The following is a 115,343-nucleotide window of genomic DNA, read 5'->3' on the forward strand; positions in this document are numbered from 1 at the left end:
ACGAATTATCTGATCTATCTGTTAAAGAGCGTTGCTTGAAAATGCAGACTGAATTCTTCAGCCACTTTGCGAAAGCTGTTCGCTTTCGCCGTCTCAAGCGAGGTGCGTATTCTACTCAACACCCTGATGAAGTCAACCATTTTGTTTAAGAATTTTTAACAAATCCTCAAACGAAGTCGGCGACTTCCTGTTCAACTTTCCGCTGTTAAAAGCTTGCGTTAAACGCCGTGCTTTCAATGGGTTAATCGAACAGCTCAACCTGTTTCAGTGACCGTTTCCGGTGGCTGTCTCAAGCGAGGAGGCGCATTCTACACCGCACAGCCAATGAGTCAACAGGACCAGCACGAAAAAGTTAAGATTTTGTGAAAAAGGTCGGATTTTTAGCGGCAGCCTCCTGTTTATATAGATAGACCCTGCTAGAGAGCTAGATCATGCAATTCAACGAGACAACAGTCTAAAGCTATCGCCTTTGGAAGAGGCTTCCACAAGAATATACAAACCCCTTGGCCCATATTGTTAAATTTCAGCCTTTTTAACTCATCGCCCCTAGAAGAAGTTCCTACATGAACGCAAAAACCGCCTGACGGCGGTTTTTGTGGTTTGTACTTAGTAACGACTAATCTATATTTTCTATTCAAGTGCTATATGGCTGGCCTTATTTCTTTCTGCCTTTCTTTTTCTGCTTGTCGTTATGCAACTTCTGGCGTAGCTTTTTCATCACTTGCCGCTTACTTAGTTCGTTTTTCTTATCCTTAAAGGGATTGTCGCTACTCTTAAACTCAAACCGTAGCGGTGTGCCTTTAATACCAAGCACTTTGGTAAATTTATTTTCCAGATAGCGCTTATAAGAGCCCGGCAATGAGCTTGTTTGATTACCATGAATAACGATAATCGGTGGATTAGACCCACCTTGGTGCGCATAACGCAACTTAATCCGATTACCATTCACCATCGGCGGCTGGTGATCAGCAACAATATCTTCCAATAATCGTGTTAGTTTATTGGTCGCCCACTTTGTCATAGCAAAGCCATAGGCTTCATCGACTGACACAAATAGGTTACCCACGCCACTGCCGTGTAATGCCGAGATAAAATGCATCCGCGCAAAAGAAACAAACTCAAGACGACGACGCAGCTGTTCACGCACTTCCTCTTTTTCTTCCCCGGTCATGCCATCCCATTTATTAATAGCAATCACCAAAGAACGCCCGGCATCAAGCACATACCCAAGCAGATGCAGATCTTGATCAGATACACCTTCTCGCGCATCAATCACCAAAACAACGACATTGGCATCATTGATCGCACGCAGCGTCTTAATAATAGAAAACTTTTCCACTGCTTCAGTCACATTCTTACGTCGACGAATACCAGCAGTATCAATCAAGGTATAGGGCTCGCCGTCTCGCTCAAAAGGAATATACACGCTATCCCGTGTGGTTCCCGCCTGATCGAAAACAACCACCCGGTCTTCACCTAAGATACGGTTGACCAGCGTTGACTTGCCCACGTTAGGCCGACCAATAATCGCTATTTTCTTCTGTCGCTGACGCTCTTCTTCCTCTGCGGACTCATCACGCAACGGAATTTCAGACAGCACATACTCAACCAATTGAGTCACACCACGACCATGCGATGCGGCAATAGGTAAAGGTTCTGACAAACCTAAACCATAAAAGTCAGACATCGCCACATCAGGATCAAGACCATCGGTCTTATTAACAATGAGGTAGCTTTCTTTTTCCGATCGACGCAAATGATCTGCAATCATTTCATCAGCAGGATTAAGGCCGGCACGACCGTCCACCAAAAACAAAACAATGTCAGCTTCTTCAATCGCTAGCAATGACTGTTCAGCCATCTTATAGTCGATACCGTCTTCGTCCCCGGAAATACCGCCGGTATCAACCACAATATAATCCCGATCACCCAGACGGCCTTCACCATACTTCCGGTCACGAGTCAGACCGGAATAGTCAGCGACAAGAGCGTCGCGACTTTTTGTCAGTCTGTTAAACAGTGTCGACTTACCTACATTTGGTCGGCCGACGAGTGCAATTACCGGAAGCATATTTTTATTACCAATGTTTAAAAAACGTATTCATCTAAAACAAAATAGCGGCTATCTGACTTAACAGATAACCGCCGAATCAAAAACGCTATGACTAGTTTAACTGCAACGCCACCAAGCGCCCACCGTTACCCAATACATACAGCACATCATCTACAACAACCATATCGCCACGCAAACCATCAGAGTCAGCCCGATAGCGAGCAACGAAGTGTCCATCAACCTGAGACATAAAGTGCACATAGCCCTCATAATCACCGACTACAACCGTAGTACCTAGTACCGCTGGTGAGGTCGTCTGACGATTTTCAAGTGCCGCCTGGCGCCATACACTCGCACTGCTACGCTGATCAAAAGCTTCGATAAAACCATTCGCCTGACTCACATAGATATTACCAAAGCCCGCTGCCAGACTCTGATAGCTGGATGCCGTTTGTGACCAGAGAATTTGCGCATCGGATGCACTGACCGCAACTAGCTTACCCTGATAACTAACAATATAGATCACCCCGTCAATATAGAGAGGCCGTGAATCAATATCGATAAGCCGCTCAAGTTCCGTTTTGCCCTCAGGCACCGTGACTCGGCGTTCCCATAATTCCACACCGGAATCATTGCGAACAGCAACCATTTTACCATTAGCAAAACCCGCGATAGTAACGTTGGCCGCTACGATAGGCGCACTCGTACCGCGCAAGGTCAGACGAGGAATCTGGCTATCATAGGTCCAGAGCCGTTCCCCGGTACTGATGTTCATCGCAACCAGCTTGCCATTTTGTAGCTGTGCGACCGCCATATCCGTATTCATCTGCACAGGACTGAGGGTTTCACTACTCATCTGCTGACGCCACATTTCTGTACCATCATCAGCGCTCAGCATCACCACTTCACCGCTTTCTGTCGCAACAGCAACATGATTAGGCCCAACACCAACGCCACCAACAATCGGCGCTTCTAGCTCTGTACTCCAAAGCGAATGGCCATCCTTGCGATCAAATGCAAATACACTGCCTTCGATATCGGTGGCATAAACAACATCGCCATTAATCGCCAAGCTCAGTTTGTTAAATTTCTCACCCAAGCCGGCCCCTACAGATTTACTCCACAGGACATCAACCTTTTTCTCAGCCTCAAAATCAACCAGTTCAGCAGGCTCAATCTCTACCTCACCACCCCACCAACCGCACGCTGAGATTGTCAAAGTACAGGTGGCCAGCAATAACACACGACACAATTGTTGTTTCATCAGTTAGCTTCCTTTTACGGCCAGACTGTCTAACTTCAGATTAAGAAGTGGGCGCGTACCCTGAGGGGCATCAGCGACAGCGGCTTGATATGCGTTACGCGCTTTATCAAGGTTACCTAGTTGGCGATAGAGATCACCTTTCAATTCAGCAATGCTGACACTAAAACTTGGTGTTTTAAGGCCTTCCAATAGCGCAACTGCCTGCTCTACATCGCCCATAGCCGCCATCACACGCGCTTTACGCATCGAGGCGACAGTTTTCATAACATCATCAGGAGCCTGAGCCAGCACCCAATCAAGCTCACTCAATGCGGCGGAATAATCACCGCTGCCAACATAAAGACGGGCACTAAACAAAGCCCCAAATCGAGCGTAAGCCGTATCACCAAATTCCTCTTTGAGAGATTTAGCCAGATGCGTCGCCGTTGTACGCTGATCTTCAGTTGCTTGCGGCGCGCTAGCTAACGCCACCGCTTGCACCAGATTCTGATAGACCACTGCTGCGTTTTCAGCCGTCACCTGCTGGTTGTTCTGCCAACCTTTCCAGCCAAATACGACAGCTAGGGTCAAAGCGATACCGAGTAACAGTGATTTACCGTTCTCTTTCCACCAATTCTTTAATGCTTCAACCTGTTCTTCTTCGGTGCGCATATCTGACACAGCTTGCTCCTAATCGCCTTTCTCAATTTAATTATTATGCCTGTTGCTGTTGTTGCAGCAAGCCGCTCAGGTTGTTGACCTGAACATCATAGGTTGGTTCAGAGTTATACCACAGGTTTGCCATCAAGGACGCGTTTTCTTCACGCACCAGCACCACCCAAGGAGCCCCCGTCTGACGCGCTTTGCTGCTGATATTTTTCAAGCCTGCACAGTGCACTCTAATTCGCATACCAGGGACATCATTTCTTAATTGCTCAGCTAACACCATCAATGAGGTCTGCAAGCCTTTATGCTCAGCCGCCAAATAAAGATCAAATGGTTGCTTAACATCATCAGGAATAACATTTAGCGTTTCTAGCAACAGAATCAGGCGTTCAACGCCCATAGCAAAACCAACAGCCGGTGTCGGACGACCGCCCAACTGTTTAACCAGGCCGTCATAACGCCCACCAGCACAGACTGTTCCTTGAGCACCCAACTTATCGGTAACCCATTCAAAAACCGTTTTGCAGTAGTAATCAAGGCCACGAACTAGGCGGGGGTTCAGCTCATAAGCAATACCCGCTTGGTCGAGCATGTTACATAGTTCAGAAAAATGTTCTCGGGACTCATCATCGATATAGTCAACGAGCGAAGGCGCATCATTCAACAACGCCTGCGTGTTAGCATCTTTACTATCCAGAATCCGTAATGGATTACTGCTTAGGCGGCGCTGACTATCTTCATCCAGTTGATCTTTCCGTGCTGACAAATAGGCAACTAGGGCTTCTTTATATTCAGCCCGGGCGACATTGCTTCCCAGTGAATTAAGCTGCAACGTGACAGCATCAGCAATGCCCAGCGCTTTCCAGAGACGCGCACTCAGCATAATCACTTCAGCGTCAATATCTGCATTGGCCATACCAAAGGTTTCAATACCGATTTGATGAAACTGGCGATAACGGCCTTTTTGAGGTTTTTCATAGCGGAACATCGGCCCCTGATACCAGAGCCGCTGAGCTTGATTGAATAACAGGCCATGCTCTTCGCCCGCGCGTACACAGCTCGCCGTACCCTCAGGCCGCAACGTGAGGCTTTCGCCATTACGGTCTTCAAAGGTATACATCTCTTTCTCAACAATATCGGTTACTTCACCGATAGAGCGCTTAAAGAGGTCCGTCTGTTCAACAATCGGCATACGGATCTCTGTATATCCATAAGTACCGAGCACTGATTTGACTGTCGATTCAAGAAACTGCCACACCGGTGTCTGGTCTGGCAGGATGTCATTCATTCCACGTATGGCGTTAATCTTGGCCAATGTTCATTACCTAATCTGTTAAAACTTTATTCACTTTGTGGCAGCGTCAACCGCACCACACCTGAACGACTATCACGATTAAACTCTATTGGCGAGCCATTAAGAAACACATTATCGACCGCTTCAACACGCCCCAACAGCAGTTTGAGCGGTGCTTCCCCAGAAACACTTAACTCGCTACCCGCTGGCTTAACCCGCATTTCAAGTACTTTACCGGTGTGGTCTTCAACACTCACCCAGCATTCATCGTTAAACGTAATACGCAGCGATACATCACCCGTATCAACCGGCTGTGATGCAGTTTCTGCCTGCACTTCGGCCTCATCAGACGCTACCGCAGGAGTATCAGCCGCCTCAGCCTCGGTGGCTTCACTCTCAGAGGTAAGTTCTGTTATCGCACCGTCTTCAGAGTCTTGGCTGACTAAATTAATTTCTGGCTGCACAAGAGTCTGCAGTTCATCCCGGTGAGAAATACCTGACGGAACAATCAGAGTGCTGCCATCGACCGATTCAACCTCCACCGACTCCGTTGCTGGAGAGAACGATACCGCTAAATCGGTACCCTGCTGTATTTTCCACCACCAAACGGTGGCCGCAACAATCGCTAGCACAAATACCCAAGCCGACCATTTAATCACTGGATCACCCAGTTTGGCGGTCGACTGTACTCCGGGACTTATACGAAACTGCGGCGCATTACCGGCACTCGCGCGGCCGTATAAGTTATCAAACAGCGCCAAGTAGCGATTAACATCCAACTTCAGCAGTTTGGTATAGGATTGTACATAGCCCCGCGCAAACACCATGCTAGGCAGCTCATCGAACGCCCCGCGTTCAAGTGAATCAATATATTTTTCTGACAGTCTTAGTTCCCGGGCAACATCATTTTTCGTTAGCCCTTGCTGCTCTCTTGCGGCAGCAAACTCAGCTGCCGGAAAGGCCTTACCATGCTCTTCAGTTTCGTGACTCAGTAACTGCTCATTACTCACGGAGTAGACTCCTTATACTGCCGATACTCTTCTGAATCCGGATACATGTTTTTCAGGATCAGACCATAGGTCGCAGCATCAATGCCACTATTCTTCAGCCGGGATATTTGTACCCCTAGCCATAGACTCTGAGCACTATGCTGAACCCGTTTATCGTTCACCATCGTGCTAAACTGATCGAACAAACTAACAGCCTCGTCGACACTACCCTTCTTAATCATCACATCTGCTAATTGCAGTATGGCTAGCGGACGGTTGGGTGTCAGTGTGAGACTACGTTTAAAGGCATGTTCAGCGGCATCTAAGCGATCAATCAATAGATAACATCGACCAAGGTTCTCAAATGCCTGACTACGCTGATTATAAAAAGGATCTTCCGTCGCACGAGCAAGCTCTTTACAGGCTTGCGGATAGCGCTTAAGACTAAACAAAAAAGCACCATAATTATTGTGCATCATGGCGCTGTCAGGCTCGACATCAATCGCTTTCTTAAAGTAACTTTCAGCCAACTGCGTGTCTTCTTCTAACTGAAACACCATGGCCAAGCCGTTATATGCTTGAGCGGAATCCGGATCGATTACCACGGAGCGCTGAAATGCCAACTTGGCATTAGGCGTGTCACCTCTACGCAGATATTGCATCCCCAAAGAGTTATAAGCTTGAACCGCTTGAGGAATACCCTGCTCTGTCGTCGTGACATCCTGTCCCGCGCAACCAGTAATCAATAGACTAATCAGTAATATCAGATAACCTTTCAATCTTATTCACTCCTGGCGAGATTTATATCACCTTTAGTTGATTAACGAGGTGGTTCCTGCTGCACCCCACTGGCATCTTTTAGCGGTATATATTTTTCACTACGTCGGGTACGGTCCATAACCTGTCCAACCAACTGTCCACATGCCGCATCGACATCATCACCTCGGGTTCTTCGCACCGTGGTAATAACACCCGCTTTGACCAACACCATCTTAAACGCTTGGATCGCATCTTCAGACGGACGACGATAGTCTGAATTAGGGAACGGATTAAATGGTATTAGGTTTAGCTTGCAGGGTAAACGTTTTAACAACTTAACTAGCTGCTTCGCTTGACTTGGATGGTCATTAATACCTGCAATCAAGGTATATTCAACTGTTATAACACGCTTATCTTTCAAACTCGCCATATAACGGTTACAGGCATCAACCAATTCGGCAATCGGGTAACGCTTATTGATCGGTACAAGTTGATCACGCAACTCATCGGTAGGCGCATGCAACGAGATCGCCAAGGATACATCAGTCACCTGACTGAGCTTATCAATTTGCGGTACAACACCGGCGGTGCTTAACGTAACACGCCGCTTCGACAACCCATAAGCATTATCGTCCATCATCAGATGAATACCATCGACCACATTGTCGAAGTTCATCAATGGCTCGCCCATTCCCATGAACACTACATTGGTCACCCGGCGGTCACCGGAGGGATCAAAAGGCCCAAATGAGCGGATCGCAACCCTGACCTGACCAATAATTTCGGCGGCACTGAGGTTGCGGTTAAACCCCTGCTTACCCGTCGAACAGAAGCTGCAGTCTAACGAGCAGCCAATCTGTGATGAGATACACAGAGTCGCACGGCCATTATCGGGGATCAGCACCATCTCAACAGCGGAACCGCCATCTAGCTGAATGACCCATTTACGGGTGCCATCTTTAGAAATATTCTGCACCAGTATATCAGGCTCACGAATTTCGGAGACTTCGCTCAGTTTCTGCCTCAATGACTTACTGATGTTAGTCATTTCATCAAAGCTGCTGGCACCAAATTGATGAATCCATTTCAGCACCTGGGTCGACCGAAAAGGCTTTTCGCCGATACTCACAAAAAACTCTTCCAATTTTTTAGGAGAGTATCCGAGCAGGTTAATTTTACGGGTGGATTCAGTCATATTGACCTCAACGTTCATGAAATGACGGGCCGCCGAATAGCGGCCCGCAGGGACAACTTACTTAGCAAAGAAGTAAGCGATCTCGCGTTCTGCAGAAGCAGGTGAATCAGAACCGTGTACTGCATTCGCATCAATAGACTCAGCGAAGTCACGACGGATAGTTCCTTCAGCCGCTTCTTGTGGGTTAGTCGCACCCATCAGCTCACGGTTTAACGCAATTGCGTTTTCGCCTTCAAGTACCTGAACAACAACAGGACCAGAAGTCATGAATTCAACCAGATCAGCAAAGAAAGGACGTTCTTTGTGCTCTGCATAGAAACCTTCAGCTTCTTCACGAGTCAGTTGCTTAAGCTGCATTTCAACGATTTTCAGACCGTTAGACTCGAAACGAGAAACGATTTTACCAATAACGTTTTTTGCAACGGCATCAGGCTTAATGATAGAAAAAGTACGTTCGATAGCCATGTGCTATTAATCCTTTGTATAAAAGTTCAGGGCAGTTGGCGGCCAGCAGACCAAAGTCGCAGGGATGCCAGAAAAATGAAACGCGCAATTATACGCTAACCGATGCTAACTGAACAGCATCAGTGCCCACGAAAAAGCCCGCTAATGCGGGCTATTTAAATATCATCTACTGACGCTCTTCAATCCAGGCCATCTGAATCCCTTCCAGTACTTTCTCACCGCACCGATCAGGGTCATCGTCAAAACCCTCCAACGCCATCACCCACTCATACAGATCAGGAAAACTCACCGTCAGCGGGTCTGTATCGGGATACGTCTCATCAAGGTCAATTGCGATATCGTAAACATCTACCCACTTCATAACTATCTCCGATCACGCCTATAACTTAATAATCAGTGCCGTTCAGACACTTGGTTAATGGTATACCTAGGAATTTCAACCACCAGATCATCATCGCCAACCAAAGCCTGACAACTCAAACGAGATTCCGGCTCAAGCCCCCATGCTTTATCCAGCATATCGTCTTCGAGCTCGTCTGACTCTTCTAGGGTATTAAACCCTTCACGTACAATGACGTGACAAGTGGTACAAGCACAGGATTTTTCACAAGCGTGCTCAATCTCGATACCTTCGCGCAACGCAGCATCACAAATTGACTCGCCTACTTCGGCCTCAATCACCTTACCCTCAGGGCAAAGTTCATCGTGGGGCAGAAAAATAATTTGCGGCATCAGGAATTCCCCTCAATCTCGTCAATACTATGCCCTTTAAGAGCGTTTTTAATGCTTTGATCCATCCGTCGCGCAGCAAAAAAATCACTGGCCTGAGATAGCACCTTGACGCCCTGCTCAATCAAGCCCGCATCAGAGCCGTCACGTAACGTCTGTAAAAGTCCCATCTGCTCACGCAAATGCGCCACTTCTTCAGCCGTCAATAACGCATTGCCGTCAGTTTGCATCGCCTGCTCAAGCGACGACAGTAGTCGATCCGCTTCAACCTGCTGTTCACGCAGGTTGCGCAACACCATATCCTCTTCAGCGAAGCTATAAGAGGCCTTCAGCATATCAGCAATCTCGTTATCATCCAGCCCATAGGAGGGCTTCACCTGAATTTCACTTTCAACCCCGGTGGATAACTCTTTAGCCGACACCCCCAGAAGACCATCAGCATCAACTTGAAATGTTACCCGAATCTTCGCCGCGCCGGCCGCCATTGGCGGAATACCACGGAGCACAAATTGAGCCAGCGAGCGACAATCAGATACCAGTTCTCGCTCACCTTGCACCACATGAATCATCATCGCCGTTTGGCCGTCTTGATAGGTGGTAAACTCCTGCGCCCGGGCCACCGGAATCGAAGTGTTGCGGTGGATAACTTTTTCCGCCAAGCCCCCCATGGTTTCCAGACCCAGCGACAATGGCAACACATCCAGCAGCAACATTTCGCTATCAGGCTTATTACCCGCTAAGACATCCGCTTGAATGGCGGCACCAACCGCCACGACACGATCGGGATCGATATCAATGCGGGGAGCACGCTGGAAAAACTGCTCGACCCGAGTACGCACTACCGGAACCCGCGTACTACCACCGACCATGACCACATCTTGAACTTCATCAAGCTCGACACCTGCATCCCTTAAGGATCGGCGACAAGCCCGGATAGTCTTATTGATCAGCGGTTCAACGAGACTATCAAATAACGCCCGAGAGACCTCTAGGCTGACTTTCTGACCCGCATGATCCAAATCAACATTAACCGTTGCATGTTCGGTCAACTGTTCTTTAACCCAACGGGCTTTCTCGGTGAGGTAACGTGACTCACCGGCAACCACTTCTTTGCCGCCCAACTGTTCGAGAAACCACTGCGCTAAGGAGAGATCAAAATCATCACCACCCAAAGCGCTATCGCCACCGGTCGCCAGCACCTCAAACACACCTTTATTAAGGCGCAAAATAGAGATATCGAAGGTACCGCCACCGAGATCATAAACAGCAATAACCCCCTCAGCCGCTTGATCTAAACCATAGGCAACCGCAGCCGCCGTTGGCTCATTGAGCAAGCGTAGCACTTTAATGCCCGCCAACTGTGCCGCATCTTTGGTTGCCTGACGCTGTGCATCATCAAAATAGGCCGGCACGGTAATAACCGCTCCCTCAAGCTCGCCTTCTAAGGTTGCGCGTGCCCGGGCCTTCAAAGTCTTTAAAATTTCCGCAGAGATCTCAACAGGGCTTTTATCCCCGGCGACCGTCTGCAAATACGGCATCCCCCCCTCGCGCTCGCTGAAACGGTAAACCGCTTCGCCCTGCAAGCCTTTCAGATCCGTAATACCACGACCCATTAGTCGTTTTACTGACACAATCGTATTGAAAGGATCGACCGAGGCTTTTGCCAATGCCGCTTGGCCAACCACCACGCCCTGTTCCGTATAACGGACAACAGAGGGCAATAAGTGACTGCCGCCCTCATCAGATAATGTTGTTGATTCGCCACTGCGAACAGCCGCAACCAGTGAATTAGTCGTACCTAAATCAATGCCCACCGCCAGCTTACGCTTGTGAGGCTCAGGACTTTGTCCCGGTTCTGCAATCTGCAATAACGCCATATTTATTTATTCGTCGAAAAGTTGATCTTCCAAAACTTCAATCTCACGGCCCAGCTTATCAATAAACTGCATCTTTCTGACACAGACGGCTGCGGCTTCATGGGCTGAAGGCGTCGATTGTTGATAGTAACTATCAAACTGTTCACGCAGTGACTTCATCTCCTGCTCTACCGTCTGCCGGAGCCGCTCAATATCAGCGTCCGGATCCGATGCACTGGCGATATCCTCTAGCGACTCGCGCAACTCCATCTGCTGCATAAGAAACATGGGATCAAGCTGTACCTGAGATTCAGAGAAGGTATCAATCCCTTCTAATTTCAACAGATACTGAGCGCGCGACAAAGGATTTTTAAGCGTCGCGACCGCTTCATTGAGGTATGCCGTATATTGAACAGAAAGCCTACGCTCTCTGTCGGACAGGTGAGAGAAACGATCCGGGTGCAGCGTCTTTTGCAACTCCCGGCTTCGTTCAGATAAAGCTTGCAGATCCAGCTGATACGTCACCGGCAGAGCTAAAAATTCGAAATAGTTCTGGGTAATATCCATCATATAACCAGCAGGTGAAAAAGAGTGGTTGTCAGCGACTTAAACCAATGATGCATCAAATATTAAAGCTTTCGCCACAACCACACTCATTTTTGACGTTAGGGTTATTAAACTTAAACCCTTCGTTAAGACCCTCTTTAACAAAGTCTAACTCGGTTCCGTCAAGATAGAGAAGACTCTTAGGATCAATTACAACTTTAACACCGTCCGATTCAAACACCTGATCTTCTTCCTGAATATCATCAACAAACTCCAGCACATAAGCCATGCCAGAGCAGCCCGACGTGCGCACCCCAAGACGAATACCAAACCCGTGGCCACGCCCTTTCAGATATTTGCCAATATGATCAGACGCAGCCGGTGTCATTGAAATTGCCATGAATCCGTTTACTCCATTGAGCCTAAGGCTCCGTTATTACTTCTTCGCCTGCTTCTCTTTATAGTCAGCAACAGCCGCTTTAATCGCATCCTCTGCCAAAACAGAGCAGTGAATTTTAACCGGCGGCAACGCCAACTCTTCTGCGATTGTCGTATTTTTAAGTTCCTGGGCTTGATCCAAAGTCATGCCTTTCACCCACTCGGTAACGAGTGAGCTAGAAGCGATCGCTGAACCACAACCGTAGGTCTTAAATTTTGCATCTTCGATAACGCCGTCGTCACTGACTTTAATCTGCAGGCGCATCACGTCACCACAAGCAGGTGCACCCACCATACCAGTACCGATGTTATCGTCTTGATCATTCATTTTGCCGACATTACGAGGATTCTCGTAATGATCGATAACCTGTTCACTATAAGCCATAACGACCTCCTAAAGCAGTATCCACCTAGTTAAGACTAGTGATGGACCCATTCAACTTTGCTTAAATCCACACCGTCTTTATACATATCCCACAAAGGCGATAATTCACGGAGCTTACCTACGGCTGTACGAATTTCAACGACAGCCCGATCAATATCTTCTTCTGTCGTAAAACGACCAATTGAGAAACGAATAGAACTATGCGCCATCTCATCATTTAACCCTAACGCTCGCAGCACATATGAGGGCTCCAAGCTAGCAGAAGTACAGGCAGATCCAGACGAAACCGCAAGATCTTTAAGCGACATCAATAATGACTCACCCTCAACAAAGTTGAAGCTAACGTTCATATTACCAATGTAACGCTGATCACGAGAACCATTCAGGTAGATCTCTTCCATATCAGAAAGACCATCCCAGAAACGCCTCTTCAGAGCACCAATACGTTCGATCTCTTCATGCATCTCAGCCTTTGCAATCGCAGCAGCTTCACCCATACCAACAATCTGATGAGTCGCCAGCGTACCGGAACGCATACCACGCTCATGACCACCACCATGCATCTGCGCTTCCAGACGTACACGAGGCTTACGACGAACATAAAGTGCGCCCATGCCTTTTGGACCGTACATTTTATGGGCAGAAAGAGAGATCAGGTCGACTTTCATCGCCACAACATCGATATCAACTTTGCCGGCACTCTGGGCCGCATCAACATGTAACAATACACCGTTAGCTCGGGTAATTTCACCGATAGCCGCGATGTCGTTGATCACGCCGATTTCATTATTAACATGCATAACAGATACTAAAATTGTATCGTCACGCAGCGCTGCAGCAATAGCTTCAGGCTGAATAATGCCTTCTTTATCTGGATCCAGATAAGTTACTTCAAAACCTTCACGCTCTAATTGGCGACAAGTATCAAGTACCGCCTTATGCTCAATCTTAGAGGTGATAATGTGCTTACCCTTCTTCTGATAGAAATGCGCAACACCTTTAATTGCTAGATTATCAGACTCGGTAGCACCGGAGGTCCAGACAATCTCGCGTGGATCGGCATTTAATAAATCAGCAACCTGACGACGCGCCGTTTCAACTGCTTCTTCAGCTTTCCAGCCGTAAGCATGCGAACGAGATGCCGGATTACCAAAATTACCGTCCATCGTTAGACACTCAATCATCTTCTCTGCAACCCGGGGATCTACAGGTGTAGTAGCGGAATAATCAAAGTAGATTGGTAATTTCATTGTCTATGCTTCTCCAAAAACCTGAACCGTCTCTCAGGCCGTTACTTTTGCGGAAATAAGTGAATCTTCAAATGAAGATAAGTGCTCTCGATCCTGCCGCTTAGCGACGGTGCGAACATCTTTTCTTTCCATCAGGTCAGCCAGCGTTATCTGGCTTAAAAAATCATGAATCTGGCTACTTAAGTCGCACCACAAATGGTGTGTCAGACAGATACTGCCGTCCTGACAACTACCCGTATGCCCACAACCTGTTGCATCGACTGACTCATTCACCGCGTCAATTACCTGAGCAACATTAATACCCTGCTGCTCACGATTGAGCTGATAGCCACCACCGGGGCCGCGCACACTGCGGACCAGTTCATTACGGCGTAACTTAGCAAATAATTGTTCAAGGTATGACAGGGAAATGCCCTGCCGCTCTGATATATCGGCCAGACTTACAGGCCCATTGCCGGCATGAATTGCCAGGTCGAGCATTGCTGTCACCGCATAGCGGCCTTTTGTCGTTAATCGCATTTGCAATCTCTCCGTCATTCTTGATGCTTCAACGAAGCTGATTACATTATGCAATAACCAACCATTTTGGTCAACTATTAAACCCAGTAAAACAGTCAACTATTAGGCAGAGCGATAACCGACAAAAAAGCCAGCTTACAAACCAAGAGCTTAGCGCCGACACCCCTTCTGAATAGCCGTTAACATACCACGTAAAATATTGACTTCTATTTTATCAGGCACTGCCCGCAATAGCAGCCGCTGCAATCGAGGCATCAGATTACGTGGTTTTTCTGGATCGAGAAAATCAATATCCGTTAACGCTTGTTCAAAATGATCGAACAGCATTTCAAGCTCACGCCCTTCAGCAAGATCAACATCCCACTCCGTACCCCAGCGCGGCTTGGCATCGCTTACATCAACTTCTTTAGCCATGCGCATCTCATAGGTAATCACCTGCACGGCAGCGGCAAGATTTAACGAGCTAAACTGTTCATTAACGGGAATATGCACATGCTGATGACAACGCTGCAACTCCTCATTAGTCAAGCCACGATCTTCCCGGCCAAACACAATAGCAACACGGGTTGTCACCGGTAGCGGCGAAACAATTGCCGCTAGTTCTCGCGGATTCACCAGCGGCCAAGGAATAGTACGACTACGCGCACTGGTACCCACAACTAAATGACAATCAGCCAGCGCATCATCAAGACTCTCCACTACAGAAGCATTCTTGAGAATATCATCAGCACCCGCGGCCCGAGCATCAGCATCCCGATGAGGAAACAACCTCGGCTCAATCAGGCAAAGATCGGACAACCCCATATTTTTCATCGCCCGGGCCACACCACCGATATTGCCAGGATGGGTCGTGTTAACCAGCACGATTCGGATATTTTCCAGCATCTTTAACCCGCCATTACAAAAAAGGCCCATATTTTAGCAGATATTTTGCAACTATTAATCATGGACTGTTCTTTATGTGGCAACTGTTTTGTATAATGCGCGTTTTGGTTCCCTTACTGGTATTTACAGATGCAACCGATGGTTAATATCGCCCTGCGCGGAGCGCGCGTCGCAGGTGAACAAATCTCCCGTTCAATTGAACGACTCGATTTGATCAAATCAGAACAATCAAGTGTTATCGAATATATCGAAGACACCTGCAAGCAAGCTGAACGCACTATCGTTAATACGATCCATAAGGCGTACCCCGATCATCAGATCAACTGTGAATATACCGGCACACATAAACCTGAAGATCGGGTTTGTGATGTTATATGGTCAGTTAATCCGATTGACAGCATTTCCAACTTTTCCAACGCGCTGCCAGTCTTTGCCCTAAGCATTGCCTGCCATCAGCGAGGAAAACTAGAACACGCGATCATCCTCAATCCTATAACGAGTGAAGAGTTTACCGCTAGCCGTGGCCGAGGCGTTCAACTAAACGGCAAACGCCTGCGCGTCAGCAACCGCAAGCTGCTAGATAACGCGCTCATTGGCAGTGGTTTCTTTGGCCGCAGCAGCGACAAAGCCCAGCTCGATAGCTTCCAGCAGATTTTCAAGAATATATCACTGGAAAACGGCCGTATTCACAGCGGTGGCTCACCTGCACTGAATCTTGCCTATACAGCCGCGGGCCGACTGGATGGTTTCTTCCAAATTGGCTTAAAACAGTCAGAAATGGAAGCCGGCACACTCATGATCCAAGAAGCGGGTGGTTTACTATCCGACTTCACAGGCAACAATAACTACATGAGCTCTGGCAATCTAGTGGCAGGCAACCCTAAGATGCTGAAAGCATTATTACAGGTTATCCACCCCGCATTAAACGACGAACTTAAATGATCATTTAAGCTCTACCTAATGCTAAAAAGCCGAGCTTTGCTCGGTTTTTTTTATACCCAAAAATAGCAAACACTAGATACAAAAAATCCCAGCCGACGCTGGGATTTTTCTGCCTACTATCGGCCAACTATAAATAGCAATTAAGCATCGAACGGGTGACGCAGGACAATCGTTTCTAACCGATCAGGACCAGTTGAAATAATATCGATCGGCGCACCAGTCAACTCTTCAAGGCGCTTAATATAAGCAACCGCAGCCGCAGGCAACTCCTCGAGCGTCTTAGCCCCTAGAGTAGATTCCGTCCAGCCAGGCATTGTTTCATAAACCGGCTCAACCGCTTCATAATCTTCACTGCCACTGAGGGAATTAACCAGATTCCCCTGTGCATCTTTATAACCAACACAGATATCAATGGTTTCTAGACCATCAAGAACATCCAGTTTAGTCAAACAGATACCCGAAACAGAGTTGATACGAATCGCATGTTTCAGTGCAACCGCATCAAACCAACCACAACGACGCGCACGACCTGTAGTCGCACCAAACTCGTGACCGCGGGTAGCCAGACGCTCACCAATCTCGCAATCCAACTGAGTCGGGAACGGACCGGAACCAACACGCGTGGTATAAGCTTTAGTAATACCCAGCACATAATCCAGATACAACGGACCAAAACCACTACCCGTTGAGGTACCGCCTGCTGTTGTATTAGATGAGGTTACATAAGGGTAGGTACCATGATCGATATCCAGCAGCGACCCCTGCGCGCCCTCAAACATGATATTCTCACCACGTTCACGGTAATCATGCAGAATAGAGGTAACATCAGCTACCATTGGACGCATAATTTCAGCCATTTCCAGCGCTTCTTTCAGCACTTCATCATAGCTGACCGCATCTACTTTGTAGTAGTTCTGCAGTACAAAGTTATGGTATTCCAACACTTCTTTCAGCTTCACAGCAAAGCGTTTTGGATTCATCAAATCATCCAAACGCAAACCACGACGCGCAACTTTATCTTCATACGCCGGCCCGATACCACGACCCGTTGTACCAATTTTAGCTTCACCACGCGCTAGTTCACGCGCCTGATCAAGTGCAATATGGTACGGCAGAATCAGCGTACAGGCAGGGCTTAAACGCAGACGCTCACGTACCGGAACACCACGCCCTTCCAGTTCATTTATCTCGTTCAGCAGCGCTTCTGGAGAAAGCACAACACCGTTACCGATCATACACAGTACATTTTCACGCAGAATACCGGATGGAATCAGGTGAAGAACTGTTTTCTCACCATCAATTACCAGCGTATGACCCGCATTGTGACCACCCTGAAAGCGTGCCACGGCGGTTGCCTGATCTGTTAACAGGTCGACGATTTTACCTTTACCTTCGTCGCCCCACTGCGTTCCTAAAACAACTACGTTTTTGCCCATTGGTTGTCTCTAGCGATTAGTCAATCTTAATAATTTACAGGCTCTCGAGAACCCAAGTTCCATCCTGCAGCACCAACTGATGAGTGAACTGCTGCGCATCTTCCACAACAGTCTCATCCAGCAACTGAACAACACGCTCTCCCTGAGCTCTCAGTTGAGCCACAACATCCTGCACTGCAGAGTCTTCAACAGCCGGTACCCGTACCACTTTGCGTATAGGTTTATCCTGCGCCGCCGATAACCCCACAAGCGTTTTCAAATCAGCACTAAATCCGGTTGCCGGACGGGCACGACCAAAATCACGCCCGACCTCATCATAACGACCACCCTTCGCGACCGCTTGCCCAAATGCCGGAACATAAGCCGCAAACACCACACCGGTATGATAGTTATAACCTCGCAGCTCACTCAGATCGAAATAGAGATCCAGCTGCGGGTAACGTTGAGAAATCAGGTCTGCCAAAGCACCCAGATAATCCAACGCATCAATAATGGTTTGTTCGACACCCGCAAAACACGCGCGCGCCTTTTGCAGTACTTCACGCCCACCATGCAAAGTAGGCAACACTGCTAAATAGGTTTTAATTCGCTCATCTAACGCTGAATGCGCTAGGAATCGTGCGATTTCGGGTAGATCTTTACGCTGTAACAACTCGAAATATTCAGCTTCTTGATCAGCGCTCAAGGCAGCCTCACCCATCAAACCACGATAGATACCCACGTGGCCTAGATCGATGCTCAGCTCTTGATTCACCTGCATCGCATTCAAGGTTTCAACCATCAGCGAGATAATCTCGGCATCACTGGCTACACCGGAATGACCAAACAGTTCAGCACCCACCTGAAGAGGGTTACGAGACGCCAGCGGATTAGCGGGCAAGGTATGCAGTATGGTACTGCAATAGCAAAAACGAACCGGCCCCTGAAAACTCAGATGGTTCGCATCAATACGGGCTACCTGCTGGGTGATATCGGCACGAATACCCAACATCCGACCTGTCAGCTGATCCGTTACTTTAAACGTATTCAGTTCAAGATCTCTCCCAACCCCCACTAACAGTGAGTTCAGGTGTTCTATCAGCGGCGTCATGACCAACTCATAACCCCAGCTATCATAAAGATCCAACAAGCGACGACGTGCAGTCTCAACCTGCTGTGCCTGAGGCGGCAGCACCTCTTTGACGCCGTCTGGTAATAACCAGCGTTCTGCCAACGTCATGTAACTCTCCGAAATACAGTGGATCAGTTGAATATATAAAGCAAAATGACACCGGTCATCATGCTTATAAAACCTGTTATGCGCAGCCCCCGGTTACTCACCAGAGCCAATTGATGTACCAAATTGCGCCAACGTTGTGGATAGAGAAAAGGCATAATCCCTTCCATCACCAGCATCAGACAGAAACCTATCAGCAACGGGTGCCAGAGCTCAGAATGCATGGCCTACCTCAACACAACGGCACAGCCGTCACATAAAAAAACCGGGTCTCAACCCGGTTAATGAATTCTACCACGGAACAGGCGCTTTAGTGCAGCCTATTCCGCGGATTTTTTATACGACAAATGGCCTATTCCGCTCACTTACCGCTGGGGTTGCCTAGGTAGCGGAAAAATTCGCTATCCGGTTTTAACACCATAATATCGCCCTGCTGATTAAACGCTGCTTTATAAGCATTCAGACTACGATAGAAGGAGTAAAACTCAGCATCCTTGTTATAGGCATCAGCATAGATCTTAGCGGCCAAAGCATCACCTTCACCACGAACCTGCTGAGCATCACGATAGGCATTGGCTTCGATAACCGCTTTTTGACGGTCAGCATCAGCTTGAATACCTTCGGCCAGCTCTTTACCACGAGAACGCAGTTCACGAGCTTCCCGCTCACGCTCAGTACGCATCCGCTCATATACAGAGGCAGATACTTCTTGAGGCAGATCGATCTTCTTAACTCGAATATCGATCATTTCGATACCCAGTTCGTCTTTGGTTTGGACACTCAAAGAGTTAACCAACTCGACCATCAGCTCATCACGTTCACCAGACACAACCTCTGTCAGCGTACGTTCACCGAATTGGTTACGCAGCCCCGCATCAACGTTCGGGAACAGCAGTTCTGCTGCCTTATACTCATCACCCGATGTAGCGGTGTAGTATTTCTGCGGATCAACGATGCGCCACTTGATAAAAGAGTCAACGATCAGACGCTTTTTCTCAACCGTCAGGTAAGACTGAGCCTGTGCATCCAATGTCTGCACTCGGCCATCAAACTTACGTATCTTGTTGATCACCGGGATCATGATATGCAAACCAGGTTTAATATCCGGATTAACAATCTCACCAAACTTCAGCAATACCGCCCGATCAGTTTCTTTAATGATATACAGTGTGTTAAAGCCAACCACCACCAGCAAGAGTGCGATCACCAACCCTGTCATTGATTTACCCGACATTAGCGTGCCTCCCGTGTAGTCGTTTGCTGACGCTGACGCAATTGATCGATAACCTGATCAGTTACATCCTGTAATTCAGAACTGCTCAACCGACCACCTGATGTACCCGTGGAGGTCCGAGGACGATTCTCGACCAATTTATCCAGCGGCAGATACATCATATTATTGCCACCTTCAACATCGATCAGCACTTTAGAGTTCTTCGACAACACCTCCTCCATCGCATCAAGATAGAGACGTTCACGAGTAACTTCTGGTGCTTTTTGATACTCGGTCAACAAAGAAGAGAAACGCTGCGCATCACCTTTTGCCTGCGCCACAACGCGCTCACGATAACCGTTAGCCTCTTCCTTCATACGCTGAGCAATACCACGCGCTTCAGGAACGATACCGTTACGGTAAGATTCAGATTGGTTAATCGAACGCTGCTCATCCTCACGTGCCTTGATTACGTCATCAAACGCATCCTGCACCTGAGAAGGGGCTTTAGCTTCTTTAATATTGATCTGTGTAATCCGCAAACCGGTCTGATAAGCGTCCATGAAGTTCTGCAAACGCTGCTTCACTTCACTACCGAGCACTTCTCGACCCGCCGTCAGAATAGAGTTCATCTCAGATGAACCTACGGTATGACGAAGCGCCGACTCAGAAGCATTCTGCAAGCTGGCATTAGGATCACGAACCTTCAAGGCATAATTAACCGGATCCGAAATAACGTACTGAACCGTCATGCTAACATCAACGATGTTTTCATCTTCGGTCAGCATCAGCGAACGATGCTCGTAAGCACTGACACGAGTTACGTTAGTCGTGATCACCTGATCAATCATCGGCGGATTCCACTGCAGACCCGGCATTACAGTTTCCTGATATTTACCCAAGCGAAGTACCACACCTCGCTCCTGCTGATCGACGGTGTAGAAACCCATCGCAGCCCAGCCTACCAGCACCACCACAACCACAACGGCAAAAAAGCCCGCCGAGGAAGAAGATGAAGGGCCGGAACCCCCGGTACCTTTATTGCCGCCGCTCTTACCGAAAATGCCATTCAGCTTTTCTTGTAATTTTTGCAGCGCCTCATCAAGATCAGGCGGTCCCTGATCTTTTTTACCGCCACCACGACGATCACCGCCGTTGTTCCAGGGGTCCTGATTATTGCCGTTACCACCAGGCTCATTCCAAGCCATACTGTTCTCCGTTATAGAACTGTTTAAATCATTAAAAAAATTGTAAGCAGCATACGTTAACTATGCAACCACTCGGGTTTGTTGACATTAGCACCGAGGTATCGTTCCGGTGCAATGTTCATACGACTCAATAACTGCAGCAGATCTTTTTTCTGAATCCGAACTTCCAGATCGATCACGCCATGCTCGTCAACTACTTCACTTAGCACGGCACCCTGAGCATAAAGCTGGGCACGCAAGCCACCTTCCTCTGGCTGCAAACTCAACTGCTGATGGAAAATATCTTCAACCAGCAACTCGGTGATCGCCTGAAACAGCAACTCTATACCTTCGCCCGATACAGCAGACAACCATACACGTACCGGTTTACCTTCATCATTACGATCGATACGAGCTTCAGCCCTCTCGAGCATATCGATTTTGTTATAAACCTCAAGCGTTAGCACTTCATCAGCGCCGATCTCTTTCAACACTGAGTGCACTTCATGCATATGCGACTGTCGATCTTCATCGTAAGCATCAATCACATGCAGCAATAATTCTGCTTCGGTTGTTTCTTGCAGCGTAGCACGGAACGCTTCAACAAGCTTATGCGGAAGATGCCGAATAAAGCCTACCGTATCAGCTAAAATTGCCGGGCCGATATCGGCTAACTCAATCCGACGCAGTGTCGGATCAAGCGTGGCAAAGAGCTGATCCGCGGCATACACCTCGGCATCGGTAATACGGTTAAACAGGGTTGATTTACCCGCATTGGTATAACCGACCAAAGAGATCGTTGGCACTTCTGAGCGACTACGGGCACGACGCCCCTGCTCTCGTTGCTTACGCACCTTCTCTAACCGCTTGAGAATACTTTTAATTCTCGCTCGCAGTAATCGCCGATCGGTTTCCAGCTGCGTTTCACCCGGACCACGCAGACCGATACCACCTTTCTGTCGTTCAAGGTGGGTCCAGCCGCGCACCAGACGCGTTGACATATGCTCTAGCTGCGCCAACTCCACCTGAAGTTTACCTTCATGGGTACGGGCCCTCTGGGCAAAAATATCTAGAATCAACCCGGTACGGTCGAGCACTCGGCACTCAATCGCGCGTTCGATCTCACGTTCCTGACCGGGGCTGAGGCCGTGATTGAAAATCACTAATTCAGCTTCGTGCAGACGCACAAGATCTCTCAGCTCTTCTACCTTACCAGAGCCGATAAATGTTTTAGGGTTGGGGAGACTGCGAGATCCGGTTAAAAAAGCAACCGGATCTGCACCGGCAGATAAAGCGAGCTCTTCGAGCTCTTTAGGACTTTCGCGGTCCACCTCATCAGCCATATCGATATGAACAAGAATGGCGCATTCGCCAGACTCAGGGCGCTCAAAGAACAATGAAAACCTCAGTCAGTTGATTCATCACCCTGCGGTAGTTTTACCGGACGGGCTGGAACCACAGTAGAAATAGCGTGCTTGTAAACCATCTGGCTGACAGTATTCTTCAGCAGAATCACAAACTGATCAAAGGACTCAATCTGTCCTTGAAGTTTGATGCCATTTACAAGAAAAATTGAAACGGGTACCCGTTCTTTACGTAGTACGTTCAGATAAGGGTCTTGTAACGATTGCCCTTTTGACATTGGAAGCTCCTTCCTAAGAGTAAGTGGTGCACCGCTGCTGAAGCATAATTCATGCCCCGCGATACAATATGCTGTCACTAAAAAGCCGGACAGCCCAAAATTTATTTTCTGTACTGCATTATATAATGATCCCATCCAACAATTTCAAGGCATTATTCGTTAAATTAGGGTCTGCTGATTCAAAATAGTGCAGATTATCCCAACTACGCAGCCAGGTTATCTGTCGTTTGGCTAATTGTCGCGTAGCGATGACACCTTTTTCGATCATCGTGGGGTAATCCAACTGCCCCTCAAAGTACTCCCACATCTGTCGATAACCCACACATCGCACCGATGGTAACTGCGCATTCAGATCGCCTCGATCCCACAGCGCTCTGACTTCCGCTTCGAAGCCTTGCTCGAGCATCATATGAAAACGCTTTTCAATTCGTTCATGCAGCGTTTTACGCGCTTCGGGCATCACACAGATCTGCGTAACGTCATACGGCAACTGTTGCAATGTCTGTTCTTGCCATAACTCAGTCATCGTGCGCCCGGTCAGCTCAAACACCTCCAACGCTCGCTGCATACGTTGTGGATCGTTTGGATGAATGCGCTCAGCCGCCACCGGATCAATCTGTTGCAAACGCTGATGCAGATAACCCCAACCATGCACCTCCGCTTCAGCAATCAAACGATCACGGATAGATTGGTCAGCCTGAGGTAAGACCGCAAGCCCCTTCAGCAACGCCTGATAGTAGAGCATAGTTCCGCCCACCAGCAGTGGAATTCGACCGGCGGCACGAATCTCTGCCATTTCACGCAGTGCATCGGTTCTAAAATTGGCCGCTGAATAACTCTCTGCAGGATCTAGAATATCGACTAATCGGTGGGGATAACGGGATAAAAACTCAGCATCCGGCGTGGCCGTGCCAATATTCATTTCGCGATAGATCATCGCCGAATCCACACTGATAATATCGCAGGGCAATCGATCACATAAGGCCATCGCCAGATCGGTTTTACCGGAGGCTGTTGGCCCCATCAGAAAAATAGCCGGTGGTAACGGGGCACCGCTTGCATCAATGGGTTGACTCAACTTATTGCCCTCGCATAAACAGGCTGTCGAGATCGGTCATCGACATCTGCGTCCAAGTGGGCCGCCCATGGTTACACTGACCACTCCGTTCGGTACGCTCCATATCTCTTAACAGTGCATTCATCTCAGGGATGGTCAATTGCCGATTAGCCCTGACCGAACCATGACATGCCATCGTCGCCAGCAACTCATTAGTATGCTGCTGGATTTTTTGACTGGTACCAAACATCACCATATCACCGAGCACATCAAGAATTAACTTGCTGATATCGGCACTGGCCAACGCTACCGGCACCTGCCGGATGACGAGAGTCTCCTCGCCCATTCGTGCAATCTCAATACCCAGCTTAGAAAACACCTCCGAGTGCTCTTCAGCGCAGTCAGCCTCCATCGAACTCACCGCCATACTTACTGGTACTAGCAAAGGCTGACTTCGCACGCCCTCGGCTTCATAGGCTAACTTCATACGTTCGTACACAACCCGTTCATGGGCGGCATGCATATCCACGACTACCAAGCCCGCATAATTCTGCGCCAAGACAAAAATACCGTGCAGCTGTGCGATGGCGTATCCCAACGGAGGACATTCGCTATCATCCGCTTCCACCGCCTGACCGGGCACTAACCCTACCGTTGCGTCCCCCTGAGGGTGCAGAGCGCCATATCCGGAGATCTGGTCTCTCACCTGCCCGACGCTAGGACGGTCAGCAGCATAGCGAGTGGACGGAGCAAACCCAGAGCCGGTGATGCTATTAGCATGTCCTTGCAACTGATGCAGCGGCATCCGGCTTTGCTCAAAATTCTGAGGCGCCAGCGCCTGCCCCGGCACTTGGCTCAGCAATTCACTGGCGGCCGCGCCGGAAATGGCCGGTTCGCTGCCCTGCTCTGGGCGAATATCAGCGATAACCCGATGGGTGGTGCGAAAAATAAAGTCATGGACCAGTCGCGTTTCACGAAAGCGCACTTCATGCTTAGTCGGATGCACATTCACATCCACCAGCTTAGGATCCAGCTCCATATACAGCACATAGGCGGGATGACGACCATGATAGAGCACGTCTTGATAAGCCTGGCGCAGCGCATGGGCAACCACTTTATCGCGAATAATGCGGCCATTAACAAAGAAATACTGCAAATCTGCCTGACTACGCGAGAAGGTTGGCAACGCCACCCAACCCCATAATCGAAGCCCTGAGGCTGCTGCGCTGACATCCACCTTCATGGCGTTTTCAATGAAGGCGGGGGAGAGTAGCGTCGAGATACGCCGCTCTTGTTCAGATTCACTAACCGCCGGACGCAATTGATGAATCACCTTCTGGTTATGCTTTAAGGTAAACCCCACATCAAAGCGACTCAGCGCCAGCCGTTTAACCACCTCTTCCAGATGCTTAAACTCGGTTTTTTCAGTTTTAAGAAATTTGCGTCTAGCCGGGGTATTAAAAAACAGATCCCGCACTTCAACGGTTGAACCCTGCGGATGGGCCGCCGGCGAGACCTCAGCGGTCATATCTCGCCCCTCGGTCTGTACCTGCCAGCCTGCCTCTTGGTCCGCTGTGCGTGAGGTCAGCGTAAGACGCGAGACAGAACTGATTGACGCCAGTGCTTCGCCACGAAAACCAAGACTTTCCACCGCTTCGAGATCATCTAAATTGAGAATTTTACTGGTGGCATGACGACTAAGCGCCAGCGCTAGATCCTCTTTTTCGATGCCCTGACCATCGTCACGCAATCGAATCAATTTGACGCCGCCCTGCTCGATATCCAATTCGATCCGGCTAGCACCCGCATCAAGACTATTTTCGAGAATCTCTTTAACAACAGAAGCGGGACGTTCAACCACTTCGCCGGCGGCAATTTGGTTCGCCAGTCGAGGAGTCAGTAGGTGTATTCGGGACATATCAGAGGTTACACGTAATTGATTAACTGGCGGGTATTTTCAGTACCTGACCAATCATAATATGATCGGCACTGCGCAACCCATTTGCCTTGCGTAAAGCAGCCAACGATACACCGTTCCTGCTGGCAATAACAGAGAGAGTGTCGCCCCGCATCACCTTATAGTGAGCTGACGCTGACTTGCTGTTACCCTCTTTCTGCCACGCTAACCATGTAAGGGCCGGAGGCTTCGCGGTAAAGTGTGCTTTGATGCCGGCAAAAACAGCCTGAGCCATTTTCCGTTGATAGGCTTTTGATTTTAGCTTAGCGGCTTCATCATGGTTGGTAATAAAGCCGGTCTCAACCAAAATGGAGGGAATATCCGGCGATTTCAACACCACAAAACCCGCCTGCTCTACCTGTTTTTTATGCATTTTAGCGAACTTGCTCATATTCCGGTGAATACTATGGGCAATATCTCGACTATCACTGCGGCTAGCGGTCATCGACATATCTAACAACACCTTGGCCAGCACATCATCTTTATCTTCCAAGCTGACACTACCAACGCCGCCAATCAGATCGGCACTATTTTCTTTTTGTGCCAGCCAGCGCCCCATCTCACTACTGGCCCCTCGAGGCGATAGCACCCAGACCGATGCACCTCTGGCTCGATGATCGCGAAAGCCATCCGCATGGATCGACACGAACATATCCGCATTCATCTTCCGGGCCCGTTCGGTTCGACTGCGCAAGCTAATATAATAATCGCCATCCCGGGTCAGCTTAGGCTGAAAGCCTCGTTCTTTGTCCAACAATGCTTTCAGTTCTCGGGCGATTCCCAACACCACGGTTTTTTCTTTCACTCGTCCAGGCCCAATCGCACCCGGATCTTCGCCACCATGCCCCGCATCGATAGCGATAATAATATCCCGCCGCGAAGAGGGATCATCCACCGAAGCCACTGCTGTTTTTGGCGGCTCTTCGTCAGCAACATCCCGATAAAGGTCGACAACTAAGCGATCCCCGTATTGATCATTCGGTTTTAAAGCAAAACTCTTGGGTTTTACATGCTCATTGAGTTCCAGCACGATGCGCAGATCTTTACCGCTATTACGAGAACCCGAACGCATTAAAGAGATAGGACTATTCGTCAGATCAACCGATGCGAGATTTGATTCTAGTGTCGCCCCCGACATATCCAGCACAATACGGTCAGGTTTTTTTAGGGTAAACAGCTTATGCTGCACTGCTGACGAAAGGTCGAATACCAGCCGTGCATGATCCGGCGCGATCCACACCCGCACATTATGCACTTCAGCCGCATAGGCGCTGACAGCCCCAAACCCGCCGGTCAGTAATAGCACTAATAGCCAGAAGCGTTGCATCATGCTGTTTACTCTTCCCCTCATATACCCTGCATATCCTAGACACTCATGGTTTATCAATTAACACGCGAACACTTAAGCTTATCGGCCAACAACTGACCTTTTTCAGTCTGCGCCTGCCAATGAATCCGCCGACCTCTATTTTCAACACCAATATTGATCAGTAGATCAGCCAGCGGCAAAGCACCCTCGCCCTTTTCCGGCCACTCTATCAGACAGAGGCTATGATCGGTGAAATAGTCGCGAATCCCAAGATATTCAAGTTCTTCTGGATCACCTAAGCGATACAGATCGAAATGAAATACGGTCAATGCCTCTAATTCATAGGGTTCAACCAGTGTATAGGTAGGACTCTTAACCGAACCTTGATGACCGAATCCCTGCAGTACACCCCGACTCAGAGTTGTCTTACCCATACCTAAATCGCCATTGAGGAAAATAACCTCTCCCCCGCTGGCCGCCTGAGCGATCTGCCGACCAAACATCACCATCGCTGCTTCATCGGCAACGAACACACTGTAATCTGCTTCTTGCGGCACGCTATTATTCCTCACAAGCCATTAACCAACAAACGCAATTGTGCCAATAGATCCGTCGCTTGCATACCTCGAGCACCATATTCTGCCGCACTTCGATCCGCCGCCGCCCCGTGTAACCAAGCCCCCAACCGAGCAGCATCCGCAGCGGATAACCCTTGAGCGATTAAGCCACCAATCACGCCACTGAGCACATCGCCCATACCTCCACTGGCCATGCCAGGATTACCGGTGGGATTAAGGTGTAGAGCATCACCATCAAAACTCAGACTACCTGGCCCCTTGAGCAGGGCTACGCCGCCAAACGCCGATTGTAGCGCGACCACAGCGGCAAAGCGGTCTGCTTGCAGTTCGGCGACCGTGCAATCGAGCAATCTAGCCGCCTCACCCGGATGAGGTGTGATGACCCAATGCTCGCCTTCACGCCGACCGAACTCACCTCGACGCTGCAATAAGTTTAAGGCATCGGCATCCAGCACCAGTGGTTTGCCACTTTTAAGTGCGACCATTAACAGTTGTTCGCCCCAAGCGTGCTGCCCCAATCCCGGCCCTAATACCAGCACGGTGGCGCGCGCTATCAAAGGCTCAAGCTCTGCTCCCGAACGCACCCCCACAGCCATAGCTTCGGGGTAACGGCTTAACAACGCAGCCAGATGCTCCTTACGGGTTGCTACGGTCACCAACCCTGCGCCACAACGACCCGCCGCCTGCGCCGCCATAATCGCAGCGCCCCCCATACCACTGTCTCCACCAACCACTAATACATGACCACAACTACCTTTATGAGCGGTTTTAGCGCGAGCGGGCAGTAGGTGAGCGACATCATCCGCCCCCGTAATAAAACCGGACACATCGACCGCCTCATACACATCATCACTCACCCGCAGATCGTCAAATAACAGTTCACCTGTATATTCAGGCCCTTGATGGGTCAATAAGCCGCGCTTCACGCCAATAAAGGTCACGGTCATATCGGCCCGCACAGCAAGCCCCTGAACCACCCCGGTATCGCTACATAGACCCGAAGGGATATCCAATGCCACCACCGGCAATCCGGCACGATTAATCTGTTTAATCGCTGCCTGATAGGGATCACGCACCGCACCACTGATACCGGTGCCCAGCAATCCATCCACAATCAACTCCCCGGTAAAGGATTGCTGACGATATAACTCACTAGGCACCGACTCTTGCTGCAGCCACTCCCAAACCTCACGCGCCTCGCCAGATAATCGTGCAGCAAAGTTATCATCACCGACACACAGCAACTGTACCGTCATTCCCTGACGGTGCGCCAAGCCTGCCACTATCAAACCGTCGCCACCGTTATTACCGGCGCCACAGAGCAGGGTTAATTTACGAACCTCAGGCCAACGCTGACGCAATCGGTCAAAAGCCGCATGACCGGCCCGCTGCATCAGTTTAAAACCGGGCACCCCGGAGGCGATCGCCATACGATCAAGAGCGCGGGTCTGTTCCGCTGTGTATAATGACGCCGGCAAGTCAGCATGTGACATAACGTATTCTCTGAAAAGTGTTTCTAACTTTATTCCTTATAACCTTATTATATAGCGCCAATGACTCAATACGACCCCGAAACACTGCAAAACCTAGCGATGCAGATCAAAACAGAGGCAGCGGCCCTCGGTTTTCAGCAATGCGGTATCACCGGCACCGATCTCAGTGCCGAAGCCGCGCCCTTGCAAGCGTGGCTAGATAAAGGCTATCAGGGGGAAATGAGTTACCTAGAAAATAACGTAGAGAAGCGGCTTAACCCGGCGTTGCTGACCGAAGGTACCCAGCGAATTATCTGTGTCCGTATGAACTGTCTCCCCCCTGATATCGACACCATCAAGATTCTCAAGAACCCAGATCAAGCTTATATCTCCCGTTACACTATGGGCCGTGATTACCATAAAGTTATGCGTAAAAAGCTGACACTACTGGGTAAATCTATTGAAAAACTGATCGGTGAATTCGGTTACCGCGCCTTTGTTGATAGCGCCCCCGTGCTAGAAAGGCCTCTAGCGCGCAATAGTGGACTGGGCTGGCAGGGAAAACATACGCTGATCTTAAACCGGGAAGCCGGCTCTTGGTTTTTACTCGGGGAGCTGTTTGTCGATCTACCGCTACCGGTCGATGCCCCCTATACCGAGGAACACTGCGGCCAGTGTCAGGCGTGTATCGACATCTGCCCGACACAGGCTATTGTAGCCCCCTATGAACTAGACGCCCGCCGCTGTATATCCTATCTAACGATCGAACTAAAAGGTGCTATTCCCATCGAATTTCGCCCATTGATCGGCAATCGGATCTTTGGTTGTGACGACTGTCAGCTCATCTGTCCTTGGAACCGCTTTGCGAAACACAGCGAAGAAGCGGACTTCACCCCGCGTCATCAGCTCGATCATATCTCATTATTGGAATTACAAAGCTGGGATGAGGCGACCTTTCTCAAACGTACCGAAGGTTCAGCCATCCGCCGTACCGGCTATAGCGGCTGGCAGCGCAATATCGCCATCGCATTGGGCAACAGCCGTGGTGGCGAGGCGGTGCTCAGCGCTCTGCAAGGCATGGTCGATGGTGATGACCCGCTCATCAGAGAGCATGCGCTTTGGGCCTTAGCCGCACAAAACGATGGCACAAACGTCAATAGCAGGCCCATTCTGCAGCACCCCCGAGCCAATAAGCTACCGGACTAATCCATCCTCAGCTTAACTAAACAGCCCGTCAACATCACAGCTCTCCCGTTTACCCAACGTTGCCTGATGATTATGGAGCCACTGATCACAGGCCTCTTGACCCAAAGCCATCAGCCCGGTCAAAAACTGCTTGCTGTTATCATATTTACTCAATCGCCCCAGCCCATCGAGGGATCTATCACTCTGCAGCACATGGCAGCGCATACCATTCACTTTTCGCTCAGCCCACCCCTGACGCCAGCGAGAATTAGAGCTGTATTGACGAATATTGCTCACCGCCCGCATCTCCCGCATAAAAGTGCTCTGAAACCCTAGTTCAGTAACCCGTTCAGTAATCGATTCGGCTGAGATCGGCAGTGTTTCTCGCTGCAGTGATTGTAATAAAATAATCAGCACATCATCGGCAACACACTCATAGATCAACGGGAAAACCGCCGGATTACCGGAAAAACCGCCATCCCAGTAGTAAGCACCATCGATCTCGATCGCTTTATGAATATTGGGTAAACAAGCCGAGGCCAGCAGATGGGGCAACGCTAATTCACGCTCATGAAACAGCTTTAGCTTCCCCGTTGCCACTTCGGTGGCAGCGATAAATAGTTTAAACGGGCAATCACGGCGTAACTGGTCAAAACAAACCTGCTTTAACAACAGATCTTCAAGAGGATTAATATCCAATAAATTAACATCGTAAGGCGACAGGTAGCGCATCGCATGCAACCAAAATCGTGCCACGGCCCCCTCGACCTGTTCCGGCAAACGGATAGAAAAATCACTGGAAGCCACCGCTAACCAAAATGAAGCAAGCGCTTGCTTTGCGCCTTGCCGCCCACCTAGACGCCAGCCTTCCGCCAGCATCACCGCATTCATAGCGCCAGCACTGGTGCCACTGACACCCTCGAAATTAATCCAAGGTTCGTCCAATAGACGATCCAATACCCCCCAAGTAAATGCGCCGTGAGCACCACCGCCCTGCAATGCAAGATTGATAGACACTGACTTCATAAGCACCTCTGAGTAACATTAACGACAAATTTGTGCACTGCACAAAAAATAACACATTAATGATGACTTAAAGATGAATACTATTCGTGTAGATAAGCTTCTAGAGTACTTTTGACGCCAATAGAGCAGAAAAACAAGCGGGCAATATCATCAAGGGAAGCCGATTGTCGCCGCATAATTGCGGCAATGCCGTAGGCAAACGAGTTCGCTTGAGCACTGAAAGCCAAGCGCTATTCGTGGACCAAGAGGGTCGCGGCAGGCTCGCTGAACAGATAACCTTGGGAATAATCAATGCCGAGGGATTCAACAACCTTCTGCACCGCTTCGTTATGGACAAACTCAGCCACGGTCTTAATACCCGCGTTACGCGCAAAGAAGACGATCGCGCGAGTTATCTCATAACTCTTAGTGTCGGTATCGATATGTTTAATATATTTGGCATCGATCTTCACCACATCAACATGTAGCTCAAGAATCCGCTCAAAATTAGAATACTCGGTGCCGAAATCATCAATCGCTAACACAAAGCCCAAGGCTTTAAGGCGACGTAACTGGGCAATATGATTCTTTTTACCGGTTGCACTGATGCCTTCCAAAATTTCAAGCACCAACTGCTTCGGCGGCACAGCATATTGACGGGTCTTTTCACTTAAGTAATCTTCCAGATACTCCATTAACAGGTCATCTTCAGTGATGTTAATCGATAGCATCAAATTGGTGCCGGCGATCTTAGCCAGACCTTTATCAATCATTAAACGAGTAATGGTCGGAAATAACCCAGATAACTTCACCGCATTCAAAAAGTGATACGGCGTATAGATAGTGCCGTTATCCTCAAGACGCACTAGCGCCTCATAACTGACAATTTTCCCGCTGACATTATCGCGAATGCCTTGGAAATAGGGCATTACACGATTGCTATTCAATGCCCGATGTAACAAACCATTCCAGTGAATATAGTTGCGACGTAACGCTTGATCCGGCTCATCCTGTTCGGCGTTATAGAGATGAAAACGATTTTTCCCCAACCCTTTCGCCTGACTCATAGCCTGAATAGCCTGTTCGAACACACCATTTTGTCCGGTTGCGCCACCCGCCGTGAACGTAATACTGAACATCTGATTATCGATCCCCAACGAGTGTGAAAACAGATAGTCTCTGAACCGCTCAATCCGCTGTTGCAAATACACCGGTGATGAATAATAGAGCGCAAACTCATCGGCATTAATACGGTAGAGCTCGGCATCAGGAAACTGTTGCGCCAAAAGCTCTGTCACTTCACACAAGAAACGATCACCGAATTCAGGCCCGTAGGCGGTATTAATAAAACGAAAGTTATCCAGATTGAGCAACAGTAGTGACTGCCTGCCAATATAACTATTCAGCTTCATCTTTAACTTTGACTGATTTGGTAGTCCGGTTAGGCTGTCATATTCAAGAGCGATCAGTAGTTGCTGTCGCTGCGCTTCAAGTGCCTGCTCTTGCGCCTGTTTAGTCAGCACAATACTAACCATTGACGCGGCAACATCCAGTAGACGAGTATGAAATCCCGCCGGAGAGCGGTGTTCAAAGGAAGATAAAGCAAAGGAGCCAATCACGCCGCCATCTTGCTCACGCACGGGCATCGACCAGCAGGCACACAAATTAAAATCACGGGCCAGTGGTTGAAGATCGGCCCAACGAGGGTCACTAAAGGTATCTTTAACAAATACTGGCTCATTGCGCATCACTGCATTACCGCAGGAACCACCACCCGGCCCCGGCGACAAACCACAGAGTGCATTAACACCGTTGGCCGGTACACTCGGTGCAACTAAAACATTGAGAAAACCCGTCTGTTTATCCAGCAACATAACCGTCGCAACTGAATTAGGCAGTAGTTGTTCGGCCATACGACATAAGGCATTAAGAATATCGAGTGAGGGTGCATTATCAGCAACCTGAGTAAAAATCGCCTGCTGCAGACGGAGGATTTTATCCAGATCCTCGGCCGACATGGGCAATTGTTCTTCAGAGAGTTGCTCAGAGCCAAACCGATTGAAGGTATCGATTTTATTGATCATACAAGGGCGCCTAAACACTCAAATCGGTGATATTCAGATAAACACTTATGCATACATATCCTGTGCAATAAACAACCTCTTTTATACATCAGTCCCTACATCTATACTCCGTTAGCGACGAATTAACAAAAAATGGACAGAAAACGGGTATCAAAGCTCAACATTAACGGCTACTCAGACATCATTTAAAAAAGGTTTTACGATAATGGGCCAGCTCATTAATCGAGTCGACAATATCATCCAGCGCTAGGTGTGAACCCTTTTTAACGACCCCATCAAGCACTTCAGGTGCCCAGCGGCGGGCCAACTCTTTAATTGTGCTGACATCCAGATTTCGATAATGAAACCAACCCTCTAATTCAGGCATGTATTTAACCAAAAAGCGCCGATCCTGACCAATAGAATTACCACAGATAGGCGATGCACCTTGATCAACATACTTAGCCATAAAAGCGATGGTATCGAGTTCTGCCTGTCGCTCGCTGATCTGCGAATCCCGAACCCTCTGCGTTAATCCTGATTGACCATGCTGATTGGTACACCATTCATCCATGCCATCCAACAGCGCATCCGACTGATGGATCACCAGATTTGGCCCTTCGGCCAGAATATTCAACTGTGAATCTGTTACGATGGTAGCAATCTCAATGATCCTGTCATGCTCCGGATCTAAGCCGGTCATCTCAAGATCGATCCAGATCAGGTTATTCTGCCGTGACATAGTGGTATTCCTTAGTATCAGTACTATATATTTATGACTGAATAGAATACCTTAGCAGGCTGTAAAAATTCACCCCTACACCAGAATTAGCTGATAAATGTCGAAACGAAAACTCAACCGCCGCCAAACATGGCGTGTACAAAAGATTCAAGACGAACGCGCCCAACGCGCGGCCCGCAAAGATTCCGATATCGACCAGCAGTTAGAGGGTGGCGATCTAGGGCCGGAACAACACGGCCAGATTATCTCTCACTTTGGCCGCCAAGTAGATGTTGAAGCCCAAGAAGGCGAAGCCGCTGGGCAAATCTTCCGCTGTCATATGCGTACCAACCTCGATGCATTGGTAACCGGTGATCGCGTTATTTGGCGGGCTGGGGTTGAATATGGTGTCGTGGTCGCCACCCAACCACGTACCACTATTCTGCAACGACCTAACAATCATGGTGAGTTAAAACCCGTTGCCGCCAATATCGACCAGATCATCATTACCATCGCCGTCGAACCGCTGGCCCATTACAACCTGATTGACCGTTACCTAGTTGCCTCAGAACTAAGCGGTATTGAACCGATTATCCTGCTCAACAAAACCGACCTGATTAATGATGACAACCGTGAGCGCATCAATACCATGATCGAGCTTTACCGCTCAATCGGTTATCAGGTTATGACGGTATCATCAGTGGATAAAGAGGGCCTTGCCCCACTGCAAGCGCAACTAAACGACCGTATCAGCGTATTTGTCGGTCAATCGGGGGTGGGTAAATCATCCCTCATTAATGCGCTACTACCGGGCATAGACCTCAAAGTGGGAGCATTATCCGAAGCCACCCGCAAGGGTACTCACACCACAACAACCGCCCGGCTGTTTCACTTCCCCGATGGCGGCGATCTAATCGACTCCCCCGGAATCCGGGAGTTTGCGCTATGGCACATCAATGAACACAACCTACTCGACGGCTTTCGCGAGTTCTCCCCCTTTATCGGCTATTGTAAGTTCCGCGACTGTAATCACGAGCAAGAACCCGGTTGCGCTATCAAACATGCCATTGAAGAGGGTAAAATCAGTGCTCAACGGGTAAACAGTTACAAACATATTCTGAATACCCTGAATCAGAATTAACGGGGACAGTACGGGCGGATGACCGAACAACAGAATCCACAAAATGCTGAGCAGTGGTACCGTTTTCTGATCGACCAGCAACCGCCGGTCAGAGCCAGCATCGTGAAACGATTTCAACGCATGCTGAGGGATAAAAACTGCTCAGTCATTCTGCTGAGTCGTTTTATTAAAACAGACCCTCTGCTGTGCTTTTATGTGGCTCTCACGGCTGGCAAACTCCATGGCGAAAAAAAATCGGAAATCACCAGTATTGATCACGCCATCGGTTCGCTGGGAATACAAAAGCTCGAAAAGTTGATCAATAGCCTGCCAACTACTCGCCTCAACCCGTCCAGTACAGCCCAAAAAATGTACTTCCGCTCAGTGGCTAACAGCCACCATGCCGCTATACAGGCGCAACAGTGGTTGATCCAGTGTCGTGGCGGCATGTTTGCCGAAGAGAGCTATCAGGCGGCGCTGTTTTACAACATCGGTCATTGGCTGCTGTGGTATTTCGCACCGGTACATATGTCTAAGATTCAGATTCTAGTGCGGGAAAAACAGGTAAGTCCGGAGCTCGCCGAAGCCCGTATCCTCGGCAGCACCATTGATGCGATATCCAAACGACTCCTAACCCATTGGCCGGTCTCTCCATTAGCTCGGATCACCCTAGAAACCAGCTCACCGCTCAATAAACAGATGGTTCTACAGTTACATCAGCGGGCCTTAGGGGACCCTCGTTTACAGGGCGATCAACTGCGACAGCTTAACCATTTAACGCAACAAAAATTTTTTCCGGTGAAACTCAGTAATTGGCTAACATTCTCATCCAACTTTAGCTGGGCAAGTGAAGCGACCCTGCAGCTGATGGATATCATTAATGACTATCTACGTGCCGAGTTAGATCATACCTCAGCCTTTCTACACAAAAACTGCGCCATGGCAGCACGGCTGTACCATGTCCCCGGCACACTATCTCCTGCCGCTGAAATGCTGATGTTAGAAAGTGACCTAGCACCGGCTTATCGACTGACGCCTACCGATGTCAAACTCTTCGATCTACCGCCGCTAAAACCGGGCCTACTGCCCAAGCAAGAAAAAACAGCCGCAAAATACTCAGCAGAGAGTCTGACCATCAGTTCAGTACGATCGCCAGAGGAACAACAAACGCCGCCTGCCAGTATCAAAAAGGCCGAGCTCGGCCAAAACACAGATTCAAAGCCGATCTTCAAGGCCAATGAGGCACTGCAAAACCAAGACCTTTATCAAACTTATCTCAAAAAATTCAACGACCTCGGGAGCGCTTACAGCCATGGTCCACAGATTTTAACTGACCTTATCAAAGGTCTGGTCAGTGGTGTCGGCATGCAGCGGGTTGCCCTAAATATTCTACCGCCCAACAGCGATACCCTAAAAGTTATTAAAGCGACGGGCTTCGAAGACGGCCATCCAATGCCTCATTCAAGCCACCAGCTAACGCCCAACAGTCTGTTCTACCGACTCAGCCAGAAGCCCGCCTGCTTAATGATTACTCAAGAAAATCGGCAACGGGTCGCCGCGGCACTGCCTGATACCTTCAAGCGTTCAGTGAGCGAACAAAACTACCTGTTTATGTCATTGGTCGCCGCCAATAAATCGGTAATCATTATCTATGCCGACAGAGAAGGCCAACCCAACGGGGTTGAGCCTGTTCACCATCAAAAATTTAAAGAACTGTGTCTCGCAGCTGGGCGCTGTTTGGATCAACTTTATATATCACGCGCCGGAGTCAAAAAATGAATCTGCCACTGGTTATCACCCCATCACAACTACATGACGTATTAGCAGATGAAACACTGCTGATTATTGATCTATCCGCAACAGACAACTACCTCAGAGGCCATATCCCCGGCGCGATTCATGTCGACGCTACCCGGCTATTATGCGGTCAAGGAGATGTGCCCAACAAAATCCCTCATGCGGATCAACTGAGCGCCCTATTCAGCGAAATCGGCCTCACCGCCGAGCGCCATGTGATCGTCTATGATGACCAAATGGGACCTTGGGCCGGTCGTATGATCTGGACACTGCACAGCATCGGCCATCAACACTGTTCATTCCTTAATGGCCACCTCAATGCATGGGCCAACGCCGGCTTTGCCCTACAAACCACCGCCAATGTAGCCACCGACAGCGACTATAGCGCGACACTCAATAACGACTATTTAGCGGATGTTGACTACATTACCCATCATCTAGAAGACAGCGACCATATTGTCCTCGATGTTCGCTCCGCGGCGGAATATAGTGGCGAGAAAGTCATTAACGCCAAGCGCGGAGGGCATATCCCCGGTGCGGTGAATTATGAATGGACCCGTGCACTGGTATCTGACCAAGGTCAACTGCGCCCCGCGGATGAGATTCAAGCCGATTTAGCCGCGCTAGGTGTCACCCAAGATAAAACCATCATCACCCATTGCCAAACCCATCGCCGCTCTGGCCTTAGCTATGTGTTCACAAAACACCTTGGGTTCGATAAGGTACGCTGCTACGATGGTTCTTGGTTTGAATGGGGCAATCGAGAAGATCTCCCCATCGAATCCTAATATACGCTAACCTGAATTTGCCTAAACAATGTCGACTATGTGCGCTTGAGTACCTCAGCCCGCAAGATCGAACAGACGATCAATACCGGCACTTTTATAACGACTTTATAACAACGTTTTTTTCGGAAGCCTAACAGTGAAAGACTCCCTCTTTATTCTGCTGCAACACCTGCTGCCGCAACACCTGCTGTCCCGCGCGGTAGGTTACCTAGCCGAAAGCCGCTGCAACTGGATCAAGCGCACCTTTATCAAGACCTTCGCCAAGCGTTACCAAGTGAATATGTCTGAAGCACTGATTGAAGATCTCGATCAATTTGAAAACTTCAACGCCTTCTTCACCCGCGCACTAAAACCGGATGTTCGCCCACTGGATGACGCCAGTGTCGTGTCTCCCGCGGACGGTGAAATCAGCCAAATAGGCACCATCGACTATGGCCGCATTCTCCAAGCCAAAGGCCGAGGCTATGGCCTCAGCACCCTGCTAGGTGGTCATGCCGACCTAGCCGAGCAGTTTATCCATGGCCGCTTTACCACGATTTATCTATCACCCAGCGACTACCATCGGGTGCATATGCCAGTCACCGGCACCCTACGGGAAAGTATCTATGTCCCAGGCGATCTGTACTCGGTTAATCAAACCACCGCCAAAGGCGTCGACAACCTCTTTGCCCGCAATGAACGATTGATCGCCATTTTTGACACCGAGCAGGGGCCAATGGCTATGATCCTCGTTGGCGCCATGATAGTGGCCGGCATAGAAACGGTCTGGGGTGGTCAAGTGGCTCCCGTACTGAAAAACAGCTGGCGCATTGATCATCAAAAACCTATCGAGCCGGTTGTATTGCAGCAAGGCGAAGAGATGGGCCGCTTTAAACTCGGCTCAACCGTGATACTGTTATTTGGTAAAGATGCCATCGAATGGTCAACATCACTGCAGGCTGATGATCCAGTACGGCTCGGCCAACAACTCAGTGATTAAAAGCCAAGAAGCTTAGCATTATGAATTTAAAGAGATTCCGCGTTAGCGGGTACTTACATACACAATTGTTTCAGGTTTTATTATGAGCTGGTTAGATACGCTTAATACGCTGGGTGTTCAGGTTGATGAGCAGGGAAACTGTCAGGTTTCCGAGGCCAATAATACCGCCACCGACGTAACGATTACGCCATTGACACATTTAGGTCTGTTTGATGTCCTAGGCCCTGATGCGGAAAAATTCCTTCAAGGACAACTATCTTGTGATATCAGTAGCGTCAGCGCGGGCAAAAGCCTGCTCGGAGCTCACTGTAATATCAAAGGCAGCATGGTAAGTCTCAGCCGCCTAATGCCGGTAGACAACGGCTTCTGGCTGCGTACCGAAAGGGCGATTCTCGATACTGCCATGACTAACCTGAAGAAATATATGATCTTCTCTAAGGCTGAGAGTCAAAACCGTACAGACGAGATTGTCGGACTCGGTTTTAGCGGTGCACAGGCCACTGCACTGCTCAGCGCCAAAGGCTTCCATGTACCGGCAGAAGACGGTGATATCAGCAGCGGCTTTAGTGGCCTACTGACCCGCATCCCCGGAGACCGATTTGAACTCTGGTTACCCCTTGGCCAAGCTACAGCGCTGCTAACCTCCTGCGCAGAAGAAGCCACATTAACGGACACCAATGCTTGGATGTTAGCCGATATCCGTGCTGGCATTCCCGCTCTACAGCAGGAAACCGTTGAAACCTTTATTCCACAGATGACCAACCTACAGGTATTCGACGGTGTCAGCTTTACTAAAGGCTGCTATACCGGTCAGGAAGTGGTGACTCGCTTACAGCACCGGGGCAAACTGAACCGACCAATGTTCCGCCTAGCCTTCAGTGCCGACCAACCACCCTTCGCCGGTAGTAGCATTAACACCCCAGACCGGGCTGGTGTTGGCACGGTAGTGAGCGCCGCAATGGCTTCAGAAAACGGCGGTGAGCTGCTGGCCGTGATACTCAAGACCAGCGTTGATGATAATCAAACTCCGTTATTAGCCGAAGGAGTTGAGCAACCGCTAACACGACTTGAACTGCCTTACAGCCTCGACCCTGAACTGTTTGAACGAAAAACACACTAATAATCAGGCGCGGCAGGAATAATTTTCGCCGCCCCATTTTTTCCAACGATGGACCTGATTATACTACCCATACATTTTCATTCTGGAACCCGTTACCATGCCAAAAGCTAGTGAAATAAAAAGAAATGCAGCAATCGACATTAATGGTGAAGCTTACATTGTTCGCGATATCGAGCGCTCAGTCCCTCAAGGACGTGCTGGCGGCAGTCTCTATCGCATGCGTATGTACAATGTTGCGACCAACGCAAAGATCGATGAAACCTTTAAAGATTCAGATATGCTGACACTGGCCGACCTAACCCGTCGTGCAGTGACATTCTCCTACTCTGATGGCGATGAGTATGTCTTCATGGACAGTGAAGATTACTCCTCATACAGTATGAACAAAGAAAACATCGAAGACGAACTGATGTTTATCACCGATGACCTGCAAGGTCTGCACGTTATGATCGTTAATGATGCACCGGTAGCGCTCGACCTACCGGGCATCGTCGAACTGGAAATCACCGAAACCGATCCATCCATCAAAGGGGGTTCTGCAACCGCCCGGACTAAACCGGCAACACTGTCCACCGGACTGGTAATTCAGGTGCCTGAACATATCTCTACCGGTGACCGTATTAAGGTAAATGTCGAAGAGCGCAAATTCACCGGCCGTGCTTAATGCCTAACAAGGCTGCAAAAAACCGCTCATTGTAGCGGTTTTTTTCTGCCTGCAATCTCTGCTCATTACTACTGATGACGTCCGTAACAGTGTCTCAACCGAGGTATCCAGTGACGCCATAAAAGTCTCAACCGATCCGGTATAGCGGTTCGGCAGGCCCAGCTCAACATTAATAGCCCGGTGAGATAAATCAATCTTCAACACCTCAGCACGGGCACCCAACGATTTAGCTTTTTGAACAAACAGTTGGGCTTGCTGGCAGGGTGCATCTTTACGCTTTTCTGAGCATACCGCTAAAAAAGGCGCGATTTTTTGCCGCAGCTGAAACATCGGTGAGGCTTGTTGCCAATAAGCCGGCTTTTCGCCAAACGCCTTATGATAAAAACGTCGTGCAGCGCCACCCTGCATAATCGCCTCGACATCATAGACGGCGGAATCCAACCCGATGGTGCCGAGCCAACGCGCGCTCGAGTTATCCTTGTTCGCTAATGCTTGCATCGCAAATGCCGGTTTTGTCGCCAGTAAAGAGACTAAATGCGCCCCTGAGGAATGTCCCATTAAGATAAATTTAGCGGGATCAGCACCCCAGCGAGACGCATGATGCTGCGCATACAATAAAGCCCGCATCACATCCTTCGCTTGGCTAACGGGGTCGGCCTGAGGCAATAAACGATAATTCACCGAGATCAACACAAAACCCTGAGTCACCAAACGCTCAGCTTTATTGTAATAAACCGCTTTTGATGCTTTATCGCCTATTTTCCACGCACCGCCATGGATCATAAAGATAACCGGTGCCTGTTGTGCATTTACCGGGTAATAAACATCAAAGGTTTGCTGAGCATCCTTGCCATAAACAATATCTTCAGCCAGTTGAATGTTCCCCGCGAAGGCTTGCATGGAGAACAACAAACACCCAAGCTGCAACACTCTGGCGAAAAACCTTAGACATCTCTCCCTGTCAGCAACCAACATACCTTTCGCTCCCTTACGATCATTAAGTCCGTGTTAAATCTTTCGTAAAGCCCGAAAAAGCCTAAAGCATTTCGCTTAATGAGGCTCCAGTGTGCGGCGTAAATGCAGACTAGGGCCAATCTGAGTATCGGCCTGATCGGTTTGCAATATAACCAACTCACCATCAACAAAATCCTGCTCCATCCCCAGCATAATGGCCGAACCATTATCGAGATGCAGCACTAACAACGCATCGTAATTAAGTGATTCTGAGGGCACATTTAAATCCGGCGCGATAATATCGATTAACTCTCGCTGCTCATAAATATCAATCGATACCAACCGTGCGGCCAGCGGCAAGCTAATCCAACTACATTGATCCGGCTTTGGTACCAGGGCCTCCACCTCGGCCACTGCCAAGCAACCGACACTAAAACCATCACTAAAAGGATGTCGAGCGACACTCACCTCGATCCAATGCTCATCATCTAAGCGAAAGCGCAGCCAGCAGGCGCGATTCATATCCTGTCCTAAACAGGTATGTAAACCACCGGCCCAGATCTCATCTAAGCGTAGCTCGAACAGCTCCGAGAGACAGGCCTGTGCCTCAGCGTCGAGATGAAAAACTTTCAAACGAACAGTCTCGGTCATTCAATCTCTCCTTGTCACCGATACGAATTAGAAAAAACACACCGGTACGGTTATTCAATCACCGTAGGTAACTGCCACTCAATCAAACCTTTACCCTGCTCGGCAAGATAATCATTAGTTTGACTAAAATGCTGGCAGCCAAAGAAACCTCGATAAGCAGCCAAAGGCGAAGGGTGAGCCGAGGTCAATACGCAATGTCGCTGAGTATCAATCATAGCCCCTTTTTTCTGTGCATAACTACCCCAGAGTAGAAACACCACATGCTCACACTGCTCATTCACCGTGGCAATCACTCGGTCCGTGAAACGCTCCCAGCCTTTACCCTGATGGGATGCCGCTAGGGAATCCTCTACCGTAAGCACCGCATTTAACATCAACACCCCTTGCTGCGCCCAGCTTTCCAAATAGCCGTGATTAACCGGCGTAACACCCAGATCACTCTGCAATTCTTTATAAATATTGACCAATGAAGGAGGTGTTTTGATACCCGGACGTACGGAAAAACAGAGGCCGTGGGCTTGATTAGGCTGATGGTAGGGGTCCTGCCCGATAATCACGACTTTCACCTGATTCAATGGCGTTGCTTCTAGCGCATGAAACCAATCACTCTCCGGTGGATAGATAACCTTCCCTGCCGCCTTTTGCTGCTGTAAAAAGGTTTTAAGTTGCTGCATATAGGGCTTTTCAAACTCAGCCTCTAGCCACGGCTGCCAACTAGGGGCACTGTTTAACGTCATCACCACATTACCACTCATTCAGTTATCCCTAATTATCACCGCTATCACGAATTTTCGCATGCGTATCACCCTGCCATATATCTCGCGTAAGTGTTTTGCCGTAGATCAGCGAGTAATAGCGTACTTTACCCGGCGCATGTGAAATGACCCCTGATATCAGAATCACCAGAATATAGAGCCAGGCTTCCGGGCGTTCAAACCAGTAAAAACCACCGATTAGTATCAATACTTTAAACACCACCAGTTGCCCACGCAGCTGATATAACCAGATCGAATCAATATACAGCTCTTTAGCCGCCATCAGTACACCGCTGCCGATCCCCAATAGCATAAAGGGCCACCAAGCTGACTGCGGCTGATGAAACAGGTATGCCCCGGCTAAACCGGCTATACCCACCAAGTGCAAGGAACGCAGCACAATACTGAGCCAACGCTTACCGGGCAGGTGTCGTTTATGTTGCGGTATTAACCAACTCATACTGGCTCCTCATTACGCGGTTTGAGAGTAGATATTTGCGGTATACAGCGATTCAAACGAGCCCTAGCACTGCGCTCGCGGAACTGCTCAAGAATCCTGTCCATCGCCGCTCCTGCGCATCCCTGCGCCCGCGGCAACTGCTCAAGAGTCCTATCCATCGCCGCTCCTGCGCATCCCTGCGCCCGCGGAACTGCCCAAGAGTCCTATCCATCGCCGCTCCTGCGCATCCCTGCGCCCGCGGCAACTGCTCAAGAGTCCTATCCATCGCCGCTCCTGCGCATCCCTGCGCCCGCGGCATACCGTACGTCCTGTACATAAAAAAGGCTGCCCTTGGGCAGCCTTGGTATGCGGGGTGTTTAGCCCCGAGGACGCATCGCAGGGAAGAGGATAACATCCCGAATGGAGGCTGAATCGGTGAATAGCATCACCAAACGGTCGATACCAATACCTTCACCAGCGGTGGGTGGCAAGCCGTATTCCAGTGCGTTGATATAGTCAGCATCGTAATGCATTGCTTCATCATCACCGGCATCTTTCTCGGCTACCTGAGCACTGAAACGCTCCGCTTGGTCTTCAGAATCATTCAACTCGGAGAAACCATTCGCCAGTTCACGACCACCGACAAAGAACTCAAAACGATCGGTCACAAACGGGTTACTATCACTGCGACGGGCCAACGGTGACACTTCGGTTGGATACTCTGTGATAAAGGTCGGTTGCTGCAGACGGTGTTCAACGGTTTTCTCGAAGATCTCAATCTGCACCTTACCTAGACCCCAGATATCTTTCACATCGATATCCAGACGCTCAGCGATTTGACGCGCAGCGTGATCATCAGCCAGCGCTTCAGCGGTAATATCATCGTTATAGTGCAGGATAGAATCAAACACGCTTAGACGGGTGAATGGTTTCTCTAGATCGTACTCAAAGGTTTCCAGTACTTCACCATCATCGTTACGGATGGTGTTAACGATAGTGGTCGTACCCAATACGTTCTGCGCCACGGTGCGCAACATATCTTCGGTCAGATCCATGAGGTCTTTGTAGTCCGCATAGGCCTGATAGAACTCAATCATGGTGAATTCTGGGTTATGGCGGGTCGACAGACCTTCGTTACGGAAGTTACGGTTGATTTCAAAGACTCGCTCAAAACCACCGACAACCAAACGCTTCAGATACAGCTCTGGTGCGATACGCAAATACATATCTCGATCCAAGGCATTGTGATGGGTAACAAAAGGACGTGCAGTTGCGCCACCCGGAATAACCTGCAACATCGGTGTTTCAGCTTCGATGAAGCGTTTTTCAGTCAGGTAGTTACGAATACCGGCCACAATTTTAGAGCGCGCCTCAAAAACCTTCCGCGATTGCTCATTCATAATCAGATCAACATAACGCTGACGATAGCGGGTCTCGGTATCCTGCAGGCCCTTATGCTTGTCTGGCAGCGGATGCAGGTTTTTGGTCAGCAGCTGATACTCACCGAGGTCAACATACAGATCACCTTTACCGGATTTATGCAGCACACCGGTCACACCAATGATGTCGCCTAAATCCAGTGATTTAGCAAAAGGACGCGCTTCTTTATTAACATAAAACTGAATCCGGCCCGTCATGTCCTGAATAACACCGAAAGCACCACGGTTCAGCATCACCCGACCAGCAATACTGACCGTGATCCCTTCTTCAGCAATCTCTTCCTTCGTTTTATCACCATGCTGATCTTGCAGATCTTGGGCATAACTATCACGACGGAAAGCATTAGGGAAAGCGTTACCCGCTTCACGCAGCGTGTTCAGTTTTTCACGACGCTCTGCTATCAGGCGGTTTTCATCTTGCTGCTGAGTGTTATCAGACATTTTATGTTGAACCTTCAATGGTTAAATCTTTAATTCAAGGGACCGCTCAGTCGCGATCTCTGCATATATGCACAGTGCTCTAAAAAATTAAGCGTGGTGAAAGCGAATCAGCAACCATAGACCAGTGTGAACACCATAACGGCCACTCAGTCGCTTTACCGGCGCTTACAGACCGGCCTTAAGACTCGCTTCGATAAATTGATCCAGATCGCCGTCCAGCACTTTATCGCAGTTACTGCTTTGAATGCCGGTACGCAGATCTTTAATGCGCTGGTCATCCAACACATAAGAACGGATCTGACTGCCCCAGCCAATATCCGCCTTATTATCTTCTTGCTCTTGCGCCGCTTCCGAGCGTTTAAGCATCTCCATCTCGTAGAGTTTTGCTCGCAGCTGCTTCATACAGGTGTCTTTGTTCTGGTGCTGTGAACGCTGACTCTGGCTCTGCACGACAATGCCGGAAGGACCGTGGGTAATACGTACCGCGGACTCGGTCCGGTTAACGTGCTGACCACCCGCGCCGGAAGCTCGGTAGACATCCACCCGCAAATCAGCAGGGTTGATATCGATATCAATATTGTCGTCAATTTCGGGGGACACAAACACCGACGAAAAGGAGGTGTGGCGACGGCCGCCGGAGTCAAAAGGCGATTTACGCACTAACCGGTGAACACCGGTCTCGGTCCGCAGCCAACCAAAGGCATAAGGCCCCTGAAAACTGATGGTCGCCGACTTAATACCCGCAACATCACCGGCTGAACATTCCACCAGCTCGGTTTTAAAACCTTTATCTTCACCCCAACGCAGGTACATCCGCAGCATCATTTCGGCCCAATCCTGCGCTTCTGTACCACCGGAACCGGCTTGAATATCGAGATAAGCGTTATTGCCATCGGCTTCACCGGAGAACATCCGACGAAACTCTAACTGATTCAGCATTGCTTCAAGGTTGGCGACTTCCGTGCGGACTTCCTCAACGGTATCCTCATCATCCTCTTCAACCGCCATATCCAGCAGATCACGGGCATCGGTAACGCCACTAGTCAGATCATCAATAGTTTTGACCACCCCTTCCAGCATCGCACGCTCTTTACCCAATGCCTGTGCACGTTCAGGCTCACTCCAGACAGCAGAATCTTCCAGCTCCCGATTTACCTCTTCTAGGCGTTCCTGCTTTTCTGGGTATTCCAAATAAGCGCGCAAAACCTCGGTACGTTCGGTAATATCTTTCAAGCTATTGGTGATCGGATTGATTTCCATCGTATTCGCTTAACTCTCTCTATCTGCACGGGGAGCTTATATCTGCCCCCGGGTTGTACGCCGGAGTGAAATGGCCGTTTAAAAAAGCAGCATATTTTACCCGATTAGCCGGCAGCTGTGTATCCAATGGACTTAAAAAACTCGACTTTACCTCCCTTAATCAGCAAGAATTGGGGTTGCTATGGTTAACCAAGGGATAACGAGAAACAAAATGTATCGCTTACTCATACTGCTCGGCACCGTTTTAGCCCTCGCTCCCGCCCCTTTAATCGCCGCCGAGATCAGTGCGGCGATACCGAGCGGTACGCAGCACACCGATAGTTTTATCGGCATCACCTGCGTCGCCATTTTTCTGATCAGTTATCTATTCGTTCTCGGTGAAGAGTTTTTCCACCTACGTAAATCCAAACCAGTCATCGTCGCCGCCGGTCTGATCTGGCTACTCGTCGGCCTGGCCTATACCCTTGAAGGGGATAACGAAACCGCCGCCATTGCCTTCCGCCACAACCTACTGGAATATGCCGAACTGTTTTTCTTTTTGTTGGCGGCCATGTCCTTTATCACCACCCTAGAAGAGCGCCAAGTGTTTGCCGCATTACGCGCTTGGTTGATCGCCTGCGAACTGAGCCTGTTACAGATTTACTGGGTGACCGGCGCCCTCGCCTTTTTCTTATCACCGATTGCCGATAACCTTTCGACCGCTCTGTTAATGGGTGCCGTCGTGATGGCCATCGGCCAACAGAGTGTAAAATTTGTCGCGGTAGGCTGTATTAATGTGGTGGTGGCAGCCAACGCTGGCGGAGCCTTCAGCCCCTTTGGCGATATCACAACGCTAATGGTCTGGCAGAAAGGCATCATCCCTTTTGCGGATTTCTTCCACCTCTTTATTCCGGCGCTGGTCAGCTGGCTAACCCCCGCCATCATCATGATGTTCGCCATCGAAAAGGCCCACCCAACGCCAGAAAAGCGGCAACAGAAACGGCAAATTAAAGCCGGGGCTTGGCCAATTTTAGTACTCTTTCTACTCACGATTCTGCTAGCTGTCACCAGTAACAGCCTGCTTAACCTGCCGTCGGTGCTGGGTATGATGACCGGTTTAGGCATTTTAAAGCTCTATGGTTATTATCTCAGTCGGCATGAAACCAATATTCGCGATACCGGCCATATTCATAACCACCATATCGACAACCTCTCCGATATCAGCCAGATGAAGGGGGATCACACCGACGTTATCCGCCGTTTTGATATTTTTCAGGTGGTCGAACGGTCGTCCTGGGATACCCTGATGTTTTTCTATGGCGTGGTGTTGTCGGTCGGCGGGCTTGCCGCGCTCGGTTATCTCGGGCTGCTGTCAGATCTGGTGTATGACCACCTAGGGCCAACCCTTGCCAATAGTTTAATCGGCGTAGTGTCATCATTGATCGATAATATCCCGGTGATGTTTGCAGTCTTGACCATGCAACCGGATATGTCCATCAACCAATGGCTACTCATCACCCTCACCACCGGTATCGGCGGTTCATTACTCTCCATCGGTTCAGCCGCAGGCATCGCCTTAATGGGCCAAGCACAGGGAGTGTACACCTTCTATAGCCACCTAAAATGGAGCTGGGCTATCGCCCTCGGCTATCTACTCAGTATTGCCGCCCACCTCTGGATCAACGGTTATTGAGCGAAGCCGTAAACAAGTGACAACTAATTATCGAAGGCGGCCAATACCGTTGGTACCCAACGGGCGATGCGATCAGCGGTCAGCTCATTTTGACAATCTTCATCCAAAGCTAAGCCAACAAAACAGTCCTGCCCTTCGGTCAGGGCTTTAGAAGCCTCGAATTGATAACCATCGATAGGGAAATAACCGCACATTACCGCACCACGACTGACTAACTTATCGTGCAAGGCGCCCATCGCATCAAGGAACCATTCACCGTAGCCAACTTGATCGCCCAAGCCAAACAACGCACATTTAACGCCATTGAGATCGAGTTCATCCAACTCCGCCCAAACATCCGACCAATCTTCCTGTAGCTCACCATAATCCCAGGTAGGGATACCTAAGATCAGATAACGATAATCAGCGATACCCTCGAGTCCATCAGCCGCTAATTCGTGTAGATCGACACGATCAAAACCAATACTCGCAGCGATCAGTTCGGCACAACTTTCGGTATTGCCCGTTGTTGATCCGTAAAAAAGACCAATTTCCTTACTCATTACTTCTCACTTAATTCATCAGAACTAAAAACTATTATTTTGGCGCAAATGCATCAAAGGCGTCGTTCGCCAGCTGTTCAACTGATTCGCGAGCATTTTTCAGCGCAGTAATATTACGGTCATTCGCTTGCTTTAAGGTTTCCTCAAGCTGCATTGCATACTCCTGTTGCGATTTAATCAAATCGTCAGTAGAGGCACAGTTTTGCATCTGCCGAGTTTGCGCAATCGTGGCATCAATACACGCCTTGGTGCATATCATCTGCTGGCGGGTCAATTCTTCCAGCATTTTAGTTTGAATATTGACCAACTCTTTAAAAGGGCCGATGGATTGGTTCACAGCTTTTGACATATCTTGAAACATAACAGTATCCTTGCTCGCCATTCTGCCAACTGATGAAAGATTGCCCATGGATTAGGCGCCATAAAAAGCCACCTATGGATTAATTTGCTCTGGCAGAGGGATAGTTTACGATGAATTACTGTCAGGCCACAAACAGGAGAACGTAAAATGCGCTTATTACACACTATGCTCAGAGTGACTGATCTACAGAAATCGATCGCTTTCTATACTGAGATGCTCGATATGAAACTGTTACGCAGCACAGATTTTCCTGACGGCAAGTTTACTCTCGCCTTCCTAGGCTATGGTGACGAGTCGGATTCCACCGTACTAGAGCTAACTCATAACTGGGACACCGACAGCTATGACATGGGTAATGCCTATGGCCATATCGCGGTCGAAGTGGATGATGTCTATGCCGCATGCGATAAAATCAAAGCGAAAGGCGGCGAAGTCGTTAGAGAAGCCGGTCCCATGAAGCATGGTTCAACGATTCTGGCTTTTGTACGCGATCCAGACGGCTATATGATCGAACTGCTCGGGGGCTAAACCTTCCGCTTAATCAGCACCGGCACGCTAGAACGGCACCTCGTTATCAGGTGCCGGCTTGCAACAGCTGCATCAACGCGCGTTTTAATGCTCGTGGCACGGTTTTTACCCCTATTTCAACCTCCAGTACCACCTCCCATGATCAAAATCATGATTTTTCGCCGCTGATAATGTAGAATGCCGCCAACATTAGACCCTGCTAATGAATAATTTCACTGATCTGCGCCAACAGGGCCTGCCAAAAAGATCCGTTTTGTCCCTATCAACAACGGCAGACAGGCCTATAATAGGCGCCAAATTTTTACTTTTAACTATACGGGCGCAACTCGATGAGTAAGAAACTACTACTGGCCATGACCGGCCTGCTACTGACTCTCAACACAGCCTCTGCCTATGCCGCCAGCCTCGCGAAAGGCATGAAAGCCTTTGAAGCCAAAGACTACAGCACGGCGATGAGTGAGCTGAAGCCACTAATCAGCGACAACAACTTAGATGCGATGAATCTGGTCGGTCAGATGTATGAATTCGGTCTAGGCATTGATGTTAATGAAGCGGAAGCCGTAAAACTGTACGACCGCTGTAGCGCTCAAGGCCATCTAGACTGCGTAAACAGTCTGCGGGCGTATAAAGATAAAGGTTATAAAGTTGAACTAAAAACAGTTCAGCCTGCTGCTGACGGTGGTGATGCGACTGCCCAAAACCGTCTGGGCGAGATGTATGAATTTGGTTACGGTGTTAAGCGTGATGCTGCACAAGCGATTCAATGGTACCAACTGGCCGCCGATCAGGGGCTAGTCGCCGCACAATATAACCTCGGCCGGGCGTATAACTTTGGCACCGGTGTTCAGCAGGATTTCGCGCTAGCTGAAAAATGGTACCGCAATGCCGCCGAACAGGGCTATATGGACGCGATGTTCTTCCTCGGCGCACTCTACTCCAACGACCACGGTGGCGATGAAAATCAGCAAACCAACATTACCGCTTACGCCTGGCTACAAAACGCGCTGGAACTTGGCAACCAAACCGCTACCGCTATTCAGTCTCGCATCGTGATGAAACTATCTCCAAGCGAACTAGAACAAGCGAAATCGCTGGCCACAGAGTACAAAGAAAAGTTTGTAACACCGTTTAAATAATCCAATAGGATTAATCGATAAGCCGGGCCTTAGGTCCGGTTTTTTTATGTCGGCGACGGTAACATCAAGCGATATTTTGATGCTATAGTCAGCTCCATTAGCCTGACCCAGTAAGCGATTTCAATCACATGACCCGCGTATGTCAGGCCCAGACATAAACCTTAGCAAGAGACAGTAACAATCAACATGAGTATACCTTTCCCCGAAGTTGATGGTGAACTACGCCAGCCAAGTTTGATGCGCCGTTTTGCTGCGATGATCTATGATGGTTTTTTGATTGTCGCTATCTGGATGTGTGCCGGTTTTGCGGCGGTAGGATTGAATAACGGTGAAGCGGTGGGCGGCCCTCTATTCCAAACCGCGCTATTTCTGCTCACCTTCGCCTTTTACGCTTATTTTTGGGTACGCTTAGGGCAAACACTGGGGATGCAAGCATGGAAACTCAGAGTACAGACTCTCGATGGCTGTCATATCAGCCTACGCCAAGCCCTTATCCGCTTTATGACCGCGATTGTCTCGCTCGCCTGCTTCGGCCTAGGCTTCTTCTGGATGCTATTCTCCGCCAACAAAGCCACTTGGCACGATAGTTTTTCCGATAGCCAGATCGTTCTGTTACCGAAATAAACACGGCTTGGGGCAGGATTATCATCCCCAATCTACGCCAGACTTACAGCGTCGCTGGCTTTTTCTTTTTTGAATAAGTGACGCTATGGGTGATCGTCGAACTTTTTGTGACCGTCAAGTTACCAGCAACGGTGCTCTTCGCTCACCCCGCCCGCTTAATCAACCAACCACCCAGTGATATGCAAACCACTATCGGCACCAAGGCCGCCCATACTGGATCAATGCTGTACAGACTGCTCACCGGGGCAAGAATATCCTGACTGATCTTAAATACCATGCCGACGACCACACCGGTGATAATGCGTTGTCCGGTGGACACACTGCGCAGTGAACCAAAAATAAACGACACCGCCACCAGCACCAGACCGATAATTGCCAGCGGCTGAAACACCTTGCGCCAGAAGCTCTGCATATAACGGTCATTATCCAGTTCCTGCTCCGCCAGATATTGGCTATAGCGATACAGCTCACTGGTAGACATCTCTTTGGGTTTAACCATCAGAACCTTCAAACGCTGCGGCGTCAGCTCGATAGACCACGGCAGGGTGTCATAAAAACTCGTCTTGGTCTGATCATCCAAGAAGCGGGTTTCCACCACGCTATTCAATAACCAAACACCATTCTCATAATGACCTGACTGAGCATAACTACTGAAAGTAAGATGACTATCCTCCGCCAGCGAGAAGCGAGTGACTCCCTGAATATCGCCATCTGGAGTGACCACATTGATATGGATATATTCGCCACCTTCCCGGTGCCAGACACCGGTACGGGCGGAAATCGTGCCACGATTAAGATGCTGAGCACGAATACTCTCAGACAATGCGCCAGTATAGGGGGCGATGTACTCGCCCATCACCAATGCCAACAACGAGAGTAAAATAATCGGCTTTAATACCATCCTCACCAACCGCCAGATGGAGATCCCGGCAGCCCGCATAATGGTTAATTCACTGCCACTGGCCAACCCACCCAGCCCCAGTAAACAACCCACCAAACAACCTAAGGGCAGATACTCATAGAAAGCAGCAGGCATGTTTAAGGCGGAATAACCCAACATAATCAGCAGAGTATAACCCTCGTTGAGTTCGGACATCTCGTCAATCACCTTGAATAAGAAATCCAGACCGACGACGATCAACATCACCACCAGTATGCTAATTAGCACCTGCTGGCCGATATAGCGATCTAGCTTAAGCAGCATGATCAGCCTCCCGTCGTTGCCAGAGTTTTTTCCACGAGCCATCGAGGTATAACAACAACATCGCCAAACCAAAATACAACAAATGTACCAACCAAAGCAGCATCACCGCGCCGCCATCCTTTTCAATATATTTACGCACGTTGGTTAACAACATCAGATAGGTCATATACAACAAAATCGACGGAATCAGTTTGGCATAGCGCCCCTGACGCGGGTTCGTCTTACTTAGAGGCACTGCTAGCAAAGCGACAATCAAGGTCAGCATCGGCAGCGATAAACGCCAATGTAGTTGCGCCCGTTCAGCCGCCGAGCCATTAATTAAATCACCGGAGGGCAGCGAATAAAGCTTATTAACCTCCTGTATCGGCTGTTGATCCGGCAAACGAATCCCGTACTCTTCAAAGGCGATCTGCCGATAATCGGCTTCACCGGGGTTACCCTCATAGCGATAGCCATTATCCAACACCAGATAACGAATACCGGTTTCCGGATTGGTATAGCTGCGGCCTTTCTCTGCCACCACCATCACCGCTTGCTCGCGATCGCCAATGATCACTTTTTCCGAGATAAACACGCCATTCATCGAGCCACTGGTTTTATCAATCTTCTCGATATAGGTAACTCGGTTGCCACGGGACATCGCCTGAAAGCGACCTTCACTAATGACATCAAACTCAGCGATATTACGCTGTTTTTGCAACATTAGTTCGGTCTGATTCGCCCCCAAAGGCGATAGGTACAGGCTCATAAATGCCACCAGCAACCCGGTCAGTACAGCAGGCCCCAAGGTATACATGGTCAGGCGGCGCTGACTCATACCGGTTGCCTGCAGCACCACCATCTCACTTTCGAGATATAAGCGGCCATAAGACAGCAAAATGCCCAGAAACAAGCCCAGCGGCAAAATCAGCTCAAGAAACCCTGGCAGACGAAACAAAAGGTAGTAAAATACCGCTTCCATCGGAATTTCTCCGGCTGCAGCGATACTTAAGTAACTGATAAAACGACCACTCATTATGATCAGCAGCAGTACTAATGTAACTGCGGCCATACTGATCAATACCTCTTTGGCCAGGTAGCGAAAGATAATCAAACTGCCATATCCTGTATTATTGCCGGTAAAGAATTCTCACTGATACCGAAAACGGGGTTTTGTTTCTGCGGCATTAGGATAAAATCCGGGTATCAATTTAAAGCCGGTTCAACATCAACACCTGAACCGGTACGTCATTATCTTATAAACCAGGCACGATGTCTTGTGTGGAGAAAGCATGGAATTTGAAATAGTTACCGGGTCAGTAGAGTCCCTTGAAACTGACTGTTTAATCGTCGGCGTTGCCCCTGATGGCGAACTGGCACCCTCTGCAGATCTAATCAATAAAGCATCTGCCGGTTATCTGAAAGATGTGCTTGCTGATCACCAGGGTAAATGCGGTGAAGCCTTACTGCTGCATAAAGTACCAGGCATCAGTGCTAAGCGTGTATTGTTAGTCGGTCTGGGCAAGGCCGATGAGCGTAGCGACCGCAACCAGCTTAAAATTATTCAAAGTATCATGGGACAGGTGAAAGCAATTCGCTGCAAAGCCATTGTGATTGCACTGGACGGCCTCGAAAGCGCGGATCAAGATCTTTATCGTCAACTGCGCCACAACACCGAATGGGCCAGCGCTGAGCTGTATCAATATGATGCCACCAAGAGCAAGAAAGCCGATGCCCTCAGCCTCGAAAGCATCGCTTTCCTGCTGAGCCACGACAATGCCGAGCTCGGTGAATTTTCCATTAGCGATGGTTCTGCGATTGCTAACGGTATCGACACGGCTCGCGAACTAGGCAACCTGCCCGGCAATATCTGCACCCCAACCTATTTGGCAGAAAAAGCCCTGACGTTGGCGCAAGAGTGCGACGATCTCACCACCACCATTCTCGATGAAGCCGAAATGGAACAACTGGGAATGCATTCCCTGCTATCCGTGGGTAAAGGCAGCTCAGAAGCCTCTAAACTCATCGTGATGGAGTACAAAGGCGGCGAACCAGATCAACATCCCCACGTGCTTGTAGGTAAAGGGATCACCTTCGACACCGGCGGCATCAGCCTGAAACCGGGTGCCAAGATGGATGAGATGAAGTTTGATATGTGTGGTGCTGCTAGTGTGATGGGCGCGATGGAAGCACTGACTCAACTCGGACTCGACCTAAACGTGGTTGGTATTATCGCCTCAGCGGAAAACATGCCGGCTGGCAACGCCTCTAAACCGGGCGATATCGTCACGACTATGTCTGGCCAAACAGTTGAAATCCTTAATACCGACGCCGAAGGCCGTTTGGTACTCTGTGATGCCCTGACTTACGCCGAACGTTTCGAACCTGAAACCGTCGTTGATGTCGCTACCCTGACCGGTGCTTGCATCGTCGCACTGGGTAACCATGCAACCGGCCTGCTCTCCAATGATGACCTGCTAGCGGATGACCTATTGGCCGCCGGCGAATTCGCCGCGGATAAAGCATGGCGTCTACCGTTGTGGGATGAGTATCAGGAACAACTGGACAGCAACTTTGCCGATATGGCCAATATCGGTGGCCCAGCTGCGGGTACCGTGACTGCCGCTTGCTTCCTGTCCCGTTACACTAAGAAGTATCGTTGGGCGCATTTGGATATCGCCGGCGTGGCGTGGAACAGCAATGGTAAAGCGAAAGGCGCTACCGGCCGCTGCGTCCCCCTGTTGTGTCAACATTTGATCGCCCAAGTTGACGATCTGACGGAAGAGTAAGTCAGTCAACCGGTTAGTCTGGTCATGATCTACAAGGTGCTGCACCCTACAGGTGCTGCACCTTCAGCATTCACCATTGCGCCAGCCGGTTAAACTTTTTGCTGTAAAGAGTGAGCACCTATGAGTCAGGCTGATTTCTATGTTCTGCCGAATGCTGAACCGGAAAGCCGCACCGCATTTCTCTGTCGGTTAGCGGACAAGGTTTTGGGCCGAGGACTCAACGTATTTATTCATGTCTCCGATGAACACGAGGCCCAACGTCTCGACCAACTGCTCTGGGACTACCGCGCCGATGCGTTTATTCCCCACGGCATTCTCAATCAAAAGCCCGCCGCCCCGGTACAGATCGGTTGGGGAGATCAACTGCCGACCCATCGCGATGTGTACATCAACCTAGGCTTAGAAGCCGCGGAAGAAACCCTCAAATTTGAACGTATTCTCGAAATTGTGATTCAGCAACCCGATATCCTCAGCGCCACTCGTAAAAATTTCGCGTTATACAAACAAAACGGTATCAGCCCCAAGATGCATGATATGCGACCTAAGGGCTAACTAAACCAGAGCGCTAATTAAACAAAGCGCTAGCTTAACCACAAAACCAATCATCTGAGAGCTGTGTCCCGCAACGATAGCGTTACCCAGAGAAAGAAACAGCCGCTCACCCTTCTGTACCCATTCAAACCTTTCCGCCAATATATAAGGCTTTACGAACAACCAACAAGTCATGGGAAGCATTATCTTTGGGCCGCGAGCAACGGTTTTTACCCCTCGCTTAACCGCCTTGCGAGCGCTATAATATCCGACTATTTTTTTGCACTAATTCTAGCTTTGAGAGCACGGTCTATTAATGGATACCACCTACCAGCCGCACGAGATCGAGAAATCCTGGTACAAAACCTGGGAAGAAAAAGGTTACTTCACCCCTTCCGGTGAAGGCGAGGCCTACAGCATTATGATCCCGCCGCCGAATGTCACCGGCAGCCTGCATATGGGTCATGCTTTCCAGCACACCATCATGGATGCGCTGGTTCGCTATCAGCGCATGAAGGGTAAAAACACCCTTTGGCAGGTTGGTACCGACCATGCCGGTATCGCCACCCAGATGGTGGTCGAACGTAAACTGGCGGCTGAAGAGCAGAAAACCCGTCACGATCTTGGCCGTGATGCCTTTATCGAGAAGATCTGGGAATGGAAAGCCGAATCCGGCGGCATGATCACCAACCAGATGCGCCGTTTAGGTGATTCAGTTGACTGGCCAAGCGAACGCTTCACCATGGATTCTGGTTTTTATACCGCCGTGCAAGAAGTGTTTATCCGTCTCTATGACGAAGGCCTGATCTACCGTGGTAAACGTCTGGTTAACTGGGATCCAAAACTACACACCGCGATTTCCGATCTCGAAGTGGAAAACCGCGATGTAAAAGGCAAGATGTGGTATCTGCGCTACCCACTGGCTGACGGTGTTAAAACCGCCGCTGGCGAAGACTATCTGGTAGTGGGTACAACCCGTCCAGAAACCCTGCTCGGCGATACCGGTGTTGCGGTTAACCCCGATGATGAACGCTATCAAGACCTGATCGGCAAAGAGATTATTCTGCCATTGGTTGGCCGTCGTATCCCCATCGTCGGCGATGAACACGCCGATATGGAAAAAGGCACCGGTTGTGTAAAAATCACCCCTGCCCACGACTTTAACGACAATGAAGTCGGCAAGCGTTGCCAGCTCCCCATGATCAATATTCTCACCCTCAACGGTGATATCCGTGAGGCAGCAGAAACCTTTAATACCGATGGCAGTGAAAACCACGACATAGACACCACTCTGCCGGAAAAATACCGTGGCATGGAACGCTTTGCTGCCCGCAAAGCGATCGTTGCCGATATGGAAGCCGCTGGGCTGCTGGTTAAAATCGAAGAAAACGATATGACCATCCCTTACGGTGACCGCGGTGGCGTAGTCATCGAGCCTATGCTAACCGATCAGTGGTTTGCCGATGCGAAAACCCTTTCTGGCCCAGCCATCAAAGCCGTTGAAGATGGCGATATCAAGTTCGTTCCTAAACAGTACGAAAACATGTTCTTCGCCTGGATGCGGGATATCCAAGATTGGTGTATCTCCCGTCAACTGTGGTGGGGCCACCGTATCCCGGCATTCTACGATAACGAAGGCAATGTCTACGTGGCGAAGGATGCTGCGGCGGCCCGTGAAAAATATGGTCTAGACTTGGAAACCGAACTGCGTCAAGACGATGATGTGCTCGATACTTGGTTCAGCTCCGGTCTATGGACCTTTGGCACCTTAGGTTGGCCTGAAAACACCGAACGTCTGCAAACTTTCCATCCGACCGATGTACTGGTTACCGGCTTCGATATCATCTTCTTCTGGGTTGCCCGGATGATGATGATGACCATGCACCTCATCAAAGATGAGAACGACAAACCGCAAGTCCCCTTTAAAACCGTTTATGTCACCGGTCTAATCCGCGATGAAAACGGCGACAAGATGTCTAAATCCAAGGGCAACGTGCTTGACCCACTGGATATGATCGACGGCATCAGCCTACCAGACCTGCTGGAAAAACGTACCGGCAACATGATGCAGCCGCAACTGGCTGAGAAAATTGGTAAACGTACCGAAAAGCAGTTCCCCGAAGGGATCTCCGCCCACGGTACCGATGCGATGCGCTTCACCCTCGCCGCCTTGGCCTCTACCGGCCGGGATATCAACTGGGATGTGAAACGACTGGAAGGTTACCGTAACTTCTGTAACAAAATCTGGAACGCCGCCCGTTATGTGCAGATGAACACCGACGGTGAAGACTGTGGTCAGAACGGTGGCGACGTTGAGTTGTCATTGGCCGACCGCTGGATCGCCAGCGAACTGCAGAAAGTCGAAGCCGAAGTCACCAAACATCTGGATGAATACCGTTTTGATCTGGCCTCTCAGACGCTGTACGACTTCATCTGGAACGAATACTGTGGTTGGTATCTAGAACTTTCCAAACCGGTACTGTGGGATGACAACGCCTCGGCTGAAGCCAAGCGCGGCACTCGCCGCACACTGGTACGCGCACTGGAAGTGATCCTCCGATTAACTCACCCGATCATGCCGTACATCACCGAAGAGATCTGGCAATCAATTAAAGAGATTGCCGGTGTTGAAGGTGAAACCATCATGCTGCAACCTTTCCCGATTGCCAATGAAGCGCAGCATGATGCCGCCGCTGAAGCCGATATCAACTGGCTGAAAGGGGTTATCACAGGGGTGCGTAATATCCGTGGTGAAATGGGTATCTCCCCCGCGAAAGGGCTGGATATCCTGATCCAAAAAGGCACCGCCGACGATAAAACCCGTCTCGATGCCAACCGTTCTTTCCTTGCGAAACTTGCCTCTCTCAGCTCGATAACTTGGCTGGAAGCCGGTGAAGAAGCGCCGATGTCTGCCGTTCAATTGGTCGGCGATATGCAGGTGCTTGTACCGATGGCTGGCCTGATCGACAAAGGTGCCGAACTGGCCCGTCTGAAGAAAGAGATGGATAAGCTACAGAAAGAAGCCGGTCGTCTGGAAGGCAAACTAAACAACGACAAATTCGTTGCGAATGCACCGGAAGCCGTTGTGGCTAAAGAGCGGGAGAAGCTGGCGGAATACAAAGCCTCTCTTGGTCAATTGAGCGAGCAATACGGCAAGATCGAGGCGCTGTAAGCGCCAAAGGGCCGTCGTTCGAACGTCGCTTCGCGACTTGCTCGTCGTTCGTAGTCCAAAAAAGAAAAAAGCCCAGCAGAGATGCTGGGCTTTTTTTGGTTATGGGCAACTGCCTTTTCTCATAATAAATTCAGATTGTTTTAGCTATCAAATCGGCCTTAAGAAGCCCTCCCTTTGTAAGGAGTTTTGCTGAAAAGTTAGGATTTCTTCTCGCTTTATAGGCAGATACAATGGTCTTTCTATCTAAACAGCTCACAAATTTTGATCGTTCTACTTGATTAATTTGAGATAATACTTGACTTAATTTCATGCCGATCTCCATATGTGACACGTCAATTTAATAATTGGATGAAATATTACCCCTTAGTGACTAATAACTTTTGAATTCCCATCTATTTCCTTCGCCAACATCATCTTCAGCACGTCCGTTTTATAGGCGTATTGCGCGGGGATTCGCAGGAGCGGAAGCTTTGATTGTTTGCAGATTTTCATCAGCAGTTCGTCGCGTTTCTGCCGATGTTTCTGGTTGTGGCTTTTATCGTCGAGTTCGATGGCAGCGACAGGAGTTAGATCGTCAGTTTTGCAAATAACAAAGTCGAAATGTTTAGCACTGATAGCATTAAAGGCTTTCTGCCACTGACTACGGTTACGGCTCGGCTGCGGCTCCAACACGTCTGCAACGCGAACTTTGCCGAACACCTGATGTTGATCACTATCAATGGCTTTTAATAACACACCATAGAAGGAACGCTCCGCGGGGGTGAACAACGGACCGCATTGACGATAGCCTAGCGCTTCGGGTATACCCAACGTCGCGGAGGGTACTAAATCCGTAGCCTCGGGCAACGCTTCAGCCGTGTCTTTACGCCCTGTTCGCTGCTGTTTTTTGCTCATCGCGATAAACAAAAACACGCCGAGAATAAGAAATAATAAGATAAAAAACTTCATCGTTAACAATCCTTACAGCTATACATGGAGACGGGGGTATTATTATCTTCAAACATCATGACCCGGCCACCTTTATACTGACATTAACCATTTCGCTACCCTGATCTGACTTGAATACACTCTTATTTAAGGCGCTTGCGCGCAACGCAACACCTGGAACAAAATATCTATGCTATGGGCCTCCACAGACTTTATCTCGTTCATAGACATCAATATTTTTATGGGTACGGGCGGCTTTAATAGTGAGCATGGCACAGCGTTGCCGCTGTTTAGCCTCTTCATCGATCTCGGTTGCACGATTAACTTTTGCGACAACCGGCTGATAGCTAGCAGCAGCATCGCAGTAAAGGCGCTTATAATTTGAGTAATCGGGTGTCCGGTTGGGGTGCTGTGCTAATGTTTGGCAGGTTTCTCTAAAGAACTGACTCGCCGCCTCAGTACACGCAGAATAATCTAATAGATCACCTTTCAGTGGCAGGCAGACGCTATTAGGCCGCAGCTGCCATAGTTGATATTGGAAACTCACCGGTTGATTACGGTATTCGACAACGATCGATTTAAGTTCTGTCCCAACGCCATCCGAGAGAGGCTGAGAGATAAGTTTGCCTAGTGACAGGATGAAGCGCTCATAGGAATCGCTCAACACATCCGCACCAGCGATACCCGGCAGCAACAAACTACCGACAAGTAACAACAAAACACAATGACGTTTGCGATAAACAGCGATGGGGATTTTCAGATAACGAACGATGAGCCACGTACACCGGCTCTTAAAAAAAGCATCCATGTTATATCCATTTGCATAGGCGCGATGCGCTGCTTGGCCGTCCTGACCAACTACATGATTGCACAGGCAATCTGGTGACGAGTTATGTTGTACAAACCCTGAATGTACTCTGCTAGTACTCTTCTCTCAACCCTGAGGCAAAATTAAGGCCGATAACTGGCACCTATGTATGCCGCTTACTGGCGTTTGCGAGCGACTCACAAGCGCCGAAGCCTCTAGCGAATCGCAACGCGTCCCTAGGTTTTAAACTGGCCAACCTTGGTGTTTAACTCTGCCGCCAGTTTTGACAGCTCATCGCTGGCGATCGACAATTGCTGGGCGCCTTCCGATGAGCCTTGGGCAGAATCGTTAATCGCTACCAGTGAACGGTTGATGGCTTCGGCTACACTGGTTTGTTCTTCACTGGCCGAGGCGATATGGGTATTCATATCGGTAATCATACATACCGCAGCAGATATACCCTGCAACGCATTGCCCGCCTCTGCCGCTTTCCCACCGGTCTGCTCTGCTTCTGCCTGGCTCTGTTCCATCGCATTGACTGCCGAGCGGGTATCCACCTGTAAACGTTCAATCGCGGTCTGAATCTCTGTTGTTGATTGTTGAGTACGCAGGGCTAAGGTACGAACTTCATCAGCAACCACCGAAAAACCCCGACCTTGATCACCAGCTCGGGCTGCTTCAATGGCGGCATTAAGCGCTAGCAGGTTGGTCTGATCAGCTATCTCTTTAATCACATTGATGATTGAATCGATATTTTCGCTATTCTTTTCCACCGCGCAAATACGTTGGGACACCTGTGCGACATTGCCAATCAAACTGTTGGTAGAGGCAACTGCCGCCGAGACAATCCCATTGCCCTGATAAGCCTGTTCCTGCATTAGTTTCGTCTGACTATCCGCCTGTTCTGCACTTTTTGCCACCTCTTGGGAAGTTGATACCATTTGGTTCATGGCACTCGCAACCTGCTCAATTTCCATCCGCTGGCTACCGATGCTTTTATTAGTCTGATCACTGATTGATGACATCTCTTCAGCGGCGGAGGCCAGTTGCAGCGTGGCACTACTGATACCACCAATTAACAGACGCTGATGAGCCAGCATTTGATTGAAGTTTTCAGACATTTTGCCCAGCTCATCTGAACTGTTCACCTCAACTGTGGCGGTAAGATCGGACTTTTGAGCCACCTCATTCATAGCAAAACGGAGTGCATCCAGCGGCTGCCGGATTGAACGATACACCAACAATCCGAGCAACGCTAAGAGCACCATTAAGCAGGCGCCCAACACCAACATAATAGTTAATGAGGTTTTATACACCGCTTGCACGTTACTTCGCTCTTCGGCCGCAATCTGTAATTGCAGATTAATAAGCGTCGAAATTTTATCACTGATCGGATCGATATCTTTATACAACGGGCCATCATAAGCATCTAACTGGCCCTTAATATTGCCTAAACCAACCTGTTTGATGCCCATTTCAAGCTTATCTAATGAGCGATCAGCCACCACAAAGAGTTGCTCCGCATCATTTGCCATCTGTAGCTCGTCATCGGTTAGAGTGTGCGCCCGATAATCCTGCCATTTCCCAGTAATGGTTTTTCGCGCAGCCTGAATCCCCTGCAAGGCTTCAGCACCGGTTAAAATACCGGCATTTGCCTTATTAACCGCATCAATCACCAACACCGCATACTCATCGGCAATCACTTTTAAATCTTTCAGCGGTAGTACACGCTCTTCATAGATACGATCAACGCCATCGTTGGCGCTTTGGAGTTGACTGAGTGAGGTGGCGATGACAATAACAATACCAAGCACCGGAAGAATGGTGGTAAGCATGAGCTTATGGCGAATAGATAGACCCTTTAAAAGCATAGACAGCTCCGCAGACCCAACCTATACCAGAAGGCCTGACTTAAGACGGGCTCGGATTCCAACAAACCCTAAATTCAAAAGCTAAGATATTCCCTATTGGTGTCGAACTCCCTGATAGGTATCATATAATATTTACCCACCACTACAATCAATGAATTACCCAGTTTGATGTTATAGGGCGGGCGATATCCCCCATGGCTAACAAACTCCTGCTCTAGGGCGTAGCTAAAAAATTATTAGAATCAATAAGCTAATAAAGACCTTACAGCAAAAACCCGGCACAAAGGCCGGGTTTGGATAGATCGCAAAAGATACCATCGATTAACGACGTTAAGACCCAATAATTAGGGGCGAACGGTACAAACAGCGCTCTTGAAATTTAGGCTCAGGCCGAGGTATCCAGCAGGATACCGGTGGTAGAACTCTCTTGGCTCTGAAACAGTGAAATCAGCTCATCAAAATTAACTGAACCATCTTCATCAAAAATCGAAGCAACCGCTTCTTCACCAAACTCTTCGGTCAACTTTAACTGCAACTCTTCACTGGATATCATCCCCTGAGGAGGTGGCGGCGGTGGCGGAGCCATACCCTGGGCTTCACCTCCGTTGCCTGGGGCATTGTTGGCTAACAATGACGTTAATTCATCAACATCAATAGAGCCGTCCTCAGCCAGTACCGAAGAGGCATCGTCGCCAAAACGCGAGGTCAAATTAGCGACCAGTGTTTCCCCATCGACACTACCTTCTTCGACTGCGTTTACCATTTGTTGGGCGAGATCTTCAGGTGAAGGAGGTTTTCTCATCTCCATCATTGAAGTACCGCCCGCCTGAATACCGGTAATACTCATAGCGTTCTCCTTGCCGATTAATATGATTTAAAGTTATCGGAATTTGCAAAGGATATACCGGAAAAAACACTTGGCGCTGATTTATCCTTACTTCTATGGCGACTTTGCACTTCTTAACAACGGCTTAACCTAACTTAACAAAACTTAACATTCATGCCTTATCGGCACACCTCAAACAGCGAACAAACCCTTTAAAATCGGGCGATAGCCCCATATTGGCACAAACTCAGCGGCCATTATTTGCCGCTTGATATTGATCAATATCGCAACAGATGTGGCACATAATTTCCTTTAGGCGGCCTATAAAGCGATTCAATAAACCTAACGATCGACAAACTTTCCGTTTCAGGATTCCCCCGCTGTTAATTTTAGCCTACACTGGAATTCATGAAGCACATTGACAGCATCACCTCACCTCAACCCACCCGCACGAGCCAATATGGCTTCGCGCTGATGCTGTTGTTGGTGTTGATAGCGATGCAAAGCCGTGGACTGGCACTCGAACCCCTTGCCTCTCAGCTATTATCCGTCAATGAAAGTATTTCCGAGCAGATGTTATTACCCGCCACCAACGGCGATAACGATCAACCCTGCCTGCTAGTTTCAACCACTAATCATACGTTACGGTTCAACCCTCCCACAGAACAGCAAGAAACCCCGTTCCACCCCTCCAACCCACGTTGGATAGCCCCCAGCACAAGAGCCCCACCCGTTTTTAGCTAATTTTCACATCACTATTTTATCTAATTGATGACCGCCATTAAGGCAGGATGATGCTATGAATAATTACAATGAATTAAAAACGATTCTACTCAATGCTTCCGACCATATCGCTAGTCCAAAGGAACTGCACGAATACACACTCGACACCCCAGCCATCGAAGTGGTAACCGATTTTGAGAAAGTACAACCACTGATGATGGAGCAGGATGTCTCAATCGATGAAGCCCGACAGATGATGCGTAAAGTGCATGTTCGCTCGGTATTGGTCATCGATAAAGATGAAAACTTTCGCGGACTGCTCACCATTGCCGATCTGGAAAGCCGTTCGGCCATGAGTATCGCCACCTCCGCAGGACTGAAGCGGCACGATATCTCTATTAAAGAGGTAATGACTCCCCGTGATCGCTTACATGCCATACCGCTATCGGAAGTAAACCACGCCTCTATCGGCGACCTGATGCGTACCTTACAACACACCGGTACCCCACATATGCTGGTAGTGGATAGCGCGAAGCATCAGATACGCGGTGTCATTTCATCCAGTGATATCGCTCGTCGCCTGAAGATACCGGTCGAAATTTCCAAGCGGGCAGCGCATTTCCGTGAGGTTGTCGATGTATTGTTTGCGGGCCGAGATACTTGAGAAAAGCCGAGACAATCAATAAAGCCAAAAAACACCAGTTGAAGGGGCTACTGTTCGGGGTGATGTCCGAATAGTAGTAAAGCAAGCCACGACCAACTGAAGTGAATGGCTTGCCTATCAAAGCCCGGTTCTGATACCGGGCTTTTTATTATCGATTTAGCACAACCTCAGTTAATCTTAGTCACCAGTCGTTCGCTAATATCTAGTTTAGCTCACGCCCTTGGCGAGCTATCTCTTGCGGCCAACTACAAACAACCTTGTTACGGCCACTACGTTTCGCTTCATACAACATCCGATCAGCGGTCTCAAATAAACAACTGCGATCACCATTAAGACGGGGCTGTACACAGGCAACCCCGGCGCTGATCGAGAGAAAGTGCCCCGCTTCAGCCCCCGGATGGGTAATTGAAAGGTCGAGTACTGCACGCAAACAACATTGGGCAATATCATAGGCTGATTCTCGCCCGGTATCGGGCAGCAATAAGACGAACTCTTCGCCCCCATAGCGAGCAATAAAGTCGGTTGAACGGGTAGCAACACCCTGCAAGGCTTTAGCCACTGACTTGAGACCTTCATCACCTAAGAGGTGACCGAAGCGGTCGTTATAGTCTTTGAATTGATCAATATCGACAACAATCAGCGATAAAGGCGCATCATTACGTACCGCATGTGCCCATTCCCGCGCTAACGTCTGATCATACAAACGCCAATTGGCAACACCGGTCAAACCATCTTGAAACGACAGCACCTCCAGCTTTTTATTCGCTCGCTGAAGGTCATCCTCTAACGCTTTTCGATCTGAAATATCAAATACAAACCCGATAAGTGCTTTGATCGCACCATCGTCTTCGCGCACAACATGCACAACATCCCGCACCCAGACACTCTCACCCGTTGCGGTTAGAGCCCGATAATCCAGTTCATAGTCATCAAAACGGCTCGATGCGATACAGTCGTTGATGCACTTTTCTCGGTCATCTTCATGGATACGATTAAGCCAATCATTCTCGGTGACCCAACTATCTTGAGGCCAACCTAACAGGGCCTCGATCTGCGGCCCAATGTATTCAAAGGTTTTTGTTTCCCAGCATACCCGCCAAGGAATCGCCTTAGTCGACTCCAGTAACGTTTTGTAGATATCATCTTGTTGGTCATTCACGCTATCTAACTCCTTGAAGCGTATGAATCTAAAGGGCTATTATCCACCCCTAGCATAAGCAACAAACTTATTTTACGACCATGCTAGCCGTTAAATATAACGTACTGATATCAAGATTCCACTATTCATTAACCAATCTGATAAATGTATCCATATAAACTAAATGCCGAAAACAATAATGATGCTAATTAGCGACGATTCGCCCGTAAGCGATACTGCAGTCTGACAATAACAGCAGCTCGCACACTCAAACTGATGCTCCTCTCATCAGCATCACGCCGATCGCTGCGCTATTCAGGCCGCCTGTGCTATTCTCCCAACCCGGTTAAACTATGCGATTAAGGTTAACCTTCACTATCTACGGAGCACGATTGTGGACTACGATTTCACCCACGATATTTATGGCGCATACTGTGCTGAGTTTTCGATGGGCCATGAAGCCCTAGGTTACTGGCTGACCTATGAACTCAGAAGCCGCCAGCCCGTTATTGCCGAATTATTACGTATCACCACCGAGCTGCAACAGCAGCAACGGCGCGAATATCTAATGGAAGGGTCGGAATATAATCTGGTACTCAATCAAGATGAAGCCATCGTCCGTGCCCATGCGCTGGATGCATACGATGACACCGAAGAACCGGAAGACAATCTGGTGTACTACGATCAAGAATCGACTGCCTGCTGCGGACTCGATGACTTTATCGAGATCTTACAAGGCTGGCAGCAGTTTACCGCGCCGGCCTAACCGGATGCTGACAAAGCCAGGCCAATAAAACCCGTTATAGCAACCCGGCGCGAATCAGATCAAAGCATTCCATAATTCGCGCCAGATACTGATCTTTAGGGCGGAAGCTATTGCTACTTTGCTGGAGCATATCCTGCTCCATATGCCGAAGCATCTTATTCAGACGATAACGGTGCAGCCCCAATGCGGCCTGCACTGGGTCGGAGATCACCCCACTCAAAGCAGCCCCCGCCGACAACACCGCCAAAACGCCTGCGATCGTTGCCAAAGTAAGAGTCAGCGACGGCGAAGGGGGAAAAACACTGTAATAGAGGTTGCCTAGGGTTTCACCCAAAAGAAAGTCTCGACTGGCTAGCTGGGTACTGATCATACTCGCCAGCATCAAACCGATACCTATACCACCGGGGGTAAACTTCTGAAACGCGAACGCCCCCAATACCGTGCATGACAATGTGTTAGTAATATCCGCCGAAGCGGTGCGGGTCACCCGATACTGTGCCAAGGCATCCTCAATAATGGGCTCCGCCTGACGATGAAAGTGAGCAATATCGACACAGACATCACTCTGCTGCTGATATAACTCACGTAACGCCTCCGCAATATACCAACTCAACGAGGCATCCGGCTGGTTATGCTGCAGTAAATCACGCAGCACTAATTCACTGATATGGGTTTGCACCTGAGTGGTAAAGCCAGCGGGAAAACGCCCGAACAAACGGTGTAGCCAGCCCAACCGCGCAGAACGCCCGACCAAGAAACGCAGCAGGCTAACCAAGGCAAACAATGGGGCCCAAAAAAGATTAATCGGGGCGCGCAGAATATCCAAGCCAAACGCCACCCGATTGGTTTCCAGCGCCGCTGGATATCGAAAGTGTGTAGCAACAAAGCTCGGCACGCGGCTACGACAATCGCTGAAGTAGGCGCGAATCCCTTTCAGTACCGCTTGCTGAATAGCTTGCTGTTGTTGAGCCTGGCTTTCAGCCTCAATCTTTGGAAGTTGCATATCGCCCTAACATCTAGAAACCTGACACATCTTATTCACGCACACGGCCCAAACGGAGCAGTTAAGACCGAGAAAAAACACAAAGGTTTCCCCGCTTTATATCAATTTGAGTAGTTTAACGACTTAAGATGACAAAAACACAGCCACTTTCAGGTTCATTTCAAGTTAGTCATCAATACTGGCCCTGCATTCGATAAGGATTTTCTTATTCCAGCACCTTAGCGGTGCGTTTAATAAAGACCTTACGAGCACACTCATTAGCAATTTAATTACCCACTCTCATTAACTTTGAGCCAAAAGAGTGGCTACTCAACCAGAGGAAAAACAATAATGAACTCCAATCTGAAAAGTGGTTTATCCGGTGCGGCTATCGCCGTTGCAGCCGCAGGCCTAGCAGGCTGCATGGGCGCAACTGCCGCCACCAGCACCGCCCCAATGACCAGCGGTGACACCGTTGAACTTGGACATTGCTATGGTGTTAACTCCTGCCAGGGTCACAATGACTGCAAAACGGCGAACAATGCCTGTAAAGGACAATCCGCCTGTAAAGGTCAGGGCTTTGTTTCTATGCCATTAAAAGCCTGTACTGATGCCGGCGGAACCGTGCGTGATGACTGGCGAGATCAAATTGCTAAAGCAGAACTCACTCAGTGTTTTGGTATTAATGTCTGTAAAGGCCATAATGACTGTAAAACAGCGGAAAATGCCTGTAAAGGACAGGGTTCTTGTAAAGGCACCGGCTTTGTTATGACCACCGAAAAATCGTGTGACGATATCGGCGGTACAACCAAGTAAGCTAAGCCGATCACTCACACAGTGACTCACCGCTAAACCAGTACTATCAGTATGAACGCCCTCCGGGGCGTTCGACTTTCTCTGCAGGAGATCTCATGACCAACCATTATTTAGGTTTCGGACTGGGCTTAAGAACCCCACATTTTCAGGATGTGCTGGATACTCACCCCGAGGTCGATTGGTTTGAAATCATCTCAGAAAATTTTATGGTCGCCGGCGGTAAGCCCAAGTATTACTTACAAGCCATCCGTGAACGCTATCCGATGGTTATGCATGGGGTATCCCTGTCGATTGGCTCTACCGAGCCCTTGGATAAAGATTACCTACAACGGCTGAAACAATTAGCCAATGAAGTACAGCCGGAATGGATATCAGATCACCTCTGCTGGACCGGACTCGATGGCATCAATAGCCATGATCTCCTGCCCATGCCCTATACCGAAGAGGCCATCAATCATATTGCCGAACGCATTATGCAAGTGCAGGACAGCCTTGGTCGGCAGTTATTACTGGAAAATGTCTCCAGCTATCTAAGCTACACCGATTCGGCCATGAGTGAATGGGCGTTCTATAACGAAATTGTCGAGCGAGCCGACTGCCTTATGTTGCTGGATATAAACAATGTCTATGTCAGCAGCCGTAACCACCATTTTGATGCTGAGGCCTACCTTGATTCGATCAACCCCGCACGGGTTAGACAGTTTCATTTAGCCGGACACAGCGATTACGGCACCCATGTTATCGACACCCACGATCACGATATTTGTGACCCCGTTTGGCAGCTTTACCGCCAAGCACTGCAACGTTTTGGCCCCGTTAGCACCATGATCGAACGGGATGATAATATTCCCCCACTCAATGAGCTGCTTGACGAGCTGAATATTGCCCGTCAAATCGCCGCTGAAACCCTCGATTTTCAACCACCAATACGCGAGGTTGCCGGCTGATGACATCATCCCTACATCAACGCCAGCAGCAGATGATGCAGGCACTACTTAACGGCAGCGATGAGATTACTCAGTACATCCATAGCGATGATCAACTCAATGCCGAGCAACGCTTGTCGATCTATCAAAGCGGTTATCGTATCCGCCTACGGGAAGTGATCGATAATGATCACCCCGTGTTAGGTCGTTATCTCGGGGATGAACTGTTTGATCAACTAAGCCAAGGTTACATCGATGCAGCGCCTAGCGCCTATCGGTCATTGCGCTACTATTGTGATCCCCTACCAGATTATCTACGCCATGATGCGTTTTTTAGTCAGCATCCCCAGATTGCCGAATTAGCACGATTTGAACGCTGCTTACTAACCGCCTTTGATGCCGCCGACCGCGATACAGTGACGGCAACCACGCTGCAGCAGACGCCACCGGAACACTGGCCCACGCTGCAACTGCGATTTCATCCAAGCCTGCAACTGTTTAACACCCCGTTCAATGTCGTCGAGATTTGGCAAGCCCTGAAAATGGAACGACAACCCCCGGATCCATTGCCACAGCCTGAATGCTGGGTCGTTTGGCGCAACCACGAAAGACTCACAGAGTTTCGTTCCGCTGAACCGTTAGAGCAGGCATTGTTGAATTGCTTTCTGCATGGTGGTGATTTTTCACAAGCGGCAGAACTGGTTGCCGCCCAGGTGAATGAAAACGCCGCAGCCGCGAAACTATTAACGATATTGTTTCGCTGGCTCGAACTAGGCTGGATACATCAACTGAATCACGGCCAAACACCACATTTAGATATTGTTTGAAGGGAGATCAGCGTACCCCCAATAAAGGGTTACGCTGTATATGAGAGAATCTGCTGTTAACTTGAACCTTTAAGTGAAGCCATTAAGCGTTAGCACTGCCTAACGGACGGATCTTAATGACCATCCCTTCACTGGCGTAAACCTCAACCTGAGTTCCAGCAACGAGTGTGGCCTCAGCTTCCGCTTTCCATAGCGTATCGCCGACCTGCACTCGTCCTTGACCGTTATCTAGGTTTTGCGCCAAGACAAACTTACGCCCTATCAACTGCGCCGCCCGATCATTCAACAACGGCTCATCAGTGTGCCGGTTAAAGGAGCGAAACACACGCCAATAGAGTACCGTAAAGCCGATGCCCAGTAGGGCAAACAATAGCAACTGATATGACCAGCTATCGATCATACCCAGCGCAACCGTCCCCGCCACCACTAAGCTCGCCACGGCCAAACCGATCAAAAAACCGGAGGCCCCGAGCATTTCCAGAATCAATAATACCGTGCCAAGAATCAGCCAGTGCCATTGGGTCAAGGTATTAAACCAATCAGCCATCGTTAATCTTTCGCTTTGGTGGGTTTGAGCAATTCAGAAATTCCGCCAATAGAGCCGATCAAACTGCTAGCTTCCAACGGCATCATGACCACTTTGCTATTCTCGCCTTCGCCAATCGCTTGTAACGCTTGGGTATATTTTTGCGCCACAAAGTAATTGATCGCTTGCTGATTACCTTCACTGATCGCTTCAGAGACCACCTTAGTAGCCAAGGCTTCTGCTTGCGCTTCACGCTCCCGTGCCTCAGCATTCAAGATTGCCGCCTGAAGGTCACCTTCTGCCCGTAAAATCTCCGCCTGCTTCTGGCCTTCGGCCACTTTAATTGCCGCTTCCCGCTGACCTTCGGCCACCAGAATCGTCGCCCGTTTATCCCGCTCGGCTTTCATCTGGTTACCCATGGAATCAACCAAGTCCTGAGGCGGTGAAATATCGCGAATTTCGATACGCGTCACCTTAATACCCCAAGGGTCGGTCGCTTCATCGACCTTACCTAGCAACTTAATATTGATGGCATCCCGATTAGATAACATCTCATCAAGTTCCATTGAGCCTAACACTGCACGGATATTCGTCATCACCAGGTTACGCATCGCCCGAGGCAGATCATTCACCTCATAAGCGGCCTTACCGGCATCAAGTACCTGAAAAAAGCACACCGCATCAGTCGTAACCATTGCGTTATCAGAACTGATCACTTCCTGTGGTGGAACATCCAACACCTGCTCCATCATGTTTTGTTTTGAGCCTACCGCATCAACAATCGGAATCAACAGGTGCAAACCCGGATGTAATGACCGGGTAAAGCGACCAAACCGCTCAACCGTCCAACAATGACCTTGGGGAACCATTTTCACGCCGGCAAAAATCAACGCCAACGCAAAAATTACAATCACAACAATTGAAATTTCAAATCCATACATCAGTATTCTTCCTTACATTCACACAGAAGTAGGCCTTTAAACAAACAGCAGCCAAAACACCCTTAATATACGCGATTCATATGCTGACAGCGATGTTTGTCTTGGCTAAGATTTTAGCCATCGGCAGGAACACCAGACGCACGTTTGCCTGTATTTTCCGCTTTAAGATATTGCATCATCAATATACGATCTTCGGCAATACGCGCCATCGCTTCCTGTTCCAGCGCCCAATCTTCATCTAATAAGCTATGTTTGAGCAACAGCGACAATTTTTGCAGCTCAAAAAACAGATCAAATAATCCATTGAGCTGATGTCGGTAGATGTAAGCCTTTTGATTGAACAGTGTTTTACCGTAGCTCTCTTTGCTCTCGATATAAGCAGGCGTCCAATGACGGTTACGAAAGAGAACAAAACCATTAGAATCTTGCGCCGCTTTAAACTGCTGATACTGAGTCACAAGCTCATCGCTAATCGTCAGATACTCACCGACGATATGACGTACAAATACTTGAGGGTCTGCCGCATCAATCAGCAATACTGGCTTCTTTTGCTCGGGCTCAGCGTCATTACAACCGGATAACAGTAACACCGAACTGCTGAGTAACAGCGCCATAAGGGCTGCGATCCATCGCCTATTGATACGTTTCATCTGTGCCTTTCAACCTTGAGCTAACTTAATGTGCCCACTATCGTTTAATAAACCGAACCCTGAATCATTAACGTTTCAAATGAGAAAAAATGGTCGTGATCTGTTCGCTAAGACTCTCGGGGTTACGGCTGGTTTTCATATAGATCCGCAAACCGATCATCTGTACTTGCAGATGCCTGGCCAAAATACGTGGATTCGCATGTTCAGCTATCTCGTTTTGATCTTTCGCTTGCTGCAGAATATCAGCAAAACGATCCTCGGTACGTTTAAGCAGTTCCCGTGATAAGGCCATCAGCTCCGGGTGATCATCACCCACCTCCGTCAGCGTCTTAACCAACATACAGACTTCACTGGGGTTTGTATTGCACTGGTCGATCACCACATTGCGGAAAAACATCTCAAGGCCCGCCAAAGGGGAACCCGTACTAGCGATCCGCTGTGCTAATACATCGGCCATCTCTTTGGAATAACAGACTAACGCTTCGCGATAGAGTTGCTCCTTACTACCAAACGCAGCATAGATACTGCCCGGTCGCATATCGATCGCCTGCTGCAGATCTCGAGTAGAGGTGCCATTATAGCCTCGCTCCCAAAACAGCAACATTGCCTTATGAATCACGTCTTCTCGATTGTATTTTGCTACATTTGCCATCGCGGCACCTTTAAACTGAACCTGTGATCAGATATTAATCTGAACAGTTGTTCAAAATCAATCTTTATCCCTAACCCGTGCCCCTTTAAATCAGCCGATAGGGATCAGCTCCTACCTTAACAACAGGTCGAGACAATACAATCGTTGCCATAACCATTGAGTGGATAGTTGTGAAGTACAAGCATTAAATGCACGACAAGTAGAGCTCTTTATGGGGAATAAAGAAAGAGGCAACCATTGCCCGTTGATGATTACCAGCCTGAGGCTACCAACAATGCGCTTATTTCAGGCACTAAAAAGGCCGCGCTATGCGGCCCCTTTGTGATTCAATCATGCTGTTCAGACCAGCAATTACTTCTTGCCGTCTTCGTTCATGAGTTTGCGAATTTTGATAAACGCCCAGATCATGGTGCCAGCCATTGCGGCAACTCCTAGCAAACTAGGCCACAGCGTTTCGAACGTATACGGATCCATAACAGTTACCTTTTTTGTGTTTCAACCTTAAGACTGATATTACTCCTGATATCCGAAGAGAATATTGATATAACTCAATAAGTACTCTCATAACTGATTTTACCGATCATCTATACCTTTAACGCCGTCCCACACTGCGCCGACATAATTATCTGATGCCGAGCCTATACAGCATTTCTTTAGAACCATCACCTCACAGCTATATAACCACTAGGCCAGCAGTACTTACACCAAGACTGATATCAATACTTAATAGCACCACACCAGGCTGAGTTCTACCCCGGTAAAACAGCCAATCCCTTGGTGCAGGTGCTAGGCCCATCTTTCTTCCTCGTGAGAAACCAATCCTCCATATAACAATACAGAGTATAGAAGACGCTTAAATAGATAATGAATAATCATAATTCTCTTACGATAGTTAAAACCATCCATTTACGCTGTAGGTATTGATAAATACAATCACGAAAAAACATAAAAATATCTTTTAAAATCAGTAACTTAAAAAACAAAAACACCATCCTGGAAAGCTATCACAAAATCACAAAAAAATCCTTAATAAACAATGAATTAAAAACTAACGAATATCCTTATAAACTTTTGATAAATCAAAAATTATTATATAATTAACTTAATCTATTTTTAAGATCACTAAAGAAGGAATTGATGATGCAAGAGAGAGAAATTAAGCTCCTATTTAAAGCGGGCGTGTTTGATTCCTGCCAGGCGGCACCGGTCTCTATTGCTCGGGGTTGGCGTCTAAAATTCATTACAAAACAGAACGAAGTGCTAACGCTGGATCTGCAACGTTCACGTAAAGAACGGGAATTTAAGAGCCTCGATGGCGCGGCGGCGGTGGCTCGACGTATCGGCTTTGAATGGCTGAATGTTCAAATTGGCGATATGGAATGGCAAGAAAAGGTATAAGTAAGACAGATAACAGCCCAGATCACCGAGACAGAAGCATCGGCGTAGTAATGATCTCAGCATATAATGCCAAAAGGATGATGACAGGCGGGATGGTGCGCGGCACTTCAGTCGATGATCGAAAGAAGCACCGGTGCATTAATGCATCGAGATAACGATGGCGAGGTTATTTGCCACCTAAGGCAGCGTCTATTTTCTGATCTGTTTTATATTGGCTCAGAGCATAAACAGACCAAATAGCGGCGGGCAGCCAACCAACAATCGTTATTTGTAGCAGCAGGCAGATAATGCCAGCAAAGGGTCTGCCAATGGTAAAAAATTGTAACCAAGGTAACAGCAGCGCTAACAGTAGTCGCATAGTCTATGTTCCTCTTATCTATTAACTAGGGGAAAGCGTATCAGCTGGCTTGCAGCTCGGCCTCTGTCGCATCACGTACAGAGATAACCTCGACTTCAAAGTCCAGTGTCTGGCCAGCAAAAGGGTGATTGGCATCAATCGTCACTTCGCCTTCTTCAGCGTCGATCTGCATAATGGTCACCAGTTGCGGCTCGCCATCTTCGCCCTCAACCTGACACAGCATGCCTTCATGGATGTCATCAAATCCGGCAAAAGATTCGGCATCGATAATGCTCACTCGCTCTTCATCCCGCTCGCCGTAACCCTGTTCAGGGGCGATGGTGACACTAAACTTATCCCCAACAGCGCGGCCTTCCAACGCCGTTTCTAAGCCAGGGATAATTTTCCCCCTGCCCTGAATATACGGCAAAGGTTCGCCATCACGGGAGCTATCAACCACCTCTTTGGCAGCGTTATACAGGGCATAGTGAATCTCGACATAGCAGTTGTTACTGATATTCATTTAAATAGTTTCCATCGTTAATAGTCCAGTCAGCCACGCACCGATCGATTCAATCTCGGCCACACACAGACCGTGATCAACCGGCCAGCTATGCCACTGGGGCTTATAGTCTAACTGTTGCAATAATTCATTGGCTTGTTGGCCAAGCACCATCGGCACAACATCGTCAGCCGTACCGTGATGAATCGCAATGGCGATCCCTTGGTTAGCCGTACTGCGATGCTGTGCTATTAATTCCGCCGTTGCGACATAGGTTGAGAGAGTGAGCAAGCCCGCCAACCGCTGTGGAAAGCAGAGCGCGGTATGATAGGCCACGGCTCCGCCCTGAGAAAAACCAGCGAGGACGATCTTATTCGCCGGAATACCCCGGGCAATTTCCCGCTCAATTAGACGGTTTATCTGACTGACAGACTGCAACAAGCCATCAACATCGATCTTGCGCTCCAGCTTCATTTCCAGAATATCGTACCAAGCAGGCATCTCCCAGCCTCCATTGACGGTAACCGGCTGCACCGGGGCATTGGGGAAGACAAAGCGCACCGGCAGGTTTGCCGGCAGCTTGAGTGCCGGAATTACCGGCTCAAAATCATGGCCATCGGCGCCCAGCCCATGTAACCAGATAACACTGGCAACCGGCGGCTGGGGCGGTTCAACTTCAACGCAGGATAAGAATTGTTCAGTCATGTTATTAATATTCCGTTAGCACTTAAGGGGCGAGTCGATCGATCTGCCACTGACCATCCATCAGCGTGTAGCTGAAGCGATCATGTAAGCGGCTTTCCCGCCCCTGCCAGAATTCAAAACGACTGGGTATTAAACGATAACCTCCCCAACATTCAGGGTAAGGAATATCACCATCGGGATGTTGCTGCTGCAGTTCAACGACCGCTTGTTCAAGGCTTTCTCGACTGTCGATCACCGAGCTTTGATGGGAGATAGCGGCACTCAGGCGACTGCCAACGGGGCGCTCATTGAAATATTTACGACCCTGTTCCGGTGACAGTTTCTCTACCCGCCCCTGGATACGGATCTGCCGCTCAAGACCATACCAGTAGAACATCAGCTCCGCTTGAGGGTTTTCTGCGAGATGCTGGCCTTTATGGCTACGATAATCGGTATACCAAGCAAAGCCGTCCGCACCAAAATGTTTCAGCAACACAATACGCGCCGAAGGCATCCCTGACGCACCGGCGGTCGCCAGCGTCATGGAAGTCGCATCATCGGGACGATATTCGGTGGCCGTCTGCATCCAGTCTGCAAATTGCTGTACCGGATCGGCCGCCAAATCTGACCGGTTAAGAGGGTGCGCCACATATTCACGGCGCAGGGCTTTAAAATCACCCTGATCGGATTGACTCATAGATAACCTGACAATTAATTCATACGAATGGATCATCTGCGCTAGCGGGCGGATATCACAACACAACCGCAGACCCTTTAGCCGTTATAATACTGCACAATGGCGCCAACATCACGGAGATCCGCCCCGTAAGACATCACCGTAAAAACTCAAGGCGACTCGCTCTTAGCCACAGCATAGCGAACCCTAACGCCGCGATTTGAGACAGTTAATTTAACGATTCAACGCTGCCACCATTTGACTATGGGTTGCAGCCACAAATCTGGCATACTCTGAGTTCTGTTTTTCGGCAACGGTTTATATCGCAATGCATGGCACACCTGAACAACTGATCGCTTGTCACGAATGTGATCTGCTGATGGAACGGGTCGCAAACCAACCCAACGAGGATATTATCTGTCCCCGCTGCCATGCCCGTATCTATTACACCACCATCAACAGCATTGAGCGCCTACTCGCACTATCAATCGCCGGCCTGATTTTATTTATTCCTGCCAATATTTTTCCTATTTTGAGCTTACAGGTGTTTGGTCAGAGCCAGAGTGAAATTATCTTTCAAAGCGCCTTATCCCTCTTCGATGGCGGACTGGTATTGGTGGCGCTGCTGATTTTACTGTTCGCTATTGTGGTGCCGCTATTTCAGCTAGTGATTTTGTTTTATATCAGCTTTTCCCTGCACTATCACCGGAGTGGCGGGCTGCTACGTCAAGCGATGCATGGTTATCAACATCTACGCGGCTGGGGCATGCTGGAGATCTTTCTGCTCGGCGTATTGATATCGATTATCAAATTGAAAGATATTGCCGATCTTGAAATTGGCCTAGGACTTTACAGCTTGGCTGCGTTGATTGTTATCACCACCCTCAGCAGTGTGTTTTTTAACCCTCACCAGATCTGGCACGAGATCGACCTATACCGGCAAAAGGCAGCGTCTAATGAGTGATCAACGACCGCAATTTAGGAGCGCCCGAGAGAGCGGTTATCTACTCTGTATTGATTGTGAAAAACTCCACCCACTCAGCTTAGAGGGCGAGCATTGCGATCGCTGCGGTGCCCGACTGCACAGTAGAGTACCTAATTCGATGAACCTGAGCTGGGCGAGCCTCATTGCTGCAGTTTTACTATTCCTGCCGGCCAACCTGTTGCCCATTATGACCTTTAAATCCTTTGGTCAGGGCGAGCCGAGCACCATTCTGAGCGGCATTCTCCATCTACTAGATCAAGATATGCTGTTGATTGGCCTGATTGTATTGATCGCCAGTATTGTGGTGCCGGTATTAAAAATCATCGCCATGACTATTTTGCTGTGCACGGTGCAGTTTCGCTTGCAAACCAACTTACGACAGAAAACCCTGATGTTTCGCATCGTTGAGTGGATCGGACGCTGGTCAATGCTGGATATTTTTGTCATCGGCATCTTGGTGGCGCTGGTACAACTGGGTAATATTGCCCACATCGAAGGCAACGATGGGGCCACCGCTTTTGCGGTGGTCGTGTTGCTAACGATGTTTTCTGCTATCGTCTTTGACACACGATTGATTTGGGATAACGGCGTTACGGATCTACCCGCTAACGACGATCAAAAGGACACACCATGAGCACCTCTCAAACTGATAACACCCCCGCGACGCCGTTGGTCAAACGCCATCGCGCGCCTTCTGTGGTCTGGCTGTTACCCTTTCTCGCCGCCGTTATTGCCGGCTGGCTAGTGGTCAAAAGCTACCAAGATGCCGGGATCATGATCGAGGTTCAGTTTGAAACCGCAGAAGGGTTAGAAGCCGGCGTCACCCGGGTCATGTATCGCGGCCTCCCAGCGGGCATGATCAAAACGCTGAAGCTCAATGAAGATCTGAAGAGCGTCACCGCCATGATCGAAATGGAGAAAGAAGCGGCAGAAATTCTAGTGGAAGGCAGCCGCTTTTGGTTGGTCAAACCACAGATATCCCTCAGCGGCGTAAAAGGGCTGGATACCCTACTATCGGGTTATTACATTGAACTACAGCCCGGCAAAGGCAATGAGCGCTACAGTTTTATTGCTGACAATGAGCCACCGCCACCGCTGAAGAACCGACAGGGGCTTTACCTATCTCTGTTGGCCGATTCGGCGCAATCGATTCAGCGCGGCGCAAAAGTCTATTACCGTCAGGTTGAGGTCGGTGAAGTGATTAACTTCGGTCTAGCTAACAACTCCGAAGGAATTCGCATTGAGCTGTTTATAGAGCCAGCCTACCGCCACTTGATCACCGATAGTACGCGCTTTTGGAATGCCAGTGGTATTAGCCTCAAGGCTAACCTATCCCGTATCGACCTACGCTTTGGCTCATTAGCCGCCATTATCGCCGGGGGCATCAGTTTCTATACCCCACCGGGGGATGAGAGCAAACTCACGCCAGAGCATCAGTTCCACCTATTTCCTGACTTTGAAGCGGCGGAAGATGGCATCGTGGTCAATGTGAAGTTTCCAGCCCGCACCGATATACGCAAAGGCACTCGAGTCATCAGTGAAGGCATTCGTATCGGTCGCGTACAACATCTGCAGCTGAGCGAAGACTTGCAAACCCTCAACGCCCGCCTGCTTATCGATCCACGAGCCCGGCCACTGTTACGCGCCGGTAGCCAGTTCTGGTTGCCCACACCGAAGCTGTCGCTGAATCGTTTACAAAACATTGGCGATCTCATTCAAGGCGCGGCGATTGTTCTGCAACCGGGTAGTGGTGAAACGCAGTTTGATTTCACCGCCCTCAACAGCCCACCCGCCTATCGGCCAGGGATTGACGGATTGAATATTCGCCTAGAAAGCGACCGCTTAGGCTCGTTGGATTACGGCTCTCCAGTGATGTATCGCCAAATTCCGGTGGGTGAAGTGAGCGGCTATGAGCTGAGCGACGATGGTCATCACGTTATGATCTATGCCACCATCAAAGAACAGTACGCCTCACTGATCAAACACAACAGCCGCTTCTGGGAAGAGAGTGGTATTAAAGTCTCTGCCGGGGTCGATGGCGTGGAACTCGATAGCGGCTCGCTCAGCAGCGTCATTAACGGCGGCATTGCATTTTTCACCCCCGATACCGAAGACCAGAAAGCCGTCAAGCAGGAACACCCTTTCCACCTGTTCCGTAACTTCGATAATGCCAGCCAACAGGGCCGTCTGTTATATCGGGAAAACGCCGATAAACTCCCCCTGAGGGTCAAGGCCGATAGTCTCGGCTCAATTAGCAGCGGCGCACCGGTGCTGTATAAGCAGCTACCTGTGGGTACCGTCAGCCATTACGCTCTCGCTAAGGATGACAGTGTCATCATCCACCTACTGATCGATAAACCCTATCGCCACCTAGTCACCGATCAGAGTCGTTTCTGGAATGCCAGTGGCATTGACGCTAGCCTCAGCCGCAATGGCGTTAAAATTCACAGTGAATCGGTACAGACATTACTACGCGGCGGTATCGCCTTCGCTAATCTCAGCGACGGTGGCCATACAGCCAAGCCTCGCCAACTCTTTAAACTTTATAATCAACAACATAAGGCTCTACAAGGGGGGCCAGATATCACCGTCACCTTCCCACCCGGCCCCAATATCACCGTCGACGCCAAGGTCTATTTTAAAGGAGTGATCCTCGGGACTGTCGAGCAGGTACGACTGCTTGATAGCCAAGGCCGCGCTGAAACCCGTATCGCCCTTACCGAGGAAGGCCGTTTACTGGCCCGGCAAGGCACGCGTTTCTGGGTTGCCGCGCCACGCATAAACCTCTCGGGTATCGATTATCCCGAAACATTGATCGCCGGTAACCATATCGAAGCCCTGCCCGGTGATGGCGATCAACAACTCAGCTTTACCGGACTAGCCGAAGCCCCCGCGACCCGAAACTTACCCGGACTCAATATTGTCTTGCAAACACAGCAGCTCGGTTCTATTGATATTAATAGTAATATTTACTTCCGTGGGATGCCGGTCGGTTATGTTTCGGGATATGAACTCAGCGACGATAACCAGAGCGTAAAACTGTTTGTTAATATCAAACCGCGCTATCAATCGCTGGTCAGCAAAAACAGTAAATTCTGGAACATCGGCGGTATTGATGCAGAATTTGGCATTTTTAAAGGATTAAAAGTGGAAACAACCAATTTGGAAAGCTTGGTACAGGGAGGCATCGCCTTTAGCACCCCAGCCAAAAACAATCAGCCCGTCAGTTCTGGCTTTCAATTTGAGCTTTATGAGCAGGACCCTGACCAGTGAAGCCCGTTAAATTACTACAGCTCAGCCTAGTAACGGTATGCCTATTACAAGCCGGCTGCGCCACTAACTCGGCGAATAACTTCAAACTGAGCCATCTGGCTAAAAGTGATATCGACAGTGTCACCGATATGCATATCCAAGAGGTTAGCAAACTCTGTCGCCAACTAACCATAAAACTGTATAAACGTAACCCTCGGGAGCTGACCAAAGCCCCACCAGGCACCACGGTAAAAAAACGTTTAGATCAAATTTTCAGTGATCAGCGCATTAAAGGCTTTGGCGAACTCAACGGTGCTAAAAGCACCGCCGCCATCTCACTGAGTTTTAATGAGGCATTTGAGGGTGACCGAGTGTTTGCTTTAATGGCGGGTATCAGCAGTATGCTGTATGCCGCCTATAACTATCAGGACGAGTTTTATCTACTCGATGAGATCGATCAGCAGAAACTGTATAACAGTGCCCGCAATTTAGAGACCGTCTCTTGGCAGCTGAATAACCGTAAAGATGATCGCGGCGAACGTTATATTCTCAGTAATGGTTTAGGCACAAACGGCATCCGCAACCTCAGTTATGAACGACTATTTGGTAAGATGATCAGCCTGCAGGATATGATGGCCCTGCTGATTGCCGATACAACCAACCGTAATATCACCCGGGTGGTGCAAAGCGCTGCCTCGATGACCTTCTTGCCCATCTGACGCTAATCGCTGGGGCGGGCTCATTTGAGCCCGCACAACGGCATGAGTTACCCTACTGGCGCATCTCTTTAATAAACTGATCCGATGCCTGTATGGAGCGCTGCATCTCCACCAGCAAGCGATCGATATCCCGTTTGATGCCCCCAAACTCACCTTTCAATGAGCCTATCGCCCGCGCATTCAGGTTATGTTTGAGGAACAGCGTATTGTCCTTTAATGCTGCGAGCACCGGCTGCATCTTCGATTCAGAGCGTTTAAGGCGGGTATGTAGGCTGTTATAGCGGGCTTTAGTCTCTTTTAAGGATTGCGCACTTTGATTACGTAGCTTGCGACTAGTGTATTGATCCAACTCCTCCTGCCACTCCTCAAACAGTGCCGCGGCCACCTCTTCAACCTGACGAATATTATGACTCACCGATTCAGCCGCCGCCTCACTATCATCATAGGCCGACTGCATATCGTTATACACCGACTCCAGTTCACCGCCATCGAAGTTAACTACTTGGCGAAACTGTTCCAACGCCGAAACAAACTCCTGCTGGGCGTCATCCTGTGCACTGCGGGTGTCTTCAACTCGATCCACCAAAATATCTCTTTTATGAATCCCTACTTGCTCCATCGCGGAGTAGTAAGCACTCTGGCAACCACTCAACACCAATGGCAGCGACAACACACCAACAAGCATTAAACGTTTCATCTATTTCCCTTACATCGATTTACAGCGGTTTATTAATACGGATATGACTGATTTTATGATTTTCATTCAGCTCGAGACAGACATCCGCCCGGCCCGGCATCTCTTCGAGCATATTACGGGTTAGCCGTTCATAATGCTGAATAAATCGCCTAATTTCCCGTTCATTCATAATCCGCAGGTGCTGGGTGGGTTGCTGAGTATCATAAAAATAACGCACGCGCTCAGCCAGTTTTTTCTCCTGCTGAGAACGCCACTCAAACACCGACTCCATGCTTGGCACTTTGAGCATAATCAACACATCAATCATATCGAATAACTCTTTATAGCGACCATCAAGTTGCTGGTTAACATAGCTTCGCCAGAAGCCCAACGGATCTTCGCTACGCTCCAGATCATTAACCGATTCGGCCAACATCGCCTCCGGTTGAGCCGATGCGCCAACACACCAACCCTCCAACACAATCACATCCGCTTCACCGTGCCATTCCTGCCATAACACCGGAGGGCAGCGATCATCGATCGACTTATCAAACACCGGGATTTTGACATTACGTCCCTCTTCGCCGAATTCGCCTTTCAAGCCGCGGATCAGTTCAATGCCCAGTTCAACATCATGGGTGCCTGGCACTCCGCGAGTACTGAGTAACGGGTGAATAGAGTGCGCTAACCCTTCACGAGCTTCACGGGTTTTATAGAGATCATCAATCGACAACCCCACCACCTTAAGATTAAAACCCTCTTCGAGAATCACTTCCAACAGATTAAACAGGGTTGATTTACCGGCGCCCTGAGCACCATTGATACCCACCACCAACGGCCCTTGCTGCTGATCTTTTCGTGCCACCAACCAAGCACCTAAAGGCACATAGATCGATTCCAGCAACTCCACTAGCCCAATATCGACTTTCAAAGATTCTAGGGTTGAGGCAAAAGCACGTTCAACCCGGCGGATCGCTTCCTCACGTGCATCCTTCGTCAGACAAAGCTGATCCGATGGCCATTGACACAGTGCACTCATGATACGGTCTCCTAATTATTGACCCGATTATCTCGCAGCCACTGCTGTATTGCATTGATCTGTTCAGCTTCCATCAACGAGGGAGCATGAGTCATACCCGGAATACGGTAGAGATCCATATCCGGACGTATCTGCTGCATCCGCGTCACCGTAGCCTCACGGAGCACATCCGACTGATCTGCCCAAATCAACATCTGTGGACAACTCACCTGTCGCCAAAATGGCTCTAGATCGATATCCTCATCCTGTACTGCTGCGCTCTGCTCCGCAATCCGCGGGTCGTAATGCAATCCATATTGATCTTCCGCGATACGCCGGTGGCCATATTTCGCCAGATGTTGCCATTGCTCGTCATCCAACCCTTGATAGGCGCTATAAGTACGGCGCATATATTGTTCGACCTCAGCCACCGAGCTAAACCGGTGATCGCCTAAATACTGGGCGATGCGCTGTAAGGCTGCTTTATCGATAAAGCAGCCGATATCATTTAGCACCAAGGAACGGATCGGTGAATTGGGTAGGGCCGCCAAACACATACCGATAATGCCGCCCATTGAGGTGCCGACCCAATCGACCTGTTCGACATCTAGCCGCGCCAGTAATGTGACCATATCACTCATATAACGAGGAATATCATAAGCCACACCATCCGGCAGCCAATCACTTTCCCCACGGCCGGGCATATCTGGACAAACGACCCGGTAATCTCGCGATAGAGCCCGGGCCAAGGCATCAAAATCACGGCTATTGCGCGCCAAGCCATGCACACAGACCAACACACGTTCGTTATCCGCACTGCCCCACTCGTGATAAACCACCCGGTGAAGCCCTAAAGGGTTAAGCGCCATTACCGATCGGGTTCGCATCACTCTCTCCTGTTATCTGAAACGCAGCTAAGCTGTAAAGCTAACATCTACTAAAGAATTGTAAAGAGGAGAACAATTCTGCTTACTGTCTAAACCAGATGTATTATGATCAATCTCTCACCAAAGATTACCGATGGACACGTCATGGCGGAACAGCAACCTTTATCTTGGTATCAGCATAACAAGCGCTGGTTACTACCGCTGGTCATTTTAGCAGCGGCCGTGGCAATCTTTGTGATACTGAAAATGACTAAACCGACAGCGCCCGCCCGACCCGCTAAAGAGAAAGTCTGGACAGTCAGGGTTCTCCCCGCCGAACCGGCTCGTTATGCCCCCCAGTTATCCCTCTATGGCCGGATCGAATCGCCCTCCAGCAGTACACTATCCTCGTCGATTAATGCCTTTGTCGAAAAACGCCTAGTCGCCGAGGGCGAAAACGTCACCGCTGGGCAGCTGTTAGTACAATTGGATAACCGCGACGCATCACTGCTGCTCGCTCAGAAACAAGCCGATGTAGATCGTATTACCGCCCTGATTGCCGCCGAAAAAGTCAGCTATCAAGCCAATATTAAAGCGTTAAAAATTGAACAGGAACTCGTCAACCTTACCCAGCGTACTCTCGATCGCTATCAGGACCTGAGCCAGCGTAATCTCGCCAGCCAGACCCAGTTAGATGATGCTCGTCGCACCAAACAGCAACAAGCGCTATCCCTCAACAGCCGGCAACAGGCGATCGATGATCACCCCAATCAACAAGCCCAGCTCCACGCCCAGTTAAATCAGGCTATTGCCCTGCGTGATAGTGCCGCCCTCGATTTAGAGCGCAGTCAAATCCGCGCCCCCTTTACCGGACGTATTGCCGATATCAGTGTTGCGGCGGGTGAACGAGTTCGCAGCGGCGATACACTGTTAACCCTCTACAACACCCGCTCGCTAGAAGTACGAGCACAGATCCCTAGCCGCTATCTGCCACAACTACACCAACAACTCAATAACGGCCAACTCATTAGCGCCACCGCATGGCTCGATGGCCAAACCCTCGACTTGACCCTTGAACGTTTTGCCGCTGCGGTCACTAGTGGCAGCGCCGGTGTCGATGCGCTATTTCGGATCAATGCCGACAGTTATCGCGGCGAGCCGGGCCGTTCAATCTCCCTCGATCTGACCATGCCGATTCAGGACAATTTACTAGCACTGCCACCACAGGCGATTTTCGGCACCGATCGAATCTATACCGTGGAGGACAACCGATTACAGGCGAACAAGATTACCCGCGTGGGCGATATGCGTGACAATGAAGGTAAAGCCAAGGTATTAGTCCGGAGCGACCAACTACAAGCCGGCGACCTGATCTTAGCGACCCAGTTACCCAATGCGATCACCGGCCTCCTAGTCGAAGTCGCCAGCAATAAGCCCCAAGCGGCAGCGACGGAGTAAGCGATGTCGACCAATCAAGGGAATCAAGGGCCTTTCAAAAATCTAATCACCCTGTTTACCGAACACCGGGTCGCCGCCAACCTATTGATGATGCTAATGATTTTGGCCGGTATCTGGGGATTAAAAAAACTGAACACCCAGTTTTTCCCCACCTTTGAGCTAGACATTATCACCATCGCCGTCCCCTGGAGTGGCGCAGCGGCCGAAGATGTCGAAAGTTCTATCATTTTGCCCATCGAGCGGGAATTAAAATCGGTTAACGGTATCGATGCCCTCTACTCAACCGCCACGCAAAGTTCAGCCTCGATTCGTATCGAACTGGAAGAGGATAGCGATGTCGCTTACATCCTCGATGAGGTAAAACAAAAGGTCGACGGCATCACCAACTTGCCCGCCGATGCAGAAAAACCGATCGTGCAGCAGGTGATCCGTTATGACAATATTGCCCGCATACTCATCACCAGCCCCACCGCCAGCCAACAAGAACTACGAACATTGGCCCGCGAATATGAGCGAGAACTACTGCAGCGTGGCATTCGCAAAATCGACTTTGTCGGTCTGCCAGAAGAAGAGATTGCCATTCAAATCGGCTCCAGCAGCCTCCATGAGCTAAATCTCAGTCTGAGTGACGTGGCCCAGATTATCAATCAACGCAGCGTTGACCTACCCGCCGGCACTGCGGCGCAAGGAGATGGTTCTCGGCAGATCCGTAGCCTTAGCCAGCAACGGGATGTGACCGGCTTCAAGCAGTTACCTTTGATCACCGATAGCAACGGCCAGTTGCTCCGGCTAGGAGATATTGCCAGCATCGATTGGCGTAATCAGGACAACCAGACCTATCTGAGCTACCAAGGCCAGCCTGCGATTCAACTGCTGCTGCGCCGTACTGAAAACGATGACACCCTAGAAGCCGCCGCCATTATGCGCGAGTGGCTAACAGAACGGACGCCAACCTTGCCACCGGACATTCAGCTGATCGCCTTCGATGAGGGTTATGAAGCGATTCAGGATCGTATTAATCTGCTCGTCAAAAACGGGGTAAGTGGCCTGATTCTGGTGATCGCCATTCTCTTTCTCTTCCTCAATGCCCGTGTGGCCTTCTGGGTTACCATCGGCATTCCCGTCTCCTTTATGGCCACTCTGGCGGTACTTTACGGGATCGGTGGCAGTATCAATATGATCAGTCTATTCGGCATGATCATGGCGTTGGGTATTATTGTTGATGATGCGATCGTCGTCGGGGAAGATACCCTGACCCACTTACAGATGGGCGAACCCGGACTACAAGCGGCTATCGGTGGCGCGCACCGGATGTTAGCCCCGGTCATGGCCTCCTCGTTGACCACCATTGCCGCGTTTCTGCCGCTGCTGTTAATTGGTGGAACGATCGGCAATATTCTGATCGATATTCCCACCGTGGTTATCTGCGTTATTCTCGCCTCGGTGGTGGAATGTTTCCTCATTTTGCCGGGCCATCTGCATCACAGCCTTCATCGAGCCGCCGACCTACACCCCTCGGCCACCCGTATCAAACTTGATGCCGCATTCAATCATTTCAAGAATGGCCGCTTTCGTGGCTGGGTTGAAAATGCCATCGAATTTCGCTGGGTGACCATCACCATCGCCTTTGCCGCTTTTATTATTGCCATTGGGCTTGTCAGCAGCGGGCGGATTAAATTCAACTTCTTCCCCGCCGTTGAGATGGAAACCCTAAATGCCAATATTCAGTTCACCTCGGGCAGCAGCCCCGAACAGGTCGACAAATTCCTTCAACATCTGGATAAAACCTTACGCCAGACCGAACAGGAACTCGGCGGCGATCTGGTAAAAATGGCATTGCAGATCCACCGTAAAACGAATAGCAGCCGCACCAGCGAGGGCGCTAATCAGGGCGATGAATTTGGCGCGCTATATGTGCAGTTCACTCCGGTCGATAGCCGAGAGATATCCAATGGCCAGATCATTAAAAAGTGGCGTAGCAAGATCACATTGCCCGCTGGGATTGAGAAGTTCACCATTGACCTAAACCGCTCCGGTCCGCCAGGAAAATCACTCGAAGTGAAATTGGTGGGGGCCGATGTTGAACAACTTAAAGCCGCCTCGTTAGCGGTGCAGGATAGCCTGAGACAATATAACGGGGTCAGCAATGTCGATGATGATCTGCCGTTTGGTAAATCTCAGTTAATCTATGAACTCACCCCCCAGGGCAAAACCGCCGGTCTGACCCTCAGTTCCGTCGGCCGTCAGCTCAGATCATCCTTTGATGGTCAGTTAGTGCAGATATTTAATCGAGGGGAAGATGAAATAGAGGTCCGCGTGGTGCTGCCCGATAACGAACGGGATCGCTTCAGCGCCCTCGAAAACCTGCCTATTATTCTCCCCAATGGCAGCAGTGCCCCGCTGGCCAATGTGGTGTCATTTACCGATAAACAGGGCCTCGACCGATTGCAACGAATCGATGGCCAACTGGCGATTAAGATCACCACCGACCTTGATGAAGCGGTCGCCAATGCCAATGAGATTATCGCCGACCTGCAAGCGGGTAAACTGCAGCAGATCACCTCCGCTTTTGGGGTCGAAGCCAGTTTCGAGGGGCGTAATAAAAACCAGCGGGAAACCCTCGCCGATATGCAGATGGGGCTATTAATTGCCTTACTGCTGATCTTTATTATTCTCAGTTGGGTATTTTCATCCTATAGCTGGCCATTCGCGGTGATGTTGGCGATACCTTTGGGTCTGACCGGCGCCATCGCCGGACACCTGTTAACCGGCCAAAGCCTCACGATTCTCTCGTTGTTTGGCTGCTTTGGCCTATCCGGTATCGTGATTAACGACTCAATCGTACTGATTACCTTCTACCAAAAGCTGCGCAACGGCGGCATGGAGGTGCATAAAGCGATTGTTGAAGCCGCTTGCCAGCGTCTACGGGCAGTATTGCTCACCTCATTGACCACCATTGCCGGCCTCACGCCGATTCTCTTTGAAACCTCACTACAGGCGCAGTTCTTGATTCCGATGGCGACCTCGCTGGTATTCGGTTTGGCCTTCGGTACCGTACTGATCCTACTCGTTGTGCCAGCCCTGTTAGTCAGCCTCGAAAACGGCAAGGCCGCTTTCAAGCGTTTTACCGCTCGCCCACCGACAACGTTAAAACCATAAGCCGAGCCGCTGGATGCCTTAGCCCTTAGCCTCGTCAGCGGTGAGCGCAGATAAACGTGATTTGCGACCGGGTTTCATTGGCCTGTCGACTTCCATCCGGTATAATTTGCGATCTTTTGACAGCGGCTAATTACAAGGCATTTCAATGAATCCAGATCTGCAGAAGCTTCAGCCATATCCATTTGAAAAATTGGCTAAGCTGAAAGCCGGGGTAAACCCACCAACCGAGCTAGACCATATCGCCCTTTCTATCGGTGAACCCAAGCATCCATCACCCGCATTTGTGATCGATGAACTGAGCCGCAATCTGGACAAACTGGCGAACTATCCCACCACGGCCGGTACCATTGAGTTACGTCAAACCATCGCCGACTGGGCGACACGTCGTTTTTCACTCAAATCCGGCAGCCTAACCGGCGAACAAAATGTGCTGCCCGTGCTGGGCACCCGTGAAGCGATTTTCGCCTTCACCCAGTGCGCCATCGATCGAGCACCGGCCAGCCAAGCTACGCCGCTGTTAGTCTCGCCGAACCCGTTTTATCAGATCTATGAAGGCGCAGCCTACCTATCCGGTGCTGAACCTTACTACCTCAGTTGCGTTGCTGAGAATAATTTCGTGCCCGATTTTGATGCCGTGCCAGATACTGTCTGGCAGCGTTGCCAGCTGCTGTTCCTCTGTTCGCCAAGCAACCCTACCGGCGCGGTCACCGATGCAGCCACACTGACTAAGCTGATTGCCCTATCAGATCAGTATGATTTCGTGATCGCCTCCGATGAATGTTATTCCGAAATCTACTTCGATGAAGCTCAACCACCAGTTGGTTTGTTGGAAGTCTGCGCGCAATTGGGCCGGGATGACTATAAAAACTGCATGGTATTTCACAGCCTGTCTAAACGTTCAAACCTGCCAGGACTGCGTTCAGGGTTTGTGGCCGGCGATGCTAGCCTGATTAAACCCTTCACCAGCTACCGCACCTATCACGGCTGCGCCATGTCGATTCCAACTCAGCTCGCCAGCATTGCTGCCTGGAATGATGAGGCGCATGTGTTAGAAAACCGTGATAAGTACCGGGAAAAATTTACTGCGGTGGTTGAGATTCTAAAGCCAGTCATGGATGTCGACTTTCCAGATGCCGGGTTCTACCTATGGGCCGCCACGCCGATTGCCGATGACCTGTTCACCCAAGGGCTATTTGCACAACAGAACGTCACTGTACTGCCCGGCAGCTATGTTTCCAGAGCCGACCAGCAGGGCAACCTACCCGGTGCAGGCCGGGTACGAATGGCATTGGTTGCGACCTTGGAAGAGTGTGTCGAAGCGGCTTGGCGAATCCGCCGTTACGTTGAATCACTACAAGACTAAAGAGGCCGATAATGACCACTCTATATGGCATTTCCAACTGCGACACCGTGAAAAAAGCCCAGCGCTGGTTAACCACTAACCATGTCGACTTTAGCTTTCACGATTTTCGCAAAAATGGCCTCACCGAAACCCAGCTACGTGAGTGGGTTGCCGCATTGGGCTGGGAGACCTTGCTCAACAAACGTAGCACCAGTTGGCGCGCTCTCAGTGATGAGGTCAAAAGCAACATCGATGAGGCCTCCGCCATACGCGAGATGCTCGCCACGCCGACGTTGATTAAACGCCCGGTGCTGAGCCACGCTGGCGGCCTATTGGTCGGCTTTAAAGAGAGCGATTACAACACGCTCTTACCCTAAACAAATTAACCTTTTGCCTGACCGACCTGACATAACAGATCGGCTAACAACCACTATTTTAATGATCTTACGCTAAGGTCTTACGACAAGTTCTATGGAGTTACACACATGAGTACATTTGCATTTGGCCTAGGTATTGGCACTAAATCCTCTGACGGTGAGTTGCTGGAAGTTTATTATAACGGCCCGTTGTTAAACCCATCCGACGCGCTGATCCAAGCGGCAACCGATGCGGCGGGCTATGCCGGCGGCAACCAAGCAATTGAGCTATCTGCAGAGCAGCTAAGTGCACTGGAATCGGCCTTCTTAGCCATCGATGCTGAAGACCAAGCCGAGATCATTGAGATCTGCAAAGGCACTCATCAGCCAATGATTCTAACCGTGCTAGCCACCGATGCCGACCCTGAGTCTACCGCTGAGGTTTACCTCAAACTGACACTACTGTCACACCGTCTGGTTAAGCCTCACGGACTCAACCTCAACGGTATGTTTGGCAAACTGCCAAACGTGGCTTGGACAAACGAAGGCGCCATCGCGCTGAATGATCTACCAAAACGCCAACTGGCGGCACGCGCTCAGGGCCGTATTATCGATGTTCACTCTGTGGATAAGTTCCCTAAAATGGCGAACTATGTTGTCCCAGCCGGTACTCGTTTGGCAGCCACTTCACGTATTCGCCTTGGCGCACACGTCGGTGAAGGCACCACCGTTATGCATGAAGGCTTTATCAATTTCAATGCCGGTACACTGGGCGTTAGCATGGTTGAAGGCCGTATCTCCGCTGGGGTTGTGGTCGGTAACGGTTCTGACCTAGGCGGTGGCTGTTCGACTATGGGCACCCTGTCCGGCGGTAACAATGTGGTCATCTCCGTTGGCGAAAACTGCCTATTGGGTGCCAACGCAGGCTTAGGTTTACCACTGGGTGATCGCTGTACCATTGAAGCGGGTCTGTATGTAACCTCTAGCTCTAAAGTGACCCTGTTAGACGATCAAAATAACGAAGTGGCTACCGTTAAGGCGGCTGAACTGGCTGGTAAGCCAGACTTACTGTTCCGTCGGAACTCACAGAATGGTCGCATCGAAGTTAAGACCAATAAATCGGCTATCGAGCTGAACGAAGAACTGCACGCTCACAACTAAGTGTATCGTCTCCCGGGTGTTGCCATAGGCGGCACCCGATCTATTCTCCTCACCCATTGCCCGACGTTAAGGTAGCCCTATGCCCCAACTAACCCCCACTATCGAATTAGCCAAACAACTGATTTCACGTCGCTCCGTCACACCGGAAGATGACGGTTGTCAGGAACTGATGATAGAACGTCTCGAAGCAATGGGTTTTCATATCGAACGCCTGCAATTTGAAGAAGTAACCAATTTCTGGGCCCGTCGGGGCACACAGGGGCCGCTGTTCTGTTTTGCTGGCCATACCGATGTCGTGCCAACCGGGCCTGAAATCAATTGGAGCCACCCACCTTTCGACCCCATTATTGAAGATGGTTTTCTCTGTGGCCGAGGGGCTGCCGATATGAAAGGCAGTCTGGCAGCCTTTATCACTGCACTAGAACGCTTTATAGAGCACCACCCGGATCATGACGGCTCGATCGCCCTCCTGATTACCAGCGATGAGGAAGGCCCTTTTGTTAATGGCACCACTCGGGTGATCGGTCACCTAGAAGCGCGCAACGAGAAAATCACCTGGTGTATTGTTGGCGAACCCTCTAGTACCGAGAAAGTCGGTGATGTCATCAAAAATGGCCGACGGGGTTCCATTAGTGGCGACCTAACAATCCGAGGCGTACAGGGCCATGTCGCCTACCCTCATCTGGTGGAAAACCCGATCCATCTGGCGGCTCCGGCTCTGAATGATCTGGCCTGTGAGGTCTGGGATGAAGGCAATGACTTTTTCCCGCCCACGAGTTTCCAGATTTCCAATATTCATGCCGGCACAGGCGCGACCAACGTTGTCCCCGGCGAGATTAACGTACAATTTAATCTACGTTTTTCCACCGAAATTACCGCCGAACAGATCAAAGAGCGAACCTACGCTATTCTGAATCGCTATGGCCTGAATTTTGATGTTAACTGGACCCTCAGTGGCCATCCGTTTATCACCGACCGGGGCGATCTCGTGGATGCCTGCGTTGATGCAATCCAGTCCATTACCGGTTTAGATACCGAGCTATCCACCTCGGGCGGCACCTCCGACGGGCGTTTTATCGCTCCCACCGGCGCACAAGTGGTTGAGCTCGGCCCGATTAACGCCACTATTCATAAAGTGAATGAACGGGTCAAAGCAACCGATCTCGACACCCTGTCTTCGCTGTATGAAAACATTCTCGCTAAGTTGTTGGCACGGTAATCCTGATGAGTTTTGATCTAAACTGCCCCGTCTGCCTGCAACCCTTACAGGGTGACCTGAAGCATCTGGAATGCCCTGAACGGCATAGCTATGATGCGGCCAAGCAGGGCTACTGGAACCTCCTGCTCGCCAATCAGAAGCGCTCGAAAGATCCCGGCGATAATGCCGCGATGGTGCTAGCCAGACGTCAGTTTCTGGCGTTAGGCTATTATCAACAGCTGGCGGATACCATCGCCACCCGGCTCGCCAAACGTGCCACAGATTTAGTTACCCCCCGTATCCTCGATATGGGCTGCGGTGAGGGCTATTACACCCAACGGATGGAACAACAACTTGAACTGCACGCCAGTGGCTATCAGTTAGCGGGGCTGGACATCTCGAAACACGCGATAAAAGCAGCCTGCCGCCAGAGCAAAGCCGTTACTTGGATGGTGGCTTCCGGGGCACGGATGCCGGTGGCGGATGCCTCTCTAGACTTGATGACCGTGCTGTTCAGCCGCTTGATGCCAGAGGAGTTCAGCCGCACGCTAAAACCCGGGGCAGAGCTATTAATCGCCTATCCTGGTGATGACCATCTGATCGAATTGCGAACCCAGATCTACGATGAGGTACGTCACTCTGGCTTTACCCCCGAATCGGTATTAGCTGACACCTTTGAGCATCTGGCAACCGAAACGATTAGCTATCAATTCACACTACCGACCCCGGCCCAAATCGATCAACTGTTAGCGATGACACCCCATGGTTGGCGCATCACCCAAGCCGCGCGGGAGCGTCTAGCCGAGTTACAACAACTAGAACTCACCTTGGATGTTCGTCTGGCAAGCTTCCGACGGATCTAAAGCATGCGCCATCGCAGCCTAACACAGCGCCTACGTTTACGCCTGATACGCCGTGCCGATAATATCAAACAAAATTTGGCGATTCTGATGGTCGGCCTCGGCCTCTTTATGCTCGGTTTTATCACCTTAGTGCTGGCTCAATTTCTCTTAGCAGACAGCCTGCAGCGAGATATTATTGCCCTAATCGGCCTGATTTTTTTAATTGGCGGCGCAATCATCGCCGCCTTCGGCTATATTAGCCTGAGCATCCTGAGAATTTTTCGCTTTCTGTTAACCGACATTCAACCCAACAAGAACACAGACTCTCACCATGACTGATACCCAACGCCACCCCGATATTGAGATCTATATTAAAGACCGCTCATTGGATCGGATCAGCCAATGGCTGGAGAACATCTGCAGCCCCTTAAAGCGAGACTTTGAGCAGGGTCAGGTACACCATTTCATCGGCGTTATTGATGGCCATGAGATGCCAATCATGATTCACGAAAAAGTATCCGGCAAAGCCTGGACCAGTGTCTGGTTCAATTCAGATAAAACCCCGTGGATAAAAGATCTCGATTGCGCCGAACAAGCGGCCCGCGAGCTAGACACACAAATCCGCTGTATCGCCAGCGGCTGGACGTCGGGAGATGATCCGGATGAATGGTGGAAAGTCGACAACGGCACCGTCGAAAAAATTAACTGGCAGAGCTGATTAACGCACTGATAACCGTTTAAGCGAGTGCTCTGTCTAATTAAGCCTGAGCGCTAAACTGCTGCCCCGAACGATCAATCTGATCAATCATCAAACGCCCCGCCGATGCCAAGCCCATGCGGGCAAAATCATCACCCGCCGCTGCAGTGCTATAAGGGGTAGTCGTCTGAACCGACAAGTGACTCAGCAGATAAGCAAGATCCCCCGAATGATTTTCACTGACGGCACTATTCAAACGACTCACCACCTCATCGGTATAAAGTGAATCCGGATCAGGATATTCCGTAGGCTGCGCCGCCGGTAAACTAAATTCACTGGAAGACGTTTTTGTTTTTTGTGCCTGATATTCGGCGGCATTGATCAGACTCAACAGCATAGAGAATTGCGCACCCCGTCCCTCATTGACCGCTTGGGTCAACGACGAGGTGTAAGTCTCGATCCGCTGTTCTAACTGTTCAAGCCGTTCGATCTGCATCAACAACCACATATCAGGATTAAAATAGAGTCCGTTATAGATCGGCATAAACGGGAAAATCTTTAATATTATCGTAGACTTAATCCACGTCATTAACGCTCAGCAGTCAATTAGCCTCGATCAGATGAATCGCCCTCAGAGAGCGGCATCACCGGCACAGCCAAAAATTCAATAAACGCCCTCACCAATGGATTGATATGGGATTCAGGCGGCACCACCAGCGACATCTGTCGGGTCAACGCCAGCGGCGTCTGTAACACCACCAACTCGCCCCTGAGAAGCTCATCAGCAACCGCTAACTGAGATAGACAACCAATGCCGAGCCCTGCCTTAACCGAGCGCTTAATCGCCTCCTGACGATTCAGCGCCATCACCGAACCCAGCTGACCACCCACCTCCTGCAATGCGCGCTCGAATACTGCCCGCGTCCCCGACCCTTGCTCCCGTAGGATCCAGCGCTGCTGTCCCATTTGCGCCACCGTTAACACCCCCTCCTGAGCCAACGGGTGTGTCCGACTACAAAACACCTGCAGATGATCTTTTCGCCAAGCCACCGTCTGCAGCTGATGATGGGAAGCCGGCCCCTCAATCAAACCAATATGCGCCTGACCTTTTTCTAGCCGTTCCAGTACCCGCTGGGTATTAGCAATCTGTAAATCAGGTTCTACATCGGGGTGAAGGGTGAGAAAATCTGACATGATCTGGGGAAAAAGATAACTGGCAATCGTAACACTGGCCGCCACTCTAAATGGCCCACTAACCCCCTGACCATAAGGCGTTTTAAGGCTTTCGATATTGGCCAAAATATCCCGCACCCGAGGTAAAACCTCCTGACCGACATCGGTGATCTCCAATTCACGGCCGGTACGATTAAACAATCGATAAGCCAACATCGACTCTAACTCTTTTAACGCCTGGCTGGCCGCCGACTGACTCAACGCCTGCTCATCAGCCGCCGCCGTGAGTCGCCCTAGCCGAGCAGTGGCCTCAAATATTTTTAATTGCCTTAACGAAATCGCCATTGTTCGGTTTTTCTTATATCTAATGTTAGAAACATCCATTTTACTAAACATTCATAACATTAGAAGATGGCTGCGTCACTCACAAAGATGAGCAAAACGATGCCACGAATTATTCTGCTACCCCTTATTGCCGCATTAGCACTCGGACTTGCCAGTCTAGGCCCCATCGCACAACTGGGTCTAAGCGCTCTACCGCTGGCGATTTTAATCGGCATGATCTGGGGACACTTTGATCACCACCCACCAAGTAAAAATGATCAACGGGTCAGCCAGTTCTGCCAGCAACGCTTACTACGCGCAGGCATTGTGCTGTTTGGCTTCAGCCTGAGTCTAGAGCAGATCTTTGCCGTCGGCTGGCAAGCGCTGTTATTAGATGCGCTGATGATCTGCACTATTTTCAGCCTTGGTACCTGGATCGGTATAAAGTTTTTCAAACTTCACCGAGATGTTGCGATCCTAACCTCTGTCGGTAGCGCTATCTGTGGCGCCGCCGCAGTACTCGCCACCGAATCCGTACTAAAACCCAAACAGCAACATGTCACCATCGCCGTGGCCACGGTGGTGCTGTTTGGCACCTTGGCGATGTTTAGTTATCCTCTGATCTATCAGTTTGCGGGCATGACCGAGCAATCGTTTGGCATCTATATAGGCAGCACCGTGCATGAAGTCGCACAGGCCGTGGCGGCCGGTGAATCGATCAGTCCTGAGACCCTACAAACAGCGGTCGTCGTTAAGCTGATTCGAGTGATGATGTTAGCCCCGTTCATCCTGCTACTCAGCTCATTCCTGAGCAACGCCAGCAGCGGCCAAGCGGGTAAAGGCAAGGTGATCATTCCATGGTTTGTATTTGGCTTTATCGCCGCCACCGGCGTTAACAGCTTCGTCGTGCTCCCCGAGCAACTACTGGGCCTATTAAAAACCGCCAGCCAGTTCAGCCTAGCACTGGCAATGGCCGCACTCGGCCTACAAACCCGCTGGGTGACTATCAAGCAGGCGGGGCCTAAACCTATGTTGCTAGCATCGATTCTGTTTGTGCTGTTGATCGTGGGGGGGTATGGATTAAATCGGTTGCTGATTAGCCTGTAATCCGTGTTCGCAACCCTAACAGCAACCACTAAAAATCAGGTTTGCACATACTCAATCTGATTAATGTACCAATAGGCCTCACCGGCCGGAGTCCTGATGGCAACCTCATCGCCAACCTCTTTTTTCAACAGGCCTCTGGCCATCGGTGAGTCGATGGAGATGTAATCCTTACGCTCAAATATCTCATCATAACCGACGATGCGAAAACGCTTTACCTCGCCGTCTTCGTTCTCAATCTCAACCCAGGCACCAAAAAACACCTTACCCTCTTGTTCCGGCGCATAATGGACAATACCCAATTCATCAATACATTTGCGTAAATAACGCACCCGACGATCGATCTCCCGTAACCGCTTTTTATTGTACTGATAATCGGCATTCTCACTACGATCCCCCAGACTCGCCGCCCAAGTGACCTTCTGGGTAACTTCTGGCCGCTCTGTACGCCAGAGGTAATCAAGTTCCGCTTTAAGCTTATCGTAGCCTTCCTGTGTGATTAATCGTGCTTTCATCAGCCAACCATACCTTCAACATAAAGGTCTGCTAACGAGACATACCACTCGATATTAACAGACCGGAATAGACCACTTTTTTACCACAGAAGCCGGTTAGGAACACAGAAAAACAACCCTGCGACTCATCATGCGCTTTATTGGCAGACAAACAACCGGTGATGACTCTGGAGGTAGTACAAAGATTAGACATAAAAACCACCCAACGGTGGTCATTTATCATAAGCAGGTCTAACGGAGGACTTAGCTTGGTAGACCGCCGTCACAGGCGCTAGCGTTGTTTCGCTACACTCGGCCAGAGCCTAGCGGGACTTATTCTGTGCGTAGGGTAAATTTCGCGCATAAAAAAACCACCCAACGGTGGCCATTTATAAAAAGTGGTGGGTCGTATAGGATTCGAACCTATGACCAATTGGTTAAAAGCCAACTGCTCTACCAACTGAGCTAACGACCCACTATGGCTCCTCGAGCTGGACTCGAACCAGCGACCAATAGATTAACAGTCTACTGCTCTACCAACTGAGCTATCGAGGAACAACATTCATCGCTATGGCGGAGGGGCAGGGATTCGAACCCTGGGAGGGCTATTAACCCTCGCTGGTTTTCAAGACCAGTGCTTTCGACCACTCAGCCACCCCTCCAGCGATACGCTCTACAATAAAGCGCCTAAATCTCAAACATAAAAAAACCACCTAGCGGTGGCTATTTATGAAGAAGTGGTGGGTCGTATAGGATTCGAACCTATGACCAATTGGTTAAAAGCCAACTGCTCTACCAACTGAGCTAACGACCCACACCGAACTTCTTTTTTACCCCATACCACAACTCTGCTAAGAGAAGTGGTGGGTCGTATAGGATTCGAACCTATGACCAATTGGTTAAAAGCCAACTGCTCTACCAACTGAGCTAACGACCCACTATGGCTCCTCGAGCTGGACTCGAACCAGCGACCAATAGATTAACAGTCTACTGCTCTACCAACTGAGCTATCGAGGAACAACATTCATCGCTATGGCGGAGGGGCAGGGATTCGAACCCTGGGAGGGCTATTAACCCTCGCTGGTTTTCAAGACCAGTGCTTTCGACCACTCAGCCACCCCTCCAGCGAGGTGCCGTATATTAAAGGATTCCGCGTTTGTGTCAACACTTTGGAAGTGAAAAAGTTAATATTTGGCTAAAAATAGTCATATCCCTTTCACAACTCAGATTCTCGACCCTTAATTCATCCCCAGACGGTACTTTTCGCCATAGGTTTCACTGCGGCGGTACTCACCCGGTGTCATGCCGGTCCACTTTTTAAATGAACGGAAAAATGCCGAAGGCTCATCAAAGCCCATTAGCGCCGCCACATCATTGATCGATAGCTGCGGTGAATCCATATAGTTGATCGCCGCTTTCTTACGGCAATCATCCTTTATTTTCTGATAAGAGCTGTTCTCTTCGGCGAGCCGGCGACGCAGGGTCGACACGGACATATTCAGTTTAAAGGCCACCTCCTCTGCCCCCGGCAGCTCTCGGCTAAAGTCTTTCCCCAACATCACCTTAACCTGTGAACGAAGGCTTTGGTCGTTATCCACCATCACAATCAGCTGATAAGGTGCCGTTTGCAGAAAACCTCTTAGGCTCTCATCGTTCTGAATAATGGGATAGTCCAAATAACGAGCGGGAAACACGATGGCATTATCGTGCTGATCAAATTTAACCTCCGACTGAAACAGTGTCTCATAATGATAACTGTCCTCCTGCCGTGGGAAGGTAAAATACGCCGCTTTCAAGTCCAGCCTCGAACCGATCAACCAGCTAATAAAGTGATGCCACATCGATAGCCCTGTCCGCACGACACCGGCGGGTTCATTCTCCAACATCTCACGCACTTCTTCCGCAGGCACAGAGCTAACCGGGGCAAAGGAAAGCTTGGCATAGCGCCCTTTGCGCACTAATAGTGGTTTCACTTTCGTACCCCGGCAGATCTCGTAAAAAGCACTGCTGCGATAGATCGCCTTCTCTAAGGTCGAACAATGAATAATCGCATGACACATCATCCGAAACGTACCGTTTGGCACTCGCCCACCGGAGACCATACCGAATGATTCATCCTGTGCGGTCCACATAATGCGTTGATAGAGTTGACCGAATTTGACAGCGGAAAACTCTGTTCTTTGCTCAATTTCGGTAGGATCTATGCCCACCTCTGCGAGTAATTCATCGAGGTTGTAGCCCTGTTTCTCCACTTGAGAGAGCAAATATCGGACATAACCCGTTGGAACGGTGATGGTTTTTTCCATCTTTATTTCTCTTTTTTGCTTACTTTTTCTAATGTTACGTAATTCACCAGCTATTCTTTTAACTTATATCATGAAAAAATCTAAAATAAAGCCAAGACATTTTTTGTCAGTGATAATGACAGCTATTGTTATTGAGAAGGCAGGGCTTAATGAAGGATCATCTAAGCTGCCTTATTCAGATCACGCGAGCCGCAGGTATATACCTGATCAGTAGGCTGGCTATTATCCCGGTCAACCGGGTTTGGCTGAACAAACAAAAATAACAAGTTACCGAATAGGTGAAGCGAATGGCAAAGAGATCGATACGGACGTCAGCCCCCTGGCATACCACTCCTGTGCGCAATAAGCTCGCACAGAGTGTTACCCTAGCAATGCTGACAACCACACTGGCGGCTCCTGCGGCAGCCGTAGAATTTAACCTTGGAGAAATTGAGGGGCGATTTGATTCTCAGTTGTCAATTGGCTCCAGCTGGCGCTTGAACGATGCTGATAGCGACTTAATCTCAACAGCCAACGGCGGCACGAGTGCCGGTTCTGGCTCTTATGATGACGCAAATCTCAACTTCGATAAGGGACACTCTTTTTCGACGGTATTTAAAGGCGTCCATGATCTAGAATTACGCAAAGATAATATCGGTGCGTTTGTCCGTGGCAAGTACTGGTTCGACACCGAACTGAGTGATGGCGATCGCTCACATGGCAATACCGTCAATGGTTATTCATCCAATGATTCACTCAGCGATGATGGCTTCAATGATTATGCTAAATTCTCGGGTGCTGAAATCCTTGATGCCTATGTGTTTGGCTCATTTTCAGTAAACGAACAACCGCTTGATGTAAGACTGGGACGTCAAGTAATCAACTGGGGCGAAAGTACCTTTATTCAAGGCGGGCTCAACGCAATCAACCCCATTGATGTCAGCGCAATACGCCGAGCAGGGGTAGAGGTTAAAGAAGCCCTATTGCCAACGAATATGGCATTTGCATCTCTTGGACTGACCGATAATTTAAGTGTTGAAGCCTTCTATCAGCTGCAATGGGAAGCAACCGCTATTGATGGTTGCGGTACCTATTTCTCAAACAATGATTTCGGTGCTGAAGGTTGTGATGGTATCCGTATCAATTCCGCCTTAATACCACCGACTCAACAAGATGATTCCGCTTATTTTGGCACCGCTGGCGGTCTATTTGTTATCAACCGTAACGATGATGGTCGCCGTGAAGCCGATGATGGTGGTCAATTTGGTTTAGCATTTAGATATTACGCCGAAGAACTCAACAGTACTGAGTTCGGCCTATACTTTGCCAACTATCATAGCCGACTACCGATTTCGAGTGGTGTAAAATACACCGCAGGCGGTGTTCCTGGCGTATTTACCTCTGAATATTTTATTGAGTATCCTGAAGATACCCAAATGTTAGGTCTAAGTTTTAACACCACGGTTGGTACAGTCGCTTGGTCTGGGGAAATAACGCATAAAGTCGATGTTCCCGTTCAGATCAATGGACCATTACTCGTCTCTGCCATCCTAACTGAAGGGCTAGGTATGAGTAGTGGTAATGCCGCTGCTGACAACCTGATTGCTGGCTCAGCACCCGGTGGGGATGTTAATGGCTATACCATGTTCGACGTCACTCAGGTGCAAACCAGCCTGTTACAGTTTTTTGATAACACTATGGGGGCTAGCCGCTTAACGTTGATCGGCGAACTTGGCTGGACCCACATTAACGACTTCGATGAAGGCGCTAATGCACTCAAATATGGTCGCCACGGTACCTTTGGATATGCGGCAGGCGAAACTGATGGTTTTGTCACGCAAGACTCCTACGGTTATGTCGTTCGAGCCAGTCTTAATTACCCTAACGCCTTTGCCGGTATTAACTTAACGCCTCAGATCAGCCTCAAACATGGCCTTGGAGGTAATGGTCCAGAACCGGGAGCAGCCTTCCGCGAAGGCGAAAAGACAGCAACACTGAGTCTAACGGCTGATTATCTGAATCAATACCGGGTACAAATGGGCTATACCAACTTCTTTGGCGGTGACTACAACGCCATTAGTGATCGCGATTTTCTTTCACTCAGTGCATCGGTCTCTTTCTAAGAGTTAAGGAAAATAGGAGAATTTATTATGACGTTTAAATCAACGGCACTGATCCTTAGCTCAGTAATGGGGCTAGGCTTTAGTCTGCAAGCAATGGCTGCGGTTTCCGAGGCTGAAGCCGCTAAACTCGGCACGACATTAACCCCAATGGGGGCTGAGATGGCCGGCAATGCCGACGGCTCTATTCCTGCGTGGAAAGGTGGTTTACCGGCTGGAGGGGAACGTTTTAAAGACCCCTATGCAGGCGAACAACCACTCATGACGATTACCGCTGCCAATGCCGCCGAGTACCAGCAGCACCTCACGCCAGGCCAACAGGCGATGTTCGCCAAATATCCGGACACCTTCCGGATGAACATCTACCCGACCCACCGCAGTGCCTCACTGCCGGCGGTTCAGTATGATAATGCGCGTAAAAATGCCGTCAATTCAGCGCTGACCGACAATGGCAACGGCTTGAGCGGTAATACCCTAGAAGGTATCCCCTTCCCAATTCCGGGTAACGGTTTAGAAGCAATTTGGAACCATATGTCTCGCTACCGCGGCGGCGCACTTGAGCGAACCTTTGTGCAGGTGCCTGTACACGAAAATGGGAACTTCGTACCGGTCAAAATCACCGAAAAGATGTCATGGCCTAACTACCTCAAAGAGGGTCGTACTGAACAGGATGACAATATCCTATTTTACTTCGTACAGCAGATTAAGGCACCCGCCCGTTTAACCGGTAACGTGCTACTGGTACATGAGGCGCAAAACCAGATCGCCAAGCCCCGTCAAGCGTGGATCTATAATGCGGGTCAACGTCGGGTACGTCGTGCACCACAGATTGCCTATGATGCACCGGGTACCGCATCCGATGGACAACGAACCTCAGATAATCTCGACCTATTCAACGGCGCACCGGATCTATATGACTGGAAACTGGCCGGCAAAGAAGAGATCTACATCCCATACAACAGCTACAAACTGGCTGACCGAGGGCTGAAATATACGGACATCCTGCAAAAAGGCCATATGAATCCGGATTACGGGCGCTATGAACTGCACCGCGTCTGGAAAGTGGAAGCTACCTTGAAAGAAGGTGCTCGACATATCTACGCTAAACGGGTGTTCTATATTGATGAAGACACTTGGCAAGCAGCGGTTGTTGATCACTACGATGGCCGTGGCCAGCTGTGGCGTGTAGGTGAAGCTCATCAGATGCAGTACCAGGACGCACAGGTGCCTTGGTTAACCGCTGAAGCCCTGTATGACCTGCAATCTGGACGCTATTTAGTGGGTAGCCTGACCAATGAAGAGGGCGACGGTTTCGACTTTAATGCGCGCTTTAAGCACAGTGACTTTACCCCACAAGCGATCCGTCGTATGGGTATTCGTTAAGCACCGGCAATTATTTTTGTTCATCAAACCATAAAGGAGCCACCGGCTCCTTTATTTTTTTAACCACAAGCGGATACTAAACTAATTCCGGTGCTCACTAGGTCAAGATGGTTTATACAATCAGTGATGGCCAATACGAGCCTGAACCGCCGCAGCTGTTCTTGCCCCCTGCTGCCAAGCAACTAAAGCCTCTTCACAACCACTACAAACTCCGACCTTTAATTCCCGATCAACAATAATCCAGGTGCATTTTCCAGCTTCAGTGTCACAACTATGATGATCATCACAGCCACAGCCGATACAATGCGCCAGCACTAACTCACTTTGCTTCATGAGTGTCTCCCTCGTTATGGGTTTATCCTTAATGACAGGCGATTAATGATAGATCACTTTATGCCACCGCGCCGTTCAACTAAGTGGCTAATTAGCATAAAAACAAGTGCTATGAGAGAGATGAGTTAATCCTTTTATCGCTTCAACCCTAAAGCTGTAAGCCTGATTTTTTGGAGAATCGTTTTTTGAGCACCCTGCAAGGAACAGAGATCACCCGTAATTTCGATGAATACGGCCCTATTTATGTCTATGACGATGGCCCCTATCGTTATATGAGCTTTGGCGCCGGCGGTGAACAGAGCCGTATCGATCGTAGTCGCCCGGAATATCCGGTGTATCAGTATTTACAGGTCATGTTGCTTGGGCTGCTCTACCAACCCACACCACAGCAGGCACTGATGCTGGGATTAGGTGGCGGCTCACTAATACATGCCCTGCTAAGTTACTCTGTGGATCTTCAAATCGAAGTTGCCGAACTCAGGCACCAGGTGCTGGCCACCGCTGCTGAGCACTTTCAGTTGCCGAAGACGCCGAGGCTAAACATTACCATCAGTGATGCCATGGATTACCTCTGTCAAAGCAGCACACCGTCAGATCTCATTTTCACCGATCTGTTCAGCGATACCGGTATGCAGCATCAACAATTGCAAAAAGAATATCTTGAGCAATGCTATCGTCTGCTCAGTGATCAAGGAGTGTTAGTTTTAAATCTGTGGGATGAAGGCCACGGCTATCACCCCCGCGCCAATCAGCAACTATCCGATCTATTCGGCGATAACTGGCTTTGCTGCACTGTCGATAGCGGTAACCTGATCGCCTTTGGTTTTAAAGGTGGCAAGCCGGAATCGAACCCCAGAGCCCTGCTCAATGGCGCGAAAAAGCTGGAAAAACGGCTCGGCTTTCCAGCACGAAAGTTATTAAACCGGATACGGGAATCATGATCGCTGGGCGATTGAAAAGAAATCCACCACTAAGGGTTAATTTCCCCGCATAATACTGGGATAATCTTCGACTATACTATTTGTTATTTCTGAGAGATTTACACATGCCTCTGCTAGATAGCTTTACTGTTGATCACACCCGTATGAATGCGCCAGCGGTTCGTGTTGCTAAGAATATGACCACCCCCCATGGCGACACCATCACTGTTTTTGATCTGCGTTTCTGCCGTCCCAACGAAGAGATACTCAGTGAAAAAGGCATCCACACTCTTGAGCACCTGTTTGCTGGTTTTATGCGTAACCACCTAAACGGCGATGGCGTCGAGATTATCGACATCTCCCCTATGGGCTGCCGCACCGGTTTCTACATGAGCCTGATCGGCACACCTGAAGAGCAAAAAGTCGCCAACGCTTGGTTGGAATCGATGGACGATGTCTTACATGTCGAACAGCAAAATCAGATCCCTGAGCTGAACGAATACCAGTGCGGTACCTACCATATGCACTCACTGGACGAAGCTAAAGCGATTGCTGATAACATTCGTCACCGTGGCGTCGGCGTTAACAGCAACGACGAATTGAAACTGGACCCTGAGTTCCTAGAAACCCATTCCTAATCAAATCGATATCTGATTCAGTAACGGAGCCAGAGCGATCAGGCTCCGTTTTATTTTACCTAGAGGCACAACCCCCATGGCAATGATCGGCCGGTTCAATAATCTGGAAGTGGTCAAACAAGTTAAGTTCGGCGTCTATCTTGATGCCGAAGAGCTTGGCGAAATTCTGCTACCCCAGCGTTATGTACCAGAAAACACGCAACCAGGTGACCGGTTAGAGGTCTTTATCTATCGCGACTCCGATGATCTATTGATCGCCACCACTGAAACGCCTAAAGCGCAGATCGGCGAGTTCGCCTGCCTTAAAGTTGTTGATCTCAACCGTACCGGTGCGTTCTTTGATTGGGGCCTTCCCAAAGATCTACTGGTGCCGTTTAGCGAGCAGAAAAAAACAGTCGAAAAAGATCAGGAACAGATCGTTTATCTCTATCTGGATCAGGAAACCGACCGCATCGCCGGTTCAACCAAGCTGAATAAATTCCTCGATAGCTACCCCCATAGCTACGAAAAAGGCCAGCAGGTCGACCTGATCATCGAAGAGCACACCCATATTGGCTACAAGGCGATCATTAATGGTCAGCACTGGGGTGTAATATACGATGATGATGTTTTCAAACCGGTACGCTACGGTCAGCGGATGAAAGGCTTTATCAAGCTGGTTCGCCCCGATGGCAAGATCAACCTAAGCCTACAACAACTGGGTTATGGTAAAACCGATGATCTCGGCAAGCGTCTTCTGCACCTGCTAGAAGACCATGACGGCTTTATTGCAGCGAATGATAAAACCTCACCGGAAGAGATTAAACGACTGTTCAGCTGCAGTAAAAAAGCCTTTAAGCTGTCCATCGGTCGTCTATATAAAGAACGAAAAATCGCCATCGAAGAGAACGGCATCCGCCTCCTCACCAAATAGCCCCGTCATAACGCGATAACATAAGGGTCTGCGCTTTCAGTGCGGCCCCTTACCATATACAGGAAAACCCTGATAAACTAGTGCCTTTTTCCAAGGACATAACACTATGACTCAGGCCCTGATTATTGCTTCCGCTAAAACTGTCGATAACCACGGCTCGTTACAGCACTGTTTAGCCCAAGAAGCAGCACTGCAACAACAGGGACACCGGTTAACAGAACTAGTGATTGATCCACTCAGTACGCCTTGGCTCAGTGAACTATTACCTAATCATTACCGTAGCGGCTGTGGTCCTATTGAAGCCCTAGCCGATGCGCGGCAGCTAATTATCACTGGCGCCGCCGATGCCGTCGTCATCACCGGCAAGGATAACTTACGCAGCGGCTATGAACGCCAAGAACGGCTCGATCTGATGGCCGTCTACGGAAACGATTACCCCCTAACGCAAGCCTATAACGAACTAGCAGAACAGTTTATTCAACGTCACCATAGTGATGCAGAGCAGTTTCGAGAACTGGCCGAGCAGCTGTTTGAAAACTATAAACGCCGTTTTCAAAGTCTGACAACAGAGCCACTAGCGACTGACCAACTACCGGATGAGCGCTGGTATAAACTGATTACACCACTGTTTCGCGGTGTCGATTGTGCTAACCCATTAATCGACTTTAGCGGTCGAATCCTAATAACTAGCCCCACAGTCGCTCAGCAGCTTAATATCACCCCAGCAGAAACCGTTGAGATTGCGGCCGTTGGACTGGGCATTGTAGCCGGTGATGGCCAGCCCTATATCGACGAAATTGCTCGCTATCAGCATCTAGAGCAAGCCTATCAATCCGCTTGTCAGCAGGCACAGATCGACTTCGCCCAGCAATTCCGTGATGGTCACGCATTGCTCGAGGTGTATACCTGCTATCCGGTTGTACCGATGGCCTTCTTACTCGCGAGTGGCCTAGTGGATCAATTAACACAATTACCCGCATTTCTCGCACAACACCTGATCACCATCACCGGTGGTATGAACCTCGCCAAAGGCCCGTGGAATAACCCGGCACTGAATAGCTTGATCGAGATGCATCAACAACTACTAGCAAGCCCTACACACTCACTCGGCGCCGTACATGGCAACGGCGGCTTGGGTTATAAACAGGGTGTTGCCCTGTTGAAAAAGCTCGCTTAACCGCTGACAGCTTAAATAGACCGATTTATCACAACTATCAGCCCACGATGATGGCCGAATACAAATTAAGATGGTTATTCGGGGTCAATTCAACCTATTGACCTGTGAATAACCGCTATTGGCAACAATATCCAGCCAAACCTGTTTATATTCCTGTTGATACCGTTGTATAAACCTAACGAACATATCCACAAAATAGGGACATAACACGCCCTGAAGCCCTTTCAGCTCTCCATATTACTCACATTCACCAGATAGAATGAGTTTTTTTAATCAAAATCCCCTATAACGACGTTGATAACCGTGCTTCAACGTCATCGATTCGTTAAAACCATCCACACGGTCATGTTATCCCCTTATTCTGTGGATATCCTATGGGAAAACCTTTGCATAGCGACTTATAAACCGACTCAGTGCCCATAAAACCTAGCTTTTAAAGCACGGATCAGTTTATAAACAGTCATATGATTAAAAACTTATTGATAAGCATTCTCATTTGCATTAAGATCAATCTCGTTCGTTAGGACAGGCAGGTTGCTCTCACCTCACCGGTAATCTGTCTATGGTGGGAAGGCCGATTTGGCCGGCCCTCCCGCCTTCTTTCGAGCAACGATAATGCGTCGGTAATATGATTTTTACGGTGTCCGTTTATCTTTCACGCTCACCACTCATTTACCGCAGGTATTGTCAGGCTCTTGTTAATCTTCACCGGGTGCACACACCCGGTATTTTTTTCTTATCTCTGGCCATTTATTCGCTACTATATAGCGAACCTTCAAATGAGACCGAGTACCCCATGCAACTGGATCCTACCGCTAATAAACACCTAATCTTTATCGGAGGTGGACATGCTCACGCCATCGCTCTGCTAATGATGGGGATGAATAAACCCGCGGGAGTACGTATCACCCTAATATCGAACCTAGTTCAAACTCCCTACTCGGGCATGCTGCCGGGGTTGATAGCGGGACATTACAGTTTTGATCAGGCGCATATAGACCTTGGACGCTTCTGCCGCTATGCCGGCATTGATTTCATTGAAGATTCAGTAACGGGCATTGATCCGGTTAATCGCACCGTACAATGCCTCAACCATCCAAACTTTAGTTATGACCTTCTGAGTATCGATACTGGCTCGACCCCCGCCCTCAGCACCATTCCTGGTGCCAGTGAGTTCACGACTGGAGTGAAACCCGTAAAACAGCTACTAGAATATTGGGATGACCTTCAAGCGCGCATTATGCAAGGGGACGACAGCCAAGATATTCATATCGCGACAGTAGGCGGTGGTGCTAGCGCGGTCGAAGTCCTGCTAGCCATGCAATATAAGTTGCAAAAGCAACTAAGCAAACAGCAACGCCGCACCAACCACTTACATTTCCATATTATCTGTGGCCCTGAGCAGATTCTGATGGATCTGAATAAACGAGTACAACGGCGTTACCTACAGGTGCTAAAAGAGCGCCAAATTGAGTTGCATACCCATTTCCGCGTCGAGCAGGTCAAACAGGGGCGCGTTATCAACGCGGCCGGAGAAAGCATCGCTTTAGATGAAATTTTCTGGGCCACCACGGCCCGAGGAGCGGACTGGCCCGCACGTGCAGGACTAGAATGTGCCGAGAACGGCTGTATTCGCGTCAATGACTACCTGCAATCGGTTTCCCATCCCGAGGTATTTGCCACGGGTGATATCGCTGAAATGATCAATTTCCCTCGCCCGAAAGCCGGGGTTTTCGCGGTTCGCCAAGGTGCGCCCTTACTGCGCAACCTTCAGGCGACACTCTCAGGACAGCCATTATCTCGCTACAAACCACAAAAGCAATTTCTCAGTCTCATCAGCACTGGAGATCGCTATGCAGTCGCCTCACGCGGCCCCTTCAGCCTCGCCGGTGCTTGGGTATGGCGGTGGAAAGACAAGATCGATCAAACCTTTATGCGCCGTTTCAGCGATTTAACTGAACTGCCGGATCAAACACCCGGCACTCAGCTTAAGATCGAAAATCCAGATATGCGATGCGGCGGCTGCGGCGCTAAAGTAGGTCACAGTATTCTTAACCGCGTGTTAAAGCAGCTACCCGCGCCGCCTACTGAAATAGAGATCGGTCTTAAACGCCCCGATGACGCAGCTGTTATTGATGTCCCCGTCGGAAAGCTATTGGTGCAATCCGTCGATAGTTTCCGACAACTGGTCAACGATGACTATCTATTTGGTCAGATTGCCGCCAACCATGCACTAGGGGATATTTTCGCCATGGGAGCAACGCCCCATAGCGCTCAAGCGATAGTCAGCGTTCCCCACGCCAGCGATGAGATTGTCGAACAGCGCCTGCGCCACCTGCTACTCGGGGCTAGTAAGGTATTTAGCGACTGCAATATCGGTTTGATTGGCGGACACACCTCGGAAGGCAGCGAACTGACACTGGGCTTCACCATCAACGGTCTCGCCGATCGTCAGCAACTGCTCACTAAACAAGGGTTGCAACCGGGTGATCGATTAATTATCACCAAACCGTTGGGTACCGGTACCCTGTTTGCCAGTGATATGCGCAGCCAGGCGAAAGGACGCTGGATCAGCCAAGCACTCCAACAGATGCTCCATTCAAACTATCAGGCTAGCCAAATTCTGTCGGCGGCCGGTGCCCATGCCTGCACCGACATTACCGGTTTTGGCCTGCTCGGACATCTCTCAGAAATGTTAGAAGGGTCTGATATGGGAGCGCGCCTATGGCTGGAAAATCTCCCCGTGATGGAGGGGGCACTCGCGTGTCTACGCGCAGGCCTACTGAGTTCGCTACATCCACAAAACAGAAAATTTGACCACTTAATTGCCAACCTTGATGAGTTCAATAGCAATACCCTAATCGAACTACTATTTGACCCGCAAACAGCCGGCGGGTTACTCGCGGCCGTCAAAGCGGATCAGGCGGATAGCATCATCGAACAGCTACAAGCGGCGGGTTATAGCGAAGCCTGTATCATAGGCAGTGTAAAACAAGAGGGGCAAATGCAAGTAGTACTCGCCTAAGCGAAGCGACTTAAATAGATAGCGACACTAAAACAGCCAGTATAATTAGAAAAAATCGCCGACCGATTCGAGTTTAAGAGCGTTGATATAACGTAAGATAAGTTCACGGTCGGCGGTAAAAGCCATTCCCGCATGCTGATCCACTGGCGATACCGACATCACCTTCGCATGCACTTCCGATGGCTTATCATCAAACGGCAATTGCAGTTTAATAATACACTCCACTTTATCAGTCTTGGCCTGCTGCAACTCGGTTAAATCTTGATCTTCGGTCAGTTTTAGCAACCCACCACCACTACTAAAATTAATCATGATGCCACTTAGCGTCTGCTCTTTGAGTATCAGCTCAGCGGTGATGGCACAGGGATAGCGGGGTTCTTTACGTAACCAACGCGACTGAATATTATCCGGATAACTGGTTATCAATAAGCGGCCCCCCTGCAGAAATAGGTCGATCACCTCGGATTCAAACGCATAGATACGGCCATTAGAGATGATACGCATCACCAACTTGCGCTTTTTAGTGAACAAGTCTCTATAGGTCAGTTCATCACTGCCCATACCGCTTTTGATTAGCTGAGTCACTGCCGGCAAACGGGTAATAATTACTTTGCCGTCGATGCCGAAGAAGCGGGACATATACTTAAAACAGCCACCGGCATCGCTCACCTGAATCACACTATCTTGCTCGAGTGAGGGGAACTCATTCAGAATGACATTTTCATTTGTATAAGGCATCCAAGCACCGCTAAAATCCAAACCAACGAGTGACTAACATGAATACTATAATCCCTCATTAGACCTATCCACAAGAGCCATTCATACAACTCTAGCCTAATAAAGCAGCATATTAAGCGTTAATCATTAACATTTTTTTGAATATTGAACGGCCAACGCTACTGCCTAGCATCTCTTTTTTCAGCTTGATTTCACACCGTCTGGCTATGATGTCCATATTCAGTGATTCACCCGGAGATAACCTATGAAAATGAAGCTAGCTATTGTGCTTACCGCCCTCACCGGCATTAGCGTCTTGAGCGTCACCGCCGCGCCGGAAAATATTGCCCGCGCGGATCTGCAACAGCAAGGGCTAAAGGTCGCGACCTTTGCCGGCGGCTGCTTCTGGTGTACCGAAGCAGGTTTTGAAAAACTCCCCGGAGTGACCGAGGCTATCTCCGGCTATACCGGCGGCGAACAAGCTGATCCTAGTTATAAAGAAGTATCCTCCGGCTCTACCGGCCATACCGAAGCAGTACAGGTTTACTATGACCCTCAAGTCATTACCTATCAGGGCCTGCTACAATCACTCTGGCGACAGATGGACCCCACCGATGGCAGTGGCTCCTTTGTTGACCGAGGTAATCAGTATCGTCCAGCGGTGTTCTATCACAATGAACAGCAACGCCTGATCGCCGAAAAGTCGATGACAGAACTGGCCGCATCAGGCCGTTACAGTAAACCTCTGGCCACCGAACTGAGTAAATTGACCGACTTTTACCCGGCCGAGGATTATCATCAGGATTACTACCAGCGCAACCCAATTCGTTACAAATACTACCGTTTTAATTCAGGCCGCGACCAGTATCTCGAAAAAACCTGGGGCGAAGATCTACATCCCGACTTCACTCAGTTTGGCCGTGGCCAGCAACAAGACTCTGCTATTCAGAACACTAACAACAGTAATGCTTACAGCCACTTCAAAAAGCCATCAGAGCAGCTGCTGCGCCAACGCCTGAGCGAAGTGCAATATGAGGTCACCCAAGAAGACGGCACCGAACGGGCTTTTCAGAATGAATATTGGAATAATAAACAGGAAGGGATTTATGTAGATATCGTCAGTGGCGAGCCGCTGTTCTCATCCAAGGACAAATATAAATCCGGCACCGGCTGGCCCAGCTTTACCCGTCCCATTTCCCCAGAGGCGGTCAGTGAACACAGCGATACAAAATTCTTTATGACCCGCACAGAGGTCCGCAGTGTCTATGCCGACTCTCATTTAGGCCATGTTTTTAGCGATGGGCCTGAGCCAACAGGGCTTCGTTACTGCATGAACTCGGCGGCATTACGCTTTATTCCCGTAGAGCAGATGGCCGCACAAGGCTATAGCGCACAACTTGAGCTATTCAACTAAACAGGACTCAACAGCAGACATAGCTGAGCCCACGTAAAAAATAGGATAGACTGTTGCTTACCGCCGATACAGGAGCAACAGTTTGTTCGCCTTCTACCGTTTATTGATCATCCTACTACTGCCATTGATGGCCCAACAGGCCGTTGCGCTTCAGCTAACAGATCCTCGGTCAGCGGCGGTATATATCATCAAACAGCGCCCGCTGATTAACGCCTGTTTAGAACAAGCCTACACCCACATCAATTTATCCCAGATATGGGATAGTCCTCCTTGCCAACAATTGTTAGATCAGGACCTGCAGCTAAAAACTGCTTGGCACTTGCTGTTACCGAACGGCACAACAACCGGACTCGCGAAAGTACCCTACGGTTTGAGAAAGCCAACCCTAGATACCTATTCTGAATATAAGCAACTCGCAGAAAGAATTGCCCAATTAAGCCGCTAAAACGATTTAATTCAATTTTTCTTTGTTGTCCTTATTACCGGAGTTTCGACTTAAAAAACTATTAAATCAGACAGATAGCGACGTTAATATTAAAGTCTGAAAAAAAACTAAATTTCAAGTCTTACCTTTGCCTCTCTGATCTCTATAATACGCCCTCTTTTTGCCAGCGGCTCCGGGTAATATCTTGATTATTTTCACCATCACCAACACAGTTTCTAAACAGGTTTATGTCGGTTCAACCCGAAGTGATATTGACAGTCATTGGGAGACTCTGCTGATTGCGGCTGAGTCAGGCGTAGAAGCCGAACTCTATAATGATATTCGTAGTTCCGGAGCTCAAAGCTTCGCCATTACTGAATGGGGCTTTGCCGATAATCTCAGTGAAGCACGTGAGCTCACCAGCGACGCCATGGAAACCTTTAATGGTAAAAGCCTGCAGGGGCTCATTACCAAGCCAAAACCGAGTAAGGTCCATCGTCAGAGCGCTGCAGAGCGTAAAGCTGCCTTAGCTCTGCTAGAAGAAGCAGAACAACAAGCACTGCTCAAGAGTGAGATCTCGAAACCAACAGGTGAAGCCGGCGACACACCCGCTAGCGAAGCAGATCTCAAACTGCTGGCTCGCAAACGGGATGCTGAGCTGGAAGCGAGAATCGTCCGCGAACGACAGGAAACCATGGCAATGAACAAAGTTCTTGCTGAGATGGAATTCCGCAAACGCAGTAAATCATCGAAAACGAAATCGAAAAGCAGCACGGTCAAGCCTAGCAGCACCTCTAGTACGCCTAAAATGGCCATCGGTAAAGTCTCCTCTGCCAAACAAGAAAAGCAAATTAAAGAGAAAATAGTCCAAGAACGGGAAGCCCGTGAAACGACTAAAATCTCACGTCAAAAAGCCGAAGCGCAAGAGATGGCTGCGGTCATGGCACGTATTGATGCCCGTGCTCAAGGGATGCGTAAAACCGCCCCGAAAGCCAAGCCTAAGTCAGCCATGCGCAGCAGTATTCCGCTGTCTATGAAGAAAGCGCCTGAAGCGCTCAAAGAAACGCGCCTCGAATTGGACTTGGATATCGCTAAGAAAGCTGAATTGGCGGTGATGCAGCAAGAGAAAAGTCGTGCGGCGACAGGCCAACCCTTGGCAGGAAAACAAGTAACGATGGCTCGGGTTAGCCACAATAGCGGCCTGAGTAAAGAACAGAAAATCGCTCACACTATCGACCGCTACCGCAAAACAGCTACACCCGCTGTCAGCAATAAAGTACACGGCCAACAGGAACTAATCAGCTCTCTGCAAGCACGTCTGGCGCAACGCAATATAAAATAACCCTACAGGGTTATAACGCTAACGCTTTCCAGCATCCATTAACGGTGATGGAAAGCGTTCACATAGATCACAACAAAACACGTTAAAACCTGCCTCAAGACGAGGATAGTGCACCGCCAACTCCTCCCCTATACCAGCAAAATCATGTCGAAATCGAATCCGGCCCGCGATCCGATCCAAGGCATAAGAAACGCCATCTAACTGCTGATACGCGCGAAACCAATCTGTCGCTACCATCCGCTGTGTCACCTGCTGCATGCGCTCAGGCATCAATGACTGTCCGGCCAGTAGATCCGCATACAGGCTATCGATCACCTGATCCACTGGCGTGGAACTCAAATGTGGCCAATGTTTAAGGAGAAAGTGATCAAATAAAACATCCAGCGCAATACCGGAAAAACGCCGCCGCTGGGCGCTAAAACAACCTTTCAACCGACTCACTTCGGAGTGCTGATCGGTAAACTGATCTACCCGACGATGGTTGATTAACCCGGCAAACACCTCTTTTGGCAACGCCTGGGTATCGACACCACGAGCAAAGTCGCCCAAAAGATTGCCAACCCGGGATTCGACCGTGGGTTCCGCTAAGACGAGATGGGCAAAAAAATTCAAATAAAAACCCCGGATACAATGATAACCATTCACAGTATCCGAGGTTTTGAGTCACACAGCAAGCGCCTCTGGGGGAGCGCCGCTTACGCATTCAAACAGGACAATCGCTTAGTTCAGACGTTCAAACACCGTCGCAATACCCTGTCCCATACCGATACACATGGTCGCTAGACCCAAAGTACCGTCATTCTGCTCCATCACATTCAGCAACGTAGTGGATATCCGCGTGCCGGAGCAGCCTAGTGGGTGGCCTAGTGCGATCGCACCGCCATTCAGGTTGACCCGCTCTTCCATCTGGTCGAGCAGCTTGAGGTTTTTCAGCACCGCCAAACCCTGCGCCGCAAAGGCTTCATTAAGCTCAACATAATCGATATCT

The 115,343-nt window shown here is 49.4% G+C and carries 117 protein-coding genes and 7 tRNA genes (1 of these 124 running past the window's edge); 46 read left to right on the top strand and 78 right to left on the bottom strand.

The window, feature by feature from the left end; translation table 11 throughout:
• Positions 1-655 precede the first annotated feature (655 nt).
• The 17 genes from der to ACN0T0_RS08330 form a co-directional block, all read right to left on the bottom strand.
• The gene (der, locus tag ACN0T0_RS08250) at positions 656-2,071 is read right to left on the bottom strand and encodes a ribosome biogenesis GTPase Der (protein WP_417224997.1); all 1,416 of its coding nucleotides are present in this window, start codon (positions 2,069-2,071) and stop codon (positions 656-658) included.
• Between the two features lie 94 nt (positions 2,072-2,165).
• On the bottom strand, positions 2,166-3,317 hold the full coding sequence (gene bamB, locus ACN0T0_RS08255) for an outer membrane protein assembly factor BamB (RefSeq protein ID WP_417224999.1): 1,152 nt from the start codon (positions 3,315-3,317) through the stop codon (positions 2,166-2,168).
• A 3-nt stretch (positions 3,318-3,320) separates the two neighbouring features.
• Entirely contained in the window at positions 3,321-3,968 is a 648-nt protein-coding gene (locus ACN0T0_RS08260) for a YfgM family protein (protein WP_417225292.1), read from the bottom strand.
• A 43-nt stretch (positions 3,969-4,011) separates the two neighbouring features.
• Complete coding sequence (hisS, locus tag ACN0T0_RS08265; RefSeq protein ID WP_417225294.1) at positions 4,012-5,250, bottom strand: histidine--tRNA ligase; 1,239 nt, start codon at positions 5,248-5,250, stop codon at positions 4,012-4,014.
• Between the two features lie 53 nt (positions 5,251-5,303).
• A complete protein-coding gene (locus tag ACN0T0_RS08270; protein WP_417225001.1) occupies positions 5,304-6,266 on the bottom strand; it encodes a RodZ domain-containing protein in 963 nt (320 codons plus the stop codon).
• Positions 6,263-7,024 (bottom strand): type IV pilus biogenesis/stability protein PilW, encoded by a 762-nt coding sequence (gene pilW / locus ACN0T0_RS08275; protein ID WP_417225003.1) that lies wholly within the window; start codon positions 7,022-7,024, stop codon positions 6,263-6,265. The genes ACN0T0_RS08270 and pilW overlap by 4 nt, the downstream gene beginning before the upstream one ends.
• Positions 7,025-7,065: 41 nt before the next feature.
• Entirely contained in the window at positions 7,066-8,199 is a 1,134-nt protein-coding gene (gene rlmN, locus ACN0T0_RS08280) for a 23S rRNA (adenine(2503)-C(2))-methyltransferase RlmN (protein ID WP_215953608.1), read from the bottom strand.
• A gap of 57 nt (positions 8,200-8,256) precedes the next feature.
• Entirely contained in the window at positions 8,257-8,664 is a 408-nt protein-coding gene (gene ndk / locus ACN0T0_RS08285; protein WP_417225005.1) for a nucleoside-diphosphate kinase, read from the bottom strand.
• A 166-nt stretch (positions 8,665-8,830) separates the two neighbouring features.
• Complete coding sequence (gene iscX, locus ACN0T0_RS08290) at positions 8,831-9,025, bottom strand: Fe-S cluster assembly protein IscX (RefSeq protein ID WP_417225007.1); 195 nt, start codon at positions 9,023-9,025, stop codon at positions 8,831-8,833.
• A gap of 32 nt (positions 9,026-9,057) precedes the next feature.
• Positions 9,058-9,396, bottom strand: coding sequence for an ISC system 2Fe-2S type ferredoxin (gene fdx, locus ACN0T0_RS08295; RefSeq protein ID WP_417225009.1), 339 nt, complete (start codon positions 9,394-9,396; stop codon positions 9,058-9,060).
• Complete coding sequence (gene hscA, locus ACN0T0_RS08300) at positions 9,396-11,270, bottom strand: Fe-S protein assembly chaperone HscA (RefSeq protein WP_417225011.1); 1,875 nt, start codon at positions 11,268-11,270, stop codon at positions 9,396-9,398. The genes fdx and hscA overlap by 1 nt, the downstream gene beginning before the upstream one ends.
• Before the next feature lie 6 nt (positions 11,271-11,276).
• Complete coding sequence (hscB, locus tag ACN0T0_RS08305; protein WP_215953613.1) at positions 11,277-11,816, bottom strand: Fe-S protein assembly co-chaperone HscB; 540 nt, start codon at positions 11,814-11,816, stop codon at positions 11,277-11,279.
• 55 nt (positions 11,817-11,871) lie between these two features.
• Positions 11,872-12,195 carry an iron-sulfur cluster assembly protein IscA gene (gene iscA, locus ACN0T0_RS08310; RefSeq protein WP_215953614.1) on the bottom strand — a complete coding sequence of 108 codons (324 nt, stop codon included), beginning with the start codon at positions 12,193-12,195 and terminating at the stop codon, positions 11,872-11,874.
• 36 nt (positions 12,196-12,231) lie between these two features.
• A complete protein-coding gene (iscU, locus tag ACN0T0_RS08315; protein WP_126157641.1) occupies positions 12,232-12,618 on the bottom strand; it encodes a Fe-S cluster assembly scaffold IscU in 387 nt (128 codons plus the stop codon).
• 35 nt (positions 12,619-12,653) lie between these two features.
• A complete protein-coding gene (locus tag ACN0T0_RS08320) occupies positions 12,654-13,868 on the bottom strand; it encodes an IscS subfamily cysteine desulfurase (RefSeq protein WP_417225013.1) in 1,215 nt (404 codons plus the stop codon).
• Positions 13,869-13,901: 33 nt separating this feature from the next.
• Positions 13,902-14,387, bottom strand: a complete 486-nt coding sequence (iscR, locus tag ACN0T0_RS08325) for a Fe-S cluster assembly transcriptional regulator IscR (RefSeq protein ID WP_417225015.1) — start codon at positions 14,385-14,387, stop codon at positions 13,902-13,904.
• Positions 14,388-14,537: 150 nt separating this feature from the next.
• Complete coding sequence (locus ACN0T0_RS08330; protein WP_417225017.1) at positions 14,538-15,272, bottom strand: RNA methyltransferase; 735 nt, start codon at positions 15,270-15,272, stop codon at positions 14,538-14,540.
• A 129-nt stretch (positions 15,273-15,401) separates the two neighbouring features.
• Here ACN0T0_RS08330 and ACN0T0_RS08335 point away from each other — a divergent pair, with 129 nt between their 5' ends.
• Positions 15,402-16,214: an inositol monophosphatase family protein gene (locus ACN0T0_RS08335; protein ID WP_417225019.1), complete on the top strand. Its 813-nt coding sequence runs from the start codon at positions 15,402-15,404 to the stop codon at positions 16,212-16,214.
• A 140-nt stretch (positions 16,215-16,354) separates the two neighbouring features.
• Here the strand turns inward: ACN0T0_RS08335 and ACN0T0_RS08340 are convergent, their stop codons facing one another.
• The 12 genes from ACN0T0_RS08340 to ACN0T0_RS08395 all read right to left on the bottom strand — a co-directional run bounded on the left by ACN0T0_RS08340 (position 16,355) and on the right by ACN0T0_RS08395 (position 29,302).
• Complete coding sequence (locus tag ACN0T0_RS08340; protein WP_417225021.1) at positions 16,355-17,650, bottom strand: adenylosuccinate synthase; 1,296 nt, start codon at positions 17,648-17,650, stop codon at positions 16,355-16,357.
• 34 nt (positions 17,651-17,684) lie between these two features.
• A complete protein-coding gene (locus tag ACN0T0_RS08345; protein ID WP_417225023.1) occupies positions 17,685-18,869 on the bottom strand; it encodes an ATP phosphoribosyltransferase regulatory subunit in 1,185 nt (394 codons plus the stop codon).
• A 23-nt stretch (positions 18,870-18,892) separates the two neighbouring features.
• On the bottom strand, positions 18,893-19,090 hold the full coding sequence (locus ACN0T0_RS08350; protein WP_417225025.1) for a DUF2065 domain-containing protein: 198 nt from the start codon (positions 19,088-19,090) through the stop codon (positions 18,893-18,895).
• 137 nt (positions 19,091-19,227) lie between these two features.
• Entirely contained in the window at positions 19,228-20,100 is an 873-nt protein-coding gene (gene hflC / locus ACN0T0_RS08355; protein WP_417225027.1) for a protease modulator HflC, read from the bottom strand.
• Positions 20,100-21,287 (bottom strand): FtsH protease activity modulator HflK, encoded by a 1,188-nt coding sequence (gene hflK, locus ACN0T0_RS08360; RefSeq protein WP_417225029.1) that lies wholly within the window; start codon positions 21,285-21,287, stop codon positions 20,100-20,102. Before hflK ends, hflC begins: the two co-directional genes overlap by 1 nt.
• 56 nt (positions 21,288-21,343) lie before the next feature.
• Positions 21,344-22,663, bottom strand: a complete 1,320-nt coding sequence (gene hflX / locus ACN0T0_RS08365) for a ribosome rescue GTPase HflX (RefSeq protein WP_417225031.1) — start codon at positions 22,661-22,663, stop codon at positions 21,344-21,346.
• Between the two features lie 8 nt (positions 22,664-22,671).
• Positions 22,672-22,908, bottom strand: a complete 237-nt coding sequence (gene hfq, locus ACN0T0_RS08370; RefSeq protein WP_091361235.1) for an RNA chaperone Hfq — start codon at positions 22,906-22,908, stop codon at positions 22,672-22,674.
• 118 nt (positions 22,909-23,026) lie between these two features.
• The gene (gene miaA / locus ACN0T0_RS08375) at positions 23,027-23,932 is read right to left on the bottom strand and encodes a tRNA (adenosine(37)-N6)-dimethylallyltransferase MiaA (protein WP_417225296.1); all 906 of its coding nucleotides are present in this window, start codon (positions 23,930-23,932) and stop codon (positions 23,027-23,029) included.
• Positions 23,933-23,987: 55 nt separating this feature from the next.
• Positions 23,988-25,883 (bottom strand): DNA mismatch repair endonuclease MutL, encoded by a 1,896-nt coding sequence (mutL, locus tag ACN0T0_RS08380; RefSeq protein WP_417225034.1) that lies wholly within the window; start codon positions 25,881-25,883, stop codon positions 23,988-23,990.
• Between the two features lie 22 nt (positions 25,884-25,905).
• Positions 25,906-27,252, bottom strand: coding sequence for an N-acetylmuramoyl-L-alanine amidase (locus ACN0T0_RS08385; RefSeq protein ID WP_417225036.1), 1,347 nt, complete (start codon positions 27,250-27,252; stop codon positions 25,906-25,908).
• A 53-nt stretch (positions 27,253-27,305) separates the two neighbouring features.
• Entirely contained in the window at positions 27,306-27,788 is a 483-nt protein-coding gene (gene tsaE / locus ACN0T0_RS08390) for a tRNA (adenosine(37)-N6)-threonylcarbamoyltransferase complex ATPase subunit type 1 TsaE (protein ID WP_417225038.1), read from the bottom strand.
• A gap of 11 nt (positions 27,789-27,799) precedes the next feature.
• On the bottom strand, positions 27,800-29,302 hold the full coding sequence (locus ACN0T0_RS08395; RefSeq protein WP_417225040.1) for an NAD(P)H-hydrate dehydratase: 1,503 nt from the start codon (positions 29,300-29,302) through the stop codon (positions 27,800-27,802).
• Positions 29,303-29,362: 60 nt separating this feature from the next.
• Between ACN0T0_RS08395 and queG the strand changes: the two genes are divergently transcribed.
• On the top strand, positions 29,363-30,487 hold the full coding sequence (queG, locus tag ACN0T0_RS08400) for a tRNA epoxyqueuosine(34) reductase QueG (RefSeq protein ID WP_417225042.1): 1,125 nt from the start codon (positions 29,363-29,365) through the stop codon (positions 30,485-30,487).
• Between the two features lie 12 nt (positions 30,488-30,499).
• Here the strand turns inward: queG and ACN0T0_RS08405 are convergent, their stop codons facing one another.
• From ACN0T0_RS08405 to orn, 3 genes are all read right to left on the bottom strand, one after another.
• Positions 30,500-31,492, bottom strand: a complete 993-nt coding sequence (locus ACN0T0_RS08405; protein ID WP_417225044.1) for a patatin-like phospholipase family protein — start codon at positions 31,490-31,492, stop codon at positions 30,500-30,502.
• Between the two features lie 230 nt (positions 31,493-31,722).
• Positions 31,723-33,555: an EAL domain-containing protein gene (locus ACN0T0_RS08410; RefSeq protein WP_417225046.1), complete on the bottom strand. Its 1,833-nt coding sequence runs from the start codon at positions 33,553-33,555 to the stop codon at positions 31,723-31,725.
• Positions 33,556-33,736: 181 nt separating this feature from the next.
• Positions 33,737-34,276: an oligoribonuclease gene (gene orn, locus ACN0T0_RS08415; protein ID WP_417225048.1), complete on the bottom strand. Its 540-nt coding sequence runs from the start codon at positions 34,274-34,276 to the stop codon at positions 33,737-33,739.
• Positions 34,277-34,373: 97 nt separating this feature from the next.
• On the opposite strand from orn, the gene rsgA reads away from it, so the two are divergent.
• The 6 genes from rsgA (at position 34,374) to yeiP (ending at position 40,723) form a co-directional block, all read left to right on the top strand.
• Positions 34,374-35,396 (top strand): small ribosomal subunit biogenesis GTPase RsgA, encoded by a 1,023-nt coding sequence (gene rsgA / locus ACN0T0_RS08420; RefSeq protein WP_417225050.1) that lies wholly within the window; start codon positions 34,374-34,376, stop codon positions 35,394-35,396.
• Between the two features lie 18 nt (positions 35,397-35,414).
• Positions 35,415-37,154, top strand: a complete 1,740-nt coding sequence (locus ACN0T0_RS08425; protein ID WP_417225052.1) for an HDOD domain-containing protein — start codon at positions 35,415-35,417, stop codon at positions 37,152-37,154.
• Positions 37,151-37,960: a sulfurtransferase gene (locus ACN0T0_RS08430; protein ID WP_417225054.1), complete on the top strand. Its 810-nt coding sequence runs from the start codon at positions 37,151-37,153 to the stop codon at positions 37,958-37,960. Before ACN0T0_RS08425 ends, ACN0T0_RS08430 begins: the two co-directional genes overlap by 4 nt.
• A gap of 136 nt (positions 37,961-38,096) precedes the next feature.
• Positions 38,097-38,939 (top strand): archaetidylserine decarboxylase, encoded by an 843-nt coding sequence (gene asd / locus ACN0T0_RS08435; RefSeq protein WP_417225055.1) that lies wholly within the window; start codon positions 38,097-38,099, stop codon positions 38,937-38,939.
• An 82-nt stretch (positions 38,940-39,021) separates the two neighbouring features.
• The gene (locus tag ACN0T0_RS08440; RefSeq protein ID WP_417225057.1) at positions 39,022-40,059 is read left to right on the top strand and encodes a YgfZ/GcvT domain-containing protein; all 1,038 of its coding nucleotides are present in this window, start codon (positions 39,022-39,024) and stop codon (positions 40,057-40,059) included.
• A 97-nt stretch (positions 40,060-40,156) separates the two neighbouring features.
• Entirely contained in the window at positions 40,157-40,723 is a 567-nt protein-coding gene (gene yeiP, locus ACN0T0_RS08445) for an elongation factor P-like protein YeiP (RefSeq protein WP_417225059.1), read from the top strand.
• A gap of 3 nt (positions 40,724-40,726) precedes the next feature.
• Here the strand turns inward: yeiP and ACN0T0_RS08450 are convergent, their stop codons facing one another.
• From ACN0T0_RS08450 to prfB, 7 genes are all read right to left on the bottom strand, one after another.
• Positions 40,727-41,653: an alpha/beta hydrolase fold domain-containing protein gene (locus ACN0T0_RS08450; protein WP_417225061.1), complete on the bottom strand. Its 927-nt coding sequence runs from the start codon at positions 41,651-41,653 to the stop codon at positions 40,727-40,729.
• A gap of 120 nt (positions 41,654-41,773) precedes the next feature.
• Positions 41,774-42,328: a hypothetical protein gene (locus ACN0T0_RS08455; RefSeq protein ID WP_417225063.1), complete on the bottom strand. Its 555-nt coding sequence runs from the start codon at positions 42,326-42,328 to the stop codon at positions 41,774-41,776.
• Between the two features lie 50 nt (positions 42,329-42,378).
• The gene (gene ung / locus ACN0T0_RS08460; RefSeq protein ID WP_417225297.1) at positions 42,379-43,065 is read right to left on the bottom strand and encodes a uracil-DNA glycosylase; all 687 of its coding nucleotides are present in this window, start codon (positions 43,063-43,065) and stop codon (positions 42,379-42,381) included.
• A 28-nt stretch (positions 43,066-43,093) separates the two neighbouring features.
• Complete coding sequence (locus ACN0T0_RS08465) at positions 43,094-43,543, bottom strand: hypothetical protein (RefSeq protein WP_417225065.1); 450 nt, start codon at positions 43,541-43,543, stop codon at positions 43,094-43,096.
• Positions 43,540-43,701, bottom strand: a complete 162-nt coding sequence (locus tag ACN0T0_RS08470) for a hypothetical protein (protein ID WP_417225066.1) — start codon at positions 43,699-43,701, stop codon at positions 43,540-43,542. Before ACN0T0_RS08470 ends, ACN0T0_RS08465 begins: the two co-directional genes overlap by 4 nt.
• A 198-nt stretch (positions 43,702-43,899) precedes the next feature.
• Positions 43,900-45,402: a lysine--tRNA ligase gene (gene lysS, locus ACN0T0_RS08475; RefSeq protein WP_417225068.1), complete on the bottom strand. Its 1,503-nt coding sequence runs from the start codon at positions 45,400-45,402 to the stop codon at positions 43,900-43,902.
• Between the two features lie 165 nt (positions 45,403-45,567).
• Positions 45,568-46,662, bottom strand: a complete 1,095-nt coding sequence (gene prfB / locus ACN0T0_RS08480; protein ID WP_417225070.1) for a peptide chain release factor 2 — start codon at positions 46,660-46,662, stop codon at positions 45,568-45,570.
• 211 nt (positions 46,663-46,873) lie between these two features.
• On the opposite strand from prfB, the gene nhaD reads away from it, so the two are divergent.
• Entirely contained in the window at positions 46,874-48,334 is a 1,461-nt protein-coding gene (gene nhaD, locus ACN0T0_RS08485) for a sodium:proton antiporter NhaD (protein WP_417225072.1), read from the top strand.
• A 23-nt stretch (positions 48,335-48,357) separates the two neighbouring features.
• Here nhaD and fldB read toward each other — a convergent pair whose 3' ends face one another.
• Both fldB and ACN0T0_RS08495 read right to left on the bottom strand, forming a co-directional pair.
• A complete protein-coding gene (gene fldB / locus ACN0T0_RS08490; RefSeq protein ID WP_417225074.1) occupies positions 48,358-48,876 on the bottom strand; it encodes a flavodoxin FldB in 519 nt (172 codons plus the stop codon).
• Positions 48,877-48,910: 34 nt separating this feature from the next.
• Positions 48,911-49,237, bottom strand: coding sequence for a phasin family protein (locus ACN0T0_RS08495; RefSeq protein ID WP_417225076.1), 327 nt, complete (start codon positions 49,235-49,237; stop codon positions 48,911-48,913).
• Between the two features lie 147 nt (positions 49,238-49,384).
• Here ACN0T0_RS08495 and gloA point away from each other — a divergent pair, with 147 nt between their 5' ends.
• The 3 genes from gloA (at position 49,385) to ACN0T0_RS08510 (ending at position 51,525) form a co-directional block, all read left to right on the top strand.
• Positions 49,385-49,765 carry a lactoylglutathione lyase gene (gene gloA / locus ACN0T0_RS08500; RefSeq protein WP_417225078.1) on the top strand — a complete coding sequence of 127 codons (381 nt, stop codon included), beginning with the start codon at positions 49,385-49,387 and terminating at the stop codon, positions 49,763-49,765.
• A 329-nt stretch (positions 49,766-50,094) separates the two neighbouring features.
• Positions 50,095-50,901: a tetratricopeptide repeat protein gene (locus ACN0T0_RS08505; RefSeq protein ID WP_417225080.1), complete on the top strand. Its 807-nt coding sequence runs from the start codon at positions 50,095-50,097 to the stop codon at positions 50,899-50,901.
• 186 nt (positions 50,902-51,087) lie between these two features.
• Positions 51,088-51,525 (top strand): RDD family protein, encoded by a 438-nt coding sequence (locus ACN0T0_RS08510; protein ID WP_417225082.1) that lies wholly within the window; start codon positions 51,088-51,090, stop codon positions 51,523-51,525.
• A gap of 142 nt (positions 51,526-51,667) precedes the next feature.
• Here ACN0T0_RS08510 and lptG read toward each other — a convergent pair whose 3' ends face one another.
• Positions 51,668-52,729 (bottom strand): LPS export ABC transporter permease LptG, encoded by a 1,062-nt coding sequence (gene lptG / locus ACN0T0_RS08515; protein WP_417225084.1) that lies wholly within the window; start codon positions 52,727-52,729, stop codon positions 51,668-51,670.
• Complete coding sequence (lptF, locus tag ACN0T0_RS08520; RefSeq protein ID WP_417225085.1) at positions 52,719-53,822, bottom strand: LPS export ABC transporter permease LptF; 1,104 nt, start codon at positions 53,820-53,822, stop codon at positions 52,719-52,721. The genes lptG and lptF overlap by 11 nt, the downstream gene beginning before the upstream one ends.
• A 178-nt stretch (positions 53,823-54,000) precedes the next feature.
• On the opposite strand from lptF, the gene ACN0T0_RS08525 reads away from it, so the two are divergent.
• The 3 genes from ACN0T0_RS08525 to ACN0T0_RS08535 all read left to right on the top strand — a co-directional run bounded on the left by ACN0T0_RS08525 (position 54,001) and on the right by ACN0T0_RS08535 (position 59,200).
• Positions 54,001-55,497 carry a leucyl aminopeptidase gene (locus tag ACN0T0_RS08525; protein ID WP_417225087.1) on the top strand — a complete coding sequence of 499 codons (1,497 nt, stop codon included), beginning with the start codon at positions 54,001-54,003 and terminating at the stop codon, positions 55,495-55,497.
• A gap of 120 nt (positions 55,498-55,617) precedes the next feature.
• On the top strand, positions 55,618-56,049 hold the full coding sequence (locus tag ACN0T0_RS08530; protein ID WP_417225089.1) for a DNA polymerase III subunit chi: 432 nt from the start codon (positions 55,618-55,620) through the stop codon (positions 56,047-56,049).
• Between the two features lie 295 nt (positions 56,050-56,344).
• Positions 56,345-59,200: a valine--tRNA ligase gene (locus ACN0T0_RS08535; RefSeq protein ID WP_417225091.1), complete on the top strand. Its 2,856-nt coding sequence runs from the start codon at positions 56,345-56,347 to the stop codon at positions 59,198-59,200.
• A gap of 130 nt (positions 59,201-59,330) precedes the next feature.
• On the opposite strand, the gene ACN0T0_RS08540 is transcribed toward ACN0T0_RS08535, so the two are convergent.
• The 5 genes from ACN0T0_RS08540 to ACN0T0_RS08560 all read right to left on the bottom strand — a co-directional run bounded on the left by ACN0T0_RS08540 (position 59,331) and on the right by ACN0T0_RS08560 (position 63,653).
• Complete coding sequence (locus ACN0T0_RS08540; RefSeq protein ID WP_417225093.1) at positions 59,331-59,510, bottom strand: hypothetical protein; 180 nt, start codon at positions 59,508-59,510, stop codon at positions 59,331-59,333.
• 53 nt (positions 59,511-59,563) lie between these two features.
• Positions 59,564-60,148, bottom strand: coding sequence for a DUF2726 domain-containing protein (locus tag ACN0T0_RS08545; protein ID WP_417225095.1), 585 nt, complete (start codon positions 60,146-60,148; stop codon positions 59,564-59,566).
• Positions 60,149-60,320: 172 nt separating this feature from the next.
• On the bottom strand, positions 60,321-60,935 hold the full coding sequence (locus ACN0T0_RS08550; protein WP_417225097.1) for a hypothetical protein: 615 nt from the start codon (positions 60,933-60,935) through the stop codon (positions 60,321-60,323).
• A gap of 236 nt (positions 60,936-61,171) precedes the next feature.
• Positions 61,172-62,806, bottom strand: a complete 1,635-nt coding sequence (locus ACN0T0_RS08555) for a methyl-accepting chemotaxis protein (RefSeq protein ID WP_417225098.1) — start codon at positions 62,804-62,806, stop codon at positions 61,172-61,174.
• A gap of 385 nt (positions 62,807-63,191) precedes the next feature.
• Entirely contained in the window at positions 63,192-63,653 is a 462-nt protein-coding gene (locus ACN0T0_RS08560; protein ID WP_417225100.1) for a hypothetical protein, read from the bottom strand.
• Between the two features lie 387 nt (positions 63,654-64,040).
• Here ACN0T0_RS08560 and ACN0T0_RS08565 point away from each other — a divergent pair, with 387 nt between their 5' ends.
• Positions 64,041-64,376, top strand: coding sequence for a hypothetical protein (locus ACN0T0_RS08565; protein WP_417225102.1), 336 nt, complete (start codon positions 64,041-64,043; stop codon positions 64,374-64,376).
• A gap of 55 nt (positions 64,377-64,431) precedes the next feature.
• The gene (locus ACN0T0_RS08570) at positions 64,432-65,019 is read left to right on the top strand and encodes a CBS domain-containing protein (RefSeq protein WP_417225104.1); all 588 of its coding nucleotides are present in this window, start codon (positions 64,432-64,434) and stop codon (positions 65,017-65,019) included.
• 202 nt (positions 65,020-65,221) lie between these two features.
• Here ACN0T0_RS08570 and ACN0T0_RS08575 read toward each other — a convergent pair whose 3' ends face one another.
• Complete coding sequence (locus ACN0T0_RS08575; RefSeq protein ID WP_417225106.1) at positions 65,222-66,178, bottom strand: diguanylate cyclase domain-containing protein; 957 nt, start codon at positions 66,176-66,178, stop codon at positions 65,222-65,224.
• A 373-nt stretch (positions 66,179-66,551) separates the two neighbouring features.
• Here ACN0T0_RS08575 and ACN0T0_RS08580 point away from each other — a divergent pair, with 373 nt between their 5' ends.
• Positions 66,552-66,923: a YacL family protein gene (locus ACN0T0_RS08580; RefSeq protein ID WP_417225108.1), complete on the top strand. Its 372-nt coding sequence runs from the start codon at positions 66,552-66,554 to the stop codon at positions 66,921-66,923.
• 34 nt (positions 66,924-66,957) lie between these two features.
• Here ACN0T0_RS08580 and ACN0T0_RS08585 read toward each other — a convergent pair whose 3' ends face one another.
• Positions 66,958-67,926, bottom strand: coding sequence for a DUF6635 family protein (locus ACN0T0_RS08585; protein WP_417225110.1), 969 nt, complete (start codon positions 67,924-67,926; stop codon positions 66,958-66,960).
• 330 nt (positions 67,927-68,256) lie between these two features.
• Between ACN0T0_RS08585 and ACN0T0_RS08590 the strand changes: the two genes are divergently transcribed.
• The 3 genes from ACN0T0_RS08590 (at position 68,257) to ACN0T0_RS08600 (ending at position 70,474) form a co-directional block, all read left to right on the top strand.
• Positions 68,257-68,721: a hypothetical protein gene (locus ACN0T0_RS08590; protein ID WP_417225112.1), complete on the top strand. Its 465-nt coding sequence runs from the start codon at positions 68,257-68,259 to the stop codon at positions 68,719-68,721.
• A 95-nt stretch (positions 68,722-68,816) separates the two neighbouring features.
• Positions 68,817-69,668 (top strand): DUF692 domain-containing protein, encoded by an 852-nt coding sequence (locus ACN0T0_RS08595; RefSeq protein WP_417225114.1) that lies wholly within the window; start codon positions 68,817-68,819, stop codon positions 69,666-69,668.
• Positions 69,668-70,474, top strand: coding sequence for a DNA-binding domain-containing protein (locus ACN0T0_RS08600; protein WP_417225116.1), 807 nt, complete (start codon positions 69,668-69,670; stop codon positions 70,472-70,474). Before ACN0T0_RS08595 ends, ACN0T0_RS08600 begins: the two co-directional genes overlap by 1 nt.
• An 82-nt stretch (positions 70,475-70,556) precedes the next feature.
• Here the strand turns inward: ACN0T0_RS08600 and ACN0T0_RS08605 are convergent, their stop codons facing one another.
• The 5 genes from ACN0T0_RS08605 to ACN0T0_RS08625 all read right to left on the bottom strand — a co-directional run bounded on the left by ACN0T0_RS08605 (position 70,557) and on the right by ACN0T0_RS08625 (position 73,717).
• Positions 70,557-71,021 carry an NfeD family protein gene (locus ACN0T0_RS08605; protein WP_417225118.1) on the bottom strand — a complete coding sequence of 155 codons (465 nt, stop codon included), beginning with the start codon at positions 71,019-71,021 and terminating at the stop codon, positions 70,557-70,559.
• A 2-nt stretch (positions 71,022-71,023) separates the two neighbouring features.
• Positions 71,024-71,941, bottom strand: coding sequence for an SPFH domain-containing protein (locus ACN0T0_RS08610; RefSeq protein ID WP_417225120.1), 918 nt, complete (start codon positions 71,939-71,941; stop codon positions 71,024-71,026).
• Between the two features lie 113 nt (positions 71,942-72,054).
• Positions 72,055-72,591, bottom strand: coding sequence for a hypothetical protein (locus ACN0T0_RS08615; protein ID WP_417225122.1), 537 nt, complete (start codon positions 72,589-72,591; stop codon positions 72,055-72,057).
• Between the two features lie 67 nt (positions 72,592-72,658).
• The gene (locus ACN0T0_RS08620; RefSeq protein ID WP_417225124.1) at positions 72,659-73,243 is read right to left on the bottom strand and encodes a TetR/AcrR family transcriptional regulator; all 585 of its coding nucleotides are present in this window, start codon (positions 73,241-73,243) and stop codon (positions 72,659-72,661) included.
• Between the two features lie 351 nt (positions 73,244-73,594).
• The gene (locus ACN0T0_RS08625) at positions 73,595-73,717 is read right to left on the bottom strand and encodes a hypothetical protein (RefSeq protein ID WP_417225126.1); all 123 of its coding nucleotides are present in this window, start codon (positions 73,715-73,717) and stop codon (positions 73,595-73,597) included.
• 666 nt (positions 73,718-74,383) lie between these two features.
• On the opposite strand from ACN0T0_RS08625, the gene ACN0T0_RS08630 reads away from it, so the two are divergent.
• Entirely contained in the window at positions 74,384-74,641 is a 258-nt protein-coding gene (locus tag ACN0T0_RS08630) for a hypothetical protein (protein ID WP_417225127.1), read from the top strand.
• Between the two features lie 166 nt (positions 74,642-74,807).
• Here ACN0T0_RS08630 and ACN0T0_RS08635 read toward each other — a convergent pair whose 3' ends face one another.
• From ACN0T0_RS08635 to pdxH, 4 genes are read right to left on the bottom strand one after another with little or no spacing between them, the layout of a single operon-like run.
• Positions 74,808-74,999 (bottom strand): YqaE/Pmp3 family membrane protein, encoded by a 192-nt coding sequence (locus ACN0T0_RS08635; RefSeq protein ID WP_417225129.1) that lies wholly within the window; start codon positions 74,997-74,999, stop codon positions 74,808-74,810.
• Positions 75,000-75,039: 40 nt separating this feature from the next.
• Positions 75,040-75,501 carry an FKBP-type peptidyl-prolyl cis-trans isomerase gene (locus ACN0T0_RS08640; protein WP_417225131.1) on the bottom strand — a complete coding sequence of 154 codons (462 nt, stop codon included), beginning with the start codon at positions 75,499-75,501 and terminating at the stop codon, positions 75,040-75,042.
• The gene (locus ACN0T0_RS08645; protein ID WP_417225133.1) at positions 75,502-76,185 is read right to left on the bottom strand and encodes an alpha/beta hydrolase; all 684 of its coding nucleotides are present in this window, start codon (positions 76,183-76,185) and stop codon (positions 75,502-75,504) included.
• Positions 76,186-76,207: 22 nt separating this feature from the next.
• Positions 76,208-76,861 carry a pyridoxamine 5'-phosphate oxidase gene (gene pdxH, locus ACN0T0_RS08650; RefSeq protein WP_417225135.1) on the bottom strand — a complete coding sequence of 218 codons (654 nt, stop codon included), beginning with the start codon at positions 76,859-76,861 and terminating at the stop codon, positions 76,208-76,210.
• A 307-nt stretch (positions 76,862-77,168) separates the two neighbouring features.
• On the opposite strand from pdxH, the gene ACN0T0_RS08655 reads away from it, so the two are divergent.
• The 4 genes from ACN0T0_RS08655 to ACN0T0_RS08670 are packed head-to-tail and all read left to right on the top strand — an operon-like array spanning position 77,169 to position 81,796.
• On the top strand, positions 77,169-77,804 hold the full coding sequence (locus ACN0T0_RS08655) for a paraquat-inducible protein A (RefSeq protein WP_417225137.1): 636 nt from the start codon (positions 77,169-77,171) through the stop codon (positions 77,802-77,804).
• Positions 77,797-78,459, top strand: a complete 663-nt coding sequence (locus ACN0T0_RS08660; RefSeq protein ID WP_417225139.1) for a paraquat-inducible protein A — start codon at positions 77,797-77,799, stop codon at positions 78,457-78,459. The genes ACN0T0_RS08655 and ACN0T0_RS08660 overlap by 8 nt, the downstream gene beginning before the upstream one ends.
• Positions 78,456-81,098: an MlaD family protein gene (locus ACN0T0_RS08665; protein ID WP_417225141.1), complete on the top strand. Its 2,643-nt coding sequence runs from the start codon at positions 78,456-78,458 to the stop codon at positions 81,096-81,098. Before ACN0T0_RS08660 ends, ACN0T0_RS08665 begins: the two co-directional genes overlap by 4 nt.
• Positions 81,095-81,796 carry a hypothetical protein gene (locus ACN0T0_RS08670; protein ID WP_417225142.1) on the top strand — a complete coding sequence of 234 codons (702 nt, stop codon included), beginning with the start codon at positions 81,095-81,097 and terminating at the stop codon, positions 81,794-81,796. The genes ACN0T0_RS08665 and ACN0T0_RS08670 overlap by 4 nt, the downstream gene beginning before the upstream one ends.
• Before the next feature lie 52 nt (positions 81,797-81,848).
• Here ACN0T0_RS08670 and ACN0T0_RS08675 read toward each other — a convergent pair whose 3' ends face one another.
• The 3 genes from ACN0T0_RS08675 to ACN0T0_RS08685 are packed head-to-tail and all read right to left on the bottom strand — an operon-like array spanning position 81,849 to position 84,377.
• Positions 81,849-82,493, bottom strand: a complete 645-nt coding sequence (locus tag ACN0T0_RS08675) for a DUF2959 domain-containing protein (protein WP_417225144.1) — start codon at positions 82,491-82,493, stop codon at positions 81,849-81,851.
• A gap of 19 nt (positions 82,494-82,512) precedes the next feature.
• Positions 82,513-83,511, bottom strand: coding sequence for a hypothetical protein (locus ACN0T0_RS08680; protein WP_417225146.1), 999 nt, complete (start codon positions 83,509-83,511; stop codon positions 82,513-82,515).
• A gap of 11 nt (positions 83,512-83,522) precedes the next feature.
• Positions 83,523-84,377, bottom strand: coding sequence for an alpha/beta fold hydrolase (locus tag ACN0T0_RS08685; RefSeq protein ID WP_417225148.1), 855 nt, complete (start codon positions 84,375-84,377; stop codon positions 83,523-83,525).
• 105 nt (positions 84,378-84,482) lie between these two features.
• Between ACN0T0_RS08685 and ACN0T0_RS08690 the strand changes: the two genes are divergently transcribed.
• The 9 genes from ACN0T0_RS08690 to ACN0T0_RS08730 all read left to right on the top strand — a co-directional run bounded on the left by ACN0T0_RS08690 (position 84,483) and on the right by ACN0T0_RS08730 (position 94,590).
• A complete protein-coding gene (locus ACN0T0_RS08690) occupies positions 84,483-85,814 on the top strand; it encodes an efflux RND transporter periplasmic adaptor subunit (RefSeq protein WP_417225150.1) in 1,332 nt (443 codons plus the stop codon).
• A gap of 3 nt (positions 85,815-85,817) precedes the next feature.
• Positions 85,818-88,973 (top strand): efflux RND transporter permease subunit, encoded by a 3,156-nt coding sequence (locus tag ACN0T0_RS08695; protein ID WP_417225152.1) that lies wholly within the window; start codon positions 85,818-85,820, stop codon positions 88,971-88,973.
• Positions 88,974-89,118: 145 nt separating this feature from the next.
• The gene (dapC, locus tag ACN0T0_RS08700) at positions 89,119-90,336 is read left to right on the top strand and encodes a succinyldiaminopimelate transaminase (protein WP_417225154.1); all 1,218 of its coding nucleotides are present in this window, start codon (positions 89,119-89,121) and stop codon (positions 90,334-90,336) included.
• 11 nt (positions 90,337-90,347) lie between these two features.
• A complete protein-coding gene (locus ACN0T0_RS08705) occupies positions 90,348-90,692 on the top strand; it encodes an ArsC family reductase (RefSeq protein WP_417225156.1) in 345 nt (114 codons plus the stop codon).
• Positions 90,693-90,800: 108 nt separating this feature from the next.
• Complete coding sequence (gene dapD, locus ACN0T0_RS08710; protein WP_417225157.1) at positions 90,801-91,832, top strand: 2,3,4,5-tetrahydropyridine-2,6-dicarboxylate N-succinyltransferase; 1,032 nt, start codon at positions 90,801-90,803, stop codon at positions 91,830-91,832.
• 79 nt (positions 91,833-91,911) lie between these two features.
• Entirely contained in the window at positions 91,912-93,051 is a 1,140-nt protein-coding gene (gene dapE, locus ACN0T0_RS08715; RefSeq protein ID WP_417225159.1) for a succinyl-diaminopimelate desuccinylase, read from the top strand.
• Between the two features lie 5 nt (positions 93,052-93,056).
• Positions 93,057-93,893, top strand: coding sequence for a putative RNA methyltransferase (locus ACN0T0_RS08720; protein ID WP_417225161.1), 837 nt, complete (start codon positions 93,057-93,059; stop codon positions 93,891-93,893).
• Between the two features lie 3 nt (positions 93,894-93,896).
• Positions 93,897-94,211 carry a hypothetical protein gene (locus ACN0T0_RS08725; RefSeq protein ID WP_417225163.1) on the top strand — a complete coding sequence of 105 codons (315 nt, stop codon included), beginning with the start codon at positions 93,897-93,899 and terminating at the stop codon, positions 94,209-94,211.
• Positions 94,204-94,590: a hypothetical protein gene (locus ACN0T0_RS08730; protein WP_417225165.1), complete on the top strand. Its 387-nt coding sequence runs from the start codon at positions 94,204-94,206 to the stop codon at positions 94,588-94,590. The genes ACN0T0_RS08725 and ACN0T0_RS08730 overlap by 8 nt, the downstream gene beginning before the upstream one ends.
• 40 nt (positions 94,591-94,630) lie before the next feature.
• On the opposite strand, the gene ACN0T0_RS08735 is transcribed toward ACN0T0_RS08730, so the two are convergent.
• Together ACN0T0_RS08735 and ACN0T0_RS08740 are read right to left on the bottom strand one after the other, a co-directional pair.
• The gene (locus ACN0T0_RS08735) at positions 94,631-95,113 is read right to left on the bottom strand and encodes a hypothetical protein (RefSeq protein WP_417225167.1); all 483 of its coding nucleotides are present in this window, start codon (positions 95,111-95,113) and stop codon (positions 94,631-94,633) included.
• A 62-nt stretch (positions 95,114-95,175) separates the two neighbouring features.
• A complete protein-coding gene (locus tag ACN0T0_RS08740; RefSeq protein ID WP_417225169.1) occupies positions 95,176-96,087 on the bottom strand; it encodes a LysR family transcriptional regulator in 912 nt (303 codons plus the stop codon).
• A 99-nt stretch (positions 96,088-96,186) separates the two neighbouring features.
• Here ACN0T0_RS08740 and ACN0T0_RS08745 point away from each other — a divergent pair, with 99 nt between their 5' ends.
• Entirely contained in the window at positions 96,187-97,173 is a 987-nt protein-coding gene (locus ACN0T0_RS08745) for a YeiH family protein (RefSeq protein WP_417225171.1), read from the top strand.
• Between the two features lie 35 nt (positions 97,174-97,208).
• Here ACN0T0_RS08745 and greB read toward each other — a convergent pair whose 3' ends face one another.
• The 10 genes from greB to ACN0T0_RS08795 all read right to left on the bottom strand — a co-directional run bounded on the left by greB (position 97,209) and on the right by ACN0T0_RS08795 (position 99,970).
• Positions 97,209-97,685 (bottom strand): transcription elongation factor GreB, encoded by a 477-nt coding sequence (greB, locus tag ACN0T0_RS08750; RefSeq protein ID WP_417225173.1) that lies wholly within the window; start codon positions 97,683-97,685, stop codon positions 97,209-97,211.
• A gap of 31 nt (positions 97,686-97,716) precedes the next feature.
• Positions 97,717-97,878, bottom strand: coding sequence for a hypothetical protein (locus ACN0T0_RS08755; RefSeq protein ID WP_417225174.1), 162 nt, complete (start codon positions 97,876-97,878; stop codon positions 97,717-97,719).
• Positions 97,879-98,063: 185 nt separating this feature from the next.
• Positions 98,064-98,139, bottom strand: a tRNA-Lys gene (locus tag ACN0T0_RS08760).
• A gap of 4 nt (positions 98,140-98,143) precedes the next feature.
• Positions 98,144-98,219: transfer RNA gene (locus tag ACN0T0_RS08765), tRNA-Asn, on the bottom strand.
• Positions 98,220-98,235: 16 nt separating this feature from the next.
• Positions 98,236-98,326: transfer RNA gene (locus tag ACN0T0_RS08770), tRNA-Ser, on the bottom strand.
• Positions 98,327-98,402: 76 nt separating this feature from the next.
• A tRNA-Lys gene (locus ACN0T0_RS08775) sits at positions 98,403-98,478 on the bottom strand.
• A 47-nt stretch (positions 98,479-98,525) separates the two neighbouring features.
• Positions 98,526-98,601: transfer RNA gene (locus ACN0T0_RS08780), tRNA-Lys, on the bottom strand.
• Between the two features lie 4 nt (positions 98,602-98,605).
• Positions 98,606-98,681 (bottom strand) — tRNA-Asn (locus ACN0T0_RS08785).
• A 16-nt stretch (positions 98,682-98,697) separates the two neighbouring features.
• Positions 98,698-98,788 (bottom strand) — tRNA-Ser (locus tag ACN0T0_RS08790).
• A gap of 114 nt (positions 98,789-98,902) precedes the next feature.
• On the bottom strand, positions 98,903-99,970 hold the full coding sequence (locus ACN0T0_RS08795) for an AraC family transcriptional regulator (RefSeq protein ID WP_417225176.1): 1,068 nt from the start codon (positions 99,968-99,970) through the stop codon (positions 98,903-98,905).
• A gap of 287 nt (positions 99,971-100,257) precedes the next feature.
• Here ACN0T0_RS08795 and ACN0T0_RS08800 point away from each other — a divergent pair, with 287 nt between their 5' ends.
• Positions 100,258-102,072 (top strand): DUF1302 domain-containing protein, encoded by a 1,815-nt coding sequence (locus tag ACN0T0_RS08800; RefSeq protein WP_417225178.1) that lies wholly within the window; start codon positions 100,258-100,260, stop codon positions 102,070-102,072.
• A 27-nt stretch (positions 102,073-102,099) separates the two neighbouring features.
• Positions 102,100-103,452 (top strand): DUF1329 domain-containing protein, encoded by a 1,353-nt coding sequence (locus ACN0T0_RS08805; protein WP_417225180.1) that lies wholly within the window; start codon positions 102,100-102,102, stop codon positions 103,450-103,452.
• Positions 103,453-103,572: 120 nt separating this feature from the next.
• On the opposite strand, the gene ACN0T0_RS08810 is transcribed toward ACN0T0_RS08805, so the two are convergent.
• Positions 103,573-103,785, bottom strand: coding sequence for a hypothetical protein (locus ACN0T0_RS08810; protein WP_417225182.1), 213 nt, complete (start codon positions 103,783-103,785; stop codon positions 103,573-103,575).
• A 185-nt stretch (positions 103,786-103,970) separates the two neighbouring features.
• On the opposite strand from ACN0T0_RS08810, the gene ACN0T0_RS08815 reads away from it, so the two are divergent.
• From ACN0T0_RS08815 to selD, 5 genes are all read left to right on the top strand, one after another.
• Positions 103,971-104,726, top strand: a complete 756-nt coding sequence (locus ACN0T0_RS08815; protein WP_417225184.1) for a spermidine synthase — start codon at positions 103,971-103,973, stop codon at positions 104,724-104,726.
• A gap of 104 nt (positions 104,727-104,830) precedes the next feature.
• Positions 104,831-105,343: an S-ribosylhomocysteine lyase gene (gene luxS, locus ACN0T0_RS08820; protein ID WP_215950375.1), complete on the top strand. Its 513-nt coding sequence runs from the start codon at positions 104,831-104,833 to the stop codon at positions 105,341-105,343.
• Positions 105,344-105,419: 76 nt separating this feature from the next.
• The gene (locus ACN0T0_RS08825; RefSeq protein WP_417225186.1) at positions 105,420-106,256 is read left to right on the top strand and encodes a S1 RNA-binding domain-containing protein; all 837 of its coding nucleotides are present in this window, start codon (positions 105,420-105,422) and stop codon (positions 106,254-106,256) included.
• Between the two features lie 106 nt (positions 106,257-106,362).
• Positions 106,363-107,433, top strand: a complete 1,071-nt coding sequence (locus tag ACN0T0_RS08830) for a hypothetical protein (protein ID WP_417225188.1) — start codon at positions 106,363-106,365, stop codon at positions 107,431-107,433.
• Positions 107,434-108,229: 796 nt separating this feature from the next.
• Positions 108,230-110,458, top strand: a complete 2,229-nt coding sequence (selD, locus tag ACN0T0_RS08835) for a selenide, water dikinase SelD (protein WP_417225190.1) — start codon at positions 108,230-108,232, stop codon at positions 110,456-110,458.
• A 45-nt stretch (positions 110,459-110,503) separates the two neighbouring features.
• Here the strand turns inward: selD and ACN0T0_RS08840 are convergent, their stop codons facing one another.
• Positions 110,504-111,196 carry a PilZ domain-containing protein gene (locus ACN0T0_RS08840; RefSeq protein WP_417225192.1) on the bottom strand — a complete coding sequence of 231 codons (693 nt, stop codon included), beginning with the start codon at positions 111,194-111,196 and terminating at the stop codon, positions 110,504-110,506.
• Between the two features lie 244 nt (positions 111,197-111,440).
• On the opposite strand from ACN0T0_RS08840, the gene msrB reads away from it, so the two are divergent.
• The 3 genes from msrB (at position 111,441) to ACN0T0_RS08855 (ending at position 114,355) form a co-directional block, all read left to right on the top strand.
• Positions 111,441-112,589 carry a peptide-methionine (R)-S-oxide reductase MsrB gene (gene msrB, locus ACN0T0_RS08845; protein WP_417225194.1) on the top strand — a complete coding sequence of 383 codons (1,149 nt, stop codon included), beginning with the start codon at positions 111,441-111,443 and terminating at the stop codon, positions 112,587-112,589.
• Between the two features lie 82 nt (positions 112,590-112,671).
• The gene (locus tag ACN0T0_RS08850) at positions 112,672-113,034 is read left to right on the top strand and encodes a hypothetical protein (protein ID WP_417225196.1); all 363 of its coding nucleotides are present in this window, start codon (positions 112,672-112,674) and stop codon (positions 113,032-113,034) included.
• Positions 113,035-113,218: 184 nt separating this feature from the next.
• Positions 113,219-114,355 (top strand): hypothetical protein, encoded by a 1,137-nt coding sequence (locus ACN0T0_RS08855; RefSeq protein ID WP_417225198.1) that lies wholly within the window; start codon positions 113,219-113,221, stop codon positions 114,353-114,355.
• 18 nt (positions 114,356-114,373) lie between these two features.
• Here ACN0T0_RS08855 and ACN0T0_RS08860 read toward each other — a convergent pair whose 3' ends face one another.
• Positions 114,374-114,967, bottom strand: coding sequence for an ACP phosphodiesterase (locus ACN0T0_RS08860; protein WP_417225200.1), 594 nt, complete (start codon positions 114,965-114,967; stop codon positions 114,374-114,376).
• Positions 114,968-115,075: 108 nt separating this feature from the next.
• Positions 115,076-115,343: the 3' portion of an acetyl-CoA C-acyltransferase FadA gene (gene fadA / locus ACN0T0_RS08865; protein ID WP_417225202.1), read on the bottom strand. Its footprint extends 911 nt past the window's final position; 268 of the gene's 1,179 nt are visible here — the last part of the coding sequence; its start codon lies beyond the right edge, outside the window — the gene reads right to left on this strand; it ends in the stop codon at positions 115,076-115,078.

The sequence above is a fragment of the Amphritea sp. genome, from assembly GCF_048266285.1.
Lineage (GTDB): Bacteria > Pseudomonadota > Gammaproteobacteria > Pseudomonadales > Balneatricaceae > Amphritea.

What these genes read in the sequence shown, in the direction of transcription:
- der (WP_417224997.1), bottom strand. Translation starts at nt 2,071, where the DNA reads ATGCTTCCGGTAATTGCACTCGTCGGCCGACCAAATGTAGGTAAGTCG.
- bamB (WP_417224999.1), bottom strand. Translation starts at nt 3,317, where the DNA reads ATGAAACAACAATTGTGTCGTGTGTTATTGCTGGCCACCTGTACTTTG.
- ACN0T0_RS08260 (WP_417225292.1), bottom strand. Translation starts at nt 3,968, where the DNA reads ATGCGCACCGAAGAAGAACAGGTTGAAGCATTAAAGAATTGGTGGAAA.
- hisS (WP_417225294.1), bottom strand. Translation starts at nt 5,250, where the DNA reads ATGAATGACATCCTGCCAGACCAGACACCGGTGTGGCAGTTTCTTGAA.
- rlmN (WP_215953608.1), bottom strand. Translation starts at nt 8,199, where the DNA reads ATGACTGAATCCACCCGTAAAATTAACCTGCTCGGATACTCTCCTAAA.
- ndk (WP_417225005.1), bottom strand. Translation starts at nt 8,664, where the DNA reads ATGGCTATCGAACGTACTTTTTCTATCATTAAGCCTGATGCCGTTGCA.
- iscX (WP_417225007.1), bottom strand. Translation starts at nt 9,025, where the DNA reads ATGAAGTGGGTAGATGTTTACGATATCGCAATTGACCTTGATGAGACG.
- fdx (WP_417225009.1), bottom strand. Translation starts at nt 9,396, where the DNA reads ATGCCGCAAATTATTTTTCTGCCCCACGATGAACTTTGCCCTGAGGGT.
- hscA (WP_417225011.1), bottom strand. Translation starts at nt 11,270, where the DNA reads ATGGCGTTATTGCAGATTGCAGAACCGGGACAAAGTCCTGAGCCTCAC.
- hscB (WP_215953613.1), bottom strand. Translation starts at nt 11,816, where the DNA reads ATGGATATTACCCAGAACTATTTCGAATTTTTAGCTCTGCCGGTGACG.
- iscA (WP_215953614.1), bottom strand. Translation starts at nt 12,195, where the DNA reads ATGGCAATTTCAATGACACCGGCTGCGTCTGATCATATTGGCAAATAT.
- iscU (WP_126157641.1), bottom strand. Translation starts at nt 12,618, where the DNA reads ATGGCTTATAGTGAACAGGTTATCGATCATTACGAGAATCCTCGTAAT.
- ACN0T0_RS08320 (WP_417225013.1), bottom strand. Translation starts at nt 13,868, where the DNA reads ATGAAATTACCAATCTACTTTGATTATTCCGCTACTACACCTGTAGAT.
- iscR (WP_417225015.1), bottom strand. Translation starts at nt 14,387, where the DNA reads ATGCGATTAACGACAAAAGGCCGCTATGCGGTGACAGCAATGCTCGAC.
- ACN0T0_RS08330 (WP_417225017.1), bottom strand. Translation starts at nt 15,272, where the DNA reads ATGCTGGAAAATATCCGAATCGTGCTGGTTAACACGACCCATCCTGGC.
- ACN0T0_RS08335 (WP_417225019.1), top strand. Translation starts at nt 15,402, where the DNA reads ATGCAACCGATGGTTAATATCGCCCTGCGCGGAGCGCGCGTCGCAGGT.
- ACN0T0_RS08340 (WP_417225021.1), bottom strand. Translation starts at nt 17,650, where the DNA reads ATGGGCAAAAACGTAGTTGTTTTAGGAACGCAGTGGGGCGACGAAGGT.
- ACN0T0_RS08345 (WP_417225023.1), bottom strand. Translation starts at nt 18,869, where the DNA reads ATGACGTTGGCAGAACGCTGGTTATTACCAGACGGCGTCAAAGAGGTG.
- ACN0T0_RS08350 (WP_417225025.1), bottom strand. Translation starts at nt 19,090, where the DNA reads ATGCATTCTGAGCTCTGGCACCCGTTGCTGATAGGTTTCTGTCTGATG.
- hflC (WP_417225027.1), bottom strand. Translation starts at nt 20,100, where the DNA reads ATGTCGGGTAAATCAATGACAGGGTTGGTGATCGCACTCTTGCTGGTG.
- hflK (WP_417225029.1), bottom strand. Translation starts at nt 21,287, where the DNA reads ATGGCTTGGAATGAGCCTGGTGGTAACGGCAATAATCAGGACCCCTGG.
- hfq (WP_091361235.1), bottom strand. Translation starts at nt 22,908, where the DNA reads ATGTCAAAAGGGCAATCGTTACAAGACCCTTATCTGAACGTACTACGT.
- miaA (WP_417225296.1), bottom strand. Translation starts at nt 23,932, where the DNA reads ATGGGGCCAACAGCCTCCGGTAAAACCGATCTGGCGATGGCCTTATGT.
- mutL (WP_417225034.1), bottom strand. Translation starts at nt 25,883, where the DNA reads ATGTCCCGAATACACCTACTGACTCCTCGACTGGCGAACCAAATTGCC.
- ACN0T0_RS08385 (WP_417225036.1), bottom strand. Translation starts at nt 27,252, where the DNA reads ATGATGCAACGCTTCTGGCTATTAGTGCTATTACTGACCGGCGGGTTT.
- ACN0T0_RS08395 (WP_417225040.1), bottom strand. Translation starts at nt 29,302, where the DNA reads ATGTCACATGCTGACTTGCCGGCGTCATTATACACAGCGGAACAGACC.
- queG (WP_417225042.1), top strand. Translation starts at nt 29,363, where the DNA reads ATGACTCAATACGACCCCGAAACACTGCAAAACCTAGCGATGCAGATC.
- ACN0T0_RS08405 (WP_417225044.1), bottom strand. Translation starts at nt 31,492, where the DNA reads ATGAAGTCAGTGTCTATCAATCTTGCATTGCAGGGCGGTGGTGCTCAC.
- ACN0T0_RS08410 (WP_417225046.1), bottom strand. Translation starts at nt 33,555, where the DNA reads ATGATCAATAAAATCGATACCTTCAATCGGTTTGGCTCTGAGCAACTC.
- orn (WP_417225048.1), bottom strand. Translation starts at nt 34,276, where the DNA reads ATGTCACGGCAGAATAACCTGATCTGGATCGATCTTGAGATGACCGGC.
- rsgA (WP_417225050.1), top strand. Translation starts at nt 34,374, where the DNA reads ATGTCGAAACGAAAACTCAACCGCCGCCAAACATGGCGTGTACAAAAG.
- ACN0T0_RS08425 (WP_417225052.1), top strand. Translation starts at nt 35,415, where the DNA reads ATGACCGAACAACAGAATCCACAAAATGCTGAGCAGTGGTACCGTTTT.
- ACN0T0_RS08430 (WP_417225054.1), top strand. Translation starts at nt 37,151, where the DNA reads ATGAATCTGCCACTGGTTATCACCCCATCACAACTACATGACGTATTA.
- ACN0T0_RS08440 (WP_417225057.1), top strand. Translation starts at nt 39,022, where the DNA reads ATGAGCTGGTTAGATACGCTTAATACGCTGGGTGTTCAGGTTGATGAG.
- yeiP (WP_417225059.1), top strand. Translation starts at nt 40,157, where the DNA reads ATGCCAAAAGCTAGTGAAATAAAAAGAAATGCAGCAATCGACATTAAT.
- ACN0T0_RS08455 (WP_417225063.1), bottom strand. Translation starts at nt 42,328, where the DNA reads ATGACCGAGACTGTTCGTTTGAAAGTTTTTCATCTCGACGCTGAGGCA.
- ung (WP_417225297.1), bottom strand. Translation starts at nt 43,065, where the DNA reads ATGACGTTAAACAGTGCCCCTAGTTGGCAGCCGTGGCTAGAGGCTGAG.
- ACN0T0_RS08465 (WP_417225065.1), bottom strand. Translation starts at nt 43,543, where the DNA reads ATGAGTTGGTTAATACCGCAACATAAACGACACCTGCCCGGTAAGCGT.
- ACN0T0_RS08470 (WP_417225066.1), bottom strand. Translation starts at nt 43,701, where the DNA reads ATGGATAGGACTCTTGAGCAGTTGCCGCGGGCGCAGGGATGCGCAGGA.
- lysS (WP_417225068.1), bottom strand. Translation starts at nt 45,402, where the DNA reads ATGTCTGATAACACTCAGCAGCAAGATGAAAACCGCCTGATAGCAGAG.
- prfB (WP_417225070.1), bottom strand. Translation starts at nt 46,662, where the DNA reads ATGGAAATCAATCCGATCACCAATAGCTTGAAAGATATTACCGAACGT.
- nhaD (WP_417225072.1), top strand. Translation starts at nt 46,874, where the DNA reads ATGTATCGCTTACTCATACTGCTCGGCACCGTTTTAGCCCTCGCTCCC.
- fldB (WP_417225074.1), bottom strand. Translation starts at nt 48,876, where the DNA reads ATGAGTAAGGAAATTGGTCTTTTTTACGGATCAACAACGGGCAATACC.
- ACN0T0_RS08495 (WP_417225076.1), bottom strand. Translation starts at nt 49,237, where the DNA reads ATGTTTCAAGATATGTCAAAAGCTGTGAACCAATCCATCGGCCCTTTT.
- gloA (WP_417225078.1), top strand. Translation starts at nt 49,385, where the DNA reads ATGCGCTTATTACACACTATGCTCAGAGTGACTGATCTACAGAAATCG.
- ACN0T0_RS08505 (WP_417225080.1), top strand. Translation starts at nt 50,095, where the DNA reads ATGAGTAAGAAACTACTACTGGCCATGACCGGCCTGCTACTGACTCTC.
- ACN0T0_RS08510 (WP_417225082.1), top strand. Translation starts at nt 51,088, where the DNA reads ATGAGTATACCTTTCCCCGAAGTTGATGGTGAACTACGCCAGCCAAGT.
- lptG (WP_417225084.1), bottom strand. Translation starts at nt 52,729, where the DNA reads ATGCTGCTTAAGCTAGATCGCTATATCGGCCAGCAGGTGCTAATTAGC.
- ACN0T0_RS08525 (WP_417225087.1), top strand. Translation starts at nt 54,001, where the DNA reads ATGGAATTTGAAATAGTTACCGGGTCAGTAGAGTCCCTTGAAACTGAC.
- ACN0T0_RS08530 (WP_417225089.1), top strand. Translation starts at nt 55,618, where the DNA reads ATGAGTCAGGCTGATTTCTATGTTCTGCCGAATGCTGAACCGGAAAGC.
- ACN0T0_RS08535 (WP_417225091.1), top strand. Translation starts at nt 56,345, where the DNA reads ATGGATACCACCTACCAGCCGCACGAGATCGAGAAATCCTGGTACAAA.
- ACN0T0_RS08540 (WP_417225093.1), bottom strand. Translation starts at nt 59,510, where the DNA reads ATGAAATTAAGTCAAGTATTATCTCAAATTAATCAAGTAGAACGATCA.
- ACN0T0_RS08545 (WP_417225095.1), bottom strand. Translation starts at nt 60,148, where the DNA reads ATGAAGTTTTTTATCTTATTATTTCTTATTCTCGGCGTGTTTTTGTTT.
- ACN0T0_RS08550 (WP_417225097.1), bottom strand. Translation starts at nt 60,935, where the DNA reads ATGGATGCTTTTTTTAAGAGCCGGTGTACGTGGCTCATCGTTCGTTAT.
- ACN0T0_RS08555 (WP_417225098.1), bottom strand. Translation starts at nt 62,806, where the DNA reads ATGCTTTTAAAGGGTCTATCTATTCGCCATAAGCTCATGCTTACCACC.
- ACN0T0_RS08560 (WP_417225100.1), bottom strand. Translation starts at nt 63,653, where the DNA reads ATGAGTATTACCGGTATTCAGGCGGGCGGTACTTCAATGATGGAGATG.
- ACN0T0_RS08565 (WP_417225102.1), top strand. Translation starts at nt 64,041, where the DNA reads ATGAAGCACATTGACAGCATCACCTCACCTCAACCCACCCGCACGAGC.
- ACN0T0_RS08570 (WP_417225104.1), top strand. Translation starts at nt 64,432, where the DNA reads ATGAATAATTACAATGAATTAAAAACGATTCTACTCAATGCTTCCGAC.
- ACN0T0_RS08585 (WP_417225110.1), bottom strand. Translation starts at nt 67,926, where the DNA reads ATGCAACTTCCAAAGATTGAGGCTGAAAGCCAGGCTCAACAACAGCAA.
- ACN0T0_RS08590 (WP_417225112.1), top strand. Translation starts at nt 68,257, where the DNA reads ATGAACTCCAATCTGAAAAGTGGTTTATCCGGTGCGGCTATCGCCGTT.
- ACN0T0_RS08595 (WP_417225114.1), top strand. Translation starts at nt 68,817, where the DNA reads ATGACCAACCATTATTTAGGTTTCGGACTGGGCTTAAGAACCCCACAT.
- ACN0T0_RS08600 (WP_417225116.1), top strand. Translation starts at nt 69,668, where the DNA reads ATGACATCATCCCTACATCAACGCCAGCAGCAGATGATGCAGGCACTA.
- ACN0T0_RS08605 (WP_417225118.1), bottom strand. Translation starts at nt 71,021, where the DNA reads ATGGCTGATTGGTTTAATACCTTGACCCAATGGCACTGGCTGATTCTT.
- ACN0T0_RS08610 (WP_417225120.1), bottom strand. Translation starts at nt 71,941, where the DNA reads ATGTATGGATTTGAAATTTCAATTGTTGTGATTGTAATTTTTGCGTTG.
- ACN0T0_RS08615 (WP_417225122.1), bottom strand. Translation starts at nt 72,591, where the DNA reads ATGAAACGTATCAATAGGCGATGGATCGCAGCCCTTATGGCGCTGTTA.
- ACN0T0_RS08620 (WP_417225124.1), bottom strand. Translation starts at nt 73,243, where the DNA reads ATGGCAAATGTAGCAAAATACAATCGAGAAGACGTGATTCATAAGGCA.
- ACN0T0_RS08625 (WP_417225126.1), bottom strand. Translation starts at nt 73,717, where the DNA reads ATGGATCCGTATACGTTCGAAACGCTGTGGCCTAGTTTGCTAGGAGTT.
- ACN0T0_RS08630 (WP_417225127.1), top strand. Translation starts at nt 74,384, where the DNA reads ATGCAAGAGAGAGAAATTAAGCTCCTATTTAAAGCGGGCGTGTTTGAT.
- ACN0T0_RS08635 (WP_417225129.1), bottom strand. Translation starts at nt 74,999, where the DNA reads ATGCGACTACTGTTAGCGCTGCTGTTACCTTGGTTACAATTTTTTACC.
- ACN0T0_RS08640 (WP_417225131.1), bottom strand. Translation starts at nt 75,501, where the DNA reads ATGAATATCAGTAACAACTGCTATGTCGAGATTCACTATGCCCTGTAT.
- ACN0T0_RS08645 (WP_417225133.1), bottom strand. Translation starts at nt 76,185, where the DNA reads ATGACTGAACAATTCTTATCCTGCGTTGAAGTTGAACCGCCCCAGCCG.
- pdxH (WP_417225135.1), bottom strand. Translation starts at nt 76,861, where the DNA reads ATGAGTCAATCCGATCAGGGTGATTTTAAAGCCCTGCGCCGTGAATAT.
- ACN0T0_RS08655 (WP_417225137.1), top strand. Translation starts at nt 77,169, where the DNA reads ATGCATGGCACACCTGAACAACTGATCGCTTGTCACGAATGTGATCTG.
- ACN0T0_RS08660 (WP_417225139.1), top strand. Translation starts at nt 77,797, where the DNA reads ATGAGTGATCAACGACCGCAATTTAGGAGCGCCCGAGAGAGCGGTTAT.
- ACN0T0_RS08665 (WP_417225141.1), top strand. Translation starts at nt 78,456, where the DNA reads ATGAGCACCTCTCAAACTGATAACACCCCCGCGACGCCGTTGGTCAAA.
- ACN0T0_RS08675 (WP_417225144.1), bottom strand. Translation starts at nt 82,493, where the DNA reads ATGAAACGTTTAATGCTTGTTGGTGTGTTGTCGCTGCCATTGGTGTTG.
- ACN0T0_RS08680 (WP_417225146.1), bottom strand. Translation starts at nt 83,511, where the DNA reads ATGAGTGCACTGTGTCAATGGCCATCGGATCAGCTTTGTCTGACGAAG.
- ACN0T0_RS08685 (WP_417225148.1), bottom strand. Translation starts at nt 84,377, where the DNA reads ATGCGAACCCGATCGGTAATGGCGCTTAACCCTTTAGGGCTTCACCGG.
- ACN0T0_RS08690 (WP_417225150.1), top strand. Translation starts at nt 84,483, where the DNA reads ATGATCAATCTCTCACCAAAGATTACCGATGGACACGTCATGGCGGAA.
- ACN0T0_RS08695 (WP_417225152.1), top strand. Translation starts at nt 85,818, where the DNA reads ATGTCGACCAATCAAGGGAATCAAGGGCCTTTCAAAAATCTAATCACC.
- dapC (WP_417225154.1), top strand. Translation starts at nt 89,119, where the DNA reads ATGAATCCAGATCTGCAGAAGCTTCAGCCATATCCATTTGAAAAATTG.
- ACN0T0_RS08705 (WP_417225156.1), top strand. Translation starts at nt 90,348, where the DNA reads ATGACCACTCTATATGGCATTTCCAACTGCGACACCGTGAAAAAAGCC.
- dapD (WP_417225157.1), top strand. Translation starts at nt 90,801, where the DNA reads ATGAGTACATTTGCATTTGGCCTAGGTATTGGCACTAAATCCTCTGAC.
- dapE (WP_417225159.1), top strand. Translation starts at nt 91,912, where the DNA reads ATGCCCCAACTAACCCCCACTATCGAATTAGCCAAACAACTGATTTCA.
- ACN0T0_RS08720 (WP_417225161.1), top strand. Translation starts at nt 93,057, where the DNA reads ATGAGTTTTGATCTAAACTGCCCCGTCTGCCTGCAACCCTTACAGGGT.
- ACN0T0_RS08725 (WP_417225163.1), top strand. Translation starts at nt 93,897, where the DNA reads ATGCGCCATCGCAGCCTAACACAGCGCCTACGTTTACGCCTGATACGC.
- ACN0T0_RS08730 (WP_417225165.1), top strand. Translation starts at nt 94,204, where the DNA reads ATGACTGATACCCAACGCCACCCCGATATTGAGATCTATATTAAAGAC.
- ACN0T0_RS08735 (WP_417225167.1), bottom strand. Translation starts at nt 95,113, where the DNA reads ATGCCGATCTATAACGGACTCTATTTTAATCCTGATATGTGGTTGTTG.
- ACN0T0_RS08740 (WP_417225169.1), bottom strand. Translation starts at nt 96,087, where the DNA reads ATGGCGATTTCGTTAAGGCAATTAAAAATATTTGAGGCCACTGCTCGG.
- ACN0T0_RS08745 (WP_417225171.1), top strand. Translation starts at nt 96,187, where the DNA reads ATGCCACGAATTATTCTGCTACCCCTTATTGCCGCATTAGCACTCGGA.
- greB (WP_417225173.1), bottom strand. Translation starts at nt 97,685, where the DNA reads ATGAAAGCACGATTAATCACACAGGAAGGCTACGATAAGCTTAAAGCG.
- ACN0T0_RS08755 (WP_417225174.1), bottom strand. Translation starts at nt 97,878, where the DNA reads ATGTCTAATCTTTGTACTACCTCCAGAGTCATCACCGGTTGTTTGTCT.
- ACN0T0_RS08795 (WP_417225176.1), bottom strand. Translation starts at nt 99,970, where the DNA reads ATGGAAAAAACCATCACCGTTCCAACGGGTTATGTCCGATATTTGCTC.
- ACN0T0_RS08800 (WP_417225178.1), top strand. Translation starts at nt 100,258, where the DNA reads ATGGCAAAGAGATCGATACGGACGTCAGCCCCCTGGCATACCACTCCT.
- ACN0T0_RS08805 (WP_417225180.1), top strand. Translation starts at nt 102,100, where the DNA reads ATGACGTTTAAATCAACGGCACTGATCCTTAGCTCAGTAATGGGGCTA.
- ACN0T0_RS08810 (WP_417225182.1), bottom strand. Translation starts at nt 103,785, where the DNA reads ATGAAGCAAAGTGAGTTAGTGCTGGCGCATTGTATCGGCTGTGGCTGT.
- luxS (WP_215950375.1), top strand. Translation starts at nt 104,831, where the DNA reads ATGCCTCTGCTAGATAGCTTTACTGTTGATCACACCCGTATGAATGCG.
- ACN0T0_RS08825 (WP_417225186.1), top strand. Translation starts at nt 105,420, where the DNA reads ATGGCAATGATCGGCCGGTTCAATAATCTGGAAGTGGTCAAACAAGTT.
- ACN0T0_RS08830 (WP_417225188.1), top strand. Translation starts at nt 106,363, where the DNA reads ATGACTCAGGCCCTGATTATTGCTTCCGCTAAAACTGTCGATAACCAC.
- selD (WP_417225190.1), top strand. Translation starts at nt 108,230, where the DNA reads ATGCAACTGGATCCTACCGCTAATAAACACCTAATCTTTATCGGAGGT.
- ACN0T0_RS08840 (WP_417225192.1), bottom strand. Translation starts at nt 111,196, where the DNA reads ATGCCTTATACAAATGAAAATGTCATTCTGAATGAGTTCCCCTCACTC.
- msrB (WP_417225194.1), top strand. Translation starts at nt 111,441, where the DNA reads ATGAAAATGAAGCTAGCTATTGTGCTTACCGCCCTCACCGGCATTAGC.